The sequence below is a fragment of the Virgibacillus byunsanensis genome (assembly GCF_042675965.1).
Classification (GTDB): domain Bacteria; phylum Bacillota; class Bacilli; order Bacillales; family Amphibacillaceae; genus Virgibacillus_R; species Virgibacillus_R byunsanensis.
This window is the reverse complement of sequence record NZ_JBHTKJ010000021.1, coordinates 1-115,343: the sequence shown is the minus strand read 5'-3', so window position 1 is coordinate 115,343 and position 115,343 is coordinate 1. Positions and strand designations below refer to the sequence as shown.

Annotated in this window: 122 protein-coding genes, 6 tRNA genes, 2 pseudogenes, 2 riboswitches and 1 other annotated feature (1 of these 133 running past the window's edge); of the genes and pseudogenes, 100 read left to right on the top strand and 30 right to left on the bottom strand. The window is 34.7% G+C overall.

What is annotated here, in order from left to right:
- The 7 genes from mltG to ACFQ3N_RS09180 form a co-directional block, all read left to right on the top strand.
- Positions 1-730: the 3' portion of an endolytic transglycosylase MltG gene (gene mltG, locus ACFQ3N_RS09210; protein WP_390361666.1), read on the top strand. It extends 389 nt beyond the left edge of the window; only the last 730 of its 1,119 coding nucleotides appear in the window; its start codon lies beyond the left edge, outside the window; it ends in the stop codon at positions 728-730.
- Between the two features lie 107 nt (positions 731-837).
- Complete coding sequence (locus ACFQ3N_RS09205) at positions 838-1,476, top strand: O-methyltransferase (RefSeq protein ID WP_390361664.1); 639 nt, start codon at positions 838-840, stop codon at positions 1,474-1,476.
- Between the two features lie 21 nt (positions 1,477-1,497).
- Entirely contained in the window at positions 1,498-2,151 is a 654-nt protein-coding gene (udk, locus tag ACFQ3N_RS09200; protein ID WP_390361663.1) for a uridine kinase, read from the top strand.
- A gap of 109 nt (positions 2,152-2,260) precedes the next feature.
- Complete coding sequence (gene greA / locus ACFQ3N_RS09195) at positions 2,261-2,737, top strand: transcription elongation factor GreA (protein ID WP_390361661.1); 477 nt, start codon at positions 2,261-2,263, stop codon at positions 2,735-2,737.
- Between the two features lie 575 nt (positions 2,738-3,312).
- Entirely contained in the window at positions 3,313-3,972 is a 660-nt protein-coding gene (locus ACFQ3N_RS09190) for a YrrS family protein (RefSeq protein WP_390361659.1), read from the top strand.
- Between the two features lie 24 nt (positions 3,973-3,996).
- Positions 3,997-4,686 carry a 5'-methylthioadenosine/S-adenosylhomocysteine nucleosidase gene (mtnN, locus tag ACFQ3N_RS09185; RefSeq protein ID WP_390361657.1) on the top strand — a complete coding sequence of 230 codons (690 nt, stop codon included), beginning with the start codon at positions 3,997-3,999 and terminating at the stop codon, positions 4,684-4,686.
- Between the two features lie 171 nt (positions 4,687-4,857).
- On the top strand, positions 4,858-5,097 hold the full coding sequence (locus ACFQ3N_RS09180) for a YrhC family protein (RefSeq protein WP_390361655.1): 240 nt from the start codon (positions 4,858-4,860) through the stop codon (positions 5,095-5,097).
- Between the two features lie 474 nt (positions 5,098-5,571).
- On the opposite strand, the gene sigK is transcribed toward ACFQ3N_RS09180, so the two are convergent.
- The 9 genes from sigK to sda all read right to left on the bottom strand — a co-directional run bounded on the left by sigK (position 5,572) and on the right by sda (position 13,973).
- Positions 5,572-6,279, bottom strand: coding sequence for an RNA polymerase sporulation sigma factor SigK (gene sigK, locus ACFQ3N_RS09175; protein WP_390361653.1), 708 nt, complete (start codon positions 6,277-6,279; stop codon positions 5,572-5,574).
- Positions 6,280-6,451: 172 nt separating this feature from the next.
- Positions 6,452-7,930, bottom strand: coding sequence for a UDP-N-acetylmuramoyl-L-alanyl-D-glutamate--2,6-diaminopimelate ligase (locus tag ACFQ3N_RS09170; RefSeq protein ID WP_390361651.1), 1,479 nt, complete (start codon positions 7,928-7,930; stop codon positions 6,452-6,454).
- A 245-nt stretch (positions 7,931-8,175) separates the two neighbouring features.
- Positions 8,176-8,547: a monovalent cation/H(+) antiporter subunit G gene (mnhG, locus tag ACFQ3N_RS09165; protein WP_390361649.1), complete on the bottom strand. Its 372-nt coding sequence runs from the start codon at positions 8,545-8,547 to the stop codon at positions 8,176-8,178.
- Positions 8,528-8,839, bottom strand: a complete 312-nt coding sequence (locus tag ACFQ3N_RS09160; RefSeq protein WP_390361647.1) for a Na(+)/H(+) antiporter subunit F1 — start codon at positions 8,837-8,839, stop codon at positions 8,528-8,530. The genes mnhG and ACFQ3N_RS09160 overlap by 20 nt, the downstream gene beginning before the upstream one ends.
- Positions 8,836-9,312 carry a Na+/H+ antiporter subunit E gene (locus ACFQ3N_RS09155; RefSeq protein ID WP_390361645.1) on the bottom strand — a complete coding sequence of 159 codons (477 nt, stop codon included), beginning with the start codon at positions 9,310-9,312 and terminating at the stop codon, positions 8,836-8,838. The genes ACFQ3N_RS09160 and ACFQ3N_RS09155 overlap by 4 nt, the downstream gene beginning before the upstream one ends.
- 6 nt (positions 9,313-9,318) lie before the next feature.
- Positions 9,319-10,800, bottom strand: coding sequence for a Na+/H+ antiporter subunit D (locus ACFQ3N_RS09150; protein WP_390361643.1), 1,482 nt, complete (start codon positions 10,798-10,800; stop codon positions 9,319-9,321).
- Positions 10,793-11,131 (bottom strand): Na(+)/H(+) antiporter subunit C, encoded by a 339-nt coding sequence (locus ACFQ3N_RS09145; RefSeq protein WP_390361641.1) that lies wholly within the window; start codon positions 11,129-11,131, stop codon positions 10,793-10,795. The genes ACFQ3N_RS09150 and ACFQ3N_RS09145 overlap by 8 nt, the downstream gene beginning before the upstream one ends.
- The gene (locus ACFQ3N_RS09140) at positions 11,132-13,468 is read right to left on the bottom strand and encodes a Na+/H+ antiporter subunit A (protein WP_390361639.1); all 2,337 of its coding nucleotides are present in this window, start codon (positions 13,466-13,468) and stop codon (positions 11,132-11,134) included. It lies immediately after the preceding gene.
- A 364-nt stretch (positions 13,469-13,832) separates the two neighbouring features.
- Entirely contained in the window at positions 13,833-13,973 is a 141-nt protein-coding gene (sda, locus tag ACFQ3N_RS09135) for a sporulation histidine kinase inhibitor Sda (RefSeq protein ID WP_390361637.1), read from the bottom strand.
- A 440-nt stretch (positions 13,974-14,413) separates the two neighbouring features.
- On the opposite strand from sda, the gene ACFQ3N_RS09130 reads away from it, so the two are divergent.
- From ACFQ3N_RS09130 to ACFQ3N_RS09080, 11 genes are all read left to right on the top strand, one after another.
- A complete protein-coding gene (locus tag ACFQ3N_RS09130; RefSeq protein WP_390361635.1) occupies positions 14,414-14,929 on the top strand; it encodes a YqeG family HAD IIIA-type phosphatase in 516 nt (171 codons plus the stop codon).
- A 2-nt stretch (positions 14,930-14,931) separates the two neighbouring features.
- Complete coding sequence (gene yqeH / locus ACFQ3N_RS09125) at positions 14,932-16,032, top strand: ribosome biogenesis GTPase YqeH (RefSeq protein WP_390361633.1); 1,101 nt, start codon at positions 14,932-14,934, stop codon at positions 16,030-16,032.
- 11 nt (positions 16,033-16,043) lie between these two features.
- Complete coding sequence (gene aroE / locus ACFQ3N_RS09120) at positions 16,044-16,889, top strand: shikimate dehydrogenase (RefSeq protein ID WP_390361631.1); 846 nt, start codon at positions 16,044-16,046, stop codon at positions 16,887-16,889.
- A 1-nt stretch (position 16,890) separates the two neighbouring features.
- Positions 16,891-17,181: a ribosome assembly RNA-binding protein YhbY gene (gene yhbY, locus ACFQ3N_RS09115; protein ID WP_390361629.1), complete on the top strand. Its 291-nt coding sequence runs from the start codon at positions 16,891-16,893 to the stop codon at positions 17,179-17,181.
- Between the two features lie 11 nt (positions 17,182-17,192).
- Entirely contained in the window at positions 17,193-17,762 is a 570-nt protein-coding gene (locus ACFQ3N_RS09110) for a nicotinate-nucleotide adenylyltransferase (RefSeq protein WP_390361627.1), read from the top strand.
- Positions 17,749-18,321 (top strand): bis(5'-nucleosyl)-tetraphosphatase (symmetrical) YqeK, encoded by a 573-nt coding sequence (gene yqeK, locus ACFQ3N_RS09105; protein WP_390361625.1) that lies wholly within the window; start codon positions 17,749-17,751, stop codon positions 18,319-18,321. The genes ACFQ3N_RS09110 and yqeK overlap by 14 nt, the downstream gene beginning before the upstream one ends.
- 3 nt (positions 18,322-18,324) lie before the next feature.
- The gene (gene rsfS, locus ACFQ3N_RS09100; protein ID WP_390361623.1) at positions 18,325-18,681 is read left to right on the top strand and encodes a ribosome silencing factor; all 357 of its coding nucleotides are present in this window, start codon (positions 18,325-18,327) and stop codon (positions 18,679-18,681) included.
- 3 nt (positions 18,682-18,684) lie between these two features.
- Complete coding sequence (locus ACFQ3N_RS09095) at positions 18,685-19,440, top strand: class I SAM-dependent DNA methyltransferase (RefSeq protein ID WP_390361621.1); 756 nt, start codon at positions 18,685-18,687, stop codon at positions 19,438-19,440.
- Positions 19,441-20,297: 857 nt separating this feature from the next.
- On the top strand, positions 20,298-20,879 hold the full coding sequence (locus ACFQ3N_RS09090; protein WP_390361619.1) for a helix-hairpin-helix domain-containing protein: 582 nt from the start codon (positions 20,298-20,300) through the stop codon (positions 20,877-20,879).
- A gap of 65 nt (positions 20,880-20,944) precedes the next feature.
- On the top strand, positions 20,945-21,508 hold the full coding sequence (locus ACFQ3N_RS09085; RefSeq protein WP_390361617.1) for a ComE operon protein 2: 564 nt from the start codon (positions 20,945-20,947) through the stop codon (positions 21,506-21,508).
- Positions 21,509-21,518: 10 nt separating this feature from the next.
- Entirely contained in the window at positions 21,519-23,792 is a 2,274-nt protein-coding gene (locus ACFQ3N_RS09080) for a DNA internalization-related competence protein ComEC/Rec2 (RefSeq protein WP_390361615.1), read from the top strand.
- Positions 23,793-23,908: 116 nt separating this feature from the next.
- Here ACFQ3N_RS09080 and ACFQ3N_RS09075 read toward each other — a convergent pair whose 3' ends face one another.
- Positions 23,909-24,043: a YqzM family protein gene (locus tag ACFQ3N_RS09075; RefSeq protein ID WP_390361613.1), complete on the bottom strand. Its 135-nt coding sequence runs from the start codon at positions 24,041-24,043 to the stop codon at positions 23,909-23,911.
- 314 nt (positions 24,044-24,357) lie between these two features.
- On the opposite strand from ACFQ3N_RS09075, the gene holA reads away from it, so the two are divergent.
- The gene (gene holA / locus ACFQ3N_RS09070; protein ID WP_390361611.1) at positions 24,358-25,383 is read left to right on the top strand and encodes a DNA polymerase III subunit delta; all 1,026 of its coding nucleotides are present in this window, start codon (positions 24,358-24,360) and stop codon (positions 25,381-25,383) included.
- A gap of 46 nt (positions 25,384-25,429) precedes the next feature.
- Here holA and rpsT read toward each other — a convergent pair whose 3' ends face one another.
- Positions 25,430-25,693, bottom strand: a complete 264-nt coding sequence (gene rpsT / locus ACFQ3N_RS09065; RefSeq protein WP_390361609.1) for a 30S ribosomal protein S20 — start codon at positions 25,691-25,693, stop codon at positions 25,430-25,432.
- Between the two features lie 183 nt (positions 25,694-25,876).
- On the opposite strand from rpsT, the gene gpr reads away from it, so the two are divergent.
- From gpr to ACFQ3N_RS08870, 39 genes are all read left to right on the top strand, one after another.
- Positions 25,877-26,977, top strand: a complete 1,101-nt coding sequence (gene gpr, locus ACFQ3N_RS09060; RefSeq protein ID WP_390361607.1) for a GPR endopeptidase — start codon at positions 25,877-25,879, stop codon at positions 26,975-26,977.
- Between the two features lie 108 nt (positions 26,978-27,085).
- The gene (gene spoIIP / locus ACFQ3N_RS09055) at positions 27,086-28,276 is read left to right on the top strand and encodes a stage II sporulation protein P (protein WP_390361605.1); all 1,191 of its coding nucleotides are present in this window, start codon (positions 27,086-27,088) and stop codon (positions 28,274-28,276) included.
- A gap of 2 nt (positions 28,277-28,278) precedes the next feature.
- On the top strand, positions 28,279-28,602 hold the full coding sequence (locus tag ACFQ3N_RS09050) for a hypothetical protein (protein WP_390361603.1): 324 nt from the start codon (positions 28,279-28,281) through the stop codon (positions 28,600-28,602).
- A gap of 362 nt (positions 28,603-28,964) precedes the next feature.
- Positions 28,965-30,773, top strand: a complete 1,809-nt coding sequence (gene lepA / locus ACFQ3N_RS09045) for a translation elongation factor 4 (protein ID WP_390361601.1) — start codon at positions 28,965-28,967, stop codon at positions 30,771-30,773.
- A gap of 90 nt (positions 30,774-30,863) precedes the next feature.
- Positions 30,864-32,021: a radical SAM family heme chaperone HemW gene (gene hemW / locus ACFQ3N_RS09040; RefSeq protein ID WP_390361599.1), complete on the top strand. Its 1,158-nt coding sequence runs from the start codon at positions 30,864-30,866 to the stop codon at positions 32,019-32,021.
- Between the two features lie 76 nt (positions 32,022-32,097).
- Complete coding sequence (gene hrcA / locus ACFQ3N_RS09035) at positions 32,098-33,129, top strand: heat-inducible transcriptional repressor HrcA (protein WP_390361597.1); 1,032 nt, start codon at positions 32,098-32,100, stop codon at positions 33,127-33,129.
- 138 nt (positions 33,130-33,267) lie between these two features.
- Positions 33,268-33,846, top strand: a complete 579-nt coding sequence (grpE, locus tag ACFQ3N_RS09030; RefSeq protein ID WP_390361595.1) for a nucleotide exchange factor GrpE — start codon at positions 33,268-33,270, stop codon at positions 33,844-33,846.
- A 29-nt stretch (positions 33,847-33,875) separates the two neighbouring features.
- Positions 33,876-35,720, top strand: coding sequence for a molecular chaperone DnaK (gene dnaK, locus ACFQ3N_RS09025; RefSeq protein WP_390361593.1), 1,845 nt, complete (start codon positions 33,876-33,878; stop codon positions 35,718-35,720).
- A 236-nt stretch (positions 35,721-35,956) separates the two neighbouring features.
- Positions 35,957-37,075 carry a molecular chaperone DnaJ gene (dnaJ, locus tag ACFQ3N_RS09020; protein WP_390361591.1) on the top strand — a complete coding sequence of 373 codons (1,119 nt, stop codon included), beginning with the start codon at positions 35,957-35,959 and terminating at the stop codon, positions 37,073-37,075.
- A 67-nt stretch (positions 37,076-37,142) separates the two neighbouring features.
- Positions 37,143-38,081, top strand: coding sequence for a 50S ribosomal protein L11 methyltransferase (gene prmA / locus ACFQ3N_RS09015; RefSeq protein ID WP_390361589.1), 939 nt, complete (start codon positions 37,143-37,145; stop codon positions 38,079-38,081).
- An 18-nt stretch (positions 38,082-38,099) separates the two neighbouring features.
- Positions 38,100-38,858: a 16S rRNA (uracil(1498)-N(3))-methyltransferase gene (locus ACFQ3N_RS09010; RefSeq protein WP_390361587.1), complete on the top strand. Its 759-nt coding sequence runs from the start codon at positions 38,100-38,102 to the stop codon at positions 38,856-38,858.
- On the top strand, positions 38,858-40,210 hold the full coding sequence (mtaB, locus tag ACFQ3N_RS09005; protein WP_390361585.1) for a tRNA (N(6)-L-threonylcarbamoyladenosine(37)-C(2))-methylthiotransferase MtaB: 1,353 nt from the start codon (positions 38,858-38,860) through the stop codon (positions 40,208-40,210). The genes ACFQ3N_RS09010 and mtaB overlap by 1 nt, the downstream gene beginning before the upstream one ends.
- A 190-nt stretch (positions 40,211-40,400) precedes the next feature.
- Entirely contained in the window at positions 40,401-41,072 is a 672-nt protein-coding gene (gene deoC / locus ACFQ3N_RS09000; protein WP_390361583.1) for a deoxyribose-phosphate aldolase, read from the top strand.
- A gap of 165 nt (positions 41,073-41,237) precedes the next feature.
- Complete coding sequence (gene rpsU / locus ACFQ3N_RS08995) at positions 41,238-41,414, top strand: 30S ribosomal protein S21 (protein WP_390361581.1); 177 nt, start codon at positions 41,238-41,240, stop codon at positions 41,412-41,414.
- A gap of 14 nt (positions 41,415-41,428) precedes the next feature.
- Complete coding sequence (locus tag ACFQ3N_RS08990) at positions 41,429-41,875, top strand: GatB/YqeY domain-containing protein (protein ID WP_390361579.1); 447 nt, start codon at positions 41,429-41,431, stop codon at positions 41,873-41,875.
- A gap of 240 nt (positions 41,876-42,115) precedes the next feature.
- On the top strand, positions 42,116-43,447 hold the full coding sequence (locus tag ACFQ3N_RS08985; protein ID WP_390361577.1) for an NfeD family protein: 1,332 nt from the start codon (positions 42,116-42,118) through the stop codon (positions 43,445-43,447).
- A gap of 31 nt (positions 43,448-43,478) precedes the next feature.
- On the top strand, positions 43,479-44,471 hold the full coding sequence (gene floA / locus ACFQ3N_RS08980) for a flotillin-like protein FloA (protein WP_390361575.1): 993 nt from the start codon (positions 43,479-43,481) through the stop codon (positions 44,469-44,471).
- Between the two features lie 32 nt (positions 44,472-44,503).
- A complete protein-coding gene (locus ACFQ3N_RS08975) occupies positions 44,504-44,998 on the top strand; it encodes a hypothetical protein (RefSeq protein ID WP_390361573.1) in 495 nt (164 codons plus the stop codon).
- Between the two features lie 248 nt (positions 44,999-45,246).
- Positions 45,247-45,531, top strand: a complete 285-nt coding sequence (yqfC, locus tag ACFQ3N_RS08970) for a sporulation protein YqfC (RefSeq protein ID WP_390361571.1) — start codon at positions 45,247-45,249, stop codon at positions 45,529-45,531.
- 19 nt (positions 45,532-45,550) lie between these two features.
- Positions 45,551-46,789, top strand: coding sequence for a sporulation protein YqfD (yqfD, locus tag ACFQ3N_RS08965; protein ID WP_390361569.1), 1,239 nt, complete (start codon positions 45,551-45,553; stop codon positions 46,787-46,789).
- Positions 46,790-46,791: 2 nt separating this feature from the next.
- On the top strand, positions 46,792-47,754 hold the full coding sequence (locus ACFQ3N_RS08960) for a PhoH family protein (protein ID WP_390361567.1): 963 nt from the start codon (positions 46,792-46,794) through the stop codon (positions 47,752-47,754).
- Positions 47,755-47,830: 76 nt separating this feature from the next.
- Positions 47,831-49,981, top strand: coding sequence for an HD family phosphohydrolase (locus tag ACFQ3N_RS08955; protein WP_390361565.1), 2,151 nt, complete (start codon positions 47,831-47,833; stop codon positions 49,979-49,981).
- Positions 49,982-49,983: 2 nt separating this feature from the next.
- Entirely contained in the window at positions 49,984-50,448 is a 465-nt protein-coding gene (ybeY, locus tag ACFQ3N_RS08950; protein ID WP_390361563.1) for an rRNA maturation RNase YbeY, read from the top strand.
- A complete protein-coding gene (locus ACFQ3N_RS08945; RefSeq protein ID WP_390361561.1) occupies positions 50,426-50,809 on the top strand; it encodes a diacylglycerol kinase family protein in 384 nt (127 codons plus the stop codon). Before ybeY ends, ACFQ3N_RS08945 begins: the two co-directional genes overlap by 23 nt.
- Before the next feature lie 167 nt (positions 50,810-50,976).
- Positions 50,977-51,879, top strand: coding sequence for a GTPase Era (gene era, locus ACFQ3N_RS08940; RefSeq protein WP_390361559.1), 903 nt, complete (start codon positions 50,977-50,979; stop codon positions 51,877-51,879).
- Between the two features lie 96 nt (positions 51,880-51,975).
- The gene (locus tag ACFQ3N_RS08935) at positions 51,976-52,125 is read left to right on the top strand and encodes a YqzL family protein (protein WP_390361557.1); all 150 of its coding nucleotides are present in this window, start codon (positions 51,976-51,978) and stop codon (positions 52,123-52,125) included.
- Positions 52,126-52,168: 43 nt separating this feature from the next.
- A complete protein-coding gene (gene recO, locus ACFQ3N_RS08930; RefSeq protein ID WP_390361555.1) occupies positions 52,169-52,912 on the top strand; it encodes a DNA repair protein RecO in 744 nt (247 codons plus the stop codon).
- Positions 52,913-52,974: 62 nt separating this feature from the next.
- Positions 52,975-53,150 (top strand) — a binding site (T-box leader).
- A 363-nt stretch (positions 53,151-53,513) separates the two neighbouring features.
- On the top strand, positions 53,514-54,398 hold the full coding sequence (gene glyQ, locus ACFQ3N_RS08925; RefSeq protein WP_390361553.1) for a glycine--tRNA ligase subunit alpha: 885 nt from the start codon (positions 53,514-53,516) through the stop codon (positions 54,396-54,398).
- Positions 54,399-56,483 carry a glycine--tRNA ligase subunit beta gene (gene glyS, locus ACFQ3N_RS08920; RefSeq protein ID WP_390361551.1) on the top strand — a complete coding sequence of 695 codons (2,085 nt, stop codon included), beginning with the start codon at positions 54,399-54,401 and terminating at the stop codon, positions 56,481-56,483. It abuts the gene before it with no gap.
- A 143-nt stretch (positions 56,484-56,626) separates the two neighbouring features.
- On the top strand, positions 56,627-57,256 hold the full coding sequence (locus tag ACFQ3N_RS08915; protein WP_390361549.1) for a helix-turn-helix transcriptional regulator: 630 nt from the start codon (positions 56,627-56,629) through the stop codon (positions 57,254-57,256).
- 18 nt (positions 57,257-57,274) lie between these two features.
- Positions 57,275-58,078, top strand: coding sequence for a pyruvate, water dikinase regulatory protein (locus ACFQ3N_RS08910; RefSeq protein WP_390361547.1), 804 nt, complete (start codon positions 57,275-57,277; stop codon positions 58,076-58,078).
- A 493-nt stretch (positions 58,079-58,571) separates the two neighbouring features.
- Entirely contained in the window at positions 58,572-60,380 is a 1,809-nt protein-coding gene (gene dnaG / locus ACFQ3N_RS08905; protein WP_390361545.1) for a DNA primase, read from the top strand.
- Between the two features lie 31 nt (positions 60,381-60,411).
- The gene (gene rpoD, locus ACFQ3N_RS08900) at positions 60,412-61,533 is read left to right on the top strand and encodes an RNA polymerase sigma factor RpoD (protein ID WP_390361543.1); all 1,122 of its coding nucleotides are present in this window, start codon (positions 60,412-60,414) and stop codon (positions 61,531-61,533) included.
- A 72-nt stretch (positions 61,534-61,605) separates the two neighbouring features.
- Positions 61,606-62,157 carry a hypothetical protein gene (locus ACFQ3N_RS08895; RefSeq protein WP_390361541.1) on the top strand — a complete coding sequence of 184 codons (552 nt, stop codon included), beginning with the start codon at positions 61,606-61,608 and terminating at the stop codon, positions 62,155-62,157.
- Between the two features lie 103 nt (positions 62,158-62,260).
- Positions 62,261-62,638, top strand: coding sequence for a cytochrome c550 (cccA, locus tag ACFQ3N_RS08890; RefSeq protein ID WP_390361539.1), 378 nt, complete (start codon positions 62,261-62,263; stop codon positions 62,636-62,638).
- A gap of 75 nt (positions 62,639-62,713) precedes the next feature.
- Positions 62,714-63,433, top strand: coding sequence for a tRNA (adenine(22)-N(1))-methyltransferase (locus ACFQ3N_RS08885; RefSeq protein ID WP_390361537.1), 720 nt, complete (start codon positions 62,714-62,716; stop codon positions 63,431-63,433).
- Positions 63,414-64,529 carry a Nif3-like dinuclear metal center hexameric protein gene (locus ACFQ3N_RS08880; protein ID WP_390361535.1) on the top strand — a complete coding sequence of 372 codons (1,116 nt, stop codon included), beginning with the start codon at positions 63,414-63,416 and terminating at the stop codon, positions 64,527-64,529. Before ACFQ3N_RS08885 ends, ACFQ3N_RS08880 begins: the two co-directional genes overlap by 20 nt.
- A 79-nt stretch (positions 64,530-64,608) precedes the next feature.
- Positions 64,609-65,922 carry a DEAD/DEAH box helicase gene (locus tag ACFQ3N_RS08875; protein WP_390361533.1) on the top strand — a complete coding sequence of 438 codons (1,314 nt, stop codon included), beginning with the start codon at positions 64,609-64,611 and terminating at the stop codon, positions 65,920-65,922.
- 34 nt (positions 65,923-65,956) lie between these two features.
- Positions 65,957-66,850: a deoxyribonuclease IV gene (locus tag ACFQ3N_RS08870; protein WP_390361532.1), complete on the top strand. Its 894-nt coding sequence runs from the start codon at positions 65,957-65,959 to the stop codon at positions 66,848-66,850.
- Positions 66,851-66,888: 38 nt separating this feature from the next.
- Here ACFQ3N_RS08870 and ACFQ3N_RS08865 read toward each other — a convergent pair whose 3' ends face one another.
- Positions 66,889-67,173 carry a DUF2624 domain-containing protein gene (locus tag ACFQ3N_RS08865; protein ID WP_390361530.1) on the bottom strand — a complete coding sequence of 95 codons (285 nt, stop codon included), beginning with the start codon at positions 67,171-67,173 and terminating at the stop codon, positions 66,889-66,891.
- Positions 67,174-67,357: 184 nt separating this feature from the next.
- Here ACFQ3N_RS08865 and ACFQ3N_RS08860 point away from each other — a divergent pair, with 184 nt between their 5' ends.
- Complete coding sequence (locus ACFQ3N_RS08860) at positions 67,358-67,783, top strand: hypothetical protein (RefSeq protein WP_390361528.1); 426 nt, start codon at positions 67,358-67,360, stop codon at positions 67,781-67,783.
- Positions 67,784-67,818: 35 nt separating this feature from the next.
- On the opposite strand, the gene ACFQ3N_RS08855 is transcribed toward ACFQ3N_RS08860, so the two are convergent.
- Positions 67,819-68,142 (bottom strand): hypothetical protein, encoded by a 324-nt coding sequence (locus ACFQ3N_RS08855; RefSeq protein WP_390361526.1) that lies wholly within the window; start codon positions 68,140-68,142, stop codon positions 67,819-67,821.
- Positions 68,143-68,198: 56 nt separating this feature from the next.
- Between ACFQ3N_RS08855 and ACFQ3N_RS08850 the strand changes: the two genes are divergently transcribed.
- From ACFQ3N_RS08850 to ACFQ3N_RS08800, 11 genes are all read left to right on the top strand, one after another.
- Positions 68,199-68,843, top strand: coding sequence for an NfeD family protein (locus ACFQ3N_RS08850; protein ID WP_390361524.1), 645 nt, complete (start codon positions 68,199-68,201; stop codon positions 68,841-68,843).
- Positions 68,844-69,084: 241 nt separating this feature from the next.
- Positions 69,085-70,713 (top strand): Na/Pi cotransporter family protein, encoded by a 1,629-nt coding sequence (locus tag ACFQ3N_RS08845; RefSeq protein WP_390361522.1) that lies wholly within the window; start codon positions 69,085-69,087, stop codon positions 70,711-70,713.
- A 346-nt stretch (positions 70,714-71,059) separates the two neighbouring features.
- Positions 71,060-71,131 (top strand) — tRNA-Asn (locus ACFQ3N_RS08840).
- A gap of 7 nt (positions 71,132-71,138) precedes the next feature.
- Positions 71,139-71,215: transfer RNA gene (locus tag ACFQ3N_RS08835), tRNA-Met, on the top strand.
- Between the two features lie 19 nt (positions 71,216-71,234).
- A tRNA-His gene (locus ACFQ3N_RS08830) sits at positions 71,235-71,310 on the top strand.
- A 13-nt stretch (positions 71,311-71,323) separates the two neighbouring features.
- Positions 71,324-71,400 (top strand) — tRNA-Ile (locus tag ACFQ3N_RS08825).
- Between the two features lie 9 nt (positions 71,401-71,409).
- Positions 71,410-71,502 (top strand) — tRNA-Ser (locus ACFQ3N_RS08820).
- Between the two features lie 240 nt (positions 71,503-71,742).
- Positions 71,743-71,818 (top strand) — tRNA-Phe (locus tag ACFQ3N_RS08815).
- A 206-nt stretch (positions 71,819-72,024) separates the two neighbouring features.
- Positions 72,025-72,636 carry a superoxide dismutase gene (locus ACFQ3N_RS08810; protein WP_390361520.1) on the top strand — a complete coding sequence of 204 codons (612 nt, stop codon included), beginning with the start codon at positions 72,025-72,027 and terminating at the stop codon, positions 72,634-72,636.
- A 126-nt stretch (positions 72,637-72,762) separates the two neighbouring features.
- Positions 72,763-74,034, top strand: a complete 1,272-nt coding sequence (locus tag ACFQ3N_RS08805; protein WP_390361519.1) for an MFS transporter — start codon at positions 72,763-72,765, stop codon at positions 74,032-74,034.
- A 72-nt stretch (positions 74,035-74,106) separates the two neighbouring features.
- Entirely contained in the window at positions 74,107-76,248 is a 2,142-nt protein-coding gene (locus ACFQ3N_RS08800) for a peptidoglycan D,D-transpeptidase FtsI family protein (protein WP_390361517.1), read from the top strand.
- A 54-nt stretch (positions 76,249-76,302) separates the two neighbouring features.
- On the opposite strand, the gene ACFQ3N_RS08795 is transcribed toward ACFQ3N_RS08800, so the two are convergent.
- Complete coding sequence (locus ACFQ3N_RS08795) at positions 76,303-76,806, bottom strand: hypothetical protein (RefSeq protein WP_390361515.1); 504 nt, start codon at positions 76,804-76,806, stop codon at positions 76,303-76,305.
- A 41-nt stretch (positions 76,807-76,847) separates the two neighbouring features.
- On the bottom strand, positions 76,848-77,069 hold the full coding sequence (locus tag ACFQ3N_RS08790) for a hypothetical protein (protein WP_390361514.1): 222 nt from the start codon (positions 77,067-77,069) through the stop codon (positions 76,848-76,850).
- A 186-nt stretch (positions 77,070-77,255) separates the two neighbouring features.
- Here ACFQ3N_RS08790 and rpmG point away from each other — a divergent pair, with 186 nt between their 5' ends.
- From rpmG to ACFQ3N_RS08775, 3 genes are all read left to right on the top strand, one after another.
- On the top strand, positions 77,256-77,405 hold the full coding sequence (rpmG, locus tag ACFQ3N_RS08785; protein WP_390361513.1) for a 50S ribosomal protein L33: 150 nt from the start codon (positions 77,256-77,258) through the stop codon (positions 77,403-77,405).
- 155 nt (positions 77,406-77,560) lie between these two features.
- On the top strand, positions 77,561-78,118 hold the full coding sequence (locus tag ACFQ3N_RS08780; RefSeq protein WP_390361511.1) for a 5-formyltetrahydrofolate cyclo-ligase: 558 nt from the start codon (positions 77,561-77,563) through the stop codon (positions 78,116-78,118).
- A gap of 364 nt (positions 78,119-78,482) precedes the next feature.
- Positions 78,483-80,033: a rhomboid family intramembrane serine protease gene (locus tag ACFQ3N_RS08775; protein WP_390361509.1), complete on the top strand. Its 1,551-nt coding sequence runs from the start codon at positions 78,483-78,485 to the stop codon at positions 80,031-80,033.
- Positions 80,034-80,072: 39 nt separating this feature from the next.
- Here the strand turns inward: ACFQ3N_RS08775 and ACFQ3N_RS08770 are convergent, their stop codons facing one another.
- A complete protein-coding gene (locus ACFQ3N_RS08770) occupies positions 80,073-80,933 on the bottom strand; it encodes a hypothetical protein (protein ID WP_390361507.1) in 861 nt (286 codons plus the stop codon).
- A 136-nt stretch (positions 80,934-81,069) separates the two neighbouring features.
- Between ACFQ3N_RS08770 and ACFQ3N_RS08765 the strand changes: the two genes are divergently transcribed.
- From ACFQ3N_RS08765 to ACFQ3N_RS08750, 4 genes are all read left to right on the top strand, one after another.
- Entirely contained in the window at positions 81,070-82,527 is a 1,458-nt protein-coding gene (locus tag ACFQ3N_RS08765) for a spore germination protein (protein WP_390361505.1), read from the top strand.
- A 92-nt stretch (positions 82,528-82,619) separates the two neighbouring features.
- Positions 82,620-82,832 carry a YqgQ family protein gene (locus ACFQ3N_RS08760; RefSeq protein WP_390361503.1) on the top strand — a complete coding sequence of 71 codons (213 nt, stop codon included), beginning with the start codon at positions 82,620-82,622 and terminating at the stop codon, positions 82,830-82,832.
- On the top strand, positions 82,832-83,803 hold the full coding sequence (locus ACFQ3N_RS08755; protein ID WP_390361501.1) for an ROK family glucokinase: 972 nt from the start codon (positions 82,832-82,834) through the stop codon (positions 83,801-83,803). Before ACFQ3N_RS08760 ends, ACFQ3N_RS08755 begins: the two co-directional genes overlap by 1 nt.
- Before the next feature lie 184 nt (positions 83,804-83,987).
- Positions 83,988-85,907, top strand: a complete 1,920-nt coding sequence (locus tag ACFQ3N_RS08750; protein ID WP_390361499.1) for an LTA synthase family protein — start codon at positions 83,988-83,990, stop codon at positions 85,905-85,907.
- Between the two features lie 656 nt (positions 85,908-86,563).
- Here ACFQ3N_RS08750 and ACFQ3N_RS08745 read toward each other — a convergent pair.
- Positions 86,564-86,728, bottom strand: coding sequence for a DUF2759 family protein (locus ACFQ3N_RS08745; RefSeq protein ID WP_390361497.1), 165 nt, complete (start codon positions 86,726-86,728; stop codon positions 86,564-86,566).
- Positions 86,729-86,774: 46 nt separating this feature from the next.
- Between ACFQ3N_RS08745 and ACFQ3N_RS08740 the strand changes: the two genes are divergently transcribed.
- Together ACFQ3N_RS08740 and ACFQ3N_RS08735 are read left to right on the top strand one after the other, a co-directional pair.
- Positions 86,775-86,915, top strand: coding sequence for a hypothetical protein (locus tag ACFQ3N_RS08740; RefSeq protein ID WP_390361495.1), 141 nt, complete (start codon positions 86,775-86,777; stop codon positions 86,913-86,915).
- Entirely contained in the window at positions 86,905-87,531 is a 627-nt protein-coding gene (locus ACFQ3N_RS08735) for an MBL fold metallo-hydrolase (RefSeq protein WP_390361493.1), read from the top strand. The genes ACFQ3N_RS08740 and ACFQ3N_RS08735 overlap by 11 nt, the downstream gene beginning before the upstream one ends.
- Before the next feature lie 462 nt (positions 87,532-87,993).
- Here the strand turns inward: ACFQ3N_RS08735 and ACFQ3N_RS08730 are convergent, their stop codons facing one another.
- From ACFQ3N_RS08730 to comGA, 9 genes are all read right to left on the bottom strand, one after another.
- On the bottom strand, positions 87,994-88,236 hold the full coding sequence (locus tag ACFQ3N_RS08730; protein WP_390361491.1) for a DUF2626 domain-containing protein: 243 nt from the start codon (positions 88,234-88,236) through the stop codon (positions 87,994-87,996).
- 73 nt (positions 88,237-88,309) lie between these two features.
- Positions 88,310-89,014 carry a helix-turn-helix transcriptional regulator gene (locus ACFQ3N_RS08725; protein WP_390361489.1) on the bottom strand — a complete coding sequence of 235 codons (705 nt, stop codon included), beginning with the start codon at positions 89,012-89,014 and terminating at the stop codon, positions 88,310-88,312.
- A 131-nt stretch (positions 89,015-89,145) separates the two neighbouring features.
- Complete coding sequence (gene comGG / locus ACFQ3N_RS08720; protein WP_390361487.1) at positions 89,146-89,529, bottom strand: competence type IV pilus minor pilin ComGG; 384 nt, start codon at positions 89,527-89,529, stop codon at positions 89,146-89,148.
- A complete protein-coding gene (locus ACFQ3N_RS08715; protein WP_390361485.1) occupies positions 89,501-89,950 on the bottom strand; it encodes a competence type IV pilus minor pilin ComGF in 450 nt (149 codons plus the stop codon). Before ACFQ3N_RS08715 ends, comGG begins: the two co-directional genes overlap by 29 nt.
- On the bottom strand, positions 89,898-90,239 hold the full coding sequence (locus ACFQ3N_RS08710) for a hypothetical protein (protein ID WP_390361483.1): 342 nt from the start codon (positions 90,237-90,239) through the stop codon (positions 89,898-89,900). The genes ACFQ3N_RS08715 and ACFQ3N_RS08710 overlap by 53 nt, the downstream gene beginning before the upstream one ends.
- The gene (gene comGD / locus ACFQ3N_RS08705) at positions 90,226-90,648 is read right to left on the bottom strand and encodes a competence type IV pilus minor pilin ComGD (RefSeq protein WP_390361481.1); all 423 of its coding nucleotides are present in this window, start codon (positions 90,646-90,648) and stop codon (positions 90,226-90,228) included. Before comGD ends, ACFQ3N_RS08710 begins: the two co-directional genes overlap by 14 nt.
- A 12-nt stretch (positions 90,649-90,660) precedes the next feature.
- The gene (gene comGC / locus ACFQ3N_RS08700) at positions 90,661-90,987 is read right to left on the bottom strand and encodes a competence type IV pilus major pilin ComGC (protein ID WP_390361480.1); all 327 of its coding nucleotides are present in this window, start codon (positions 90,985-90,987) and stop codon (positions 90,661-90,663) included.
- A 19-nt stretch (positions 90,988-91,006) separates the two neighbouring features.
- Positions 91,007-92,056: a type II secretion system F family protein gene (locus ACFQ3N_RS08695; protein ID WP_390361478.1), complete on the bottom strand. Its 1,050-nt coding sequence runs from the start codon at positions 92,054-92,056 to the stop codon at positions 91,007-91,009.
- The gene (gene comGA / locus ACFQ3N_RS08690) at positions 92,013-93,029 is read right to left on the bottom strand and encodes a competence type IV pilus ATPase ComGA (RefSeq protein WP_390361476.1); all 1,017 of its coding nucleotides are present in this window, start codon (positions 93,027-93,029) and stop codon (positions 92,013-92,015) included. Before comGA ends, ACFQ3N_RS08695 begins: the two co-directional genes overlap by 44 nt.
- 145 nt (positions 93,030-93,174) lie before the next feature.
- On the opposite strand from comGA, the gene ACFQ3N_RS08685 reads away from it, so the two are divergent.
- Both ACFQ3N_RS08685 and ACFQ3N_RS08680 read left to right on the top strand, forming a co-directional pair.
- Entirely contained in the window at positions 93,175-93,684 is a 510-nt protein-coding gene (locus tag ACFQ3N_RS08685) for a shikimate kinase (protein ID WP_390361474.1), read from the top strand.
- A gap of 46 nt (positions 93,685-93,730) precedes the next feature.
- Positions 93,731-93,919, top strand: coding sequence for a YqzE family protein (locus ACFQ3N_RS08680; RefSeq protein ID WP_390361472.1), 189 nt, complete (start codon positions 93,731-93,733; stop codon positions 93,917-93,919).
- Between the two features lie 30 nt (positions 93,920-93,949).
- On the opposite strand, the gene ACFQ3N_RS08675 is transcribed toward ACFQ3N_RS08680, so the two are convergent.
- A complete protein-coding gene (locus ACFQ3N_RS08675) occupies positions 93,950-94,750 on the bottom strand; it encodes a YqhG family protein (RefSeq protein ID WP_390361471.1) in 801 nt (266 codons plus the stop codon).
- The gene (locus ACFQ3N_RS08670) at positions 94,740-96,404 is read right to left on the bottom strand and encodes a DEAD/DEAH box helicase (protein WP_390361469.1); all 1,665 of its coding nucleotides are present in this window, start codon (positions 96,402-96,404) and stop codon (positions 94,740-94,742) included. Before ACFQ3N_RS08670 ends, ACFQ3N_RS08675 begins: the two co-directional genes overlap by 11 nt.
- Before the next feature lie 159 nt (positions 96,405-96,563).
- Positions 96,564-96,651, top strand: a riboswitch (glycine riboswitch).
- Positions 96,652-96,654: 3 nt separating this feature from the next.
- Positions 96,655-96,761, top strand: a riboswitch (glycine riboswitch).
- A gap of 70 nt (positions 96,762-96,831) precedes the next feature.
- Here ACFQ3N_RS08670 and gcvT point away from each other — a divergent pair.
- From gcvT to gcvPB, 3 genes are read left to right on the top strand one after another with little or no spacing between them, the layout of a single operon-like run.
- On the top strand, positions 96,832-97,947 hold the full coding sequence (gene gcvT, locus ACFQ3N_RS08665; protein WP_390361467.1) for a glycine cleavage system aminomethyltransferase GcvT: 1,116 nt from the start codon (positions 96,832-96,834) through the stop codon (positions 97,945-97,947).
- 14 nt (positions 97,948-97,961) lie between these two features.
- Entirely contained in the window at positions 97,962-99,311 is a 1,350-nt protein-coding gene (gene gcvPA, locus ACFQ3N_RS08660) for an aminomethyl-transferring glycine dehydrogenase subunit GcvPA (RefSeq protein WP_390361466.1), read from the top strand.
- Positions 99,304-100,761: an aminomethyl-transferring glycine dehydrogenase subunit GcvPB gene (gene gcvPB, locus ACFQ3N_RS08655; RefSeq protein WP_390361464.1), complete on the top strand. Its 1,458-nt coding sequence runs from the start codon at positions 99,304-99,306 to the stop codon at positions 100,759-100,761. Before gcvPA ends, gcvPB begins: the two co-directional genes overlap by 8 nt.
- 47 nt (positions 100,762-100,808) lie before the next feature.
- Here gcvPB and ACFQ3N_RS08650 read toward each other — a convergent pair whose 3' ends face one another.
- Positions 100,809-101,174 carry a rhodanese-like domain-containing protein gene (locus tag ACFQ3N_RS08650; RefSeq protein WP_390361462.1) on the bottom strand — a complete coding sequence of 122 codons (366 nt, stop codon included), beginning with the start codon at positions 101,172-101,174 and terminating at the stop codon, positions 100,809-100,811.
- Positions 101,175-101,655: 481 nt separating this feature from the next.
- On the opposite strand from ACFQ3N_RS08650, the pseudogene ACFQ3N_RS08645 reads away from it, so the two are divergent.
- From ACFQ3N_RS08645 to ACFQ3N_RS08630, 4 genes and pseudogenes are all read left to right on the top strand, one after another.
- Positions 101,656-103,095, top strand: a pseudogene (locus ACFQ3N_RS08645) (vitamin B12-dependent ribonucleotide reductase); the annotation flags it as partial.
- Positions 103,096-103,499: 404 nt separating this feature from the next.
- Positions 103,500-104,621, top strand: a pseudogene (locus tag ACFQ3N_RS08640) (vitamin B12-dependent ribonucleotide reductase); the annotation flags it as partial.
- A gap of 152 nt (positions 104,622-104,773) precedes the next feature.
- Positions 104,774-105,193 carry a transcriptional regulator MntR gene (mntR, locus tag ACFQ3N_RS08635; RefSeq protein ID WP_390361773.1) on the top strand — a complete coding sequence of 140 codons (420 nt, stop codon included), beginning with the start codon at positions 104,774-104,776 and terminating at the stop codon, positions 105,191-105,193.
- Positions 105,194-105,284: 91 nt separating this feature from the next.
- Entirely contained in the window at positions 105,285-106,175 is an 891-nt protein-coding gene (locus tag ACFQ3N_RS08630) for a patatin-like phospholipase family protein (protein WP_390361460.1), read from the top strand.
- 15 nt (positions 106,176-106,190) lie between these two features.
- Here ACFQ3N_RS08630 and ACFQ3N_RS08625 read toward each other — a convergent pair whose 3' ends face one another.
- Positions 106,191-106,565, bottom strand: a complete 375-nt coding sequence (locus tag ACFQ3N_RS08625; RefSeq protein ID WP_390361458.1) for an SA1362 family protein — start codon at positions 106,563-106,565, stop codon at positions 106,191-106,193.
- A 406-nt stretch (positions 106,566-106,971) separates the two neighbouring features.
- On the opposite strand from ACFQ3N_RS08625, the gene ACFQ3N_RS08620 reads away from it, so the two are divergent.
- The 12 genes from ACFQ3N_RS08620 to ACFQ3N_RS08565 all read left to right on the top strand — a co-directional run bounded on the left by ACFQ3N_RS08620 (position 106,972) and on the right by ACFQ3N_RS08565 (position 115,212).
- Positions 106,972-107,496 carry a YqhR family membrane protein gene (locus ACFQ3N_RS08620; protein WP_390361456.1) on the top strand — a complete coding sequence of 175 codons (525 nt, stop codon included), beginning with the start codon at positions 106,972-106,974 and terminating at the stop codon, positions 107,494-107,496.
- 73 nt (positions 107,497-107,569) lie between these two features.
- On the top strand, positions 107,570-108,034 hold the full coding sequence (gene aroQ / locus ACFQ3N_RS08615; RefSeq protein WP_390361454.1) for a type II 3-dehydroquinate dehydratase: 465 nt from the start codon (positions 107,570-107,572) through the stop codon (positions 108,032-108,034).
- The gene (locus tag ACFQ3N_RS08610) at positions 108,018-109,082 is read left to right on the top strand and encodes a M24 family metallopeptidase (protein ID WP_390361452.1); all 1,065 of its coding nucleotides are present in this window, start codon (positions 108,018-108,020) and stop codon (positions 109,080-109,082) included. The genes aroQ and ACFQ3N_RS08610 overlap by 17 nt, the downstream gene beginning before the upstream one ends.
- Positions 109,083-109,104: 22 nt before the next feature.
- Positions 109,105-109,662 (top strand): elongation factor P, encoded by a 558-nt coding sequence (gene efp / locus ACFQ3N_RS08605; protein ID WP_390361450.1) that lies wholly within the window; start codon positions 109,105-109,107, stop codon positions 109,660-109,662.
- A 430-nt stretch (positions 109,663-110,092) separates the two neighbouring features.
- Complete coding sequence (gene spoIIIAA, locus ACFQ3N_RS08600; RefSeq protein ID WP_390361448.1) at positions 110,093-111,070, top strand: stage III sporulation protein AA; 978 nt, start codon at positions 110,093-110,095, stop codon at positions 111,068-111,070.
- Positions 111,015-111,527 (top strand): stage III sporulation protein SpoIIIAB, encoded by a 513-nt coding sequence (gene spoIIIAB / locus ACFQ3N_RS08595; RefSeq protein WP_390361446.1) that lies wholly within the window; start codon positions 111,015-111,017, stop codon positions 111,525-111,527. Before spoIIIAA ends, spoIIIAB begins: the two co-directional genes overlap by 56 nt.
- Positions 111,528-111,545: 18 nt before the next feature.
- Positions 111,546-111,752 (top strand): stage III sporulation protein AC, encoded by a 207-nt coding sequence (gene spoIIIAC, locus ACFQ3N_RS08590; protein ID WP_390361444.1) that lies wholly within the window; start codon positions 111,546-111,548, stop codon positions 111,750-111,752.
- Between the two features lie 5 nt (positions 111,753-111,757).
- Positions 111,758-112,150 (top strand): stage III sporulation protein AD, encoded by a 393-nt coding sequence (gene spoIIIAD / locus ACFQ3N_RS08585; RefSeq protein WP_390361442.1) that lies wholly within the window; start codon positions 111,758-111,760, stop codon positions 112,148-112,150.
- A gap of 35 nt (positions 112,151-112,185) precedes the next feature.
- Entirely contained in the window at positions 112,186-113,376 is a 1,191-nt protein-coding gene (gene spoIIIAE, locus ACFQ3N_RS08580) for a stage III sporulation protein AE (protein WP_390361440.1), read from the top strand.
- 13 nt (positions 113,377-113,389) lie between these two features.
- The gene (gene spoIIIAF, locus ACFQ3N_RS08575) at positions 113,390-114,010 is read left to right on the top strand and encodes a stage III sporulation protein AF (protein WP_390361438.1); all 621 of its coding nucleotides are present in this window, start codon (positions 113,390-113,392) and stop codon (positions 114,008-114,010) included.
- Positions 114,007-114,645, top strand: a complete 639-nt coding sequence (spoIIIAG, locus tag ACFQ3N_RS08570) for a stage III sporulation protein AG (RefSeq protein ID WP_390361436.1) — start codon at positions 114,007-114,009, stop codon at positions 114,643-114,645. The genes spoIIIAF and spoIIIAG overlap by 4 nt, the downstream gene beginning before the upstream one ends.
- A 12-nt stretch (positions 114,646-114,657) precedes the next feature.
- Positions 114,658-115,212, top strand: a complete 555-nt coding sequence (locus ACFQ3N_RS08565; RefSeq protein WP_390361434.1) for a SpoIIIAH-like family protein — start codon at positions 114,658-114,660, stop codon at positions 115,210-115,212.
- Positions 115,213-115,343 lie beyond the last annotated feature (131 nt).

Genomic DNA, 115,343 nt, shown 5'->3' with positions numbered 1-115,343 from the left:
AGTTCTACAAGATCCGGTATATACAATTACTATTCCGGAGGGACTGACAGTCGATCAAATGGCGGGTATTTTCGCTGAAAAGCTACCAATCGAAAAGGAAGACTTTATAGATAGAGTAAATGAACTTGAATATGTGGAAACGCTTATTGATTATTATCCATCTATTTTATCTGAGGATATACTAAGCGCAGATATAAAAACCCCATTAGAAGGGTATTTGTTTGCTGCGACTTATGATATTTATGAAGAAGAACCGAGTATAGATGCTATTGTTGAGATGATGCTTAACCAAACAGAAGCTGTTCTCTCTTCCTATATGGATAATATTTCAGCACAAGAACTGACCGTTCATGAGGCTGTTACCATGGCATCATTGGTTGAAAAAGAAGCAGGTTCAGAAGAACAACGAAAAAGTATTGCAGGTGTATTTTATAATCGATTAGAGATTGGTATGCCACTCCAGACAGATCCAACTGTATTATATGCATTGGGGGAGCATAAAGATAAGGTATTGTTAGAGGATTTAGAAATAGAATCACCATACAATACGTATCATGTAGCTAGTTTGCCGATTGGTCCTATTGCAAACTTTGGTGAGAGTTCACTAGTAGCAACAATTAATCCTGAACAATCTGATTACATTTACTTTTTACATGATGAAGAAGGTAATATTCATTACTCTGAAACACTTCAGGAGCATAATCAATTGAAAAATCAACATATTAACTAAACGGAAGTGTGAATAATATTCACATTTCCCGTTTTTTTTGCACGTATTGCTAGTTGGTAATATAATTAAATGGTAACTGAATTGGGATACTAATTGAGGTGTGCAAAATGGATGATGAATTAAAACACTATTTACAAGCTATAATAGAACCTCAAGCAAATTGGATAGTTGGGTTGGAGGAACAAGCGAAAGAAGAATCGATACCTATAATGGATCCGTTAGGGATTAGTTTTCTTATGCAGCTAATAAGAATTCATAAACCGAAGACAATATTAGAAATCGGTACGGCAATTGGATACTCAGCATTACGTATGTCACAAGCCTACCCCAAGACATCCATTATAACTATTGAAAGAGATAAAAAACGCTATGAACAGGCAATACATAATATAAAAATGTTGGATAAGCAGGAAAACATACATGTTATATTTGGAGATGCACTTGAAAAGATTAGTGAAATGCCTGCTAATAGTTCATTTGATTTAATTTTTATAGATGCTGCCAAAGGACAATACAAGCGTTTTTTTGAACTAACAACCCACTTCTTAGCAGAGAATGGAATTATTATTTCTGATAATGTATTATTTAGAGGGTACGTTGCGAATCCTAACTTAACAGATCAGAAACGTTTTAAAAAGATTGCCGGTTCAATAAGAGAATACAACGATTGGTTAATGAAACATCCTAACTTCATAACTACCATTGTGCCAGTCGGTGATGGTGTAGCTATAAGTAAGAAGAAATAACTGAAGGAGGTACTACCGCACATGCAAAAAAAACCGGTAGTTATAGGTGTGGCTGGCGGAAGTGGTAGCGGTAAAACAACCGTAACTAAATCCATTTGTCAGCGTTTTTCTGATAAAACAATTCTTGTTGTTGAACAAGATTATTATTATAAGGATCAAGGTCATTTACCCTTTGAAGAGAGATTAAATACAAACTATGACCATCCACTTGCATTTGATAATGATTTGTTAATAAAACATATACGACAATTAATGAACCAACAAACTATTGAGAAGCCTGTATATGATTATAAACACCATACTCGATCAAATGATGTTATTGAGGTTGAACCAAAAGAGGTCATCATACTTGAGGGAATTTTAATTTTAGAGGATCCACGACTTGTTGATTTAATGGATATTAAAGTCTTTGTTGATACAGATGCTGATGTACGAATCATTCGTCGATTGTTACGAGATATAAAAGAACGGGGTAGAACATTGGATTCAGTAATTGATCAGTATGTTAATAATGTAAGGCCTATGCACTTACAATTTGTGGAGCCAACGAAACGTTATGCAGATATAATTATTCCTGAAGGTGGACAAAATCATGTTGCGATTGATATTATGGCAACAAAAATTGAAACAATTTTGTCAAAAAATCACGAAAAACAATTGAAGGAAAAGTATTGAAAATTTAAATAAAATCTGCCATAGTAATATGAATAGTATCGATTTACTTAAATAAGTGTTTGCGTAGTAATAATGTAAGTTTATTGGATGAAAAGGAGTGTTTTAGTAAATGGCGGTAGAGAAAAGTTATTATATGACACTAGAGGGAAAAGAGAAGTTAGAAAAGGAATTACATTATCTTAAGACTGAAAGAAGACAAGAGGTAGTAGAACGTATTAAAGTTGCAAGAGGATTTGGAGACCTATCTGAGAATTCAGAGTATGATGCAGCTAAGGATGAACAAGCCTTTGTAGAATCAAGAATAGCTCAGGTAGAGAAAATGATCAGAAATGCTGCAATAATTGAAAATGATAATGATAATCCTGATATAGTTTCATTAGGTAAATCAGTTACGTTTCAAGAAATTCCTGATGGAGAGGAAGAAACATATACAATAGTTGGTAGTGCTGAGGCGGATCCATTTGAAGGAAAAATTTCAAATGATTCACCAATGGCTAAAAGCCTGTTAGGTCATGAAATTGGAGCCGAAGTATCAGTTGCAACACCAGGTGGAGACATTCAAGTCAAAATTGTAAATGTAGGTTAAAGAACAAAAGCTCGAAGCGCCCGTTAAGCGACGTATGGGCTTTGCCCGGCATCGCGGGTGGGTCGACGTTTTCGCGCAAAGCGGTGGTTTTAGTCGATCTTCCATATCTTAATGAGATTCACTCCAGAGTATAAGATTCACTTTGACTTTCGTCATTATTGGCGAAAAGTCAAGTTCATCTAAAAGGAAACACGAAGAGCGTTAGCGAATCGGTGTTGACTTATCGTAAGGAGGATCAGGAAGCCCACTAACAGCACGGGCGCTGGCCGATGAAAACACCACGTCCTTGAAAAAGAAAAGTACTTTTTCTGCGTGCGATACTTTTTCAGGGAAGCTTTCCTTATCCTGTGGCGTCATCGGCACTAGTACGTCCTGTACGTCGGAGCTGGACGTGGTTTAAGCAGTAAATAAATTATCCACAGGCTCCTAATGTTATATTTCCTAGACAACAAGTAAAAGCGAAAATTTATTTTTCGCTTTTTTTTTCTACTTTCTCCCTATTAAAAAAAGGTGATATACAAATGTACATATAAAATATGATACTATAATAGAGTATACAGAGGGAGGGATATACAATGAGCGATTTTGATAACTATTCGCGCGTAAATAAATTTGAGAAACGAAGAAAAAATACAAAGTCTATTTCTATTTTGCTCATTCTTGGAAGTATTCTTATTATCGTATTACTAGGTATGTGGATATTTGGTGGAGATGATGAGGAATCAGATGCACAACCAACAGATACTGAAATAAATGAAGATGAAACGAATGAAAATACAGATGAGGATACAGTAGATGAGGACACTTCATCTGAAGAAGGAAATACGACTGAGGAAGACGGGGATTCTAACGAAGAAGAAAATGACGCTAATAATAATGTAGATGTGGAAGAAGCGGAACCAACTGATGATGAGAATGTATTAGAAGCCTATACAGGTGACTGGCAGCCAGTGGGGACAGACCAAGAAGGTGAACACACAACTACTTATGAAGAAGGCTCACAGGACCGAAATGAAATGGAGCAAGCTATTCGTGTAGCAACTAGACTCCAAGAAGGAAACATGACGACATGGTGGTTGGAAAATGGTGGGGATCAAAAGGTTATTGCAACTGTCTCCAACAAAGATGAATCTGAAAACTATCGTGTTTATCTATCTTGGATAGATAATCAGGGTTGGCAACCTACAAAAGTGGAAATCCTAAAAGAAAATGACCAAAAATATCGCTTTGAATAAGAAGATTATACAGGAGGCACATGCATGACGATAGGAATCATAGGGGCTATGGATGAAGAAATAGCGATTTTACTAGAAAAGATGACAGACAAACAAGAGAACACAGTTGCTAATTGCTTATTTGTACATGGAAAGATTTTAGGTAAGGATGTAATATTACTTAAATCTGGCATTGGAAAAGTTAATGCTGCAATGGCAACAACAATTATGCACGAGCGATTTTCGCCAACGCATGTGATAAATACTGGTTCAGCAGGTGGATTTGCTAGTGAATTAGATGTAGGTGATGTAGTTATTTCCACTCAAGTAGTTCATCATGACGTAGATGTTACATCATTTGATTATGCGTATGGTCAAGTTCCAGATATGCCGGCTATGTACTCTGCAGACACAACTTTAATAGCCAAAGCCACAAAGGCTGTGAAGGAATTAAATATTAATTATGCTAAAGGAATAATTGCTACCGGAGATTCCTTTATGGAAGCCCAGGAGCGTGTAGCATTTGTACGTGATAAATTCCCTACCATGATTGCTGCTGAAATGGAAGCTGCCGCGGTGGCACAAGTTTGTTATCAATATGATAAACCGTTTGTGGTTATTCGGGCATTATCTGATATAGCAGGTAAGGAATCATCTATCTCGTTTGATGCTTTTTTAGATAAAGCAGCAAAGAATGCATCAACGTTAATTATGTCAATTTTAAAAGAAATCTAACCAGCATTTACCTCTGACTACCCATATAATTCTATGTTATACTATTAAAAATAGAAATCTATTCACCATAATAAATGAGAAACTTTAGTTAACGCTTTGAAGATAGGGCGATAACTAAAGTTTTTCTGTCACTTTATACTGATCAAATTGTATGGGGAAGGGGAAAGTACAATGAATGAAAATATAGAGTTTTTGCAATTGAAACTAAAAGACTATCAACGTTTTATCGTAACTCTATTAATCTTGAGCAGTTATCTATATATGGGAGCTATTATTAACACGTATATTCAGCCATCAAGTGATGGTAATGCACTATTTAATTTATCATTTACGATTACTATAGTAGCAATGTTCTTTTTCTACAAAAAGCATCGTATTAAAAAGAAGCTAGAAGATAATGAGCGCGTATGATGTTAGATCATAGCGCTATTTTACTGTCTAAGAAATTATAAAATTAGAAGCCTGTCGATATTTTAATAACTGGTTAAGCCACGTCCAGCTCCGACGTACAGGATAAGGAATGCTTCAACAGCGAAACATCGTACGATGAAAAAGTGAACTTCTTTTTCAAGGACGTGGCGTTTTCATCGGCCAGCGCTTAGACACTCGGGGATATTAAGCAGTTCGACTTTGGTAAAGGCATCCACACTACGCGAACTGCTTATGCTTGTCGTGTCTTTCAAAGCGCTTCTAGCTTTTGTTCCGAGTTAAGAAAGTATAAAATTTGGCAAATATATTATTGCTGACAGTATAAGCCTTGTCCAGCTCCAGCGCCTACCCCCTCGAGGTCTTAAGCAAAAACTCCCCGTGGCAAAGAACGCCACAGTGATTTTTTACTTAAACTTGTCGGGGGTGACCAAGGCGCTTGCGCTTTTCTTATCCAAGCTAATGGAAATTTCTTTCTTTTCGGAAATATTCATGAAAGACTTTCATTAAAGCTCTTTTTTCAATGCGTGATACATAACTTCTCGAAATATTTAACTTTTTAGCGATTTCTCTTTGAGTCATTTCTTTTCTGTTGTTGAGACCATAGCGATAAATCACAACTTCTCTTTCTCTGCTATCTAATATAGATAAGTAATCCTTCAATTTAGCAATTTCCATGTTAAGTTGAATATACTCAATTATATTTTCATTTTCAGCTTCTAGAATATCAATAAGACTAATTTCATTACCTTCTTTGTCTTGGCCAATTGGATCATGTAATGATACATCCTTCTTCACCTTTTTTAACGCTCGCAAATGCATCAAGATTTCATTTTCTACACACCTGGCTGCATAAGTGGCAAGCTTTGTTCCTTTGTCTGGCGAAAAACTTTCAATTCCTTTTATTAAACCAATTGTACCAATTGATATTAAGTCTTCTGTATCTTCCCCTGTATTTTCAAATTTCTTGACGATGTGTGCAACTAAACGCAGGTTGTGTTCAATAAGTTTATTTCTAGCTGTCTCATCTCCATTTTGCATAGCACGAATGTATTTGGCTTCGTCCTCTGGCGGTAGTGGTTGGGGGAATGCGTGGTTTTTAACATATGATACAAAAAATAGCGCTTCTTTTATCAATAACGCCAGCACACTCAAAATTCCTGACAAAAATATGCACCTCCTAGACAAAGTTGAACTTAGACATGTGAACAACAATTTGGTCTGGGCTTTTGCCTATATCTTTACTTTATGAGAGATCCCATAAATTTGTGTCTGTCCCATAACTTATAATTGCAATAAAAAATGCTCCCTCTTGAGGAAGCATTGTTTTATCACTATATTAGTTGTGGTTAAGACTGTATTTAAGGAGACATTTTTCTGTAGCAATTTTAATGTCACTATGTGGATATTTTTTGTTTTCGATAATTTGATATTCTTCTTGTCCCTTTCCAGCTAAAATGATAATATCTCCTGGCTCACTTACTTCAATTGCATGTGTAATTGCCTTTTTTCGATCAGGAATTGATTTATAATGATGATGCTGCATTCCTTGTTCCATGTCAGCTAATATGGTTGTTGCATTTTCAAATCTAGGGTCATTAACGGTTAAGATGACATAATCGGCCAAAGAAGCTTTTTCTGCCATAAGTGGACGCTTATAACGATCCCTGTCCCCACTTGTTCCAGCTAAGAAAATTATTTTTTGCTTTTTGAATGGCATGACAGATGAAATGGATTTCTCAATTGCATCTGGAGTATGAGCATAATCAATATACATCGTAACTGGAGCACTAATGTTTACTTTTTCCATTCTGCCATTTACAGGAGATAACTTTTTTATAAGCTCCACTAATCGTTCAACAGTTATTCCTTTTGCATACAAAGAGGCAGTTGCTGCGAGCACATTATAGATATTAAATTTACCTAATAATTTCATTTCTACATCATAAGTTCCTTCCGGAGAATGGAGAGTAAATGAAGTCATATCGGATTTATAGATAATATTTGTTGCTTTAAAATCGGATGTATTTTCAATACTATACGATATTGATTCGAAAGGTGTGACAGCTTTATATTGGTTAGATTGAGGATCATCCTCGTTAAGTATAAGACATTTAAAAGCGGATAGATCATTTCCTAATTGTGAGAATAGTAATGATTTTGTATTACTATACTGTTCCATTGTGTTGTGATAATCAAGGTGATCATGTGTAAGATTAGTAAATACTACAATATCAAAGTCAATTCCCCACAATCTGCCTTGAGCCAATCCATGGGACGATACTTCCATAATCATATGATCCACGCCCTGATCATGTACTTTTCTAAGCATTTTCTGATTAGTTAAAGCATCACAAGTTGTGTTCTCATTATAATAAAATTCTTTACCTAACTCTAATCCTATCGAACCTGATAATGCTGATTTCTGATTATCATTACGGAGTATGGAGTGTATTAAACTCGTTACGGTTGTTTTTCCATTTGTTCCAGTCACCCCAATGGTTGTTAATTTTGTAGAAGGGTAATCGAAAAATTTATTCGCTAGAAGTGCCATAGCTTTAGCAGTACTATTAACGATGACTAGAGCTACATGATCAGAATCTATTTTAAGCTCTTCTTCAGCTAGAATAACTGTTGCTCCATTTTCTATGGCATCTTTATAATACTCATGGCCATCCACAGTAAAACCACGTATACAAATAAACATAGTATCGTTTTCAACTTTTCTAGAGTCCTGATGTATGTTAGTTATATGATTCGGTAATGCTCCGTTTATTTTTTTAAAACGTAAGCACGATAATAACTCGTGGGTGTTCATAGTTGTACCTCTCATCCTTCATATATCTCTTTTAATTTGTCCAATAATGCTATGTTTAAATCTAAAATTTAAAAAGGTATAATTGTTTTATTTTCTATACCCTATTTTCGGAAATGATAATCTATAAACTTCTTACAATTCATATATTATTAAAAAAGAAAAAAGTGACGGCATATTGGTCACTTTTTTAATATCTGGATATCTGTATTGTAAACCAATATCTATTGGCTTTAGTATTATTTATATCATTTTGTAGTCTGCCTTTTTTGTGCTTCTTCGTAGGCATCTATTCTATTTTTGGTCACTGGCTTTACACCATTACGATGTGCTGCTCTAGATATCATATGGGCAGCTACTGGTGCAGTAAGCAGAATGAATACAATTGCCAGGAGCAACTTACCGCTTATCATTGTGTGTGATACATATAAAAACAAAAATGCTCCGATTAGGATACTAGACACACCTAATGTGGATGCTTTTGTGGAAGCATGAAGTCTTGTAAATACATCGGGGAAACGAATGACCCCAATAGAACTTGATAAAACAAAGAATGTTCCTGATAGTATTAGCAAAATAACAAGGATATTTATAATAATGTTAATCCAAATCTCTATCAATTATAACACCCTTTTCTATATATTTTGCGATAGCTAGTGTACCAATAAACAAAAGTATCCCAATTAGTAATATAACATCGTTAAATTTTGTCGTAACAAGTAATATAGCTGCCAACGCTGTTAAGCCCATTAAATTAATACCTATAGCATCTAGGGCAACTGCACGATCAGGATTAGTGGGTCCTACAACAACTCTATATAATAGTAAGAGAAGAGATACTGCAATTCCTAGTAGTGAGATATAAACAGCAATATCTAGAAGGTTCTCTGTAAATTCTAAGATATTTGTCATCGTGTCACCTCCATGATAGCTTTCTCGAATGTATCTTTTATGGAGTGAATGGACTCATCAATATCATCTATATCCATTGCATGTATATAAATATGCGTATTATCATTCGAAATAGCTATTGAAAGCGTACCAGGGGTTAAAGAAATTAAATTGGCTAGTAGTGTAATTTCCCAATTACTTTTTAAATCGGTTGGCAATGCAAATATGCCCGGTTCAAAATCCGGTTTTCGACTGTATACCAGTTTTACAATATCGATATTAGAAATTACTAACTCTTTAATAAAGAGAAATACCAGCTTGATAATTTTAACGAAACGCTTTAAGTAAAATGTATCAGGGATAAACCGATTTAAAAGCAGCAATAAAAGAATCCCTAATAGATACCCTGCTATAAAGCTTGCAGTGGAATACGATTCACTTAAGAACATCCACATTACAGCTATAATTAAGTTTATTACAATCTGAAAGGCCATCGTCATTTACTCCTTTAATACAGAATCAATATAGATTTCAGGATCAAGAATATATGTGGAAATCGAATCGATAGAAGGATAAATGAATTCGGCACCAACACCTAAAATAACAGAAAATAGTAAAAGAAATACTATTGGTCCAATAAGTCCTTTTGTCGATTTAGCTGTAACTTCTAACGATGTATCTTTCTCGCCCCAAAATCCTTGTATAAAAATTTTCATAACAGAATATAAAATTAACAGGCTGGACAGCAATGCAATTATAACGATCACTACTTCATTATTGGACAAAGCTCCTTTTAATAAAAGTAATTTTCCAATAAAACCACTAAAAGGTGGAATACCAGCTAGAATAAACGCTGAAACAAACAATATCCAACCTAATAAAGGATAGTAATGAATTAATCCATGCATCTTTCTTAAATCAGATGTTCCAGCAACATACACTACTGCACCAACAATTAAAAATAGAGCAGCTTTTATGATCATATCATGCAGCAAGTAGTAAACCGTACCACTCATTGCATCTTGATTAAATACACCAATACCCATTATTAAAAAGCCAACAGCAGGAATGATATTATAGGCTATGATTAATTTGATATTATTAGTTGATAGTGCCCCGATTACACCGAAGAGCATCGACAAGCCACCTATCCAAATGAATGACTCATGTGTTAAATTAATTTCGTGTACAAATATTACCGAAAACACACGGAGAATAGAGTAAATACCAACCTTCGTTAATAGTGCTCCAAACAAGGCAGAAACGACCGGGTTAGGTACGATATATGACTGGGGCATCCAATAATAAAGTGGGAATAATGCTCCTTTTGTAGCAAATACAAAGAATAAAAGAATTCCTATAGTTGTTAGGATACCCTGTTGGTCAACCTCTTGTACACGTTCACCAATTTGAGCAATATTTACGGTTCCAACAACGCCATATAAGAAAGCTATTGCTGTTACAAATAAGATGGAGGAAAAAAGGTTTATAATTACATACTTAATCGATTCGCGTAATTGAACTTTATCTCCACCTAAGACAATCAATGCATAAGATGCCATTAGCAGAACTTCAAAAAATACAAATAAGTTAAATAAGTCTCCTGTTAAAAAAGCACCTGAAACACCAGAAATCAAGAAAAAGAAAAATGCATAAAAATAGTAATGTTCTTGCCTTAATGTTAGCGAGTGAGGAGCGTAAAACGCACATGCAAGAGCTATAATGCTCGTGCTTAACACAAGTAATACAGCAAGTTCATCTGCAACAAGTACAATCCCATAAGGTGCTTGCCAACCACCAGTTTCTAGTATGACTGTTCCATTTATAAATACAATCCAAGTGATATAGGAGACTACAGCTAAATTTACAATTGCAAATAATTTTGTAAGCAATCTTGAGATCGTTACATTTTTATGAAAAAGCGCAAGAATGATCCCTGATATCAAAGGTAATATAATTGGTAAAACGGCTAAATTACTCATTTTCGGTACCCCTTAATTGTTCCATATTATCTGTGTTATTTTCATTTGCAGTTCTATATGCCAACACTAATAATAAACTTGTTACCCCAAAACTTATAACAATGGAAGTCAGTATTAATGCTTGTGGTAAAGGATCACTATATTCAGTAATACCCTCTTTTAAGACTGGCGGTTGTCCTCTTTTCAGTTCTCCCATCGTTAAAATAAACAGATGAGCTCCATGGGAAAGTAAACCTGTTCCAATCACAATTCGTAGCAATTGTTTTTGCAATAGGTTATAGACCCCAGTAGCGAATAAAAGCCCAGCAAGAATAGATGTAATAATTTCCATTTATTTCGCCTCCTTATTCTTTTTAAGTTTAATGAGGCTGAAAATAGCTAATGCTGCAATTCCAAGCACAGCAATTTCAAATAAGGTATCTAAACCACGCATATCCACTAAAATAACATTGACAATATTTTTCCCCCCACCAAGCTCATAAGAGGTCTCAACAAAGTATTCTGAAATAGAATCAAACCAATTACTACTGTGAGAAGCTATTCCGACTAATGTCATGAGTGCTCCAAAACTAATAGCAATTACAGCATTGATTGTTTTAAATCCTCTTGTTTCATTTCTTGGTCGAAGTTGTGGTAAGTGATAAAAACAAAGTAAAAATAATGCAACTGTTATTGTTTCGATTACTAATTGCGTAAGCGCTAAGTCAGGTGCACGATATACTACAAATAAAGTGGCTAAACCATAACCAACAACGCCTAAAATTAAAATTGCAGAAACTTTTTGTTTAGCGAATATGGTTGCAATTGCTGCTACAACCATGATCAGCACTACAGCTAGTTCTAATATAGTTATAGGTGCTAAATTATCAAATGTAATATAAAAACCATTCGTAGCTATCATCACACTGAAGGTAACAATAAGAATTACTGATAAAATAATCGCGGCATACAATCGTAAAGAACCCGTCATATATGTGTCCGTGATTTTTCCAGAGTAAGAAGTTAATTTCCTCAGCATGGAATCGTATACGCCGTTAAAACTGAATTTGCCTGGAACATATTGATATATTCCTGTCCATTTTTTACGAGTTGTAACAAGTACTGTTCCCAGTCCTACTACAACTAGAGACATAAGAAGTGGTGGATACATAAATCCATGCCAAAAGGAAATGTCCTTTGTTATTTCAATTCCACTAACAGCTTCTGCTGCGTGTGCGATAAATGTACCATTAACCATGTTTGGAAATAGTCCGATTAAAATAACTCCCATAACTAAGATGATAGGTGATATTAGCATTCCAATTGGTGCTTCATGTGGTTTTTTAGGTAGTTTTTCAATTTGTTCTTTCCCACCGAACACTCCAAATAAGAAGTACATGGAATAAACAAATGTAAATATACTTCCGAATACAGCTAAATAAGGAATAATTTGAATGAGAAAACTTGTAATGGTAAGTGCTCCTTCATTTAAATGCAGAGTTGCATCGAAAAACAATTCCTTACTGTAAAATCCATTTAAAAATGGTAATGGCAAACCAGCCATAGAAAACGTTCCAAAAAGAGCAAGTGTAGCTGACATTGGCATAAAGGTTAACAAACCACCAAGTTTTCTTATGTCTCTTGTGCCTGTTTCATGGTCAACAATTCCTGCAACCATAAATAGGCTCCCTTTAAATGTTGCGTGATTTAAAATATGAAAAACGGCTGCAAAAACAGCAATTTCTGTGCCAAAACCCAACATAGCCATGATCATACCCAATTGACTTATTGTGGAATAGGCAAGGATTGCTTTTAAATCTGTTTGCCTGACAGCCATATAGGAAGCCCAGCATAATGTTACAATCCCAAATATACTAACAGTAATGAAGAACCATTCATATGAAGAAAAAATAGGTGAAAATCTCGCTACTAAAAATATGCCAGCCTTAACCATGGTTGCTGAATGGAGGTAAGCACTAACAGGTGTTGGTGCTTCCATTGCATCTGGTAACCAAATGTGAAAGGGAAACTGTGCTGATTTAGTAAACGCACCTAATAGAATTAAGATAAGTATTAACGGTAAGTAGTCACTATTTAATATGATGTCTGTTTGTGAAATCATCGCCTGAATACTAGTTGTACCTGTAATCACAGATAAAAGTATGAAACCACCAAACATACTTAAACCACCAAATACAGTAATTAACATGGACTTTAGAGCGCCATATCTCGATTTTTTATTAAAATGCCAGTAACCAATTAATAAAAAGGAAGAAATGGAAGTTAATTCCCAAAAAGTATATAGTACATATATATTGTCAGATAATACAACACCAAGCATTGCTGCCATAAATATTAGTAAATATACATAAAAGTGCCCTAAACGTTCTGATTTATGTAAATAATAAACGGAATATAATACAACAAGTGTTCCTATCCCACTTATTAAAAGGACAAATAACAAGCTGAGTCCATCTAAGTAAAAGTTTAGATTAATCCCAAGGGATGGGATCCAGCTATAGGATTGTCTAACTGGGGAAAAGTCACTCCCAATGTATTGAATAAAATAAATAAAAATAAAGAGGGGTATAAATAACACAAAAATACCTGTATGTACTTTATCTTTTATTTTACTAATCATTGGAATAAAACAAGCTATTAGAAGTGGTAATAAAACTGCAAAAATCATCTATCTGAATTCCTCCTTATAGGTGCAACGTCTCTTAAAGTGTTGAATTTTGGTGGCAGGGGGGGTGTTGATTAACTTTAAAGGTATGAATAACAGTTTCTTAAAAAGCTTCATTCGATTGGGCTGAAAAACAGGAAATGAGTTGTTCTATGTTTCGTGTAAATTACTATATTATACTTATATAGTTAGCGATCAAAAACATAATTGTATAATTAGTATATAGGTATCAATCCATGTTAAAAAGGCTTTTATTGAAACATTATACAAGGAATAGCTTAACATAATAATGAATTATACAAAATAAAAAACCCCTATCAAGATGACAAAGGTTAAAAGCGTTTTATTTAATAATAGTTTACATTCATTAACTGGAATATTTAATCCTATGTGCTAAACTTCTTTTGTGAATTTCCTTTTCAATTAACAAAAGAAAATCAGGGCTTAACTTTAGTTCATGTGCTTTATAATAGGATTCTATCAGTAATTCATCTGATAAATGTTCCACAACATAGCCCTCCCCAATAATTGGATCTATTACATATACGTTTATAAGTTATTAATAATTTATCACGAAATAATAGTTAGAACAAGGCGGCACTTATCTACAGGTGCCTGTAGATAAGTTGTGAATAAAGCGTTTTTTTAGTGTTTAAATACTGTTATAACAACTAAGATAATGTGAATAAAGTTATCCACAACGAGAAAAATGATGGAATTTGTCGAACGGTTTTTTACAAAAGTGACACAAAAAGTACATTTTTCTACGTAATGTTCGAGCGAATTTAATATAAAGTATTACTTTATTAATATAGAAAGATAATATAGGATTAAGATATACGGAGATATTACATATAATAACGGAAAATAAATGGGACTATGTCGAATAATAGAAAAAGATACAAACAACATAGGTATAGTGTTAGATCATAAAGAGGTGTGAGACTGTTGATTAAGAAATTTTTGCCAAACGAACATGTAAAAAGTATTTTTGACATCCATCCAGCTATTTTACGTCAAAAAGGAATTAAAGGGATTATTACAGATTTAGATAACACTTTGGTTGCTTGGGATGTAAAGGATGCGACACCAGAAATTATACAATGGTTTAAACTGATGAATGAACATGGAATTAAAGTAACAATTATTTCTAATAATAAATTAGAGCGCGTGAAAATATTCTCTGAACCGTTGGACACTCCATTTGTATACAGTGCCCGCAAACCGTTGAGTCAAGCTTTTAAGACGGTTGCTAAGAACATGAAATTAAAAAAAGAAGAGATTGTAGTTATAGGAGATCAAATATTGACAGATGTTTTGGGAGGAAATATTGCAGGGTTTCATACTATACTTGTCGTTCCAATTGTACAGACTGATGGTAAGATAACAAGAATCAACAGAAAGATAGAGCGAAGAATTTTATCATACATGCGTAAAAAAGGAAAAATTAGTTGGGAGGAATAGGGATGGAAAGTATAGATTGTCAAGGCTGTGGTGTCCTTATCCAAACGTCCGATCAAGATAAACTTGGTTATACACCAGAAACTGCTCTAGAAAAAGAAACGGTGCTTTGTCAACGTTGTTTTCGTTTAAAACATTATAATGAAATTCAGGATGTATCGGTTTCGGATAATGAATTTTTACAGATGGTTAGTAGTATTAGGGATGCAAATGGACTAGTAGTTCATGTGATTGATATTTTTGATGTTAATGGATCCTTGATAAAGAGTCTTCCTCGTATTACTGGTGATAATCCGATAGTATTAGTAGGAAACAAAACGGATTTATTACCAAAATCAACGAACAGACGAAAATTAGAACACTGGCTACGAGCATCGGCAAAAGACCTTGGTATAAAGGTAAAAGGAGTCTATCTTATTTCATCGGTAAAGGGCCACGGTATGCAGGAACTAATGGAAGATATAGAAAAATATCGAAATCATAAAGATGTATATGTAGTTGGTACTACAAATGTAGGAAAGTCTACATTTATAAATAGGTTAATTAACCAATCAACCGGAGTCAAGGATGTTATTACAACCTCTTACTTCCCTGGTACTACGCTGGGGTTTATAGAGATACCATTGGACGATAATACAGCACTAATTGATACCCCGGGGATCGTAAATAAACAGCAAATGGCTCATTATGTTTCTGAGCATGATTTGAAGTTGATTACTCCTAGTAAAGAGGTTAAACCTAAAACATATCAATTAAACAGCAAACAGACACTCTTTTTTGGTGGGCTTGCTAGGTTGGATGTTGTGAAAGGAGATAAGCAGTCATTTGTCTGCTATTTTTCCAATCAACTGCCAATTCATCGAACAAAGCTTGAAAAAGCGGATGAATTATATGAAAATCACAAGGGAGAGATGTTAACACCTCCTGATGCACAAACACTTAACGTACTACCAGAACTAACGGAAAACACATTCAAAATTATGGATGAAAGAATGGATGTTGTTTTTCCTGGACTTGGATGGGTTAGTATACCTGATGGGAATGTAACTGTAGTAGCTCATAGTCCAACAGGAGTTTCTGTTACACTAAGAAAGTCCTTTCTTTAAGGAGGTTTAACATGAAATATACACTAGGACTAATTGGTTTTCCTATTAAACACTCGTTATCACCATGGATTCATGAGCGTTTTCTGAAGAAGGCTAATCTAAATGGTTCGTATTCTATATGGGAGATCAATTCAAATGATTCTTTTACAGAAAAAATAGAGGTATTAAAAAAAAGACAGGTAAATGGTTTTAATGTAACAGTTCCATATAAACAAAAAATCATCCCATACTTGGATGAATTGGACCCAGCCGCAAACAGAATCGGGGCAGTTAATACAGTTGTTTATCAAAATGGAAAGTGGAAAGGCTATAACACGGACGGCGTAGGATATGTAAGATCTTTAGAACATAAATTCCCTGAAGCTTGTTCATCTAAAAATAACAGGATATTGATAGTGGGAGCAGGTGGAGCTGCTAGAGGTATATACGATGCCTTAGCCCAGAATGGTTTCCGCCAAATTGATATAGCTAATCGCACAGCAGTCAATGCGTATGAAATTGCTAAGTTGGGTATAACGTCTACAAAAACCAACGTTTTAAACTTAGAGGAAGCACAAAAGTCGATTCCTGGATATGATATAGTCATCCAAACTACATCTGTGGGAATGAAACCGAAACAAAATAGTGTTGTTTTATCTTTAGATCATGTCAAAGAAACAAGCATCGTTAGTGATATAGTGTATCAACCTATAAGAACAAAATTCTTAAATCAAGCAGAGGTGAACGGGGCATTTATTCACTATGGACATACAATGCTTTTGTACCAGGCACAATATGCATTTGAAATATGGACAAATAGTTTAGTTTCAATAGATCATATGGATGATGAATTACAATTAATATTGGAAGGAAGATAATATGTTAACAGGGAAACAAAAACGCTTTCTACGGTCAGAAGCAAATCAATTGAAACCTATTTTTCAAGTTGGAAAAACAGGTGTGAATCTAAATATGGTTGAACAAATTAATGAGGCACTCGAAAAGCGTGAATTAATAAAGGTTAGTATATTGCAAAATTGTTTAGAAGATAAAAATACTGTAGCAGAACAACTGGTTGAAGGAACAGAAGCAGAAATTGTTCAAATAATTGGCAATAACATCATATTATATAAAGAGTCAGAAGAAAATAAGCATATTGAATTACCATAAAGGGGTTTGTCATGATGCGTGTGGGTATTTTAGGTGGAACATTTGATCCTCCACATATTGGACATTTAATAATAGCAGAGGAAGTACGTATTGCACTATCTCTTGATGAAGTATGGTTCATCCCATCCAACGAACCACCACACAAGGATAAAGCTACCATCGTTGCAAATGAACGCTTTGCCATGTTACAAGTAGCTATTGAAAATAACTCAGCCTTTAATGTTAATTCGATTGAGATGGATCGTTTAGGGAAATCGTACACATTCGATACAATGAAGTTGTTAAGAGAAAAACATCCAGGCATTGAATTTTATTTTATCATTGGTGCAGATATGGTGGAATTTCTACCACGGTGGCAAAACATTAGTGATTTAGTCCAAATGGTTACATTTGTCGGAGTAGAACGTCCAGGTTATCGACTGGAAACAGATTTTCCCGTTAAGCAGGTGGAGATCCCAAGTATAGAAATCTCATCTACAGTTTTACGAGAAAGGTTAAGAAATAATCAATCCGTTAAATATTTAATACCTCAGAGCGTTGAAGCTTATATTAAGGAGAAGCAATTGTATGAACAAAGATGAAGCGATTTTATTAGTTAAGCCTCATTTAACAAAAGAAAGATTTGATCATACGTTACGAGTTGCAACTACAGCAGAAGAATTAGCAGGTAAATATAATGAGTCGAAAGAAAAAGTTGAACTAGCAGCAATTTTCCATGATTATGCTAAATACAGACCAAAAGAAGAATTAAGAAGAAGAATTATAAAGAGTAGCTTACCTAAAGATTTACTTCATTATCATCATGAATTATGGCATGGCCCAGTAGGAGCTTTGTTGATTGAACAGGAATATGGAATTACAGACCGTCTTATACAAAGTGCAATCAGATACCATACCACTGGAAAAGCAAATATGAGTAAGCTTGATATGATTATTTTTATAGCAGACTATATGGAACCGGGCAGAACCTTTCCAGGAGTGGATGAAGTAAGAGAAATAGCACAGGATGATTTAATACATGCTTGTTTGATGGCGTCACGGAATACGATTCAACATCTAATGAATAAAAATGCAAGTGTTTATCCTGACACTTTTTACACGTACAATGATTTAATCAATCGTATAAATGGAGGGAATTAATTAATGGATGTGAAAGACATTGTGAATATTGCTGCAGAAGCCTGTGATGATAAAAGAGCTGAAGATATAATTGCGTTAGATATGAAGGATGTGTCTTTAGTTGCAGATTATTTTCTGATTTGTCATGGAAGTAATGAACGGCAAGTACAAGCGATTGCTCGATCGGTTAAAGAAAGAATGGAAGAAAATGATATTTCGATCAAGCGTTTAGAGGGCTTTGAGCAAGCACGTTGGGTGTTAGTTGATATCGGTGATATTGTATGCCATATATTTCATAAGGAAGAACGTGGTTATTACAATTTAGAGCGTTTATGGGGCGATGCTGCTAGACTACCATTAAGTGTTGGTCAAGAAGGATAGAAAATGGCATATCAACAAATGGCTTATCTATATGATCAACTAATGATGGAAGCTCCATATAACAAGTGGTTAGAGTTTACAGAGGAAATGATTAGACAAACTGGAAAGAAGGTTTCCAAAATAGCTGACCTGGGCTGTGGCACTGGCCAAATAACGACGCGACTTGCAGCAAAGGGGTATCAAATGACTGGTGTTGATTACTCTATTGATATGTTGAGCTATGCGGAGCAACGTTCAAGCGATCAAAGTCTTTCTGTACAATGGATTCATCAGGATCTGCGTGAATTGGAAGGTATTAAGGATGTAGATTTAGCAGTTAGTTATTGTGATGTTATGAATTATATAACTACAGAGAAAGAATTGAATGTTGTATTCGAAAAAGTTTCGGACATATTAAATCCTGGGGGGTTATTTATATTTGATGTTCATTCGATGTACCATGTCGAGAACAACTTTGTGAATCATACCTTTGGAGATGTTTCAGAAGATATTTCATATATCTGGTTTTGCTTAGAAGGTGATATACCTGGGGAGATGTATCATGATTTAACTTTCTTTGTGAAGGATGGCAATCAGTACAATCGATTTGATGAATATCATCATCAACAAACGTTTCCAATTGAAAAGTATCAAGAATTACTAATTCAATCGGGGTTTGAGATCAGTAATATATCTGCTGATTTCTCAATGGAAAAACAAAATCTCAGTAAACATGCTGAAAGGATATTTATTGTAGCAGAAAAAAGATCAGGAAAATAATTTTCCTGATCTTTATTTCTTAGGCTGTTTTCGTATGCGTTGTTGCTTTTTCATCTTCATAGTTGATGTAGACTGCGACGTAACTTTTTTGTGGATTTGCTTTCTCGGTATCGAGTGCTGTATCACCGCTACGGCAGAACACTTCGCTTTCCGTGGGCACGGCCTCAGCCCTCCTCAGAAGCAAAAAACGCTTCTTCCGGGGTCTTCGGACACGTGCTGTTCCCACAGGACAAGGAATGCTTCGACAGCGTTACATCGCACGAAGAAAATCGGTTTGTATTTTCGAGGAGTCTCCGTGTTCTGCCTTCGCTGGTAGTGATGTTCTAATTAATTTTAGGAAAAATCATTCAAAATTAAAGTTTCGTATCTTAAAACTTGCTTTTCCCAAAGGACAAGGAAAGCTCTGGTAGCGTTACATCGCACAAAGAAAATTGGTTTGTATTTTCAAAGAGTCGACCGCCATCGGCTCCAATCAACCATCATAAAAGTGGTAGTTCATGCTATAAAAACGAAATGATCAGTTGTTGTATTATTGTGGACGCTATTCCAGCGGTGGAAATACACGAAGACTTCTGCGGGAGGATAGGCATAGGTGAGATTCTGAAATGCGTCAGCATGAAGAAGCTCACCAGCCGCCCGCGAAAAGCGAAGTGTATTTCCAGAGCGAATAATAGCACCCACCATTAGCTCAAGTTACGTCGCAGTTTATATCTATTCCCTGAAAAACCACAATCTTTACGAAAATAGTCATATTATTTAAAGGATTTTAGTGATTTGTGTCGAATATATAATCTTGTATTCATTTCTCTATGCATTTGCCTCGTACTATTATCCTCCTTCTTAAGGATGTGACCCACATGGTTGAACTACTCAAAAAAAGCTTATTTTTTATTGTAGTTATTGCAGCTGTTTTTATCTTTTTCTTTTTCAATGGTAATGAAAAAATAGAAGAAAATGTCTCCGAAGCTAATGTTATTCCAATAGACCTCGAAAATAATTCACTCGTTACGGACGAGAATAGCCCTTCATATGTTGTTATAGATGTTAAAGGGGAAGTACTCTCTCCTGGAGTATATGAAATCAATATGGACTCCAGGGTGAATGATGTCATTCAATTAGCGGGTGGTTTTTTAAAAGATGCGGATCAAACAATGGTAAACCTTGCACAAAAAGTACATGATGAAATGATTATTTTTATTCCTAAAAGAGGGGAAATCTCGCCTTCAACACAAGTTCAACCTTCATCGAAACTTAGATTAAATTATGCAACACAGGAAGAAATTGAAAAATTAAATGGAATAGGACCATCAAAAGCACAAGCTATTATTCAATATCGTGATGAGGAAGGTTATTTTCAAACTGTTGAAGATTTACTTAACATCTCCGGTATAGGTGAAAAGACGCTAGAGAATTTAAAAGATGATATACAAATTCCATAGGTTATTGACGAGTATAAAATACCAGTTGTAAACTTAACTAAAATATAGAAAAAGGGGTTTGGAATATGGACAGGATTTCTTGGGATCAATATTATATGGCACAAAGTAATTTACTAGCACTAAGAAGTACATGTACAAGGTTAATGGTCGGTGCAACTATTGTTAGAGATAAGCGGATCATTGCTGGTGGGTATAATGGAAGTGTGTCTGGAAGTGTACATTGTACTGATGAAGGTTGTTACGTGATTGATGGGCATTGTGTGCGAACTGTGCATGCTGAAGCTAACGCATTATTACAATGTGCAAAATTTGGAGTTCCAACCGAGAACGCTGAGATGTATGTTACTCACTTTCCCTGTTTACAATGCTGCAAACAAATTATTCAAAGTGGTATAAAAACGGTATATTATGCAGTAGATTATCGGAACCACCCATATGCAATTGATTTATTTAAAGAAGCTGGCGTTAACATGAAGAAAGTGGAATTAACGTATTTAGCTGTTGATACAAAGTATCAACAAAAAGCGGAATATGTAAAGACCTTATTAGATGAACTAGAGTCGTCATCTGAGGATGAAGATCAACTAAATTCTTTAAAAGTACAAGCTGAAAATTTGTTCGAACGTTAAAGGTGAGGATATGAAAGGATATTGGCACTTACCAACAATTGCTATTACGTTTAGTATTTTAACTGTTTATTTTGATAGTAAATGGTTTCTAATAGGGTTTGTTATTTGGTTGTTATTGTTATATCTTTTTAACTCGATAAGGAAGATACCGATTTTATTTTCCTTATCTGCCTTTTTTTTCTGTTTACACTATTTACCTGAACTTGAAGATTTAGAATATGCAGTGAAACAAGAAGAATCACCGATAAATGGAGAAATTGTAAGTTCTATAACTCAAACTCCAGAAAAATACGACTTTGTACTTCAAGATACACTTACCTCACAAAAATACCTCGTCATTTTCTTCAGAAATCATCCTTCAAAAAAAGAACCTTCCAATCAAGTCAATCAATTAAAATATGGTGCAACTTGTACGATCTATGGAGATCTTGAAATTCCTGAAAGTAGTACTAATCCTGGTCAATTTAATTACCGAAATTACTTATTATCACGTGAGATAACTTTCCAGATAGTATTAGATTCACTGGAAGCTATAAAATGTACAGGTTCATCTAGGTTTGATCGAATTTATACAGTCCGTACTCAGTTAGTATCATTTATTAATAACAACATGAGTGAGACCTCGGCTGCCTGGTTAAATGCGTTAGTATTAGGCGATGATTCCTATTTGGAGGATAGTACAGTCGAATTGTTTCAGCGATGGAATTTGTCACATATTTTGGCCATTTCTGGATTGCATGTTGGTTTGATAGTGGCACTTATTTATTTTGTGCTCATCAAATTAAATTTGATAACGAAAGAGAAAGCACAATGGATTATGTTGACTTTTCTGCCGTTTTATACATTCCTAGCTGGTGGGGAACCTTCTGTATGGCGGGCAAGTATAATGGTTTTTCTCTTTCTTATTTTTAATAAGATAAAAGTTCATTTTAGTATCACGGACGTGTTGAGTATTGTATTTATACTGCTAATTTTGATGGATAAATACATTATTTATCATATTGGATTTCAACTTTCCTTTCTGGTTACATTTGGAATTATCCTTTCCAAACATTGGTTATCCGTAAACACTTCTTCGTTTTTTAGTATTTTACAAGTAAGCTTTCTTTCTCAAATGATCATTTTACCGTTGCAACTTTCCTATTTCTATACCTTTAACCCTTTATCCATTTTACTAAATTTAATAGTTATACCATATTTTTCATTATTTGTTATCCCGTTTATGTTTGTCATGTTAATGGCTTCTCCAATTGAGATAATAACAAAAGTCATGGACGCTATTTTTGTCCGTATCCATGACTTGGTAATTTCTGTACTAACGTTTATTGATGGTTTTCTGTATTATCCTTGGATTATTGGAACGATACCAATCATGGCGACTTTAATATACTATAGTTTATTTTTTTTATTTATGAAACATATCCAAGTTGGCCAATTAAAACATGCATTTGCACAGGGATTCTTACTAATTATTTTAATAATAGGTATGGCAATAAAACCGTATTTATCTCCAGTTGGAACAGTTACCATGTTAGATATTGGTCAAGGTGATTCATTCATTATTGAATTGCCGTATCGCAGAGCGGTAATTATGATCGATGCTGGCTCAACATTTTCTTTTAATGATCAAGTTCCATCGGACAAAGTGTATAAACAAATTATTAAGCCATATTTATATGCTAATGGAATTAGCAAAATAGATGCCATTTTTGTTTCACATGATGATGGTGATCATATAGGAAGTCTTCCTTTCATCATGGAAGAAATGCGGGTGGAAAATGTCATGTTCAATGAATATTATATTGTTCAAGACCAATTTCAAACAAATAAAACAAAAATAAACTACCTGAGTGCAAACGATACTTTAACAATAGGCGATCAGGCATTTTATGTTTTATCACCAAAAGTAAATAAGTTAACGTCCAACAACAATTCACTCGTTCTGTATACTGAATTAGGTGGGAAAAAGTGGTTGTTCACCGGTGATATCGGTAAAGGTGTAGAAGAGGATTTAATCAAAAACTATCCAAGTATTTCGATTGATGTACTTAAAGTTGCACATCATGGAAGCAATACATCCACAACGAAATCGTTCGTGGAGAAAATTAAACCAGCATATGCATTATTATCGGTAGGAAGAACTAACAGGTACGGACACCCGACATCAGAGGTTATTGATACACTGAAGAATGAAAATGTGTCAATCCTCCGAACGGATGTCGATGGTGCAGTTCAATTTTATTTTAAAAAAGAAGAAGGAACATTTTTTAAATACCTTCCATAAGCTAACTATTACTAGATGAAAAATTAAAAAAGAGACTGACAAAATCCAGTCTCTTTCATATACATTAAAACTATGTTTGGATTGTCATAAAAATTCTAAGTACTTAATGGTGTAGCCTAGGAAGCAACTACACTAATGATAACACCAATAGTAAAAATTAGGACAAAGAACAGAAATGAGAAACCAAAACCTTTAATGGAATCAACTACATCATTATTTTTAGATTGTACTTCTTTTTCAAACTCGTTCACATCTACCCCTCCTATTCAACCTATAGTATAAATTATTTGTATGAAAAAATCCACTTACGAAAGTGAAAATAAGCAAAAATTATTCATCTCCATTTTTAGTAAGAGTTAACATCTATACTTTTGGAATGATTGGTCAATCTATAACTAAACAAATATCGTTTGAAGTACAGTTTCCTAGGGCTGAATTTCAAGCGTTTATATAGATCCAAGAGGGGAATAGCTCATTTATTCCCCTCTTCTTCTTTAAATAATACTTGCTATTACTTATGTTAGGTTTTACGATTAAATATATCGTAAAAATTGGAGTGAATAGCATGTCATATATGGAGGTATTGCAAAAAGTCAAAAAAAAGCAAATATCACCAGTGTATTTAATATATGGAACAGAATCATTTTTTATACAAAACCTAAAGAAACAAATTACAAAACAACTATTACCAAAAAAAGAAGATATGGAAAATCTTTCTGTGTTTGATTTGGAAGAAACACCTATTCAAGAAGTAATTGCAGATGCAGAGACTTATCCCTTCTTTGGGGAGAAGAAACTTATCATCGCAAATAACCCAACTTTTCTAAAAGCGAAACCAGATAAGCTGCCTTTTGAACATGATTTGGAATTATTACAGCAATACATAGCTCATCCAGTTGATTATTCCGTAATATTGTTTGTGGGGGATTATGAGAAAATTGATGAGCGGAAGAAAGTAAGTAAACTATTCAAAAAAAATGGAGTTGTAGCAGTTTGCAGCCCGATAAAAGAATATGAATTATCAAAATGGATGAATAATTTAACATCTCAATTAAAGATTTCTATTCAAGATGACGTTTATGAAATACTTGAAGCTGAATTTTCAACAGATCTTCATCTGTTACAGAATGAGTTAATAAAGCTTTCGTTATATGTTGGTGAGGGTGGGGTTGTTACGAAAGGAATTGCAGAAAAACTGATTTCACATTCAGCAAATTCCTCTTCATTACAGTTAGTAGATGCTGTAATTGACCAAAATTTACATAAAGCAATTTCCATATATAAAGATTTAGAAAAAATGAAAGAGGAACCGATTGCGCTTATTGCATTACTGGCATTTCAATTTCGTACCATTCTGCGTGTGAAGCTCTTAAAACAAAAGGGGTATAGCCAATCCCAAATGCAAAAGCAATTGTCAGTTCATCCATATGTCATAAAAATTGCTTTAAACCGGGAAAAGAAATTTACGGTTGATAATCTGCAACGTATAATCGATAAATTAACTACAGCAGATTCCAATATGAAGCAAGGAAAGATGGAGAAAGGGCTGGCATTTGAATTGTTATTATACGAAATAATCTATGTAAACTAAAAAAACGATCCTTTAATAGGGATCGTTTTCTGTGTAATTCAATAACTTAAGCTAGCTCTTTTACTTTTTTAGAAAGACGAGCTTTTTGGCGGTTTCCAGTATTTTGGTGGATAACACCTTTTTGTACAGCTTTATCAATTTTTTTAGTTGTAGTTTGTAACGCAGATTTTGCACTATCCACGTCTTTTGCTTCTACTAATTTTTCTACACGTTTGATTTGAGAACGCATATCAGATTTATATGATTGATTAAGAGCACGTTTTTTATTATTTACATCAATACGCTTTACTGCTGATTTAATATTAGCCATAATTTCACCTCCTAAATAACACGGTTACAATAATTCTGGACAAAGGATATTCTACCAAAGGAATGCGCCCTTTTCAATAGCTTTGTTACACAGTACTGGATATTGTATGATTTTCACTTCATTAGTGAAGTCTAAGTAGTAAAGATTTCTTACTAATTATACTTTGAAAGGGAGTTCAGTGCAATGAAGAATGAAGACTTTAATTATCAAGTACGAACGGATTTAGCTGTTGAGGCAAAAGATATGTATGTTGAAAAAGATGAAAAGAGAGAAGAAGATCGAATTAAAGGTGTAACTATAAAGGAACGGGAAGAAAATAACATAAAAATATCCTATGTAGATATTACATCTGAAGGTGCAGATCTATTAGATAAAAAACCTGGTTCATACGTTACCATATACGCAGATGGAGTTAAGAGACAGGACACAAAAAGACAAGAGGATGCCGCTAAAATATTAGCACGAGAATTAGAAGAGTTAGTAAAGAAGAACAAGATTCCAAATGATGCAACAGGATTAATAGTAGGTCTGGGTAATTGGAATGTAACACCTGATGCGCTAGGTCCCATGACAGCTGAAAAAATTCTCGTAACAAGTCATTTATTCCAAATGGAGCATGAAAGTGTTGCAGAAGGTTATCGTCCAGTTGCTTCTGTTACACCCGGAGTTATGGGGGTAACGGGGATCGAAACAAGTGATATTATTTTTGGGATCATCGAGAAATTTGATCCTGACTTTGTTATTGCTATTGATGCACTTGCTTCCAGGTCAATTGAGCGCGTAAATGAAACCATACAGTTATCGGACTCCGGCATTCATCCTGGGTCTGGAGTAGGTAATAAACGTAAAGAATTAAGCAAGGAAACGTTGGGTATTCCTGTTATTGCTATAGGAGTACCAACAGTAGTTGATGCTGTAACAATTACTAGTGATACGATAGATTTTATATTAAAACATTTTGGTAGAGAGTGGAGTGAAAAAGATAGACCATCCAAGGCATTAGCACCCGCCAGTTTTTCGTTTGGTAGTAAGGAATTCACAGAAGAGGATTTACCTAATGAAGAAAAACGTGAAACATTTATGGGTATTGTAGGAAATCTTTCAGAGGATGAGAAAAGAAAACTGATCAAAGAAGTATTAACCCCAATAGGTCATAATTTAATGGTAACACCCAAAGAAGTAGACGGGTTTATGATAGACATGGCAAATGTTATTGCTTCAGGCGTTAACGCAGCATTGCACGAAACAGTAAACGTTGAAAATTTAGCTTCTTATACAAGATAATCTAACAAATCTCTATCAAAAAATGAATATGGAAAGAATCAGTTCTACTTTCTGAAGTTATATCATAGATTTTACTAACGTAGAAATAACTTCTGAAAGGGTGGAACAATGAAACTAAAAGATAGACTTCCCAATACAAAAAAACGATCATTAAATCCATTGTATAAAAAAAGTTTTATCTATATAGTTTCTGTAATTGTTTTATTTGTTGGTATTGGTTTATTGACAACGATACAACCTGCATATCGATTTACTTCACATAACATATCAGATTGGACTAGTGAAATTGATAGTTCCACCTTTTTATATCTGTTAGGGATGGAAAACAGGGCGTTTCAACAAGCGTATCCAGAAGATAAAACATTACCTAAGCTATCCAGCACTCTTTTTCAAATGGTTACTAGTATGAAACCAAATGATACAAGAAGTTTGCTAGGACGGGAAATACCAGGTTTTTCAACATTTGATCGAATTATCGTAGCTGGTGAAGGGACAGATTATATAAATTTTTCTATTGAATCGTCTCCACCAATAGATGAAGTGTTAAAAGACCGTGAAGCCGAAATAGAAGAACATTTCGATGAGGATGAAATAGATGAAAGTAATGACCGACCTAATGATACTCCAACAACTGGAGATAGAGATGTAGTATACATCTATAATACCCATAATCGAGAGTCATTTTTACCACATTTACCAGATGAAAGTGATCCTGATTTAGCACAACATCCAGAAGTAAATGTAACGATGGTTAGTAAGCGACTTTCTCAACAATTAGAAACCTATGGGATAGGTTCACAAGTTGATAATACGGATATCATTGGTGACTTAGGTGATAAGGGTTTGAGTTATGGTCAAGCGTATGATGCATCTCGTGAAGTAGTGCAAGAAGCCTTTTCTAATAATGACGCTATACAATATGTGTTTGATATTCATCGTGATAGTGTACCTCGAAATAAAACAACGAAAGAAATAAACGGAGAAAAGTATGCTAGATTATTTTTTATTGTCGGTGGTGAGTATGCAACATATGAGAAGAACTTGCGATTTGTAACAGAACTTAATGAACAAATGGAAGAAAGTTATCCTGGTCTAAGCAGAGGGGTTAAATTAAAAGAAGGCTTACTTACTAATGGAGTATTTAATCAAGACCTGTCTGAAAACTCTGTTGTAGTGGAGTTTGGTGGAGTGGAAAATAATATGGATGAATTATATCGAACAGCAGATGCTTTTGCAGAAGTATTTAGTGACTTTTATTGGGACGCAGAGAAAGTAAATGCGGATTCTGGGGAGGAGTAGATATGGTACGATCTATTATTGTATTGTTGTTGGTAGCTGTATTTTTCTTAACGGGTATGGTTTTAGGAATAGATAAAGGACAAAATTCTGCAAGTACCGTGGTAGAAGATGAAGTGAAAACCACTATCCAGGATCAGGATTTAGAAAGTGTTGAGAAGGTGACAAATAAAGATGTACTGGAACCAGAAGTCAACAATAATATTATGAATATTCAAGAGCCGGTTCATTTCACACAAAAGATGGCCAATTTTTTAGAGACCTTAGTCAAAGGTTTTTATGATATAGTCGTAGAGATTGTATATCAAATTGCACAGTTATTCTTTTAATGTATAGCATTAATCTGTAAATGGGCCTTTAACTAAATTTAGGGGTCCATTATTAATTTAAAGGTAAAGAAAGTGAAAGTTATCTATATGTGTCTACAGAAGCTGCTACTTCCAGTTCCATCCGGCTGGTAGTGGGTTTCCTGATCCTTCTTACGATAAGTCAACATCGATTTGCTGAGCATAAGGAAGGGGCAAGTTTCCTTTTTAGTTCTATCATGAAGTTGGAACTTACAATTGCTTCCTATCTTTTGCCCTTGAATGTATAAGGAGCTATTGCTATAATCAATCCTAGTAAATGACGTTTATAAATTTGCACTTTTATCTATAGAGTGGTAAAAGACACGTAGGAGTGAACATCACTAATGGTGAGAAAACAGTCAAATGTACGAAACTTTTCGATTATAGCTCACATTGATCATGGAAAATCGACGCTGGCTGATCGAATATTAGAAAATACAAAAGCGTTAACCAAACGCGAAATGAAAGAACAATTTTTGGATGCGATGGACCTAGAACGTGAACGTGGTATTACGATAAAATTAAATGCAGTTCAACTGAATTATGAAAGTAAAAGTGGAGAAGATTATACATTTCATTTAATCGACACACCTGGTCATGTCGACTTTACATATGAAGTATCCAGAAGTCTTGCTGCATGCGAAGGAGCAGTTTTAGTGGTTGATGCTGCACAAGGAATAGAAGCACAAACGCTTGCAAATGTTTATTTAGCGTTAGATAATGATCTTGAAATTATACCTGTAATAAATAAAATAGACCTACCAAATGCTGATCCCCAAAGAGTAGCAAAAGAACTAGAAGATGTTATTGGCATAGATAAGGATGATGTTATTTTAGCATCTGCAAAAGATAATATTGGTATAGAAGAAATTCTTGAACGAATAGTTAGTGACATACCAGCACCATCCGGTGAACCAGAAGAACCATTAAAAGCACTGATCTTTGATTCATTGTATGATTCTTATCGTGGGGTTATTGCCTACGTATGTATAAAAGAAGGTTCCGTGAAAGTCGGAGATAAAATTAGCATGATGGCAACAGGTAAGGAATTTGAAGTGAATGATGTGGGTGTATTTACACCAAAACCAGTCAGTAAAAAGGAATTATCTGTTGGGGATGTAGGGTTTTTAACTGCATCAATAAAAAATGTAGGTGACTCACAAGTTGGTGACACGATCACGCTTGCTAAAAATAAGGCTGAAACTGCATTACCTGGTTATAAACGTTTGAATCCAATGGTCTTTTGTGGTCTATTTCCTATTGATGCTAACAAGTATAATGATTTACGAGAAGCACTAGAGCGTTTAGAGCTGAATGATTCATCCTTGCAATATGAGGCAGAAACTTCACAAGCATTAGGATTCGGTTTCCGTTGTGGTTTTCTAGGTTTATTACACATGGAAATTATTCAAGAAAGAATCGAACGTGAATTTAATATTGAATTGATTACTACAGCACCAAGTGTTATTTATGAAGTGGAACAAACAAACAATGAAACAATTGAAGTGGATAACCCATCCTTTATGCCGGATCCGCAAATAATCAAGGAAGTTAGAGAACCATTTGTAAAAGCAACCATCATGGTTCCTAATGATTTTGTTGGGGCTGTTATGGAAATCGCACAAAAAAAACGAGGGCAATTTAAGGATATGGAGTACTTGGATGATATCCGAGTGAATGTTGTTTATCATATTCCATTATCTGAAATAGTGTATGACTTTTTTGATCAGTTGAAATCCCAAACAAAAGGATATGCTTCTTTTGATTATGATTTGATTGGTTATTACCCTTCCAACCTTGTGAAAATGGAAATACTACTTAATGCAGAAACAATTGATGCATTATCGTTTATTGTTCACCGCGATTTTGCTTATGAGCGTGGGAAACAAATTGTTGACAAACTTAAGAATCTAATTCCACGACAACAGTTTGAAGTACCAGTCCAAGCAGCAATAGGAAACAAGATTGTGGCGCGGTCTACCATTAAAGCAATGCGGAAAAATGTCTTATCTAAATGTTATGGGGGAGATATATCCCGTAAACGTAAACTCTTAGAGAAGCAAAAAGAAGGAAAAAAACGTATGAAGATGGTTGGATCAGTTGAAGTGCCACAGGAAGCGTTTATGGCAGTCTTACAAATGGATGATGATTAATAATTTATGTTAGGAGAGGGAAAACTTTTATGCATACAGTGCGACAAAAGTTTATCCCTTTTCTTTTCTAATACAGGAGAGAAAATCAAGATGATAAACTCAGTTTATATTCATATACCTTTTTGTCAGCAAATATGTCATTACTGTGACTTTACGAAGTTTTTTTACAATGAAAAGTTGGCGACAGAATATATTGAAGCACTTTCGAATGAAATAAATATAAATGTGAAAGCAACAAAAACTAAAGTTGATACTATTTTTATTGGCGGCGGAACTCCTACCGCTTTAACTTACGAACAGCTATATTCACTAATGAAGGTTATCCATACAAAATTTGATGTTGCAAATTGTAAAGAATTCACTATCGAAGCTAATCCAGGTGATTTTGATCAGGAAAAAATCAAACTGTTAAAAAACGTTGGAGTTAATCGTATTTCTCTGGGTGTACAAGTATTCAACGATCAAATGCTAGAAGAGATCGGTCGTCTGCACAAAGTTAAAGACGTATACGATACCATCGATTTATTAACACAACACGGATTTTCGAACATAAGCATTGATTTGATCTATGCATTGCCGAATCAAACCGTAGAGCAGTTTGAAAAATCGTTGCAAGAAGCAGTGACGTTTGATCTACCTCATTACTCAACATATGCATTGCAAATAGAACCAAAAACAGTATTTTATCAGCGGCACAAAAAAGGCAAATTGCATCGTCCACCACAGGAAACAGAAGTGGAAATGTATACGATTTTAAAAGATACAATGCATTCAAACGGAGTTAACCAATATGAAATAAGTAATTTTAGTAAACCTGGTTTTGAAAGCAAACATAATTTAACGTATTGGAATAACGATTATTATTATGGATTTGGAGCTGGTGCTCACGGTTATTTACCAGGTAAACGTACTGGTAATATACGGCCATTACCTGCTTACATTAAAAAAGCTATGGAGAATGGCATGCCAATATTAAATACAGAAGAAATTAATTTACGAGAAAATATAGAAGAAGAATTCTTTTTAGGGTTACGAAAAATGCAAGGCGTCAGTAAATCCTCTTTCAGGAATAAATTCGGGTTTTCTTATGGTGATCTGTATAAGCAAACGGTTGCTAATCTAGTCCGAAAAGGATGGTTGGAAGAAAAGCATGATCATATTAGATTAACAGAGCAAGGAGTACTGTTTGGCAATGAAGTGTTTGAACAATTTTTATTAGATGAACAAGATTTGAAACATGTTCGTTGACAAAAAAATGAGGATTTGATAATTTATTAATAGCATTAGCACTCGTTAATGCAGAGTGCTAACAGAGGTGATCATCATGTTAACAGAAAGGCAATTATTGATTTTACACGTCATTATTGATGATTTCATTGAAACAGCACAGCCAGTTGGTTCAAGAGCAATTTCAAAAAAAGGTACTATTTCCTTTAGTTCAGCCACAATTAGAAATGTGATGGCAGATTTGGAAGATATGGGCTTTCTGGAAAAAACACATTCATCTTCGGGTCGGGTACCTTCAGAAAAAGGGTATCGATATTATGTTGATCATTTAATATCACCAAGTATGAACCAAAGCGGTATACATGTGATGGAGAACTTGATTAATGATGGTTTTTTTGAATTTGAAAATATAGTCCAGAAATCAGCGGAAGTTCTTTCTGACTTAACCAATTATACCTCCATCATTTTAGGACCAGAAGTATTTGAAACAAAGCTAAAGCAGTTACAAATTGTTCCGTTATCACCACAAACTGCTGTTGCGATTTTAGTTACAAATACTGGGCATGTGGAACATCGGTCATTTTCTATTCCAAATGAAATTAAGGCAAATGACCTGGAAAAAATGGTAAACATCCTGAATGATCGTTTGTATGGTGTACCACTCATTCATTTACCACAGAAGTTGAATTCTGAAGTGATTTCACTGATGAAGACATATGTTCATGACTTTGAAAAGTCTTATGATTATTTAAAGGCAGCATTTTTTAATGAACATCCTGTCAAACTTTACATTAGTGGTAAAACAAATATCCTAATGCAGCCTGAGTTTAATGATATTGAAAAGGTACGTTCGTTTTATTCTATGATGGAAAAAGAAGAAGAAATTGTAAATATGCTAAAGAATACAACGGATGGCATTAAGGTTACAATTGGTAATGAGAATGAGGTTGATGCTATTAAAGATTTTAGTTTAATCACGGCATCTTACCAATTAGGTGAGGAACAAATGGGTACTATTGCTTTATTAGGACCTACGAGAATGGAATATAAGAAAGTCATAACGCTATTACATGCACTTTCAAATGAAATGACAGATGCATTGCATTTGTGGTATAAAAACAATGAATAATTGCAAGAGCCCCTATAGATGATTAATTCTCTTTGATGGGAGCTTAATCCCATCAAATTCTTTGTGTGCTATTGTGTTTATTTCATAAATTATTCATGATATAGTCTTACGTGGCGATTTATTGAGGAGGTGGCATTCGTGGAAGAACAAAATAAGGAAGCTGTGCATCAAGATGACAGCAATGAACCAGAAGTGGAAGTTATTGATTCACACACAGAAGAACAAACCGAACAACACTTAGATTCAGATGAAAGTATAAGGGAAACACTAAATGCTGAGGTTGATCGTTTAAAAGATGAAAAAGACGATATGTACCAAAAAATCCTTCGGGTACAAGCGGAATTTGATAATTTCAAAAAACGTTCCCAAAAGGAAAAAGAAGCAGCAAGTAAATACAAGGCACAAGACGTTATAAACGAAATATTACCTGCTGTAGATAATTTTGAACGAGCACTACAAGCTGAAGTCAATGAAGCTCAAGATAGTTTTGTTGAAGGTGTAACAATGGTTTACAATCAATTGAAAGATGCTCTAAAAGCACAAGGTGTAGAGGAAATAGAAACAACTGGTAAACCATTTGACCCTAATCTTCACCATGCGGTAATGCAAGTAGAAGATGAAGCGATGGAGTCAAATGTTGTCGTAGAAGAACTACAAAAAGGTTATATACTTAAAGATCGTGTAATCCGACCTGCAATGGTCAAAGTAAATAAATAAATGGAAGTGTAGTGAAGGAGGAAATTAACATGAGTAAAATAATTGGTATTGATTTAGGAACAACAAATTCATGTGTATCAGTAATGGAAGGTGGGGAAGCGGTTGTTATCCCTAACCCAGAAGGAAATCGTACAACACCATCAGTGGTAGCATTTAAAAATGGTGAACGCCAGGTTGGGGAAGTAGCAAAACGTCAAGCAATTACGAACCCAAACACAATCCAATCAATCAAACGTCATATGGGTACTGACTATAAAGTTACAATTGAGGATAAAGATTATTCTCCTCAAGAAGTATCAGCAATTATTTTACAACACATTAAGTCATATGCAGAGGACTATATTGGTGAAAAAGTAGAAAAAGCAGTTATCACTGTACCTGCATATTTTAATGATGCTGAGCGTCAGGCTACAAAGGATGCTGGTAAAATTGCAGGTTTAGAAGTAGAACGTATTATTAATGAGCCTACTGCTGCAGCTCTAGCATATGGTATTGATAAAGAAGACCAAGACCAAACCATTCTAGTTTATGACCTAGGTGGCGGAACGTTTGATGTTTCTATTTTAGATATCGGTGATGGTACGTTTGAAGTAGTTTCTACTTCTGGGGATAACCGTCTTGGTGGAGATGACTTTGATGAAGTGATCATTGGTCATATGGTTAAGGAATTTAAAAAAGAAAATGGAATTGACTTATCCAAAGATAAAATGGCTGCTCAACGATTAAAAGATGCTGCTGAAAAAGCTAAAAAAGATCTTTCTGGAGTATCACAAACGCAAATCTCATTACCATTTATTACTGCTGGTGATGCCGGACCATTACATCTTGAAATGAATATAACTCGTGCAAAATTTGAAGAATTGTCTTCTGATCTTGTAGAGCGTACTATGGTTCCTACTCGCAAGGCGTTGTCAGATGCTGACCTATCTTCAAATGATATAGATAAAGTAATTTTAGTTGGTGGTTCAACGCGTATTCCAGCTGTTCAAGAAGCAATTAAACGTCAAATTGGTAAAGATCCATCTAAAGGTGTTAATCCTGATGAAGTTGTTGCCTTAGGTGCAGCAATTCAAGGTGGAGTACTGCAAGGTGATGTTAAGGACGTTGTATTATTAGATGTAACACCATTATCATTAGGAATTGAAACAATGGGTAACGTTACAACGAAACTAATTGAACGTAATACAACAATCCCAACAAGTCACTCACAAGTATTTTCAACAGCGGCTGATAATCAGACAGCAGTTGATATCCATGTACTTCAAGGTGAGCGTGAAATGGCACCAGATAATAAGACGTTAGGTCGTTTTCAATTAACAGATATCCCACCAGCACCAAGAGGGGTACCACAAATTGAAGTATCATTTGATATTGATGCAAACGGCATTGTAAATGTTCGTGCAAAAGATATGGGTACAAATAAAGAACAATCTATTACGATCAAATCATCTTCTGGTTTATCAGACGAAGAAGTGGAACAAATGGTAAATGAAGCAGAAGAAAATGCAGAGGCAGATAAAAAACGCCGTGAAGAAGTAGATCTACGTAATGAGGCTGATCAGCTAATCTTTACTACAGATAAAACAATCAAAGATCTAGGTGAGAAGGTTTCTGATGAAGAGAAACAAAAAGCAGAAGAAGCTAAAGATGAACTAAAAAATGCTATCGAAGCTGATGATATGGAACAAATTAAAGAAAAGAAAGAAGCATTACAAGAACAAGTTCAACAGCTCTCTGTCAAGCTTTATGAACAAATGCAACAAGATGCAGAAGCGCAGCAAGGTGAAGAATCAGGTGAAAAAAGCGACGATGATGTAGTAGACGCGGATTATGAAGAAGTAGACAAAGAAAAACAAGAAGACGAAAAAAAATAATACACTAAATAGGAAGAGTCAAAGTCAGGATCCTCTTGACTTTGACTTTTTTTAGCAGACAGGAAAGTATAAAACTTTCCTATCTGCTAAGTGCCACTAAGACTTTCGCCATAAAGCATTAGTGATAAGCCAAGTTTTCTAATTAGCATTTACTCGGTATGATTATTTGCTATTAAAGCTTGAATAATGATAAGATAAAATTTATGCAATAGTGTTGTCGGGAGAGTGATTTACAAGTGAGTAAGCGTGATTATTATGATGTACTTGGTATTGAAAAGGGTGCATCTAAAGAAGAAATTAAAAAAGCATATCGTAAGTTAGCTAGAAAATATCATCCAGATGTAAGTAAAGAAGCAAATTCAGCAGATAAATTTAAAGAGGCAAAAGAAGCTTATGAAGTATTAGGTAACGAGCAAAAACGAGCTCAGTATGATCAATTTGGCCATGCTGGTCCACAAAGTCAGGGCTTTGGTGGCGGTGGCCAGGATTTCGGTGGTTTTGGTGATATATTTGATATGTTCTTTGGTGGTGGAGGTCGTAGTCGAGACCCAAATGCGCCACAACAAGGTGCGGATCTTCAATATACGATGACTTTGGACTTTGAGGAAGCTATATTCGGAAAAGAAACGGATATTAGTATTCCAAAAGAAGAAAACTGTGATACATGTAATGGTTCAGGAGCGAAACCCGGTACCAAGACAAACACATGTTCACACTGTAATGGCTCGGGACAACTAAATACCGAACAAAACACTCCATTTGGAAGAGTTGTCAATCGTAGAGTGTGCCATCACTGTAACGGCTCAGGTAAAATAATTCCTGAAAAATGTAACACTTGTGGTGGAGCTGGAAAAGTCAAAAAGCATAGAAATATTCATATTACTATTCCTGCTGGTATCGATGAAGGACAACAAATTCGCATTGCCGGAAAAGGAGAACCTGGTGCAAATGGTGGGCCTCCTGGAGATCTTTTTGTTGTCGTAGTCGTTAAACCACATGACTTTTTTGAACGTGAGGGAGATCATATTTTCTGTGAGTTACCTTTAACCTATGCACAAGCTGCATTGGGTGATGAAGTTGAGATTCCAACTGTTCATGGTAAAGTTATGCTCAAAATACCAGCTGGAACACAAGCAGGAAAAACCTTTCGCTTAAAAGGAAAAGGTGCTCCGAACGTTCGTGGGTACGGACAAGGTGACCAGCACATTAAAGTAAAGGTTGTGACACCTACTAACTTGTCAGACCGTCAAAAAGAACTATTACGTGAATTTAATGATATAGGCGGTAATGAATCGATTGATGAACAGGAAAACTCTATTTTTAAACGATTTAAAAGAGCTTTCAAAAGTGAATAACGATGTTGGTTACCAACATCGTCTACATACTGCAAAACATTCTTTGTAGAGAAATGAGTGGATCCATATGAAATGGTCGGAAATATGTATTCATACAACCAACGAAGCAATTGAGCCTATTTCAAATATACTTCACGAAACGGGTGCTAGTGGTGTAGTGATAGAAGATCCATTAGATTTAGATAAAGAAAGAGAGAATACGTTTGGTGAAATTTTTGAATTAAGTGCCGATGAGTATCCAGAAGAAGGGGTTTATATAAAGGCATATTTGCCTGTCAATAGTTTCTTAGGTGAAACGATTGATGAGGTGAAACAAGCAGTTAACAATCTTATGCTGTATGACATTGACCTTGGTAGAAACCAAATTACGCTAAGTGAAATTAAAGAAGAAGAATGGGCAACTGCGTGGAAAAAATATTATAAGCCTGTAAAAATATCCAAACAAATTACGATTACACCAACATGGGAAAATTATAAGCCAGTGGCAACTGATGAGATTATTATAGAGCTGGATCCAGGTATGGCCTTTGGAACAGGGACCCATCCTACTACAGTTTTAAGTATTCAAGCTCTTGAGCAATATTTGAAAAGTGATGATGTCGTATTAGATGTTGGCTGTGGTTCTGGAGTATTGAGCATAGCTTCTGCCAAGCTAGGTGCTAAACATGTGTATGCTTATGATCTTGATGATATAGCCGTTAAATCTACCAAATTAAATACTAAATTAAACAAAGTAGACAATAAAATTATTACTAAACAGAGTAATTTACTTGACCATGTTGATATGGAAGTTGACGTTATTGTTTCAAATATTTTGGCAGAAATTATTGTGCGATTTGTTTCGGATGCATGGAAGAACTTGAAGTTCGGTGGGTTATTCATTACATCAGGTATTATTCAAGCAAAAAAACAGATGGTAAAAGATGAATTGCAGCAACATGGTTTTCAGGTAATAGAAATAAATGAAATGGAAGATTGGGTATCCATTATCGCTAAGAAGATTTAATAGAAAGTGGTGCTTGCTTTGCAACGATATTTTGTTCCTGTGACAAATTGGAAAACAGACGTGGTGTATATTACAGGTGATGATGTACATCATATTTCCCGTGTTATGCGTTTGCAGGATGGTGATCAGATTATCTGTAACCATCCAGAAGGTAAGGCTGCAACTTGTGAAATCATTTCGTTGACTAAGGATAGTGTACAAGCAACAATTATAGAATGGCTTAATGAGTCAGTTGAACTTCCTATTGACGTAACGATTGCACAGGGTTTACCCAAAAGTGATAAATTAGATTATGTTTTGCAAAAGGGAACTGAACTTGGGGCTGCCGCTTTTATTCCGTTTAAGGCTGAACGTTCTGTAGTTGTCTGGGACGCTAAAAAAATGGAAAAAAAACTAAATCGGTACACTAAAATTGTTAAGGAAGCTAGTGAGCAAAGTCATCGAACCAAAATTCCGCAGATAATGCCAGTTCTAACAGTAGCAGGGCTCATAGAAGAAGCAGCCAATTATGATGTGTTGCTCTTTGCTTATGAAGAAGAAGCAAAAAGAGAGGATCATCAATCTTTTGGAACTATTTTAAATAAGTTGCGGAAAGATCAACGAATACTGGTTTGTATTGGACCAGAAGGTGGATTTTCTCAAGGTGAGGTTAATCAACTTAAAGAAAATAAATTTTTACCAGTTCGTCTGGGACCTCGGATTTTACGAACAGAAACTGCTCCTTTGTATGTATTAGCAAGTATCTCTTATCATTTTGAAGAACTGAGGTGGGTATAATGCCAACAGTAGCCTTTCATACATTAGGCTGTAAAGTAAACCATTATGAAACAGAAGGAATATGGCGTATGTTTAAAGATCATGGATATGAGCGTGTGGAATTTGATCGACAAGCAGATGTATATGTCATTAATACATGTACGGTTACGAATACAGGCGATAAAAAGAGCAGACAAGTGATTCGTCGTGCAGTCAGAAAGAATCCTGAGGGTGTTATTTGTGTTACAGGATGTTATGCACAAACATCTCCTGGTGAGATCATGGAGATACCTGGTGTTGACGTTATCGTTGGAACTCAAAATAGAAAACAAATGATTAACTATATTGAAGAACACCAAAAGACGCGTGAACCGATAAATGGTGTATCAAATATTATGAAAAACCGTGTATTTGAAGAAATGGATGTGCCAGAGTTTACAGATCGTACGCGAGCATCGTTAAAAATTCAGGAAGGTTGTAACAATTTCTGTACTTTTTGTATAATACCTTGGTCACGAGGGTTACTACGTTCAAGAGATCCAGAAAATGTTATCATTCAGGCGCAACGCTTGGTTGATGCTGGTTATAAAGAGATTGTTTTAACGGGTATCCATACTGCTGGCTATGGTGAGGATATGAATGATTACAATTTTGCAAAACTCCTGAAAGAATTGGAGACAAAAGTGGATGGATTAAAACGGATCCGTATATCATCCATAGAAGCAAGTCAGATCACTGATGAAGTGATTGAGGCCCTCGATAAGTCTGAAAAGATTGTTCGTCATTTACACATTCCATTACAATCAGGATCAGATACTGTGTTGCAACGGATGCGCAGAAAATATTCAAGTGATTTTTATAAAGAAAAAGTAGATAAAATTAAAAAGGCATTGCCAGGTCTTGCAATTACTTCAGATGTAATTGTTGGTTTTCCAGGTGAAACACATGAAGAATTTATGGAAACCTATAACTTTATTAAAGAGATAGGCTACTCGGAACTACATGTTTTTCCTTTTTCAAGACGTACTGGTACACCGGCAGCAAGAATGAGCGACCAAGTGGATGAAGAGGTAAAAAATGACCGTGTCCATCAAATGATAGAGTTATCTAATCAATTAGCAAAAGAATATGCATCAGAGTATGAAAACGAAGTACTTGAAGTGATACCTGAAGAACGTGTACAGGATGAAACTAATCCTAACCAATTAGTAGGGTATACAGATAACTATTTAAAGGTAACCTTTACCGGAACACCAGATATTATAGGTAAAATTGTACGAGTGAAAATAGATAAATCAGGTTATCCTTATAATCAAGGTACCTTTGTCCGTGTTATGGAAGATGAGAAAAATTCAAAATTAATAGCCAAATAATCCCAGGAATACTGGGATTATTTTAGTAACAAGAAAGCATAAACTTTCTTAATTGCATGAGTGCAACGAAGGCTTTCACCATACGTGGTGATAAGTCAAGTTTTTCTAATGATTATGGTATATTTTTTAATAAAACAATGCTAGGATAACCAAAGAAGTACGTACAACTGCGAAAGGGTTGAAGAAATATATGAGGAAAGATTTGGCAAAATACATCGACCACACACAATTAAAACCTGATACAAAAGAGGAGAAAATCCAACAAATTGTTGAAGAAGCGAAAGAATATGGATTTGCATCCGTTTGTGTTAATCCGTATTGGGTTCCATATTGTTATAATTACTTAAAAGAAACAGACGTCAAAGTTTGTACAGTTATTGGATTTCCACTAGGATCCTTTTCAACGGCCACTAAAGTATTTGAAACTAAACAAGCCATCCAAGATGGTGCTACTGAAGTAGATATGGTTATAAACGTTGGAGAGCTTAAATCAGGCAATGACGATGTTGTTAAAGAAGATATACAAGCTGTTGTCAAAGCTGCAAAAGGTGGTGCACTTACAAAAGTCATTATTGAAACTTCTTTACTTACACAAAATGAAAAAATCCGAGCATGCAAGTTAGCAAAAGAAGCAGGAGCTGATTTTGTTAAAACATCAACTGGTTTTTCTGGTGGTGGTGCATCTGTTGAAGACATCCGTTTAATGCGTGAAATCGTTGGTAGCGAAATGGGTGTAAAAGCATCTGGTGGGGTTCGTGATCTTGAGACAACTGAAGCAATGATCGAGGCTGGCGCTACAAGAATTGGTGCTAGTGCTGGTGTAGATATTATTGCTGGAAATAAAGGTACTTCTGATTATTAATATCATATGTTAAGTATGAAGTATGGTTTACTTAAGTTACTTTACACTTATTTTCAAATAAAAGTTGACCAAATTGTTAGTGTATATTATAATAATTTTAGGCATGTGATCTTATACATATGTCTGTCTAATCTTTTTTTATGCTCCGGAGGGAGGGAAATTATCATGTCAAATTCAACTCGCGTTCGTAAAAACGAGTCTCTTGAGGATGCTCTTCGTCGCTTTAAAAAAAGTGTATCAAAAAGTGGTACACTACAAGAATATCGTAAGCGTGAACACTATGAAAAACCAAGCGTAAAACGCAAAAAGAAATCTGAGGCTGCAAGAAAGCGTAAATTCTAAAGAGGGTGCCAAATATGTCATTATTAGAACAGCTTAATCTTGATATGAAACAAGCAATGAAGAATAAAGACAAGGATACCCTTAGTGTTATTCGTATGGTAAAAGCTTCATTACAAAATGAATCGATTAAACTTGGTAAAGATGAGCTTTCAGAAGACGAAGAATTAACTATTCTGTCGAGAGAGTTAAAACAAAGAAAAGATTCCCTCCAAGAATTTAAATCAGCTGGACGCGATGATCTTGTTGAAAAGCTTGAAATTGAAATCAATATTTTACAAGAATATATGCCAAAGCAGCTATCTAATGATGAACTTGAAGCAATAGTTCAGTCAACGATTCAAGAAGTTAATGCAACATCTAAAAAAGAGATGGGTAAAGTTATGAGTGCTATTATGCCTAAAGTTAAAGGCAAGGCTGATGGTAGTCAGATTAATAAACTTGTGAATAAACATCTAAGTTAATACCTATCATTTATATGAAAATAGGAAGAAGTCCTTGTCAAACTTAAATTTTGGCAAGGACTTTTGTATATTTACTATTTATTTTAAGTGCAAAGTGTATCATACATGAAATTGAATGTGATACTATTTATGTTATAGTAATCTTCTAATTTATGCATACAGGAATTTTAATTAGAATGAAACCTAATACGTTATAATAACGTATAGTAAATATGTTCAATAAAAAAGGAGGTGTTAAAATTGAAGGGTAAACTGTTTACCATATACATAATATTAGGTTTGGCAATTATAACTGCGTTTTCGATAAAGCCACCTGAGCTATTGTACGCAGAGGAAGATGGTTCAGGTAAATTAGTGTATGTTATTCCGATTGAAAAAGAAGTGGAGCGGGGATTACAGGCTTTCTTGTCTCGTACAACTGAAGAAGCGATTGAACAGGGAGCCGATCATATTATTTTTGAGATTGACACTCCTGGGGGGAGAGTAGATTCAGCAGGACAGATTGCAAGTATTCTCCAACAATTAGATATTCCTACATCTTCCTTTATTGTTAATGAAGCAATGTCAGCAGGTTCGTATATAGCTCTAAATACAGACACAATATATATGAAGCCACATGCTACGATGGGGGCAAGCGGGGTTATAAATCAAGACGGAACAGCAGCTGACAAGAAAGCACAATCAGCTTGGTTGGAGAGAATGAGAACCTCAGCAGAATCAAATGGGAGAGATCCTTTATACGCTGCAGCTATGACTGATTCCAGTATTGATCTTCCTGAGTACAATGCTGGAGAAGGGAAGTTTCTAACCTTGGGTCCTAAGTCAGCACTAGAAGTTGGTTACGCTGAAGGGGTTGTAGATGACCGAGTAGAGTTACTGCATGAGTTAGGTTTATCAAACGCATCAATTGTTGAAAAAGAAACTACTTTCTCTGAAGAAGTTGCTAGATTTTTAACGAATCCAGTAGTCATACCAATTCTTTTATCGGTTGCAAGCCTCGGCTTAATTGTTGAACTGTATTCACCAGGATTTGGGATTCCTGGTACAATGGGCCTTGTGTCGTTAATCCTATTTTTCTACGGCCATATTATAGCTGGATTAGCGGGGATGGAAGCAATTATTTTACTCATTCTTGGTGTTGTCTTAATTATTGTTGAGTTTTTTGTTCCTGGTGGTATTATGGGACTGCTAGGAGTGGGGGCAGTTATTGGTTCTTTGTTAATGTCTGGATACGATATAGGACATATGACGATGAGTGTATCTATTGCGTTTATAGTAGCAGTAATCGCTTCCATTATATTGTTTAAAACGATGGGAATGAATAAAGGATTTTTGCGACACATTATTTTGACGGATAGTACGACAACAGAGTTGGGCTATGTATCTTCTGAGAATCGTCTGGACCTAATTGGGCTCGAAGGTATAACAGTTACGCCTTTACGACCTTCTGGGACAGCAATATTTAACGATGAGAGATTAGATGTTGTATCAGAGGGTAGTTTTATTCAAACTGATAAACGTGTAAAAGTAGTAAAAGTTGAAGGAGTACGCATAGTTGTGAGAGAATTATAATTATTAATAGAACTATATAGGAGGAATTTTAATGGAAATACAAGATCTTATGCCGTTAATTATAATTGCGATTATATTAATTGCTGTTGCTATCTTATTTACTTTTATACCGGTAATGCTTTGGATTAGTGCCCTAGCTGCTGGTGTTAAGGTTGGAATCTTTACGCTAATAGGCATGCGTTTACGTCGCGTTGTACCAAATAGAGTAATTAATCCGTTAATCAAAGCTGTAAAAGCTGGATTAGATGTAAATACAAATCAACTGGAGAGCCACTATTTAGCTGGTGGTAATGTAGATAGGGTTGTTAACGCTCTTATCGCTGCACATCGAGCAAATATCGAGTTAACATTTGCACGTGGAGCAGCAATTGATTTAGCTGGACGTGATGTATTAGAAGCAGTTCAAATGAGTGTTAATCCTAAAGTGATTGAAACACCTTTTATTGCTGGTATCGCAATGGATGGTATCGAAGTGAAAGCAAAAGCTCGTATTACAGTTCGAGCAAATATTGACCGCTTAGTAGGTGGTGCTGGTGAAGATACCGTTATTGCCCGTGTAGGGGAAGGTGTTGTCAGTACAATAGGTAGTTCTACAGCACATACAAAAGTATTAGAAAATCCTGATTCCATTTCACATAATGTTTTAAGTAAAGGATTAGATGCTGGTACAGCTTTTGAAATCTTATCGATTGATATTGCTGATGTTGACATTGGTAAAAACATTGGAGCGATATTACAAACAGACCAAGCTGAAGCTGATAAGAATATTGCTCAAGCTAAAGCAGAAGAACGTCGTGCGATGGCTGTTGCCCAGGAGCAAGAAATGGTTGCACGTGTACAAGAAATGCGTGCGAAAGTTGTGGAAGCAGAGGCAGATGTTCCACTTGCACTTGCTGAAGCCCTACGATCAGGTAATTTAGGTGTTATGGACTACATGAACTATAAGAATATTGACGCTGATACAGATATGCGTGACACAATTGGAAAATTATCTGAAGACAAACAAGATGATCATGACCAGTAAGAATTCAAATGTAAAGGTTAAGGAGGGTTTAGATGGGTAATCTTTTTGAGGCCATTACGGGTAACTTTTTTATAATAGTCGTAATAATCGCTGGGATCATTGGTTTCCTTAGAGATAGTTCGGCTAAACAGAAACAACAAGAAAGAAAACCATCCAATACTCCTAGGTCAACATCTACGCCTTCTGGAGGAAGAAGTCGTTCACAAGGTGACTACCGTGGTAATCAATCCCAACAAACGGTCAGTAGTACGTCGATTCAAGATCAGCAAAATGAACAGATGAAACAAGTTGCTGATAGGATGGGAGCGAAAAAAGGTATTGAAGAACTTCCACATGATGCTATTATTGGTAACACATTGCGTGAGCCACCTAAAGAAGAGTTGTCACACGACCAACTTAAGTTGAGACAACAAATAGGTAATAATTTAACTAAAAAAGGGTTAGTGAACGGTATCATCATGGCTGAAGTTTTAGGACCACCGAGAGCCAAAAAACCTTATCGTAGCGTAATTTCAGAAAGAAGATAATTTCAATAAAACCATTAACAAGGTAATACCTTGTTAATGGTTTTTTCTTTTATATAAAATTTAAAGACTGGGTAATTAAATAACTGTGTAAGCCACGTCAAGCTTCAGCGTCCACGATACATAAGCAGATCGTGTCTTTCAAGGCGCTTCTAGCTTTTATTCTGCTCTAAATAAGTTTTCTTATGGAAGTTATTGTTCTTATCTTTTATTTCAATTCATAAATATGATTGTGAGAGGGGGTTGCATCGTTGAAAACTTGGCATCAAAGAGTCGGCCCATGGTTAATAAAATATCTATCACTTCCTTCTGACGTTGTTCTTGAATTACCTAGAATAACCTTGATTGGCCAAGTACACATATATGTAGAAAACCACCAAGGACTTGTAGTCTATTCAGATTCGGAGTTGAAATTAAAAATAAAAAACAAAGGATTTGTTCAAGTGTCAGGTTCTTCTTTTGTGATAAAAATGATGCTTCCAGAAGAAATATTATTAGAAGGTAAAATTACTGATATTAAATTTTTACCAGAATAATACGTTATAGGGGGAGGAAATGAAGTATATACAAGGATCTTATATAACGGGATATGTAACGGTATTAGTAAAAGGAAAAATGCCAGAGCTGTTTTTTCAGGAATGTGCCAAACGGGAGATTATCGTATGGAATATAAAAAAAGAGTCTCCAGATAGTTGTAAGGGTAATGTTAAGCTTGGTGACATACCGGCTCTAAAGAAAATTAAACGGAAATCAACTTATAAACTAACATTTATCGACAAAAAAGGTTCACCATTTATCATAAGTAAATTTTTAAAAAGAAAAGAAGTAATAGCTGGACTAGCAATGGCATTTTTGTTAACTCTCTTTTTATCAAATATAATTTGGAAGGTTGAAATTACTAGTGTACCTACAGATATTGAAGAAAAGATTATTAAGCAGTTATCTAGTTATGGTGTACATACCGGCGCATGGAAATTTTCGTTGGATCCACCAAGTGATATTCAACAAAAATTAGTTCACGATATACCTGAGTTATTATGGGTAGGTGTACATCAAAAAGGGACAACCTATTACTTAGAAGGAGTAGAAAAACTAGTAGTCGAAGAAAAAAAGGAAGAGGGGCCCAGAAATTTAGTAGCAACAAAAAAAGGTGTAATTAATAATATATATGTATCCAAGGGAATTCCAAGGGTCAATGTAAATGATTACGTTGAACCAGGAGATATATTAGTTTCTGGGGAAATCGGTTCGGTAAAAGAGAACGATGAAGAAGACAAAGATAAAAAAGATGAAAAAGATAAAAAAGAAAACACCAGATCAATCGCGGCCGAAGGAGAGATTACCGCAACAACATGGTATGAAACTAACGTAACAGTTCCATTGGAAACGAATTACGAACAGTTGACCGGGAATAAAAAGAATAAATATTATTTAAAGATTGGTACTGTACAAGTTCCTATTTGGGGGTTTAAAAAACCAGATTACAAGGAAATTCATCGTGAAACAAATGTGCAATCACTTAATATTTTAAAATGGCAACTTCCTGTTAAAATTGTTACGTCTATTTTAAGTGAAAAGATGTATAATAAAATTGATAGAAGTAAAGAGGAAGCAATTTCACATGGGATTCAGCAGGCAAGAAAAGAATTACAGCTTCGATTAGGACCTGATGCGAAAATACAATCAGAAAAAGTTTTGCATCAATCAATTGAGAGTGGTAAAGTAAAATTAACCTTATATATTACTGTAGAAGAAAATATTGCCAAAGCAGAACCTATAACTCAAGGAGATTGATTATGTCGGATAACCTAAGTGTTATTAATCTACAATTAACGAGCCCAAGTGAAGCATTAGCTTTGTTTGGTACCAATGATAAATATTTAAAACAAATTGAAGAACAGCTACACGTTTCCATTATTACCAGAGGGGAACAGGTAAGTGTATCTGGAAATGATGATGACATAGCACTCGTTCAAGATATTTTATTAACGCTTTTGTCAATTATTAGAAAAGGATTAACTATTTCAGAACGTGATGTGGTATATGCTGTTGATTTAGCAAAAGCAGGTAAGATAAACCAATTCGAAACACTTTTTGAGGATGAAATTACTAAAAATGTAAAAGGGAAATCAATCCGTGTTAAAACTTTAGGTCAAAAAAGCTATATTGCTGCCATTAAAACCAACGATCTCGTATTTAGTATTGGGCCTGCCGGGACAGGAAAAACCTATCTGGCAGTAGTTATGGCAGTCCATGCATTAAAGAATGGACTTGTGAAAAAAATTATTTTAACGCGTCCTGCAGTTGAAGCCGGGGAAAGCTTAGGTTTTTTACCTGGGGATTTAAAGGAAAAAGTCGATCCTTATTTGAGACCACTATATGACGCCTTGCATGATGTTTTAGGTGCAGAACATACGATACGCTTGATTGAACGTGAAACAATAGAGATTGCCCCGCTTGCGTATATGCGCGGGAGAACACTGGATGATGCATTTGTGATCTTGGATGAGGCTCAAAATACAACTCCCGAACAAATGAAAATGTTTTTGACTCGACTTGGTTTTGATTCTAAGATGGTTATAACTGGTGATATCACACAAGTTGATTTACCAAAAGGTGTTACATCTGGATTACGAGTAGCGGATAAGCTATTGGGAAAAGTAAAAGGAGTTTCCTTTATTTACCTAAATCAAACAGACGTTGTAAGACACCCATTAGTCCAGCGAATTATTGATGCATACGAAAAAACAAATAATTAACGTATAGTGTAAGATCCCGAATTTACATGGGGGTCTTATTTCTATATTTATGTCACATGTTATGTGGGGGAAGAGGATGGGGAAAAAATCACCTTTTTGGGAATTGTTAAAAAATATAAAAACGAGATGGGTCATAATTGTTCTACCATTGGTTTTTTTAAGCGTCTTTTTCTTTCTCGTAACACTGAACAATATTTTTACACAAACATATGATATTGATCGATTCACAAGTGCTAAGGAAACAATAAGGTCACCAATTACAATTGAAAATCAGCAAGATACAGAACGAAAAACACACGAAACTGTGCAAGCGGTAGAAGACAGATTCGTTATATCTGAAGAAATAACAGAAGAGCAAATTGCATATGTCGAAGAAACGTTTGATGCAATAACAAAATTAGGAGAAGACAAATTACATAATAGGCAGTCATCTGATGACGAAAATGGAGATAATCCACCCATAATGCTAACAACGCAAGAAAGAGTAGAACAATTAAAACAAATCCTTTCCTCTGAAATAACAGATGCTGTTAGTGATGGGACCTTCTATCAGTTAATTGAATCCTCACCTAGTGACCGTTCAAGGGGTGAAGAACTATTAAATTCATCTGTGAATAATGTGTTAGAAAAAGGAGTACGAACAGAAAATATTCAAAGTTCTAAAAACGAGGCTGCCCAAAGTATAAAATATTCAACCTTAGATAATAACCTCAAAGAAGCATTAACAGACCTCAGTGAATTTGCAATTGTAGAGAACTCCTTTTTCGATGTAGAAAAAACGATGGATGCGCGAAAAGAAGCAGCAAGCAGTGTAGAACCAGTCGTTATTAGAGCTGGTGAAATCATCGTTCGAGAAGGACAAACCATTACAAACGAAATTTATGAAGATTTAACGTTGGTTGGCTTGTTAAATAATAACCGAAATGTATATCCAGTAATTGGTCTAGCACTTTTAATTATGTTGATTGTTGGTGTTATTGGGTATGAAATGCATTCATTATCTACACAGAAACGATTAGACAAACGAAAAGCCGCATCTATTGTGTTGATTAGCGTGATCGTAATATCATTAATGAAAATCGTTAGTTTGTATACAACGCCAGTCAATCAATTGTTTTTTGTTGTCCCTGTAGCTACCGGATCGTTATTAGTAAAACAATTAATTCACGAGAGGCTAGCTATAGTACTGGCAGCGTTGTACGCCATATTAGGAAGTATCATTTTTAACGGTGATATACCTAATTCTTTAAACGTTGAAGCAGGAGTCTACTTTTTCTTCTCACAAATAGCAGGAATTATCTTTCTAGCAAATGTAAAAGATAGATTGTCCATTGTTCGAGCTGGGATAGGAATGGCTACCATTAATATTATTACGGTATTGATATTTGTATTTCTATCTTTTGAAAAATATACATGGATTGATTTATTTATTCAATCCGGGTTTGGGATTGCTGCTGCTTTCTTATCAGCTGTTTTAACTATTGGACTGTTGCCTTTTTTCGAAACAGGTTTAGGAATTTTATCGGACATAAAGCTGTTATCATTATCTAACCCAAATCAGCCATTATTGCGTAAAATATTAACAGAAGCACCCGGGACATATCACCATTCGATTATGGTAGCAAACTTAAGTGAAACAGCGTGTGAAGCAATTGGAGCAAATGGGTTATTGGCTAGAGTGGGTGCTTACTACCACGACATTGGAAAAACAGTTAGACCACACTTTTTCATTGAAAATCAATTATCGATCAAGAATCCACACGATGTAATTGAACCAAGACAAAGTGCAGATATTATTATTAGTCATCCATATGACGGTGCGGCTATGTTAAAAAAACACAAGCTTCCAAAAGAAATCATTGAAATCGCAGAGCAACACCATGGAACGACATTATTGAAGTATTTTTATTTTAAAGAGAAGGAAACTAATGATAAGGTAAAGGAAATACAATATCGTTATCCAGGTCCCAAGCCGCAGTCCAAAGAAGCAGCAATAGTGTGTATATGTGATTCAGTTGAGGCTGCGGTTCGTTCCTTAAAAGAACCTACAGAGGAGAAAATCGAGGAAATTGTATCTTCCATAGTGAACGACCGTCTGATGGATGGACAATTAGACGAAAGCCCACTAACTATAGAAGAAGTTAAAAAGATTCATTCGGCAGTATGCCAAACATTAAAAGGTATTTTTCACTCAAGAATTCAATATCCTATGAAGGAGGCAAAATAACGATGCACATTGACTTTCATGATCAAACCAATTCTGTTCCATCTGATTATATAGACTTAATACAACGTTTAATAACGTTTGCAGCTGAAAAAGAAACGGTTTCTAAAGAAGCAGAACTATCGATAAATTTTGTTGATAATAAAGAGATTCAGGAGCTTAATCGTAATTATCGACAACAGAATAAACCGACTGATGTTATTTCATTTGCATTGCAGGAATCTGTAGATGGTGAAGTTAATATTGTTGGTGAAGATATTCCTTTAGTACTTGGTGATATTGTTATATCTGTTGATCAAGCAAAAGAACAGGCAGAGGATTACAACCATTCATTTGAAAGGGAATTGGGCTTTCTAGCAGTACATGGACTCCTTCATTTACTAGGATATGATCATATGAATAAGGATGATGAAGTAAATATGTTTCAAAAACAGGAAGAAATCTTAGGTGAGTTTGGGCTTGGACGGTAAAAAAAGAAAGTATTCAATAGGGTTTTCCTTTGCTTGGAATGGTTTAGTATCTGTTGCAAAGAAAGAAAGAAATTTTAGGATTCATTTGCTAGTAATAATCATGGTGATTATTACTGGAATACTATGTCGTCTATCAACAATTGAATGGTCTTTGATTATTATTGTTATCGGATTTGTGTTAGTTACGGAAATGCTAAATACAGTTATTGAAAACACAATTGATTATCTGAATCCAACCATTCATCCTTTAGCAAAAAATATTAAAGATATATCCGCCGCTGCAGTGTTAGTTGCTGCTATAACAGCAATAATCGTTGGTATTGTGATATTTCTACCTAAATTAATAGCGTGGATAAATTAGCCCTTCAATTAGTTGATGGGTTTTTCGTATTAAATAATGGAAACTTAAACGATGTTGTGTCATTATTTATCTTATAAAGAAAAATTTTAAAAGCTTTTGTCGATTATATGAAAGTGGACTACTTTTGTAGTACTATATACTAAATAACTGCTTCGGAGGATACATCAATGGATAATAATTTTAAATCTGGTTTCATTGCTATAATTGGTAGACCAAATGTAGGGAAGTCTACATTCATGAATCATGTTATAGGTCAAAAAATTGCTATTATGAGTGATAAAGCTCAAACTACCCGAAACAAGATCCAAGGTGTTTTAACAGAAAAAGATGCACAATATGTTTTTATAGACACACCAGGAATTCATAAACCTAAGCACCGTCTAGGTGATTTTATGGTTAAAATTGCTGAGGATACATTAAATGAAGTTGATGCTATCTTATTTATGATTAATGCCAAGGAAGGTTATGGTAAAGGAGATCAATATATCATAGATCGATTACAACAAGTAAACCGCCCTGTATTTTTGATCCTAAATAAGATCGATTTGGTCCATCCAGATGAATTATTTCCGTTAATAGACCTTTATAAAAACAAGTATAACTTCGAGGAAATTATTCCTATTTCAGCACTACAAGGAAATAATGTAAAACATTTGCTTAATGTCATAAAAACCCACTTACCTGAAGGGCCACAATATTACCCAGAAGATCAGGTTACGGACCATCCTGAAAGGTTTATTATTGGTGAGCTTATTCGTGAAAAAGTGTTACAATTAACTAGAGAAGAAATACCTCATTCCATTGCAGTAGTTATTGAAAACATTGAAACAAGAGATTCAGATGCAGTTTTCATTCAAGCCTCTATCATTACCGAAAGGAAAACACAAAAAGGTATTTTAATTGGTAAACAAGGAAGTATGTTGAAAAACATTGGAAAAAATGCTCGAAAAGATATTGAAGCGTTACTGGGATCAAAAGTATATTTAGAGTTATGGGTAAAGGTACAGAAAGATTGGCGTAATAAGCAAAGTCAACTAAAAGAATATGGTTTTCGTAGTGATGAATATTAAACATGGTAAAATTTATTACTAATTGTTTTGTTATCTGTGGTCATCCTAATAACAAGTACTTTTTCAAACATGCTATAAAGAAAGGTGGGGTTTCTTGTGATCGACTTTACGTGGAAATTATTTAGTCAAACAGGAAACATTGATACCTATTTACTATTGAAAGAGTTAGAAACTGAACCAAATTCAAATGAATCAAACGTAGAAATGGAAAATCAAGAAGTGTCACCACTAGATACTAATTTGTAAATTTAAATGTTATTGCTAAAGAGATAGGGAAAGGTGAAACTGTGTGCTCGAAAAAATAGATGGTATTGTGATAAAAACACAAGATTATGGGGAAACGCACAAGATCGTAACATTATTTACGAAAAAGTTAGGCAAGATATCTGCCATTGCACGGGGAGCTAAAAAACCAAAAAGTCGAATGGCTGCAGTAACGCAGCCATTCATATATGGTGAATTTTTTATTTACGTAAATACAGGGTTAAGCACTATTCAGCAGGGAGAAATGATTAATTCATTTCGTTTTATTCGAGAAGATATCATTAAGACAGCCTATGCCGCTTATATTACAGAATTGACAGATAAACTCTTTGACACGCATGCTCCAGATGCCTATATTTATGATCAATTGTTTCAAACATTAACCTGGATAGCTGAGAAAGAAGATGCTGAAATACCGCTAATGATGTATGAATTAAAACTTTTTAAAAAAGGCGGGTTTGCTCCTGTGGTAGACCATTGTGTGAATTGTGGAAATAAAGATTCACCATTTGTATTTTCAGTTTCAGAAGGCGGCCTATTATGTAACAGTTGTAAGTATATGGATGAACGTGCAACAACGCTCCTAAATTCTATTGCAAATTTACTGCGGGTCTTTTCTGTAGTTGGAGTGGAACAAATAGGAACGATTTCTGTGAAAGAGGAAAACAGAAAAGTACTGCGACATATTTTAGATACATATTATGACCAGTATGGTGGTTATTTTTTGAAGTCAAAAAAGTTTCTGAATCAACTTGATAAATTGTCCTAGGTATATTTAGTTGACAAGATGTTGTTCATAAAGTATTATTTGAACAGATTTTAGTTAGATAGTAAATTGCAGTGAAAGAGATTAGTACTTATTGATATCTATTTAAAAAGCGAATCCAGGAAAGTGAAAGCTGGATAATAGAACGATAAGGAAGGCACTCTGGAGTAATTGTTGTATAAAGTGGCTCTATTTAATAGAGCAAATAGGGTGGAACCGCGGGTAAAGTCCCGTCCCTATGTCTTTTTATAGACATAGGGACGGGATTTTTTATTGTCTAGGAAATTATAAAATTAGGAGCCTGTGGATAATTTATTTACTGCTTAAGCCACGTCCAGCTCCAGCGCCCAGCGACTAGTGGGCTTCCTGATCCTCCTTACGATAAGTCAACATCGATTCGCTACCGCTCTTCGTGTTTCCTTTATCTCATGCGGATAAGTCCAGCCCATACGTCGCTAAACGGGCGCTTGCGCTTTTGTTCTTTTTTAGCAGACAGGAAATTATAAATCTTTCCTACTGCATAAGTACAACCAAGGCTTTTGCCATAAAGGTTGTAAAACAGGGTTTTAAGAAATTAAGGTTTAAATGACGGGAGGATATAATCATGAAGAATATTCAAGAAATGATATTAACGCTACAAAAACATTGGTCTGATCAGAACTGCATCTTAATGCAAGCCTACGATGTTGAAAAAGGTGCAGGTACCATGTCTCCAATGACTTTACTACGAAGTTTAGGACCTGAGCCCTGGAATGTAGCATATGTTGAACCATCGAGAAGACCTGCTGATGGAAGATATGGTAAAAACCCTAATCGTTTATATCAACATCACCAATTTCAGGTCATTATGAAACCATCTCCAGATAATATACAAGAATTATATTTGGAGTCATTAAAGGCACTCGGCATTGATCCATTGAAACATGATATCCGTTTTGTAGAAGATAACTGGGAAAACCCAACCTTAGGTGCTGCCGGCTTAGGGTGGGAAGTGTGGCTTGATGGAATGGAAATTACGCAATTCACTTATTTTCAGCAAATTGGAGGATTGGAAGCCAATCCAGTCGCGGTAGAATTAACCTATGGGATCGAACGCTTGGCGTCTTATATACAGGATAAGGAAGATGTTTTTGATTTAGAATGGACTAACGGAGTTACAGTAAGAGATATATTCTTCCAACCTGAATATGAACATTCAACTTATACATTTGAAGAGTCAAATACAGATATGCTTTTCCAACTATTTTCTATGTATGAACAAGAAGCGAAAGTAACGATGGAAAAAGGTTTAGTTTTTCCGGCATATGATTACGTTTTAAAATGTTCACATACCTTTAATTTGCTCGATGCAAAAGGTGTTATTTCAGTAACAGAACGTACGGGGTATATTTCGAGAATCCGCAATTTAGCACGTAATATTGCAAAAGCATATGTTGCAGAACGCGAACGACTTGGTTTTCCGATGTTACCAAAAGAGGAGGATAAATAAATGACGAAGGATGTGTTATTTGAAATAGGATTAGAAGAATTGCCAGCTAGATTTGTTGACCATGCAGAAAAACAGCTAGCAGAAAAAACAAAAGACTGGTTAAATGAATTACGTATTGCGTATGACTCTCTTGTCTCTTACTCTACACCAAGAAGACTTGCCGTTTTGGTGAGGGGTGTTGCAGAGGAGCAAACTACTATTGAAGAAGAAGCAAAAGGACCTACCGAAAAAATAGCCAAAGATGCAGATGGTAATTGGACGAAGGCAGCAATTGGTTTTACAAAAGGAAAAGGTAAAACCACAAATGATATATATACAAAAGAGATAAAAGGTACTACTTATATATTTGTGAAAAATAATATTGAAGGCAAACAAACCGCTGAACTGTTACCATCGTTCAAAATAATTATAGAAGCTATTACCTTTCCAAAGAATATGAGATGGGCAACACAATCCATGAGATATGCTAGGCCGATCCGCTGGTTGGTAGCCTTATATGATGAAACAGTTATCTCTTTAGAAATTGCCAACGTAAGTACAAGTAATACAACGTACGGACACCGGTTCCTTGGAGAGCAAATTACTTTAGATACACCAATAGATTATGAAAATAAATTAAAGGATAACTATGTCATCGTAGATCCAAATGCCCGTCAGAAACTTATTCTAAACGGTATTAGAAATATAGAAAATCAAGAAAACGTCCAAATCCCAATTGATGAGAAGTTACTTAATGAAGTACGAAATTTGGTGGAGTATCCTACTGTATTCATGGGTACGTTTAAAGAGCAATTTTTATCAATTCCATCAGATGTATTAATAATATCTATGAAAGAACATCAACGGTATTTTCCAGTAAAATCAAGTGATGGAAAGCTTCTTCCTTACTTCGTTGGTGTTAGAAATGGAGATGATTACGCCCTTGAATCGGTAACAAAAGGGAACGAAAAAGTGTTACATGCACGTTTATCAGATGCTCAATTCTTCTATGAAGAAGATCTAAAACATTCCATCGAATTTTATTTAGAAAAGTTAGAAAAAGTTGTTTTTCAGGAGAAGCTTGGAACCATTAGTGATAAAGTTCAACGGGTTGTGCAAATGACGGAGAAATTGTCTCATTTATTAAATACTGACAACGCAACAACTCGTAATGCAGCTAGAACAGCAGCAATATGTAAATTTGATTTAACTACAAATATGGTAAATGAATTTACTGAGTTACAAGGTGTAATTGGAGAAACATATGCAAATCATTTTGGAGAAGATGCTAAAGTAGCCCAGGCAATTGCTGAGCATTATAAACCAGTTCACTCAGATGACAATTTACCTGCTTCAGTTGAGGGAGCAATTGTTAGTATCGCTGATAAGTTAGATACAATTGTAGGTTGTCTATCAGTAGGGCTTATTCCAACAGGTTCACAGGATCCATATGGACTAAGAAGACAAGCAGTAGGGATATTGAAAATAGTAAAGGAAAACGAGTGGAATGTTTCGATTGAAACACTACTGGATATTGCTCAACAGGTATATCAACAATTGAATTTTGATCAAATAGATTATGGGAAAGTGTTACTTGAACTGCACGACTTTTTCCAATTACGCGCCACCCACCTGTTAAAAGAAGAGGGAATTGAACAAGATGTTATTCAATCTGTATTAGACAAAAGGATTGGTATGATCGGCTATACTATGGAAAAAGCAAGTGTATTATCGTCAAAACGTAATGATGATACATTTAAGCATATCCAAGAAGCACTTGTTCGAATCTTAAACTTATCGAAAAAAGCGCAAGAAACGACTATAAACCCTGTTCTATTTGAGACTTCTTCAGAAAAAGAGCTGTTTCGTAAATTTGAATTGATTCAAGAATCTTACCATGATGTTAATGGAAAGTTAGATGCAGCGAAGTCACTGGAGGAATTAGGTAAATTAGCTGTGCCAATCCATTCTTTCTTCGATCATAATATGGTTATGGCTGATGAGGAAGAAGTGCGCAATAATCGATTAGCACTAGTTAAGAGTATAGCTGATTTAATAGAAGATTTTGCTGATCTTTCCTTAATTGAATGGAAACAGCAGTTTTAGAAGAGACAATGCGCCCTATCTTCGGAAAAGACTCGTTTCGAAACAGTTTTTTAACACTAATTAATATAACACGTTTCCCTATTCACTCTATTTAGGCTATAATATTAGTAAATAGTATGTCATATTTACTGGGTGGTGAAGAAGTGGAATTATCAAAAAGACAAGAACAGATAATAGGGATCGTCAAACAGGACGGACCTATTACAGGTGAAAATATTGCAGAACAGTTAGGCCTCACTAGGGCTACTTTAAGACCAGACTTAGCTATCCTTACAATGGCAGGTTTTTTAGACGCTAGACCACGGGTGGGTTATTTCTATACAGGGAAAACGGGTTCAGAACTCCTAACTGAAAAGATAAGTAAATTCAAAGTTCATGAATATCAATCCGTTCCCATAGTAGTTAAGGAAGATGCTTCTGTCTATGATGCAATATCCACTATGTTTTTAGAAGATGTAGGTACTTTATTTGTTGTTGGTGAACATGCATGTCTAACAGGAGTACTATCCCGTAAGGATTTGTTAAGAGCGAGCATTGGTACGCAAGACTTAAATGCTGTGCCAGTTCATATTATTATGACAAGAATGCCTAATATAACAGTATGCAGAAAAGAAGATTTATTGTTAGATGTCGCTAGTAAACTAATTACTAAGCAAATTGATGGAATACCAGTAGTTAAAGATACGGATCTAGGTTTGGAAGTTGTGGGTAGGATTACGAAAACAACTATTACTAAAGTGTTTGTAGAATTAATTACGGATAATCATATATAGGAAGAGAGGAGCATAAACATGGTTGTTAAACCACTTGTTTACGTTTTATCTGATTCTGTTGGAGAAACAGCTGAATTGGTAATTAAAGCTGGATTAAGTCAATTTAATAATGGAGAATACAAAATACAAAGAATTCCGTATGTTGAAGATGAAGGAACAATTGATGAAACATTACAAATTGCCAAAGAACAGCAAGGCATTATTGGTTTCACCTTAGTTGATCCGAGACTTCGGGAGTATACAAATAAGCGAGCAAAAGAATTAAATATTGAAGCAATTGATATAATGGGGCCGATGATGAAATCAATGGAGCGTGTTTTTGAAAACTCTCCACGCTTAGAACCAGGATTAGTCCATAAATTAGATGAGGACTATTTCAAACGAGTAGAAGCGATTGAGTTTGCTGTTAAATACGATGATGGAAGAGACCCGCGTGGTATAGCAAGGGCTGATATTATCTTGGTTGGCATTTCTCGTACTTCTAAAACGCCTTTATCACAATACTTAGCTCATAAGCGCTTAAAGGTTGCCAACGTTCCAATTGTTCCTGAAGTGGATCCACCTGAAGAATTGTTTGAAGTGGACCCATCTAAGTGTATTGGATTACAGATAAGTCCTGAGAAATTATTTGATATTAGAAAAGAACGACTAAAAGCATTAGGTCTTGGCGATCAAGCAACATATGCAAATTTATCAAGAATAAAAGAGGAATTGGAATACTTTGAAAAAGTTGTTCATAAAATTGGATGTAGTGTAATTGATGTTTCACATAAGGCTGTTGAAGAAACGGCTAATACTATTTTGCAAATGATAAAAAAATAAAACTCTACTAAATAGGAAACATTCTACAGATTTTCTGTAGAGTGTTTTCCTTTGGTAAGATTTTAAATATAAGTATTTTTATTAGCAATTTATCAATTATTGTATTATAATCATTTATTGTGCAAAAATATAGAAAACCTTCCTATAAAATTTATTTTATTGAAATGATTAATGTCGTATATTCTGAAAAATAAGACATTAATAAACAGGAAGGATTCTAATTCACTTATGTAGAATAGAAGAACAAAGGAAGAATGATTGAGTTGCTAACCAATTGTTAAGGGGGTTTATATATTAACTCCAAGAGGTACAATACGTAATATGGGACATGTGTTTACTAAAGACAAATGAACAAATTATGACCAGGAAAGATCCTTCTAAGATTAAAATACATTATAGAAGGAAATTTTTTTCGGGTAATAAAAGAATATTGTCGAATCATGAAGGATTTTCTTTATTCAGTCTCGAATACAAGTAAAGCATGGTGGTTAAGATGGCAAACCAAATACCTGAGGAAACTATTGATGACATTCGAAAAGCCAATGATATAGTGGATGTTATCGGCGAATATGTACAATTAAAAAAACAAGGCAGGAACTATTTTGGGCTTTGTCCATTTCATGGTGAGAAAACCCCTTCCTTTTCAGTCACGCAGGAAAAACAAATTTTTCATTGTTTTGGTTGTGGAAAAGGGGGAAACGTGGTTACGTTTTTAATGGAAATGGAAAACTACTCTTTTCATGAAGCGATATTGTTCTTGGCTGACCGAAGTGGTGTGACATTACCAGAAGGAAGTTATAAACAAGAAAGTTCGCTTACACCTGAGAATCAAACAATATTATCGGCTAGTGAATGGTTAACTAAGCTTTATCATCATTTATTACGTTATACAAAGGATGGAAAAGAGGGCTATCAATATTTTAAAGATCGAGGAATAAGTGATGAAATTGTAGATTTATTCCAACTTGGTTTCGCACCAAATGTAAAGGATTTTACTGCGGAGTTTCTTAAAAAAAAAGGTTTTCATCAACAAGTACTTGTTAAAGCGGGTTTACTCACATTGCAAGAGGATGGCAATGTAACAGATCGGTTCAGAGGTAGAGTAATATTTCCAATTAGGAACCATCTAGGTAAGACCATTGGATTTAGTGGCCGAACTGTGGTTGATCAAGAACCCAAATACTTAAATAGCTCTGAAAGTGAACTTTTTCAAAAAGGTAAAACATTATATAATTTTGATTTAGCAAAGAAGCATATTCGAAAACAAAATGAGGCTGTTTTGTTTGAAGGGTATATGGACGTTATATCAGCTTACCAGGCAGGGATTAAAAACGGTATAGCTACTATGGGAACTTCTTTAACCGAAAATCAAGCTAAATTATTAAAACGATATGTGGACACCGTTATTATCTGCTATGATGCTGATGATGCAGGTATAGATGCAACCTTTAAAGTTGCAAGTCTTTTACGGAAAATTGGATTCCAGGTGAAAATAGCAAATTTAAAGAATAATTTAGATCCAGATGAATTTATTAAACAGTATGGTGCAGATTCATTTATAAATGAAGTAATTAAAGCAAGCCACACATATATGAGCTTTTATATGCGGTATTTGAAAAAAAATTACAACCTTAGTTTAGAAGGAGACCGCATTAAATATATTGAAACTGTTTTAAAGCAAATTGCAGGGATTGAGAGCTCAGTTGAAAGGGAATATTACTTAAAAGAGCTTAGTAATGAATATAATGTAACAATGGACACACTAGTTGAAGAAATTCAAGCTCATCGTCAAAAGATGGGTGTTCATAAGGATAAGAGAGAAAAGAACAGATATACTAATAGGGCAACTAATAATTATCAATCAAAAAAATTACTACCGGCTTTTCATAATGCTGAAAGACAGCTGATTGCATATATGTTGCAAGATATAGCCATAACTGATAAAGTGCAGGAGGAAATAGGAGCATCCTTTAATATAGATGAGCATAAAATAGTTGTTACCCACTTGTATGCTTACTATGAAGAAGGAAATCCTGCTGATGTTAGTTTGTTTGTAGAAAAATTGACAGACGAAACATTGAAGCAGTTAGTAATTGAAATTGCAATGATTCCTGTTTATGACAATATAAGTGATCAGGAAATTAACGATTATATAAGAATAATTAATGCTGAGAGTAATGATATAGCAAATATAAATCAACTCAAACAACAACAAAAAATAGCTGAACAAGAAAATGATCCAATAAAGGCAGCACAAATAGCTATGCAAATTATTGAAATCCGTAAACAATTACTAAATTGAATGATTATGTAGTCTGGAAGGAGGGGGACTCATGGCCGAAAAAAAATTATCACAAACGAAAGAAAATGAAGGTGAGCTAACACTCGACCAAGCAAAAGAACAATTGCTTGAGTTAGGTAAAAAGCGGGGTGCATTAGCTTACGAAGAAGTAGCTGATCGTTTGTCTAATTTCGAAATTGAATCTGAACAAATGGACGAGTTTTATGGGTACCTAGCGGAACAAGGTGTAGAGGTAATTGGTGAGTCAGATGAAGATCCAAAAATGCAACAAATAGCAAAAGAAGAGGAATTTGATCTGAACGACTTAAGTGTACCACTAGGTATTAAAATAAATGATCCTGTTCGGATGTATTTAAAGGAAATAGGAAGAGTCGACTTATTATCAGCTGCAGAAGAAATTAACCTAGCTCATCGAATTGAAAATGGTGAAGATGAAGCGAAAAGACGTCTTGCTGAAGCAAACCTTCGACTTGTTGTAAGTATAGCCAAGCGTTATGTTGGACGTGGAATGCTATTCTTAGATTTGATTCAGGAAGGTAATATGGGATTAATTAAAGCTGTAGAAAAATTCGATTACCGTAAAGGATTCAAATTCAGTACGTATGCTACGTGGTGGATCCGTCAGGCCATAACAAGAGCAATTGCAGATCAAGCAAGAACTATACGCATACCTGTTCATATGGTTGAAACTATTAATAAGCTTATTCGTGTTCAACGTCAATTACTACAGGACTTAGGGAGGGAACCGACTCCAGAAGAAATTGGCTTGGAAATGGAACTGTCTCCTGATAAAGTTCGAGATATTTTAAAGATTGCGCAAGAACCAGTGTCATTAGAGACACCAATTGGAGAAGAAGATGACTCGCATTTAGGTGACTTTATTGAAGACCAGGAAGCTGTATCACCATCAGATCATGCTGCCTATGAACTTCTCAAAGAGCAACTAGAAGATGTATTAGATACACTTACAGATCGAGAAGAAAATGTATTAAGATTACGTTTTGGTCTAGATGATGGTCGTACTAGAACCTTAGAAGAAGTAGGAAAAGTTTTTGGTGTTACACGTGAGCGTATTCGTCAAATTGAAGCCAAAGCATTACGTAAACTTAGGCATCCAAGTCGTAGTAAGCGATTGAAAGATTTCCTAGAGTAAACAAGGACAGTCATTGCGCTCATTATTGTAGACAATGGCTGCTCTTTTGTATGATATAACGTATACATTGGGGTGGTTAGTCTGACTGAAAATCGCATTGCTACGATTGTTAAAGAAATTAACTACTGGAAAGAGCATAATCTACTCCCAAATGTATATTGTGATTTCCTTTTAGCATTATATACAAACGGTGAAGATCAGATTGAAACTGAACCAAGTACAAAATCACATAAAAAATTTAAACCAACAACATTTATTCAAATTATTTTATTGCTTTTATTGATACCGTTTTCATTTCTTGTTATTTATTTTACTCAATTTTCTATGGTATTGCAAATAAGTACGCTATTATTTTTTATTGGATATTCTTTTTGGATGTATCAGAATTTTAGAAAAGACAAGGACATGTATTATCATCTTTCGCTAATCGTGTTATTGTTCCTTCTCCTTTTAACAACCATGTTTTTGACCGGTCTGTTATGGAATTCGGATTGGGTAATTGCTATACTTCTGCTCATTCATTTTGTATCTTGGTTTATAATTAGTAAAAAAAACAATATTAAATACTTAAAAATTACTAGTGTATTCGGTATTATATTTACTATTTTTTATATTGTTTTATAAAATTTCACATCTTATCTCTTTAAACTAATAGTATTTTCGAGTAAAATGTATTTAGCTTTTTAAAATAAAATAGAATATGGGGATTACATAAGGAGGAAATACAATGAAGAGGAACCCAGTTATCCCTTATGCGTTAATAGCACTGATTGGGATACTTTTGGTAATTGTTTTATCAAGTATTGGTATAAATCAACGCGAGACTATTCAACAAGATGAAGAGGGTGGCAAAGAGCAACAGGAAGAAGCACAAGATGGTGAAACTAGTGATGATCCTGAAGCGATCTTTGAAAGTAATTGTGCAAGTTGTCACGGTGCAGACTTATCAAGCGGTTCAGCACCAGATCTAACACAAGTAGGTAATGATTATTCGAAGGAAGATATTCAAGATATAATTATTAATGGTAAGGGAAGCATGCCACCTGGAATGGCTACTGATGACCAAGCAGAGGTATTGGCGGAATGGCTCTCTGAAATGAAGTAATAATAACATATTCTATAGAATAGAAGCTTTCTGACTAAACGCAGAAAGCTTTTTTCTTAATAGTAGGAGATCATCATGATAAATAAATTAAAAATTTCTAAACGGTTAGAAACGGTTGCTTCCTACCTGCCTAAAGGAGCCTTTTTTGCAGATATCGGATCTGATCATGCATATTTACCTTGTTATACTTGTATGAGAGATTCAACCGCAAATGCGATAGCCGGTGAAGTAAATGAAGGTCCATATAATAGCGCACTTGAAACAGTTACATCTTACCAATTGTTGAACGCGATTGAAGTTAGATTAGGAAACGGCCTACACGTTTTAAAAGAGGATGAAATAGAACAACTTGTCATTGCAGGAATGGGTGGTTCTTTAATAACATCCATTCTCGAGGATGGCAAAAGGAAGTTAAATACTGTAACACGAATTATTGCTCAACCAAATGTAGATGCTAGAACTGTTCGAAATTGGTTAGTTGAGCAAAACTTCTATATCAGTAATGAAGACATCATCGAGGAAAATGGTCATATTTATGAAATAATTGTTGCTGACAAGAAAATGAACAATGTTAAAATAGACCTTACAGATAAACAACTATTATTTGGTCCTGTTTTATTAAAAAAAAGGACAAAGGTCTTTTATCTAAAGTGGCAGCACGAATATGATAAATTGTACCGGGTAGTTGAACAGATGAAACAGGCAACTAAACCGAACAAGGATAAAATTCAACAATTTGAAACAGAACTAAAATGGATGAAGGAGGTCTTGATTGATGAAACGGATCACTCTTAATTCAGATGTTTTTCAACTGTTAGAAGAATGGGCACCACGTTATTTAGCGTATGATTGGGACAACGTTGGACTGCAGATTGGCTCATTTACGAACCCTGTAAAAAAAATAATGGTTACCTTAGATGTTTTAGATTCTGTAGTAGATGAGGCTATTGAAAAAAATGTGGATTTAATTATTGCACATCATCCAATCCTTTTTAAATCGATAAACCAAATTGATGTAAATTCTCCTCAAGGTGCAATTATTCAAAAATTGATCAAATATGATATTTCTGTATATGCTTCCCATACCAACTTAGATGCAGCGCATGGCGGTGTAAATGACATGCTGTGCGACGAATTGTTAATGGGAAAGCGTGAAGTACTACTCCCAACATATACAGAACAGTTATATAAGATAGCTGTATATGTTCCTAGTACTCATGTAGATCAATTGAGAAGCGCACTAAGTTATAGTGGTGCAGGCCATATTGGTAATTATAGTCATTGCACCTTTCAAACAGAAGGACAGGGTACCTTTATGCCTCTTGAAGGTACAGATCCATATATTGGTTCTAAGAATGATCTCACAAAAGTTGATGAAGTTAAGGTAGAAACAATTGTACAAGAGAATAAGCTATCAAAAGTAGTAAGCTCAATGGTGAAAGCACATCCCTATGAAGAAGTTGCGTACGATATTTTCCCAGTTGAAAATGAAGGAGTTACGTATGGTATTGGTCGATCAGGAAAGCTGCAAACTGATATGAGCTTAAAAGATTTAAGTGAGCATGTAAAAAAAGTGTTGAATGTGCAACATGTTCGGGTAACAGGGGATTTAGATAAGAACATAAGTAAAATTGCAATTTTAGGCGGCAGTGGAGAAAAATACATTGATCAAGCAATAAAGCATGGTGCAGATGTGTATATTACTGGAGATGTGACTTTTCATACTGCTCAAGATGCATGGCAAAAAGGGCTCTCTATTATCGACCCAGGTCACCATGCTGAAAAGGTAATGATACAAGCTGTGAAACATTACATTGAAGAACAAATTCAAGATAACAGTGTTGAAATAATTACCTCCGTTTCCAATACGGATCCATTCCAGTTTGTTTAAAATGCTTAGGAAAGAGGAGTACCAAAATAAGTTAGCTGATGATTATAAATCATGATTATACAAAAGGAGCAATCGATAAATGAATTCAAACAAGTTTAAGGATTATACGTTTCATCCTGTCATGCTAGATGTTATTGAGCAACTACAATTTCACCAGCCAACAGACATACAACAACAGGTAATACCATCGATATTAAAAGGGAAAAGTGTTATTGGTCAATCACACACTGGTTCTGGAAAAACCCATGCTTATTTATTACCATTATGTAATAAAATTGATAGTACAAAGCGGGAAGTGCAATTTGTTGTTACTGCACCTACTCGGGAGTTAGCTACGCAAATTTATGAAGAAGTAAGAAAGATCATTGCATTTGCAGGTAAAAAAGAAGAGTGGTTTGCAAAGTTATTGGTTGGTGGGACAGACAAGCAGAAGATGATGGACAAGTTAAAGGAACCCCCACACATTGTTGTAGGAACCCCAGGGAGAATTCTTGACTTAGTAAAAGAAGAAGCTCTGTCTTTATATTCTGCAACGTCTTTTGTCATTGATGAGGCCGACCTTATGCTTGATTTAGGGTTTATTAATGAGGTTGATCAATTATTGATTCGCTCCAAAAAAGATGTTCAGTTACTCGTTTTTTCAGCAACTATTCCACAACGCTTAGAGCATTTTTTTAAAAAGTATTTAGAGAATCCATTACATGTAAAAATTGATGATGAACTATCTCCAGAAACAATGGAACACCGATTGATTCCCTTGAAGCATCGTGATAGTGCTACCGTGATCTTAGAATTGTCCAAGGCAATTCATCCTTATCTAGCCATTATATTTGCGAATGGAAAAGAGCATGCTAATAAATTAGCCATTGCTTTACAAGAGAAGGGCTTAAATGTCGGATTGATTCATGGGGGATTGTCACCAAGAGAGCGAAAGCGTGCATTAAAGGATATCCAACAGTTACGTTATCAGTATATTGTAGCAACAGATTTAGCATCAAGGGGTATCGATATTAAAGGTGTTAGTCATGTTATAAATGCACAGCTTCCAAAAGAAGAAGATTTTTATATTCACCGTGTAGGCAGAACAGCTAGAGCTGGATTAGAGGGAACAGCAATAAGTATTTATGAAGAAAAAGATATTAAACTTATTGAAAAATTAGAACAAAAAGGATTATCCTTTTTATTTTCTGATGTTAAAAATGGGCAGTGGGAAACATCAAAACCATGGAATGAACGTAATTTACGAACCAAAACATCTACAAATATTGATAAAGAAGCGTGGCAACAGGTTAAGAAAAACAAAAAGGTAAAGCCCGGGTACAAGAAAAAAATGAAAAAGCAGCAAGAATCCATAAAAAGAGAGTTAGCGAAAAAGGCTAAATATAAAAAGTAACTTATTAAACTAAGATGAAAGTTGGGGAAGCAATATGGTGAAAATAGGGTCACATGTATCAATGAGTGGAAAGAAAATGCTTTTAGGTTCAAGTGAGGAGGCGACTTCTTATGGCGCAAATACATTTATGATTTACACGGGCGCACCTCAAAATACGAGGAGAAAACCAATAGAGGAGCTTAATATTGATGCTGGCACACAACACATGAACGAACATGGTATAGCTGATATAGTTGTACACGCTCCGTATATCATTAATATTGGAAATACTGTAAAACCAGAGACATTTGATCTGGGCATTAATTTCTTAAGAAGTGAAATAGATCGAACTGCAGCTTTAGGTGCTAGGCAAATTGTGTTACATCCAGGTGCACACGTTGGAGCAGGTCCTGAAAAAGGTATCGAAAGGATTATTGAAGGTCTGAATGAAGTGTTGGAAAAGGATAAAGATGTACAAATAGCACTTGAAACCATGGCAGGTAAAGGCTCAGAGGTTGGACGAACATTTGATGAATTAGCTAAAATAATGGACGGGGTAACACATAATGAGAAATTATCTGTTTGTTTAGATACTTGCCATATTCATGATGCTGGCTATAACGTGGTAAATGATTTCGACGGTGTATTAAACGAGTTTGACAAAACTATTGGAATAGATCGTCTAAAAGTTATCCATGTAAATGATAGTAAAAATGAACAAGGTGCCCATAAAGATCGCCATGAAAATATTGGTTTTGGTCACATTGGATTTGAAGCATTACATCATGTAATCCACCATCCTCAACTAACAGAATTACCAAAAATTCTAGAAACACCATATGTTGGGGAGGATAAGAAAAATAAAAAAGCCCCGTATCAATTTGAAATTGAAATGATTAGAAATGGTGATTTTATTTCAGACTTAAAAGATAAGATTATGAATCAGTAAAAAGGAATAACGCTATTTTAGCGTTATTCCCTTGTTTTTTAGTTAAACAAATGGTCGATTCCATAGGATTTAATGATCTCGTTGAATAATTTTCGTGCTTTAGTAGCTGTTTCCTGATCTGTGATCTGTGTTAAATCACGAAACATTTTTGCGCGATCTGACGATTCAAACGGATTTATAGAATGACTTTTTAAGTAAGTTGTTATATCTTTTGCTTGTGCTTGGCTTATGTTAAAGCCATATTGTTTACTGTATTGGATAATCTCTTGTTGGGATAACGATTTCATCTTATTAATTATTAATTCTTTAAGGAAATTAGACATAATCATACTCCTTCATGCAGGATACATAGTAGTTACTATATGCAAGGTACATAAGAAAATTCACAAAAATCTTGAAAAAGAATGCTTCCATTTGATAATTACCAATAAACAACACCATTATTATTGTGAAGTATCCATAAACTAAGAAAGCACCTCAACTATAGGAAAGAGAGGTCATTTGTATATGGATGAATTTCAACGAAGAGAGAATGAAGTAGAAGAACCACCTAATCATGGTGAGGAAGAAAATAAGGATATTATTTCAACCGACCTTGAAGATTATCAAGGTTCCCCCCCTGGTGCTATCGATCCTTACAGCAAAAGAAATGAGGAAATGGCGACTGAATTAACTGCAGATGATTATGATGAGGCAATCAAAACAGGAGAAAAAGAAACAAATATGGGTACCCAAGTCAATAGTGCAGTTGGATGGGCAGCGCTCATATTATCATTAATTTCCTTTTTTATGATGCCTGTCATACTCGGTGGAGCAGGGATAATATTAGGGTTCATTTCTAAAAATCGAGGTGCAGATACGTTAGGCAATACTGCGATTGTTGCAGGTGCCATATCGATTTTAATAACCCTTTTTGTACTTCCTTATGTATAAAAAAAAAAGGGGCTGACTATATGTCAGCCCTTTTCCTAATTATTATGATACTGTGGGAAGTAATAAAATTCATTATTTTTCAGGATATGTGGATCTATATTTGGATTAATTTCTTGAAAATCAGTAAGTGTTTTTGTGATATCTATAGTGTGGAAATTGTCTTTGTTTAACTCTTCCATGATTGACAATACGGTATCCCCAGGCTGAACTTTTATTTTTATAATTGTATAATTACTGGTTGTATATTGTGTTTGTGGTTCATTTTCATCTTCAGGAGAAAATAATACTCCAATAGTTAAATCTTTATAAATACTGGCAAGAAATAATATAATAAAAAGTAAGATAGCCATGCGTTTCATATTATTTACTCCTTTTTTGAAACATTATTCTTCTTTAATACGTATAATTACTGTAAATGGAGGTGTGGAAAATAGAAATATTTTCATATAATTGGATTGGATTTGTAATAACTGGGTTGGGGACATTATTTTTAATTGGTGAAGTCTTAACCAATATGCGTGGTTTTTTTGCTTTATTAGGAATTGGATTTATTACCGTTTATTTTTCTGTCTACTTAGAAACAAGCTCCTTTATTATTATGCTTATTATTTATTTTGTTGGTTTAGTACTTATTATTATTGATGGTAAACTTGTAAATGATGGCACACTTGCAACAATTGGTTTGGGAAGCATGTTAACTGCGGTTGCATTAGCTGCGCCTAACTTTTTTGCAGGAATGTATGCCGTTATGGGTGTACTTGTTGGTGCCATTACTTCTCTACTGTTTTTAAAAGTTTTTAAACGCCGGGATATGTGGTCTAAAATTACCTTGGTAGATCGCCTTACCAAAGAAGAAGGCTACAGTTCAATGAATAGTTCATATGAAGGATTGTTAAATGAAGAAGGAGAAACATTAAATGATTTACGCCCAGTTGGAACCATACGAATAAAAAATAAAGATTACAGTGCCGTGTCAAACGGTCAATGGATTTCAAAAGGTACTTCAGTAAAAGTGGTGCACGTGGATGGAACAAGGATTCAGGTAGAAAAAATGAAGTAGTAATGCTGAAAAGATAACCCTCATTGGACGTATTAGTTCGTGGGTGTTATCTTTTTATTACATAAATAGTCAGAATGAGACAATTAATAATAGGGTATAGGTAATAAGATAATCGTTTTAGAAAATGGAATGTAAATTTAATGTAAATTTTTAATGTATCACTTTACAAAACTAAATGATTTATCAATAATAGATAAAGCATGCGACAAAATTCAACATAAACGAAGGGGTTGAGTAACCTTTGGAAATCGATGTACAAACACTTATATTTGAATTTATTGGTGGACTAGGAATTTTTCTCTTGGGAATAAAATATATGGGTGACGGATTGCAAAAGTCAGCAGGTGACCGATTAAGGGATATCCTTGATAAATTTACGAGTAATCCTTTTTTAGGCGTTTTAGCTGGTATTATTGTAACCATACTAATTCAGAGTAGTTCTGGTACTACTGTGTTAACTGTTGGCTTGGTTAATGCTGGATTTATGACATTAAGACAAGCAATTGGTGTTATAATGGGAGCAAATATTGGAACAACTGTGACTGCGTTTATTATCGGTATTGATATTGGTGAGTACGCTTTACCTATTATGGCAATTGGTGCCATGACTTTGTTCTTTTTTAGAAATAAGAAAGTTAATGCAATTGGACAAACTATATTTGGTTTTGGTTCTTTGTTTTTCGGTCTGGAATTAATGAGTAGTGGGATGTCTCCGCTACGTGAAGTACAAGCGTTTCAGGAACTGACATTAAACATGAGTAGTAATCCTATATTAGGTGTTGTAATTGGTACCGTATTTACATTTGTTGTACAAAGTTCATCTGCAACAATAGGTATTCTGCAAGGACTTTTTTCTGAGGGTGCTATTGAATTAAGAGCAGCTGTACCAGTGTTGTTTGGTGATAATATAGGTACGACTATCACAGCGGTTTTAGCTGGTATAGGTGCTTCAGTAGCTGCAAAAAGAGCTGCATTTACCCATGTGATTTTCAATCTATTAGGTACTACGGTGTTTTTAGTATTTATAGGTCTATTTACTCAATATGTATCATTCTTGCAAAGCCAATTCGATCTAAATCCCGAAATGACAATTGCATTTGCACATGGTAGTTTTAATATAGCTAATACGATAATCCAATTTCCGTTTATTGGTGCACTTGCATGGTTAGTTACAAAAATCATTCCTGGAGAAGACGTTATAGTTGAGTATAAACCAAAGCATTTAGACCCTATATTCATCCAACAATCATCAACTTTAGCATTAGATCAGGCAAAAGCTGAAGTCATCCGAATGGGTGAATACGCATACAAAGGACTAGAATCAACAAGCCTTTATTTAAATACTCATCAACAGAAACATTCTGAGATGGCTATACAGATTGAAGGAGCTTTAAATAATTTAGACCGTAAAATTACAGATTATCTAGTGGAAATATCTGGAAGGTCTATGTCAGAAATAGAAAGTGCAAAACATACAGCATTGATTGATTCTGTTCGTGATATTGAGCGAATTGGTGATCACTTTGAGAATATTATAGAATTAATTGATTATAAAATTTCTAATAAAGTAGATCTAACAGAACAAGCACAAGAAGATCTGAATGATATGTTTGACTTAACCATAATGACTGTGCAACAGGCTGTTAAGGCTCTTGAGCAGATGGACAGAGAAGAAGCCTTAGCCGTTGTACAAAAAGAGGATCAAATTGATAAATTGGAACGTAAGTATCGTAAGAAACACATTATACGAATGAACGAAGGAGCGTGTAATGGTTCAGCAGGGATTGTGTTTGTTGACATTATAAGTAACTTAGAACGAATTGGTGATCACGCAGTAAATATTGCAGAAGAAGTACTTGGTGATAAGTAAAACGAATTTACACACGAAATATGATTATACTTACTTATAAAAGGTTTACTTGATTGGCGGCCTTTTCTTGATTATTATCAGGAAAGGTCGTTCATTTTTGTGATAATTTGCTTGTTTTTTAATAAATAATAAAATATCAATTGAAAATTAGCATCGTAAATGCTATAGTAATTAATGGTGTTTCAAATAAGTTTTGTGAATCACAAAAAATTTATTTGGGAAAAGTTATTGACAGATCATGTCGTACATGATAAATTATATTTCGTCGCTAATAATTTTTAACACATAAATATAGCAGTTTGAAACATAGTAGATACATTTAGAACAATACAGATTTCATTATTATTCCACAGTAGCTCAGTGGTAGAGCTATCGGCTGTTAACCGATCGGTCGTAGGTTCGAATCCTACCTGTGGAGCCTTGATGGCGGTGTAGCTCAGCTGGCGAGAGCGTACGGTTCATACCCGTGAGGTCGGGGGTTCGATCCCCTCCGCCGCTACCAATTTTATAAATCTCATATGGCGGTCGTGGCGAAGTGGTTAACGCACCGGATTGTGGCTCCGGCATACGTGGGTTCGATCCCCATCGGTCGCCCCATATAAGAAATTTAGGACCCTTAGCTCAGCTGGTTAGAGCTATCGGCTCATAACCGATCGGTCGCAGGTTCGAGTCCTGCAGGGTCCACCATTAAAACTCGGAGGAATACCCAAGTCTGGCTGAAGGGATCGGTCTTGAAAACCGACAGGGGTGTCAAAGCCCGCGGGGGTTCGAATCCCTCTTCCTCCTCCATACATAATTTCCGAGAAAAAGATATTTCAAGCGAGACCTAAATACCATAATAAGCATTTTATGGCTCGGTAGCTCAGTCGGTAGAGAGCCGTCACCACCTATGAATAAGCATCCAGGTGCAGGCTTGCGAGGAGTGAGACATCACCGAATTCACTTGCAACACGACGAGCACAAAGCATCAATGAGAAACATCAAAGTTATATTACAAGCGAGACCTAAATACCATTATAAGCATTTTATGGCTCGGTAGCTCAGTCGGTAGAGCAACGGACTGAAAATCCGTGTGTCGGCGGTTCGATTCCGTCCCGAGCCACCATTTAAATGATGAACTACACGATAACAAGCGATTAGCTTGTTTATTTTTTTGGCATTATTTAGTAAACGGGCAAAAAGGAAGAATTTACACTATTTACATAGTAATTACATGCATATAATTTGCAAGAGTAATGAACCTTTGATAATGTTAATTTTAAAGGAATATTAATCCTTTTGATAACACATTATTGAAGGAGGAACTTAACCATGGCAAAATTTGAATTACCAGAGTTACCTTATGCATATGATGCTTTAGAACCTACAATTGACAAAGAAACAATGAACATTCATCATACTAAGCATCACAATACTTACGTTACAAAGTTAAACGGTGCTTTAGAAGGGCATGCAGAGCTTCAAGATAAATCACTTGAGGATTTATTAAGCAATCTAGATGCTGTTCCTGAAGGTGTACGCACTGCTGTTAGAAATAATGGTGGGGGACACGCAAATCACAGCCTATTCTGGAAAGTCCTTTCACCAAACGGTGGCGGAGAACCAACAGGAGAACTGGCGGACAAAATCACTGCTAAATTTGGAAACTTCGATAAATTTAAAGAGGAATTTGAAACAGCAGCAAAAACGCGCTTTGGTTCTGGTTGGGCATGGTTAGTAGTATCTAATGGAGAAGTTGAAGTAACAAGCACACCAAATCAAGATACTCCAGTAATGGACGGAAAGACACCTATTTTAGGTCTTGATGTGTGGGAACATGCTTATTATCTTAAATATCAAAACAAGCGTCCTGAATATGCATCTGCATTCTGGAACGTTGTAAACTGGGATGAAGTAAGTAAAAACTATAACAACGCTAAGTAAATCATAAATAGAAAGGACGTGGGATTAAATCTCACGTCCTTTTTTTCTTATTGTATACGTATCTCTTTTGTATATCTAAGCATTATTTGATTAAACTATTATAGACAACAAAAGGGGTATTGATATATGCGTAAAGGATTACAACACATCTTCGGAAAGATTGATATAAATCGTGATCTTCTATTTTTATTGGTTATTGGTGGTCTTTACTCATTGGGGATTTTTCTTTCTAATACTTTTGTAAATATATATCTTTGGAAACAATCCGGCGATTATATAACCATAGCAATGTACAATTTAGGGATTTATTTGCTGCAACCAATAACCTTTATAGTAGCTGGGAAAATGGCAAAAAAAATGGACCGTGTAATTGTTTTACGTTTAGGGGTAATCTTTTTATCGCTATTTTTTTTGAGTGTATTATTAATAGGAGAAAAGGCAGCAACTTATAATTTCATCTTAGGCAGTTTATTAGGAATTGGGTTTGGTTTCTATTGGCTAGCCTTTAATTTACTGACCTTTGAAATTACAGAGCCAGATACTCGAGATTTCTTTAATGGATTTCTTGGTGTATTACAGTCTCTTGGTGGTATGATTGGCCCAATACTTGCTGGTACGATTATTGCTAACATGAAAGCAAATGTTGGATATAATACTATCTTTACCATTTCGTTTATATTATTCATTTGTGCGGTAATATGCAGTTTCTTTTTAAATCGCCGCCAAGCAGAAGGGAGTTTTCATTTTAAACGAATTTTGGAGGAGAGAAAGCATAATAAAAACTGGGGAAGAATATTAAACGCTCATCTATTTCAGGGGTTAAGAGAAGGTATATTCTTGTTTGTGATTGCAATATGGGTTTATTTGATAACTCAAAGTGAATTTGCGCTTGGAATGTTTAATTTATTTCTTTCAGGCCTATCCTTTATCTTTTACTTTATTGCAACACGATTTATTAAACCGTCAAATCGAAAAAAAGCAATCTTAATTGGTGGGATCATTCTATATTTTTCCTTGTATATCATATTGTTCAATATTAGTTATATGCTGTTGATCATTTATGCTATTCTCATTGGTATTGCTTATCCGATTATAAATGTGCCATATGTTTCTATGACTTATGATGTTATTGGCAAAGCATCGAAAGCAAAAGAACTAAGAGTGGAATACATTGTCGTTAGGGAGTTATTTGTCAATGCGGGACGAGTTACCTCTATTCTTATTTTTCTAATAGCAGTAAGTTTATCGTCTGCTGAAACAGTAATACCGTTTTTATTAGCAATATTTGGGGTAGGTCATCTTGTTATTTACTTCTTTATCAAGGATATTTATTTATCAAGTCCTAATAAAAAAGAAGTTATGATAAAAGAACAGTTAACAGATGAAAAAAATCGGTAGTACTATTAGAATTTACTTGAATAAATGATATAATAAGTTATGATTTGAATCTTTGATAATGGGGGAGCATTTATGGAGAAAAAGAAAAAGAAGAAATCACAACTTCCCTTCCGATTGAATATATTATTTTTTGTTGTATTTTTATTGTTTTCTGTATTAATTTTACAACTCGGAGTTGTTCAAATTTTAAATGGGGAAGATTTTCAAGAAGAAATTGACCGTACTATTAAGGATACAACTAAAATACCTGTACCTCGCGGAAAAATGTATGACCGATATAATAATGTCATTGTAGACAATAAACCTTTATATTCTATCACATATACACCAGCAAAAGGGACTCAAGCGGACGATCGACTTGATGTTGCTGAAAATTTATCTAATTATATTACCATGCTTCCCGATAATGAGGAAGAGAGGAAGGCCACCTTAAACACTATTACAGAAAGGAATAAAAAGGAATACTGGTACTTAAAAGACGAAGAAAATAAGGAACTAGCAGATAGTCGAGTACCACCAGAAGAAGCAGCTGACATGAGTAATGCCGAGCAATATAATACTATGCTAGATCGTATTACTGAAGAAGAAATCAGCGGTTTATCAGAAAAAGATAACGAAATCATCCTGATAAAAAAGGAACTCGACAAAGCGTATTCATTAACACCGCAAATTGTTAAAAATTCAAATATTACACCGCAAGAATATGCACAAGTTGCAGAACACTTAGATGAGTTACCTGGAATTAATGCAACAACTGATTGGGATCGTGAGTATACGTATGAAAGTACATTTAGTAACTTTATAGGTAGTATTACATCACAGGAGCAAGGGATACCTGCTGAAAATAAACAATATTATCTGACAAGAGGTTACAGTAGAAACGATCGTGTTGGGAGAAGTGGGTTAGAAGAACAATACGAGAATATTTTGCGTGGCAGAAAAGAGCAAATACAGTATACAACTAACAAAAATGGTAATGTAATAGATTCAGAAGTAGTTGTGGAGGGCGAGCGTGGAAAGGACTTAGTCTTGAGTATCGATATGGAATTTCAAGAAAAGGTCGATACTATAGTCCGTGAAGAGCTTGATGCAGCTATAAAGAAACACCCGTATCAAAATCGCTATATGAAAGATGCGCTTGCTGTAGTATTAGATCCGCAAACAGGTGAAATATTGGCTTCAACTGGTCAGCATTATGATGGAGAAGGATTTTCTGATGCCGCATTTAAAACGCTTTATGACCAGCACCGTCCTGGTTCCGCAATCAAAGGAGCAACCGTTTTATCGGGGTATGAGTCAGGTGTAATTACACCTGGACAAGTATTTAATGACCGAACGATCAAAATTGCTGGTACACCAGAAAAAAGTTCCTATCGAAACCTAGGACTGGTAAATGATTATGATGCCCTGCGTAGGTCTTCTAACGTTTACATGTTCTATATAGCTTTGAAAATGGGTGGAGAACATAGATATCCTTTTCCAAATGGTAGTAAAGCCGCATTTGATACAAGTGCTTTTCAAGAAATGCGTAATTACTTTAGACAATTTGGTCTTGGTTCAAGAACTGGTATAGATTTTCCATATGAAGCAACTGGATATGTAGGGGAGAGCAGTTCCAATCCAGGTTTGTTAATGGACTTTGCAATTGGACAATACGATACATTTACGACCATGCAATTGGCACAATATATATCTACTATTGCAAATGATGGATATCGTGTCCGTCCACATTTTCTGAAGGAAATACGTACACCAACTCCTTACGAGGATAAACTTGGATCAGTTTATAAAAGTGTTAACACCGAAGTATTAAATCGAATAGTAATGGATGACACACTTATCGAACGGGTACAAGAAGGATTTCGCAGGGCATTTCAAGCAACTGGAGGTACTGCTGTAAACTATTTTGGTGATAAAGATTATAACCCCGCCGGAAAGACTGGTACGGCGGAAAATGAAGTTTTTGAGGATGGTAGGAAAATTGACACGGAAAATCTTACATTAGTTGGGTATGCACCTTTTGATGAACCAGAAGTAGCATTTGCGGTAGTTGCGCCTAATACAGGCAAGGTAAATAATCAGCATCCTATTAGCAACCGGATTGGCGAGAGAATCTTGGATACGTATTTTGAAATGAAGGAAAATCGGGATGAGAACGTACAGGAGGATGCTGATAGTGATGAAGACGAAGCCGATGATGATGAAGATGAATAGATGAGAACTAAAACGCCTAACCCTCTTTAAAAGAAGGTTAGGCGTTTTTACGTTTTAGTTGGTAATTTCCTCGGCTATATCATAATGACTCATCTCACTCGATAATTCATACTCACCAATTTGTACTTTTAAACTATAGTCTTCATTCTCTAAATACTGTGTGAAATCAGAAGCGTTATCAATTATTTGATTATCGAATAATATATCACTAATTTCTGAAGGTGTTACGCCAGGATCGATCGATAATGTGTAAGTGCTAGTTGTATCTTCTTGTGTGTCATTTTCTTCCTCACTAGAGTTATTCTCATCTGACTGATTGGTATTTTCAGCTTCTTCGGTAGTTTCTTCTGTCTCCTCTTTCTCTTCACCTACAGATTTAGAGATATACTCCTGTTGTGTTAAAACATGATATCCATCGTCCTCAACAGCTACAATCAAATCTTCGATAGATGTTTCTTCAATTGCTGTGGTGGAATCTCCAGAAAAGTAAATTACGATCAAAAAAAGTACTCCTGCTGTTAGTAGTCCTAGTGAAAATGAGCGAATTGGTTGTTTCATTGTAATCTCCTTCATTTTTAGGTAATTAAACTCATTGGTGATTATTTTGATTCATTATGTAACAATTCTTCTGCCATATCGTCTGTTAGTAATTCCTCTTCTAAAACTTTTAATTTTTTCTTTATTTGATAATTATCTTTCATGGTTGATATAGAGAACTGTTCCAATTGGTTCTCCAAGTCTTCAAATTTATCATTCATAAAAAATGATAAAATAAATAAAACGACTGCTATGGTAATAATTGTAAGTGCTGCATAAATCATATTGCTACCTCCATTTCATATTCATTATTAGTTATAACATACAATTGAAGAAGTGAAAATACTAAGATTTTACCACTTTACATAGTATTGTCTTGATTGATTATCAATTTTCTGCTATTATAATTAAGTCTGAAACGATTTAATAGATGCCTACAAAGGAAGTTTTTATAGTTTGGAGGGAAAATCATGCGCGTAAATATTACTCTAGCTTGTACTGAAACAGGCGAACGTAACTACATTTCTACAAAAAATAAGCGTACTAATCCTGAGCGTTTAGAGCTTATGAAATATTGTCCACGTCTAAAAAAATACACATTGCATCGTGAAACAAAATAATTGTTTCGAAGTAAAAACCATGCTCTTACCAAAATTATTTTTGGTAAGAGTTTTATTTTTAGTACATAAGTGCAAACTAAGTCTTTTACCATTAAGCTTGGAAATAAGTCGAGCTTTCTAAAACTTTAATCCTATTATAGAAGGGGAAGTTATACTTGGATAAAAACCAGTTACGTAAATCGACGATTAAATTTCTAAAACAGCTGTCAGAATCAAAAAGAAATAAGATTGAATCAAAGCTTGCCAACTATTTATTCCAATCAAGTATATGGAAGAAATCAGATGTAATCGGCATTACCATGGCACAAGGGTTTGAGTGGAATACAAAAATAATCATTGAAGAAGCCTGGGAACAAGGGAAAACCGTTTGTGTTCCAAAGTGTGATCCAAGAGAAAAGACACTTACTTTTTATAAGTTGCAATCTTATGAGCAATTAGAAGTGGTGTATTATGGCTTGTTAGAACCAAAACCTGATGAGGTAAATAAAATAGACAAAAAGTTGATTGATCTGTTAATTGTACCTGGTTTATTATTTGATAGTTATGGGTATAGAATTGGGTTTGGAGGAGGTTATTATGATCGCTTTTTAATAGATTTCCCTAATGAAACTGTTTCTTTATTTAGTGCAGAACAACTTATGGAAGAGGTTCCAACTGAACCATTTGATATAGCGGTTAAACACTTAATAACCGAAAAAGGTATACTTAGATAGAGTCGTGCATAAATTTAACATGATGGAAAATAACTAATAACACCACAAACAAATAGAAATGGGTGTTAATATGAGAGTTGTATTACTAATTACGTTGATAATCACTGCTGTTTCCATACTTTTTAAATGGCGCTACAGAATCATCAATACATTGTTGGCTATAAGTTTCTTACGTCGCCTGGCAATATCTGTTACGATGAATATGCCAACTATAAGAAGTAAGATATTACCAAATATATTTACCACCCGCCCAAATCAATCCTGAGAAATTAAAGAAGTTGTTTACACGCAACTTCTTTTTTTCATTATTGTTTAGGAAAAATGTTGGAACTTTTGGTATGATTGACCCAGGGGAGGAAGAGATATGTACCTAGATGAACAGTATACAATGTATAAGCTAGCTTATAGCCTAGTTAAGTATGATGAGTATGAAGTTTTACATATTAATGAAAATGACAATGAGATTTGGTTAGAGAAATATAACCAAAAAACATCTTACGTAATTCGTTTATGTCATGGTGGCTTCGATTGGAAAAATCATTTAAAGAAAGATATCGCTCAGGTATTCCAGAAAACAAAGGCCATGAAACGTTTGTTGATCGGTAAACAAGTTGAGATCTATAACATGTATATTTCATCCCATGAACCTGTGGATGATTGGGACATATTGAAAAAGCCAATGCAATTAAATGAAAAAAACCCCCTTAAAATGAAAGTTTATTATATAACAGAAGAAACAAAGCATAAAGAACTAGACAGGATACAGGAAGAGACGGAAACATCTAAAGTTAGAATAGACGGCACACTCGTAGAATCAGAAAAAGAAAACGATTTACAAAATTTTAAAACGCATGTAACTAATGCTCTATATGGTAAACGAAAAGAAATAGAAAATATCTTTTCATATGGTAAACCACGGTTCACATACATGTTACTAATGATTAATTTAATCGTATTTTTTATGCTTGAAAGCAGTGGTGGAAGTACTGATATTGAAAACCTGATTAATTTTGGTGCTAAATACAACCCGGCAATAATTGATAATAATGAATGGTGGCGAATTATTACCTCCATGTTTTTACATATTGGCCTATTACATTTGTTTATGAATATGTTAGCCGTATATTATTTAGGAATTACGGTGGAACGAATATATGGATCGATTAGATTTTTAGTTATTTATTTTTTAGCAGGAATAGGTGGAGGGTTAGCAAGTTTTGCTTTTACGGTCAATGTTTCAGCGGGTGCATCAGGAGCTTTATTTGGACTTTTTGGGGCATTATTATTTTTCGGATTGATTCATAAGAAAATATTTTTTCAAACAATGGGAAAAGGTTTACTTATATTGATTGGTATTAATATTATTTTTGGCTTTGCTGTGCCACAAGTTGATAATGGGGCACACCTGGGTGGATTATTTGCTGGTTTTTTGGCATCTGCAATTCTTCATCTACCAAAAAAGAAAAATCTCAGTATCCAATTAGCTGCTGTAATTCTGTATATAGTTATTATTACAGGCTTAGTTGTTTTTGGTACACAAAACAATTTGAATAGTGCATCTTACCAGTTAATCAAGATTGAAGAATTGGTAAAAGTTAATAACTATGAAGAAATAGTACAGAGGGCAACCATAGGATTAGAGGACCCTAAAGATGTTAAACCACACTTACTGTTTCAAAGATCGTATGCTAATATCCACTTGAACAATCCTGAATTGGCTATTAAAGATTTAGAAGAGACGATTCAATTAACCGATGAGATACCGGAAGCTTATTATAATTTGGCGAGTCTATACCATAGTCGCGGGGAAATGAATAAGGCAAAAGAGTCTATTGAAAAAGCATATGAACTAAATTCAAAGAAAGAAGAATTTAGTTCATTATATGAAAAAATAATAGGAGAAAAACCAAAATAATAAAGAAAGTCATATGTAATACGCTAATCCAATTTTCTGTTAAAATGGAGGTAAATTTTGAATTAGCCTTTGTTTTGTACCATTCAATTCATATAAAACAAGTAAATGATCTTTTTGCTTTTCTACTAAAATAATAGGGACAAAACTCTTTAAATTATTTTCTTCAGAGTTAGCTGCTGGGACGATATAATTTTTATAAATACCTTCCCATAGTTGTCCAATTATTTGATTCGTTTGCTCCTGGTTGAAAGAAGGCAAGGGCTTTTTATGATATTTGTATAAGCTGGTAAAAGGGATGGCATGGTAATCTTCATAATTAATCTGAAAATAACCTGTGAGTTGATGCCAATGATAGAGTAACTGCTGTTTTGTTGTTCTGACTAATAACTCCTTCCATTCTTTTTTAAATTCATTATCTGGTACATGAAAGGATTCCAGTACAGTATTTGGTGAATCAACTACAAATAATTCGTCATACGACATTTGTTGAATACTTTTAATTTCATCATCAGGATAATGAATTTCTCCATGATGAATGGAGATCGCTTGAAAAAAACTACTGTCTTCACTGGATACATTTTCTTTTAAACTTATAATATCTGTGTTTTGTACCCATTTACTTTTTACACCTCTAAGTCTTCCATTATCAAACAGAAGCGAGGCGTCCTGCCTTAAATAAATACTTTTATCGACTTTTGATCCACTATTCCATGAGATTTCATATGCATTTTTTCCTTTCTCAGAAGCGAATTCTAAATTTGTATAATTATCTTCAAAAGATGTTTGGTCATCATGAGAGAAATAGGTGATTGCAGGTTTTGAGTCAGTAATAATAATATAAATAGTTCCTACTAAAAAGAGGGATATTAAAATTATGAAAATGTTAGTTCTTTTATTCATTTTAAACATCCTTTGTCCACCATGACTTTATTATGTTGTATGTTCTAAAACAAGCTTTTATGCTTTTTATAATCGTATAATATGAAGGTTTTCGTTCAAACTAATGCTATAATATTAAAGATTTAAGGTGGACATAATGGAAAATAAAAAGCAGCCTATTTTTTCAACACATCAAAAAAATGTGGGGTATTTAAAAGAACGATTAGCTGTAGATGATAGCTTTGATATGGTGCAATTGGATTTAGAATATGCTGGTAAAAAAATGGCTCTATTTTTAATAGATGGACTAGTGAAGGATGATATTTTACATCTATTGATGAAATTTTTGGCCAAAATTGAGCCTGAAGAATTAGAACCAGATGCTTTAGAAAAGTTATTAAAGACATATATACCTTATGTGGAAATAGATCAAGTAACGGACTTAAATGAAGCTGCTGACCTTGTGTTAGGGGGACCTACAGCCTTAGTAGTCGAGGGACTTGACAAAGTGCTAATGATTGATGCAAGAACATACCCAGTCCGATCTCCAGATGAACCGGATTTAGAAAGAGTGGTTCGTGGATCACGAGATGGGTATGTAGAAACCATTGTTTTTAATACCGCTTTAACGAGAAGAAGAATTAGAGATCGTTCATTACGAATGCAATACCTGCAAATTGGAAGAAGATCAAAAACAGATATCTGTATCTGCTATCTAGAGGACATAGCAGATGAAAATCGGGTTAAGGATTTAAAAGAAGTTCTTCAAACTATTGATACAGATGGTCTTCCAATGGCTGAAAAAACAATTGAGGAGTTTATTAGTGGTAGACACTGGAATCCATATCCAAGTGTTCGATATACGGAGCGACCAGATACTGCTGCAGCACATTTATATGAAGGTCATGTGCTTATAATCATTGATGGTTCACCAAGTGTAATGATTACACCAGCAACATATTGGCATCATCTGCAGCATGCTGAAGAGTATAGACAAAAGCCTTTAGTTGGTGCCTATTTACGAATGGTACGATTTTTTGCAGTTATAGCATCGATTTTTCTTTTACCATTATATTATTTATTTTCAACAAATCCGAATTTATTACCTGCAGGTCTAGAATACATTGGACCAGCTGAGTCTGGAGCGATTCCGTTAATCGTCCAGTTTATTATTGCTGAAATTGGGATTGACATATTGAGGATGGCAGCCATTCACACACCGACGCCGTTAGCAACTGCTTTAGGCCTGGTTGCAGCGATATTGATTGGGCAGGTGGCAATAGAAGTCGGATTATTTTCTTATGAAGTAGTTCTTTATTTAGCGGTTGCAGCAATTGGAACTTATGCAACACCAAGTTATGAGTTAAGTTTAGCAAATCGTCTAGTGCGGCTGTTTTTACTGCTATCTACGGCATTGTTTGGTTTAATCGGTTATGTTGTTGGCATCTCGTTGTGGTTACTTTACTTAGCCAATATGAAGACATTTAAAATTCCTTACTTCTGGCCGTTCATTCCGTTTTCCTTTAAGGCTTTTCGGGATATTTTTATCCGTGCCCCTATACCACTGAAAAATAGAAGACCTACTTTTTTAAACCCTCAAGATCCAGATCGCTAAAATATCTGGATCTTATTCTTATGACAAAGTAATACACGTTTCCCTATTCCTTAATTCTGTTGGTTTTGATATAATGAAGATTGGTGATTTTAATGAAAACTGTTTATGATGTACAGCAACGATTAAAAAGGTTCGGAACATTTATATATACTGGAGATCGTTTTGCTGACCTAGAGTTGATGGAATCAGAAATAAGGGAACTTTATCAATTCCATTTTATTCAAACCCAGGATTACCAAAAGGCTGTTCTACTCCTTAGACAAGAAGCAGCTAGACTTAGGAATAATAAAGGAGCGAATTTCTAATGAGCGAAGTGATTATAGGAGTAGACATTGGTGGTACATCTATAAAAATAGGAATGATAAATGAAAACGGGAATATTCTTAGTAAATGGGAAATACCAACAAATTTAAGTAATAGTGGATCTACTATTGTTAAAGACATATGGCATTCAATTCAAGAGCAGGTTGAAACATTCTATACTACAAATTATTCAATACTTGGAATTGGAGTTGGCGCACCAGGGTTTATAGATAGCGATAATGGATTTGTATATGAAGCGGTTAATATTGGATGGAAAAATTTCCATTTAGCAGATCAATTACAAGCTTTATCAGACATCCCTGTTTTTGCTGGAAATGACGCAAACATTGCTGTTCTAGGAGAGAACTGGAAAGGTTCAGGTAATCAAGCTAAAAATCTCATTGCAGTAACACTTGGAACGGGTGTAGGCGGTGGAATAATAGCTAATGGACGAATACTAAATGGCGAAAATGGAACTGCAGGTGAAATTGGTCATATAGCTGTAGATCCAAATGGCTATCCGTGTAATTGTGGGGGTACTGGTTGTTTAGAAACAATTGCTTCTGCAACAGGTATTGTTCGGCAAGCAATGGATATCATCAAGCGGGATTCAACAAGTATGCTAGCAAAACGTTTTAATGAAGCAGGAAGCATAACCGCAAAAGATGTATTTAATTTAGCAGCTACCGGTGATAAAGATAGCAATGGAGTTATTAATCGTACGGTTGATACTTTAGGGCTGGTTATTGCAAATACTGCTGCCATTATTAATCCTTCAAAGGTAGTTATTGGTGGGGGAGTTTCTAAAGCGGGGGATCAATTGTTGAATGGTATAAAAAAAGCCTTTCATAATTATGCGATTCCAAGAGTAAACGAAGTATGTGAAATTAAAATTGCTCAATTAGGTAACGATGCAGGAATTATTGGTGCAGCTTTTTATGTTAAGCAAAAATTACAAAATATTAAATTTTAAACACTACTATCACATTTAAACTATTAAAATATTAGAATGCAATATGAAACTTTTTTACAATGTAAAACGTCATATAATATATAATTTCTATTGCACAGTTTAATTACCCCTATAAAGGGTATTTATATAGAAAGTAATAGATGATTTTAGTACGTGTTAGTATAGGAGAACGGAGGTATTATAAATGTTTTTTAAACAATCAAGGATACCATTATATATAATTGCTGCATTGTTATTTGGATTGAAAACGTATATTATATATCGCTTTATGTTTAGTATTAAGCTCGACAATCCAATGCAAGAGTTTATTTTAATGATCAATCCATTCATTTCTGCATTCTTAATTTTCGCAATAAGTGTATGGTTTAAAAATCAATCTCGACAAATGAAATTTTTACGTTATACAATACTAACTGGAACAATCATTGTTTATTTTAACCTGGTATTTTATCGCTCATTTACGGACTTTCTTACTATTCCACAGTTATTCCAAGCAAGCAACATGGGCGATTTAGGTTCAAGCATTTTTACATTAACTGAATTCTACGATATCTTGTTTTTTGCTGATGTAGTTATCATCTGGTATCTAAGTAAAAAAATGCCAAGTATCATGGCAGTTAGTTATCCTAGAAGAGGAAAAGTTTTTGCTTTGGCAATGTCATTAATGTTATTAGCTGGTAACTTTCTACTTGCTGAAATGGAGCGACCTCAATTATTCACCAGAGCATTTGATCGTGAATATTTAGTGAAAAATATAGGTCTATTTAATTATCATGTTTATGATATAGCTGTACATTCAAAAGTAAAAACACAGCGAGTGTTCGCTGACGGTAACGATCTACCTGAAATTGAAGAGTTTACACAAACTCAAGTTAATAGTGATTCAAACGCTGAGTTGTTTGGTATTGCAGAAGATAAAAATGTTATCTTTATTAATGTTGAATCCATGCAAAGTTTCCTGATTAATAATGAAGTTAATGGAAAAGAAGTTACGCCATTTATGAACAGTTTAGTAGAAGATGATAGTACCTACTATTTTGAGAATTTTTATCATCAAACACAACAGGGTAAAACGTCGGATTCTGAATTTATAACGGAAAATTCACTTTATCCATCATCCAGGGGTGCTGTTTTCTTTACACATGCTCAGAATGAATATCATGCTATGCCTGAAATCATAAAGGAAGAAGGCTATACTTCCTCCGTATTTCATGCAAATAACAAAAGCTTTTGGAATCGAGACCAAATGTATGATAGTTTAGGATTTGATCATTTTTATGGTGAAGATGCTTATGAAGTAAATGAGGGAAATTCTGTTGGATGGGGGCTAAAGGATAAACCATTCTTTGAACAATCCATCAAATATTTACAATCACAAGAAGAACCTTTTTATAGTAAATTTATAACATTAACACACCATTTTCCATTTGAACTTGACGAAGAAGACAGATCAATTGATCCATATGATTCAAATTCGAATACGTTAAACAATTTCTTTCCTACTGCGAGGTATACGGATGAATCACTTGAAGAATTCTTTAGTAAGTTAAAACAGGCTGGTTTATATGAAGATTCAATTATTGTAATGATGGGAGATCATAACGGAATTAGTGAAAACCATAATAAAGCAATGGCTCAATATTTAGATAAAGATGAAATAACACCGTATGATTTCACACAACTACAACGTGTTCCATTTTTTATTCATATACCTGGCCACGATAAAGGGAAGGTAATGTCAAAAGTATCCGGGCAAATTGATATAAAACCTACAATCTTGCATATGTTAGGTATCGAAACCGATAATAATATGTTGTTTGGAGAAGACTTATTTATTAAAGATCGTAAAGGATATATCGCACTGAGAAATGGTGATTTTATCAGTGAAGAGTATGTTTCAGCTGGTGGGGTTTGCTATGACCGTGAATCTGGTGACCCAGTCGAGGAAGATAGTAATAATGCTTTAGTACAACCAGAGAGAGATGATCCATGTACTCCTACGAAAGAAAAAGTAGAAAAAGAATTGGGATACTCTGACAATATTATTTATAGTGATTTATTCCGCTTTGTTGATTTTGTAGAGGACAATGAAACAGAAAACTAAGAAATAGTATAAAAGCTGATTTAACAATATGTTAAATCAGCTTTTATCATAATAATAGGCTGTTTTTGCACGCATTATTGCTTGTTCATCTTTATAGTTGATATATAATGCGACACAACTTGAGATAATGGTTGGTGCTTTTACTCGCTCTGGAAATACACTTCGCTTTGATACGCGGGCGGCTGGTGAGCCACCACGCAGCTTAGAGCAGCTTTCTGTTCAAGTAACAAGATTCCAAATGTTTTATCCCAACAATGATTAGAAAGCCATGACTAGCGTATGTAGAATACGTAGACTCCTCGAAAATATAAACCTATTTTCTTCGTGCGATGCTACTCTTCGAAGTTTTCCTTGTCCTGTGGGAACAGCACGTGTCGCCGTAAAGGCATGCCGAATGCCAAGTTTTCTAATAACGCTTCGAAGTATGCTTCCTCGGCGCAAGGGAACTTAGAAGAGGATTCAAGTAGTATCCTGGCTGAGGCCGTGCCCACGGAAAGCGAAGTGTTCTGCCGAAGTGGTTATATAGCACTCGATGTCGAGAAAGAAAATCCACGAATAAGTTACGTCGCAATATTTAGCGATTCTCTCAAAAACAACCAAATAATAAAACAAAAAGCTAACTATTAACTAGTTAGCTTTGTTGTATGTTTGTTGTATTAACCAGTAAGTTCGCTAATAATGGTCATTATGGAGAAAAAACCAAATGCTAATGCTGATACAGCTGAGAAGCCTAATGCAAAAACATTTTTAAGTTTAAGTTGACGAATTACTGATATTACAGATAAAAGCGTAACGACTAGAAGTAAAATTGCCAATACCATGTTTGTTACATCCTCCTTGTACTTTTCCTCATTTGAAATTATTGATATGAGAATTACATTTGTATTATTATGTATCTATACAGTCTTCTTATTTATTTTAATGGAAAAAGATGAATTTGTCGAGTTAAAAAAAGGAAGTATAGCAATTTTAGTTATCTTGGAATGGAGGCATTACCATGAACATTGAGCAAATGGCATTAGGTCCTTTAGGGACCAATTGTTACATCGTTTATAAAGACAATGAGGCGTTAGTGATTGATCCTGGAGGAGAAGGACATAAAGTAGTCACATTTTTAAATAGTAAAGGAGTTACACCTATAGCCATACTGTTAACACACGCACATTTTGATCATATAGGTGGTGTGGAAACATTACGATCACGTTTTAATATTGATGTTTATATACATGAGAAAGAGGCAGATTGGCTAGAAGATCCAACGTTAAATGGGTCATCATTATTTATCCAACAAGAAATTAGTACAAAGCGGGCGGAAGCATTTTTTGAACTTGGTAGGATGAAGCTAGGTTCGTTTGTTTTTGATGTTGTGAATACACCAGGACATTCCCCAGGAAGTGTTAGTTTTATATTCCAAGAGGAGTCATTTGTAATTAGTGGTGATGCTTTGTTCCATCGAGGTATTGGTCGAACTGATCTGCCAGGTGGTGACTTTTCACAGTTAGAGCACAGTATCAAAAATGAACTGTATTGCTTGAATGATCTATTTGTTGTCTATCCTGGTCATGGTCCAAAAACAATAATAGGAGAGGAAAAGTTACATAATCCATTCGTTTCAGAAATATAAAAAGATCCTTCTCACGTGAGAAGGATCTTAGGGGGGATGTGCTCTGCTCTTTTGTTGGTTAGGGATAAAAGTTAAGCTACAATTATAACTATAAATGCATAATAACAACCTGTCAATAGTGTAAACCTCAAAAGATTGAAAAAATTGGTTTTTATCAAATTTCATAATAAAGAAATATTAGAAAACTTGCCTTATCGCCAAGTATGTAGATAAGAAAGTTTTATACTTTCCTGTCTACGAACAAAAACCAGAAGCGCCCTTACAGGCTAAGTTCGCCACGTCCTTGAAAAAGAAAAGCACTTTTTCTGTGTGCGATGTTTCTCATTGAAGCTTTCCTTGTCTTGTACGTAGGAGCTGGACGTGGCTTAAGCAGTTAACAAATTATACACAGGCTCCTAATTTTATAATTTCCTAAGATACAAAAAAACCCTGCATCAAAAATATGTAAGCAGGGTTTTTTGCTTAGTGTCCGAAACCTGGAACTAATATAAATTCTGAATACCATGTAAAGCCTACCATAAATACTGTGCAATAAGCTCCAAATAAATACATATACATGCGCTCAGAAAGTTTTAAATAACTTACTGTTAGGAAAAATGCTGTTTGAACTAGGAATAGCAGTGCAGTATTTTGCATGTCTCCAATATAAAACATTACTGTAAATATACCAGTCCAAAAAGCGAGGACACGAAACATTCGATCCATGTTTTCCCCTCCCTTTACTTAACTTTATCATTGCTATTATAAACGACGAAACAAATATTGTAAATAAATCTAATTAAACAATTGAAAGTTTGGCAACATAAAGGCAGTCCTGACAGCCTTGAAACATATTTTCTTTCTCGATTAGGTCAACATTTTGAAATAATGCTTCAAACATGCCTTTTAGAAAAGAGTTATGCATGTTACAAATAATTGTCTGATTTTTATGCTGATTTGCAATTTCTTTAAAAGGACAGTTTTTAATTTTAAATGTAACACTTTTTAGATCTGCATCATATTCAAAGTCGGGATACATGCCAAGCATAGTTCCTGCATCTTCTAGTATATGCAGCTTCTGTTCAACTGTAATCTCTTTAGAAGATGTAGTTTCGTTATATCGCTGTATGACCTGTGTACCATATTTCTTTCCAGTAATATATAACGCTTGTCGACCTGGTTCACCCAGTTCTACAAATGATTCTATTGCAATATTTGAAAGTAATTTGTAATCGCGATGTGGAAAATTCAACTCGATAACTTCGTCTGATAACTTATACAGTCTACTTGGACGTCCACCTTTACCAGTTTTTTGTGAATACGAAGTAATCATTTGTACATCCTCTAATTTAGACAAATGAAGTCGTGCAACATTCGGATGAATATCAAACCTGTCAGCTATCTCTAAAACACTTACTGATTGATGTTCCTTTACAATATATTGATAAATATTGTAACGTGTTGGGTCACTTAGTACGCTTGTAACTTTTAGTGTTTGTTCCATTATAAACCCCCTCACTACGTTTATTACTTTTATTATAGTAAAAATGGAAAGAGAAAAGGGGTAAATTAGTGGTTTGTTAGAAAATGTACATATTTAAGTTATTTCTCTTTACTAATGTGTGCATTTCTATTTTAATTATCCAAGTTATTTTCAATCAGGGTTAGTGTGTTTGTAGTGTCGTACACTGATCCAGAGGAAGTGGTAACATTGAGGTGCAGGTTATATTGATTATCTTTTATACTTATAATTGATATCTCTACAACACCATCAGGAAAAGAATAAGTAATGGGACTATCTTGTGGTATATGAGCCAACTCATCCAATAATTTTGCACGTCCCATTTGTACTAATGTTTCAATTCGTATTTGTTCGATTTGATTGTGTGTAATTTGTACATCATTACTGTACCTGTCAGTGCTAGCTATTACGACAAAGAGCGCTAATGCGGCAAAGAATAATACATAGGGTAGAACAAACCCCTCTTGATTACTTATAAAAGATAATATCTTTTTCACTATGTTCACCCTCTAAAGAAGTAATTGAAACATGAATTCCATATGATAGTGATGTGAATGTTACATCACTTACATCCCGTAAATAGATTTCATGCCCTTTACCAATGACTTGCCTTCGTATTATGTTATCGTACTTTTCAATTGTAACCTGTGAACCATTCTTTACCGTATATTCAATCGTGTTTGGATAAACGACAATATCAGTTGCAATTATCATCTCATCGCGTAAAAAAATAAAAAATTGCTGGATGGAAAGCTCTTCATAGTTCGTTGGAATGTTAGCTGTTTTAACTAAATATGCAGCAAAGGGCAGTGTAATAAACAAAACGGTGATACTTAAGAGAACTGAAAGAATGGTAAAGCCTTTTTCAATTTTGACTATAGCCGTAAATACAGTGTTTTTTAGTTTGATTTTTAACATTATTCCATTCTGCACATCCTTTTATAAATTCATTCTCACTAGAAAAACTAAATGTAACTAAGGAAGAATTTAGTTTCACAGTGTATGAACTTGGTAAAGATTCGTTACTGTTATGAATATAAGGTTGTAGTTCATCATGCAGAAATAAAACAAATTCACGTTGATTGCTTAATGCCACGCTTTCACTATTTAATAACGATATAATTGGAACGATTGTTAGGATGATCATCATCATAATGCTATTGGCTACTAATGATTCAATAAGCGAGAACCCATTATTGTTCAACAATGTAGCACCGTCCTTTACCTAACGGACAAACAATTAGATAGTTAGTTAGGTTAGTTTTTATATTAAATGTACCGGGTTGTCTAATTGTCCCCTCATGATCAAACGATAAAAATGGTAAATTCCACTTGTTAACCTGCCAGTTAGAAGGTATGTCACGCTTTATAAGTCTTTTTCTATCTTCATGGATAGCGTAACTTTCTTCATAAAAAGTAAGTTTTATATATCCATTAGTTAAAAGGGAACGGTTTTGCATATATAAAACATCGAATTTAAAAGTCTCGAGAAATTGCTTTTCTTCCTGCTTTTCAACTATGGTAACGTTTAGTGGAGCACTTATAAGTATAATAATCGACCAAATGCCAAGAACGAATATTACTTCTAGTAATGTAAACCCATTTTGATGTTTCATGGTATTTCCTAATTAGGAGGGAGAAGAAACTTCTGTATCGACAACTATTGTTCCACCGTCAATTTTTAAAGTATCTCCATTAGGACAAGTTTTTTGTTCAATTGTGATGTAGTTATTACTTACTAAGTTATCCAACGTTTCAGGATAGCTACTATTTTCGAGGAAATAAGCATCTGTCTGTGCTTGCACTACGGCGATTAGAGCTTTACAGCCCTTTTCGTAAACTTCTTCACTTTTTGTGCTCAAGTTAGGTACAATTAGAATGATTAAGACAGAAATGATCATTAGTACGATTAGCATCTCAATTAATGTAAACCCTTTTTCATTTTTGTATATCATTTTGGTTTCTCCTTCATTTTTAAATTGTTTTAATCAATTGAAACATAGGCCACATTAACGACACGTAAATAAATATGATAAAGCTTGCTAATACAAGAAAGAATATGGGCTGTATTTGTGTAATCATCTTTGTTACTTTTCGATGTAACTCCTCTGTTAATAATTCGGTGTATATCAAAAGATCTCTTTCTAGTGTGCTTGCATCTGTGTTCTTTTGAAAGATAATGGATAGTTGCATATCCAGTAATGGCAGTTGTGTTAATAATTCTGTTACATGTCTTCCTTTTGACAATTCCTTTGTCATTAATCCAGAATAGTAGGAGATAATGGGTAACTTTTTTTGTTTCGAGATCATATTTAAAATTTCTTTCATTGGCATACCTGTTTTCAGTAATGAACTGAAGTGTGTCGCAAAAAGGAAGGAAGTTTGCATGCGTTTGTACGTACGAAAAAACGGAATAGAATTGTATATAGAAATACGCATCCTAATATTGAGTTTGTGGTGAAGTAATGACCAAAGTAATATAGACAAGGTAAGTAGTGTGATAAGTATGACGGTACCCTTACTAAGAATGTCAATAAATGCCATTGAAAAAATAACATTTGACGAAGGACCGGAGTGAAAGAGGTCAACAAAGGATGGGAGCACATGTTGCTTTATGAAATACATAAGTATTAAAAAGGTTAGAAGTAAGATTAATGGATAACGTACAGTGGTTTGAAACTTCTTACTATACACTAAACGTTGTTCATACATATAAACGCATTTTTCAATACTAGCTTGTAGATTACCATTCATTCGTGCAAAGTAGAGAAACGATATGACCGATTGGCTAAAGTTAGCTTTTTCTAATGCTTGATCAATAGTTTGTCCGTCCTTTAATAAAGAAATTACTAATTCAGATGTTGTGACAAGCTGTTTATCCCACTGGATTATGTTTAAGGCTTCAATAAGTGTGTAGCCATTTTTTAATAATCGTGACAATTGTTTTAAAAAGCGAAGTTGTAATTCTTTGTTTAGTGGTCTATTTTTCATATTCAATAAATGTCTTCTCAGAAATAAAACCATAAGCAAATGCCTTCTTTCTTAAATGTTGGAAAGTATGGCTAGGATTTTCGGATGTGTGAGGATCTCCGTTCAAAATTTTTTGTAATAACACGCCATCTAATAGTTCTAAAACTGCAGCTCTTCGTGTAACACTTCTGTTTATAACGATCGGTAATAGTTGAATGGATGCAATTGAAATAAGTGATTGTTGTATATCAGACTTATTTAATCCCATTTCTATCAGTCGTTGTATAGTTCCAACTGTATCTTTAGCATGCAACGTACTTAAAACTAAATGACCAGTTAGTGATGCTTCAAATGCAAATTGAGCGGTTTGTCTGTCACGAATTTCACCTACCATAATGATATCCGGGTCATGCCTTAATGCAGCCTTTAGCCCGGTTTGATACGTTATTCCTGCTTTCTCATTAACTTGAACTTGAAGTATATCGCTCATATTTTTCTCGATAGGATCCTCTAATGTGATCGTTTGATATGATTTTTCCTTTAAAATAGTTTGCAGCAATGTGTATAGTGTTGTCGTCTTACCACTACCAGTTGGACCTGTGAATAAAATAATACCGGCTCGATTGCTTATCCATGATTTTATAGTTGAAAGTTGATGCGGAAAGAGGAAAAGCTGTTCTAATGTATAATCTTCATTTTGGGGTAGTATTCGAATTGCCAGACTTTCCAAGTGATTTACAGGGAGTGTAGATAAACGTAGTGAATAGTGGTTTAAGACAGTATGGTGAGTTAAAATACCATTTTGCGGTTTCCTTATCTCTCCTATATCCATTCCTGATGAAAACTTAAAATAAGTCAATAGTAATTGATACTTTGCACTTGGAATCTTTCGATGAAGTGTTCGTTTACCATGAATGCGGAAGTATACACTGGTTTCATCAGCGAAGGGATAGAAATGGATATCAGAAGCATTTGCCTGAAAGGCAGACTCAAGAAGATTATTTGAAAGTACTGCTGCGGGGTTCAATAGAATTTCACCTCCTTTATGTAAAAGTATATATTCGACAAGATCTGAGCGATTCCTTCTTATTTTTTAAGTTTTTTTAAAAACTTTAATTATTAAACAAAATAAGGTAAAGTAAAATTAAATCTGACTAGGGTGTGTAAGATAAATGTGTACTATTTATTTAATTGGTTTTATGGGAAGTGGAAAAAGTACAGTTGGAAATAGGTTAAGCTTTCAATTAAATATTAAACAAATGGATACGGATACTTTAATTGAAGAGAAGAAAGGAAAGAAAATAACGAAAATATTCCAAGAAGAAGGAGAAGCGTCGTTTAGGAAGTATGAAACAGCTATTTTAAAGTCGATAGTTCATAACAATTGCGTTGTATCAACTGGTGGGGGAATCGTTGAAAAAAAAGAAAATATAGACCATATGAAAAAACATGGTACATTAGTCTATTTACATGCTTCATTTGATGACATAGTGAATCGATTAAAATATGATCAGGATCGGCCTTTATGGAATAATGACTTGGAAAATAAATATGCTTTATATAACCAGAGACATGAGATTTATTTGAGTTGTGCTGATTTTATGTTAGAAACTGATGAAAAAACTCCATACACTGTTGCTGATGAAGTCATTGAATTGATAAATCAAATGAAACAAGAATAGATTTTCTTTATGTGAGAAAACTAATTGATATAAAGTTATAATTGAGGTGATCACTATTTCTGGAAATGATTATGTAAAGTATGTAACGGAGACATTTGTGTCCTACATTGATTTACCGTCTGAGGAAAAGAAAGTGAGGAAACGAAATAAACGTAGTTCCTCGCTTGTGTGGTCAAATCGATGGCTTGGTGTATTGCCCTTTGCTCTAAAATATTATCGAAAGAAGTTAGAATAGCAGGCCCCGTTAAGATGGGACCTGCTATTGCTATTCTAGATGATTAATGTTTTCACTCAGATAAAAAATACCACCATTAATTACCTCCATTGAAATGGACGGGGTATAACGTTTTTTCATGTTTTCTATCTCATTATCCATTTGTTGTTCCAGATCTTCTATTTCTGTTATACCTTGATAAAAATGTTTTAATAGATCTATTTCTTCTTTTAACGTCTTAAACGAAGCGTCTGCCCACTCATGTGGTTGATTATTTATATAATTCTCAATGACTGACTCAATTCGTATGAAACCACTTTTAATTTTTATTAAAGGTGATATGGTGTAACAGTAGTCAGATATTGTCATTTGTAATGGAATCTTCTGTAATATATCCATCATTTCCAACTTCATCATTCCGTTAATTAAATGTAGTCCAATTGAAATGATTTCATCTTTTTTTTGTTTTCCTTTATAACTAATTTTAATATTCATAACCAACCAAGGATATAATGCCGTATTTTTATCTGTTTTAATCTGTTGAAATAGCATAGTGAACTTTTCATTTTCCTTCAAATGATTAATGATTTGTTGCAGTCGTGGGCTTCCAAAATGAACCCAATCACCTTTGCCGTCCCGCTTATTCGGATTTGTAATAAGCGTTAGATGCATTGGGTCTCCGTTTTGTCCCATCTTCTTTATATAATGCCAGTAAAAAGGCCTGTTCATTAAAGCTCTATCCATTTCTTCTGTCAGCTTTACATGAAGTACCCCATCTTCACTATTGTTAACTTTACAATGATGGGATGTGAAATATGTGTGCAAAAATGCATCTAAATTTTTAATTGCCATATTGAGATTCCCCACTAACCTGATTATTACGCTGCGTATGTGTTATTACAGAAGTTAAGTTATCCAACTTGATCTTTGCTTCGCCTGTAGAAGTGGACTCAGAGAAAATAGAGTGTAATTCTGTTTCAAGATCGTCTATTTCCAACTCTGCCAATATGTCATCCAAATGACCGACGACCTGTTCAAATAAATTTATTTTTTCATACAAAAGTTTCATAATGTGTTCTTCAACTGTGCTTCGGATGGATATGTTATAGATATGTACATCATTGTGTTGTCCATATCTGTGTATTCGTCCAATTCGTTGTTCAAGACGCATCGGATTCCATGGCAAGTCGTAATTAATTAAGTGGTTGCAAAATTGTAGATTTATTCCTTCTCCTCCGGCTTCTGTGGCAATTAATACTTGTGCATGATCTTTAAATAATTGTCTCATCCAATCTTTTTTCCCGCGTTTAAACCCACCTCTAAATGGTACAGATGTAATATCATTTTGTTTCAAGTACCACTGTAGGTAAAATTGTGAAGCTCTGTATTCGGTGAAAATAATTACTTTCTCATTCCCTATTTTCTTAATAAGTTCAACTACATGCTGTGCCTTTGAATGATTTGGTAACTGCTCAATTTTTTCCAGCATAGGTTGAATGGAGGAATCTTTCTTTGAGTCTTCTCTAACCATCTTCTGAAGGGACAAGTAGCATGCTTCTCGTGAAGAACATATTTCTCGTAATAAAGTGATCTTTGAAAATGTAGAGAATTCTCCTGTTAAACGGTCAATTTGTTCATACAAATCCTGTTCCTCTGGTGTGAAGTCAATCCAGATTGTATCTATATGTCTTTTTGTATTATTTAGTTCTGTATGCTGTCTAGTATTTCGTATCATAACTTTTTGGATCAATTGTTTTAAATACACATCATGTTTTATTTTTTTACGATTTCTCCCGTATTGCTCTAAAAAAGTTTCATAGTTCCCTAAATGACCTGGTTTTAAAATGGAAACTAAATTAAATATGTCAGTCAATTGATTTTGTACAGGGGTAGCTGTTAAGAGTAAGCAGTATTTATTCTTTAACTGGCGAACAAAACTGTAATTTTGTGTTTTATGATTTCTTAGCTTATGCGCTTCATCGATTAATACAAAATCGTAGTCTATATTTAAAATATCCTGACGATGAGCTTCACGTTTCGCAGTATCCAATGAAGTTATCATGACTTCATATTGATCCCAAGGATAGTTTTTTCGATGTGCAATAGCTGGTATATAGAATTTTTCATTTAATTCTCTGGCCCATTGGTTTATTAACGAAGCTGGTACTAATAGAAGGGCTTTTTTCACCAAGCCTCTTATCATGTATTCTTTTAGAATTAGTCCAGCTTCAATCGTCTTTCCTAATCCTACCTCGTCAGCTAAAATGGCACGACCGTTCATATTTTCAATTACTTGTTCAGCACATGAAATTTGATGGGGTAAGAAGCTGACTTGTGGGAGATAATCAAGCGAATGTAATCCGTCAAAGGCAGGTGCCATTGTTGTTAATTCTGCCTGGTAATTCATCTGAAATAACTCCCATGAAGAAAAAGGTCCTTCTTTATCAAGGGTGTCTTGAAATTGATCGATGAAGTTAGTGTCTTTATGTAAACTGATTTGTTGCATAGGATACATCCTTTATAGTGTTAGTCTAATAATTTAATAACTTTTGATCATATAAAAAAACAAATCGTTACTTTCAGCAGTTTTATATGATATAATAAGGCTGAATAAAATAGATATTTCATCATAGTATAACCAATTATTTTAATTTCATAAAAGCGAATGAATACAAGGGGAGAGCTTACTTTTAGGTAACGCCGAAGGAGCAAGTGAAAACGAATCTCTCAGGCAAAAAGACTCTTGTAGGACGCTACTCTGGAGAGTGTCTATATTTAGATAGACCACCCAAGGAGCAAGCGCTTGTTAGGAATATGAATCCATTTCCAAACAGGTGTGCAACTTTCTGGTTTAAGGACAGAGATTTCCCTAGTATTAGTGGAATCTCTATTTTTATGCTTTTAGAAAGTATTTTTTTTAAGGAGTGGATGAGATGAGTGAGTTAAAACGAACCCCAATATATCCTGAATATAAAGACTCTGGGGCTAAGACGGTTGATTTTGGTGGATGGGACTTACCCGTTCAATTTTCTGGTATTAAACATGAACATGAAACTACTCGTACAAAAGCAGGGTTATTTGATGTTTCCCATATGGGAGAAATTCTTGTAAAGGGATCCAAAAGTAGAGAATTCCTACAATATGTTGTTACAAATGATGTGTCCAAATTAACCCCAAATAGGGCACAATATTCGTTTATGTGCTATGAGGATGGGGGAACGGTTGATGATTTCCTTATTTATATGATGGAAGAGGATCATTATTTATTAGTCGTCAACGCAGCGAATACAGACAAGGATTTTGATTGGTTAGTTCAACAAAATAATTATGACGCTTCTGAATTACAACTCACAAATGTTTCGAAAGATTATGTACAACTGGCATTACAAGGACCACGAGCTGAAGAAATATTGCAAAGCGTAACTGATCAAAACTTAGCGGATATAAAATTTTTCCGTTTTGACTCATCTGTCTATTTTTCAGGGATAAATACGGCAGCTATTGTATCCAGAACTGGTTATACAGGTGAAGATGGATTTGAAATATATATAAACGCAGAAAATGGAAGAGCCCTTTGGAATTTGCTCTTGCAAGCAGGTAAAGATAAAGGCTTAGAACCAATCGGACTCGGAGCAAGGGATACATTACGCTTTGAAGCAAATTTACCCCTATATGGTCAAGAACTAACAAAAGATATCACACCAATAGAAGCAGGTTTAAAATTTGCTGTTAAAGTCAATAAAGATTCTGATTTTGTAGGCAAAGGTAGATTAAAAGAACAAGTTGAAAATGGTACAGACAAAAAGCTTGTAGGGATCGAAATGATTGACAAGGGTATTCCAAGAACTGAGTATTTAGTGTATGCAGATGATAAGGAAGTAGGGTTTGTGACTTCAGGCACACAGTCTCCTACATTACAAAAGAATGTGGGCTTAGCTCTTGTGAAATCTGAATTTGCTGTTGAAGGAACTGAGTTATATGTGCAAGTACGTAAGAAACAATTAAAAGCTGTAGTTGTAAAAACACCATTCTATAAACGTGAAAAATAAGGAGGGATTTTGTAATGGAATTTCGTTATTTACCAATGACCGAAGCTGATAAACATGAAATGTTGGCAACAATTGGTGTTTCATCTACTGAAGAGTTGTTCTCGGATATACCTGAGAAAGTTCGTTATAGAGAAGATTTAAAACTAAAAAAGCCAGCAAATGAAGCTCAATTAAAAAAAGAACTTGGTGAAATGGCAAGTCGAAATGCAAACTTAAAAGAATATAGTTCATTTTTAGGTGCTGGAGTCTATGATCATTATATACCATCTGTTGTAGATCACGTAATTTCTCGTTCTGAGTTTTACACTGCTTACACACCATACCAACCAGAAATTTCTCAAGGTGAATTACAAGCGATATTCGAGTTTCAAACGATGATTTCAGAATTGACTGGCATGGCTGTTGCGAACTCATCAATGTATGATGGGGGAACAGCATTAGCCGAGGCAGTGAACCTAAGTGCAGCACAAACAAAAAAGAAAAAAATCTTAGTATCTAAGGCGGTCCACCCAGAATCAAGAGCGGTTATAGATTCTTATGCTAAAGGACCGAACCTTGAGGTAGTTGAAATTGAACACTATAACGGGCGAACTGATTTAAAACAACTTGCAAGTGAACTAGATGAAGATACTGCAAGTGTTGTTATGCAATACCCTAACTTTTTTGGTCAAATTGAACCGTTGCATGAGGTTCAAGAATTAATACAACAACAAAAGAAAACAATGTTTGTTGTGTCGAGCAATCCTTTAGCTTTAGGGTACCTAACACCACCAGGGGAATTTGGTGCCGATATTGTAGTAGGCGATACACAAGTATTTGGTATTCCTGCTCAATTTGGTGGTCCGCACTGTGGTTATTTTGCGACAACTGAAAAATTAATGCGTAAAGTACCAGGTAGATTGATTGGGCAAACAACTGATGAAGATGGCCAGCGTGGCTTTGTTTTAACTTTACAAGCAAGAGAACAGCATATTAGACGTGATAAAGCTACATCTAACATTTGTTCAAACCAAGCATTAAATGCATTAGCAAGTTCCGTTGCTATGAGTTCAATTGGTAAGCGTGGATTAAAGAGAATGGCAGAATTGAATATGCACAAAACGCGCTATGCCAAACAACAACTAGTAGCTGCAAATATTGCAGTCTTAGCTGATGGTACATTTTTTAACGAAGTTGTTATTAAATTATCATCTCCAATCTCAGTTGTTAATGAAAAGTTATTAACGAAAGGGATTATTGGTGGTTATGATCTAGGGGAAGTTTATCCTGAACTAGAAAACCATATGTTGATAGCTGTAACAGAAAACCGTACAAAAGAAGAAATTGACGCTTTTGTTAAAGAATTGGGGGATATCAATGGCTAAAACAGATTTTCCATTAATTTTTGAACGCAGTAAAGAAGGAAGAACAAGTTATAGTTTGCCAGAGTTAGATGTTCCTAAATACGATCTGGATCATGAGTTAGAACATTCATATATTCGTCAAACAGCACCAGATTTACCTGAAGTAAGTGAATTGGATATCATGCGTCATTACACAGGATTATCAAGACGTAATTATGGTGTTGATTCTGGTTTTTATCCTCTTGGATCTTGTACCATGAAATACAATCCTAAGATTAATGAGGATGTAGCTAGAATAGATGGTTTTAGCCACATACATCCATACCAAGATCCGAAAAGTGTACAAGGCGCATTAGAGATGTTATATGATTTACAAACTTCATTACGAGAAATTACAGGTATGCATGAAGTTTCCTTGCAACCTGCAGCAGGAGCACAGGGAGAGTGGACCGGATTAATGATGATCCGTGCGTTCCATGAAGCAAATGGGGACTATAATCGTACAAAGGTTATTGTTCCAGACTCTGCACATGGAACAAATCCCGCATCAGCAACAGTAGCAGGATTTGAAGCGGTTACTGTGAAGTCAAATGAACAAGGTTTAGTCGATCTAGAGGATTTAAAACGTGTTGTTGGAGAAGATACTGCAGCATTAATGCTGACAAATCCAAACACACTAGGATTGTTTGAAACAGAAATTCTTGAAATGGCGGAGATTGTGCATGATGCAGGTGGTAAATTATACTATGATGGTGCCAATTTAAATGCGATCATGGGATATACACGTCCTGGAGACATGGGATTTGATGTTGTTCATCTAAATTTACACAAAACATTTACTGGCCCACATGGTGGCGGTGGCCCTGGATCTGGTCCTGTTGGGGTTTCTAAAGAGTTAGAGCCGTATATACCAAAACCCGTTCTCGTGAAACAAGAAGATCTTTTTGTTTTTGATTATGATCGTCCAAACTCAATTGGTAGAGTTAAACCTTACTATGGAAACTTTGGCATAAACCTGCGGGCATACACGTATATCCGCACGATGGGTGCTGAAGGGCTTAAAAAAGTAAGCGAATATGCCGTTTTAAACGCAAACTATATGATGCGTAAGTTGGAAAAAGAATATGTATTGCCATATCAGCAACATTGTAAACATGAATTTGTTTTATCTGGGAAGAAACAGAAAAAATTAGGTGTACGTACTCTGGATATTGCAAAACGTTTATTGGATTATGGATATCATCCACCTACCATATATTTCCCATTAAATGTGGAAGAAGCATTGATGGTTGAGCCTACAGAGACAGAATCAAAAGAAACTCTTGATGGTTTTATTGATACAATGGTAGCCATTTCTGAGGAAGTAAAAAATGATCCAGAATTAGTACAAGAAGCACCGCATGAAACGATCGTGAAGCGAATGGATGAAACAACTGCTGCAAGAAAACCTATTTTACGATATAGAAAGTAAATTATAAAAGGATGGTCAAAATGGACCATCCTTTTAAATTGGAAAATTTATTTAATTTTACCAGACCACTTTTTAAATCCACCTTTTAATTGGTTGATATCCTGATATCCTTTTTTGTGTAGTAGTTGGGCAGCTCTTGTTGATCTTGAACCACTTTGACAATAGAGGTAAACAGGCTTATCTTTCCTTAATTCAATTAATCGGTGTCGCATTTGAGTCATAGGTATATTTCTTGCACCTAATATATGACCGCGTTTAAATTCTTGTGGTTCTCTAACATCTATCAATTGAGCTTTACGATAACCTTCGCGAAACTGTTCCTCTGTTAATGTGTTTAGAATATTACGCTGTCTAAAGTATCGAAACAATCCAAAGCCAATAATAAGTACAAGTGCTATAACTAAAAATTCCATCATTTAATCCCCCGTTTTTCTCTTTACCTACTCTATTCTATTATATGGTTTTATACGTATTTTTTCAAAGTATTTTTTTGTGTTGTTATGGATGTCTTATAGGACTATTTTCTTATTTTTTCTAGTACACCTATTATTATCTTGATCGTGAAATCTATGTAAAGCTTGTTGCAGTCTGTTTTGCTGAGTGTAATGTCGATATTTGACAGAAACATTTATCAATAGTTCAATGGTTATTATGAAAAAGACGATATTAACGAATTTTCACGGTGTTAACTTTCACTTACTTTCATTTACTCCTGTTTATAGTTAATATCTATTTTTGACAAAACGACTTCTATTCGTTCAAATCACAATATATGGTATTTTTTTATTTTTTTAACACAATATATTGTTTTAATATTTTATAATGTGGTATTGTATTACTAACAACAAATAGATGATCAATATAAGAAAATAGATTGAGAAGGAGCGATCAAAAATGTCGATTCTTGTTGAAAAAGAGACAGAAATCAATGTAGACCAGCTTAATCAGGATATTACTTTTTTCCCTCAAGTACATCCCATAACCACTGATATGAAGCTGACACATAAGGGAGTATCCAGGTTAGTAATGCTTGATCGATATGCATTCAAGGATACGGAGAAGAAAACACTAAAAGAAGGCGATTTTGTTGTTTTAACAGTTAAAGCAGATCCAAAATTTCCTGCACGAGGCTTAGGTATTGTTAAATCGATTGACTGGTCCAAAAGAGAGGCAGACATTCAAGTTAATTCAGATTTTGTATCTGTTCTGGATAATGAAATAGAGGCTGAAACCGGTGTTGTTAAACGTGCGTTAGATGTCATTGATAAACCGTTGGAAGTATTTTACGAGCAGATTGCAAAACGAAATGCTACCGGTCTTTCAAGTGTAGAACAAACAGAAGATAAACAAGAAGAATGGTTAAGTAAGTTTAATGATGAGTTAGCTAGTTTAAATTTCATACCAGCAGGCAGAGTTCTGTATGGAGCTGGAGCTGAGACTGACGTAACCTACTTTAACTGCTATGTGATGCCTTATATAAAGGATTCACGTGAAGGGATTTCTGATCATCGTAAACAGGTGATGGAGATTATGAGTCGAGGAGGAGGCGTTGGAACAAATGGTTCCACTTTACGCCCTCGAAACACATTGGCTAAGGGTGTAAATGGAAAATCATCTGGTTCTGTTTCCTGGTTGGATGATATAGCGAAGTTAACACATTTAGTAGAGCAAGGCGGATCAAGACGTGGAGCTCAAATGATCATGTTAGTAGATTCACATCCAGATATAATAGAATTTATCATTTCTAAAATGCAAAATCCTAGAATATTACGATACTTAATAGAAAACACCGAAGATGAACAAATTAAACAACTAGCACAGGAAAAGTTAAAATTCACACCATTAACACAAACAGAAATTGACCTTTATCAAGGTATTGTAAATTATAAAACAATGCCGGGATTAGGTGGTTTCACACAAGCTGCTATCCGTGAAGCGGAAGAAAAATTAAACACTGGCGGAACATATGCTGTTCATAATTCCGAATTCTTAACCGGGGCTAATATTTCTGTTTGTATTACCAAAGACTTTATGGAAGCTGTTGAAAATGATGATGTGTACGAATTACGGTTTCCGGATGTAGAAAATTATACAAAGCAACAAATGAAAGAATATAATGAGCAATGGCATGAGGTAGGCGATGTCCGCAAATGGGAAGAAATGGGGTACGCTATTCGAGTTTACCGTTCTGTACAAGCAAAAGAGTTATGGAATTTAATCAATATTTGTGCGACATACTCAGCAGAGCCTGGTATCTTCTATATTGACAATGCGAATGATATGACAAATGCGAAAGCATATGGCGATCAAGTAGTCGCAACAAATCCGTGTGGTAAGGTAGCATAGTTTGCCTCACGTTAAACATTGCGGGATGAAGCGGGAAGGCTGAGATGCTAATCCGAACCGAAGGCTAAAAGTAAAATTTTGGTCAGGGGCAACGCATAGGTGGTGAACCTCGAGAAGAGAATATAATCCACCCACGAGACCGCAACATTAGCACACTAAATAAAAATATGAAATAAAATCAAGTCCACTATATTCCACTAATAGAAAATAACCAAGGACTTTTTGGGGTTAAGGATTTTAGAGTTATCTCAAAAGCAGTCTTTGGAGAAGATCGTGGAAGAAAAGAATTATTGATATATATGAAAAATGTGTGTAATGAAAAGGTATGCTGAACTTGCAGGAATTAAACTGTAAGAACTATTGGATAAAAAGCCGATAGGATAACAAAATTGGAACAACCACTCGCACCATACTCTGTGTGTAATCTTGCAGCAGTAAACCTAGCTGAAATGGCTGATAAAAATACAAAAACGGTTGACTTCGAGAAGTTAACGCAAACAGTTAAAACAGGAGTACGGATGCAAGATAATGTTATTGATGCAACGCCCTACTTTTTAGAAGAAAATAAAAAGCAAGCACTTGGTGAACGACGTGTAGGACTTGGGGTTATGGGGTTACATGACCTATTAATTTATTGTGAAACAGAATATGGCTCTCAAGAAGGAAATATGCTAGTAGATGAAATTTTTGAAATAATTGCAACTACTGCTTATCGTACTTCCATTGAACTTGCCAAAGAAAAAGAAAGTTTTCCTTTCTTAATTGGAAAAACGGATGATGAAACAAAAGCATTACGCGAAGCATTTATTAACACTGGTTATATGAAAAAAATGCCTGAAGATATAAGAGAAGGTGTTTTAAAGTACGGAATTCGAAACTCACACTTATTAACAGTTGCACCGACTGGGAGTACAGGTACTATGGTTGGAGTAAGCACTGGACTAGAACCTTATTTCTCTTTCTCTTATTTCAGAAGTGGAAGACTTGGTAAATTTATCGAAGTTAAAGCAGATATAGTGCAAGAGTATTTAGACACTAATCCTGCACAAGATTCAGATAATCTGCCGAAATGGTTTATAGCAGCAATGGAGTTAGCACCTGAGGCACACGCAGATACACAGTGTGTCATCCAACGATGGGTTGATAGTTCCATTTCAAAAACAGTAAATGCGCCAAGAGGGTATACCGTTGATCAAGTGGAAAGTGTGTATCGTCGACTATATAAAGGTGGGGCTAAAGGTGGAACTGTCTACGTAGATGGTAGCCGTGACTCACAAGTATTAACCTTGAAAGCAGAAGAGAACACAATGGATGAGAAATCAGAAGATATTATACCTTCTTCTAAACCAAAAGTGGTATTAATGGACACTATTCAGGAGTTAGATAAAACGAATGTAACAATTGGTTCTGAAGTTGGCGATCAATGCCCGGTATGTAGAAATGGAAGTGTAGAGGATATAGGTGGTTGTAATACATGTACAAGCTGTGGAGCACAACTAAAATGTGGATTATAAAATAATGAAAGGGAAGGAAGAACTAACGTTATATGTTAGTTCTTCCTTTTTTGTTTAGTACGTTGCTTGTTAATGCTAAAAAAATCATGTATGCTTTAAATAGAAACATTGTTGCACTGACTAAAAATTTATTCTTAAAATGGGGAGATAAAATGCCAACACCTAGCATGGAGGATTACATAGAACAAATATATAACTTAATAGAGTCTAAAGGATATGCTCGAGTATCCGATATTGCAGAAGCACTTGCGGTCCATCCATCTTCGGTTACTAAAATGGTTCAAAAATTGGATAAAGATGAATATTTAAAGTATGAGAAATATAGAGGGTTTATTTTAACACCAAAAGGAAAAAAGATAGGGGAACGGCTTGTATTTCGTCATGAGTTACTTGAAGATTTTCTAGAAATAATCGGAGTTGATCAGGGGAATATATATGAAGATGTTGAGGGGATTGAGCATCATTTAAGTTGGAATTCGATTGATAGAATTGGTGATCTAGTTCAATACTTCAAATCTGATAAGGAACGTGTAAATGGATTAAGGAAAATTCAGGAAGGAAAAGATAAATAAAATCTGTTGTATATTAGAGTTCTTTAAATTTAGTGTTCTAATCTGAGTTCTTTATGCTTAAAAATGTATAAAATGCATAAGGAGATTATAAATGAAAATCGATGCGGTATTTTCAGGTGGGGGCATAAAAGGATTTGCTTATATTGGTGCATTACAAAGCATTTCAGAAAATGATCTTGAAATGGAACGTGTAGCCGGAACCTCTGCAGGTGCTATTATTGCTTCATTTTTAGCTGCAGACTACACGTGGGATGAAATTAGAGATTTGTTTGAAGAAATGGATTTGAAGCATTTTCTTGACACTTCTACTTTAAATCGTATTATACCATTTAGCAAATGGTTATTTTTATATTTTCAGTTAGGACTATATAAAGGGGATAAGTTTGAAAACTGGTTGTATAATACGCTAGCGAAGAAAGGTATCATATCTTTTAAGGATATCAAAAAAGGTTATTTAAAAGTTGTGGTGAGTGATCTTTCACTAGGAAAATTAGTCGTTATTCCTGATGATCTAGAACGAGTGTACGGAATTGATTCAGCATACTTTCCAGTATCTAGAGCTGTTCGTATGAGTGCAGGATTTCCTTACTTTTTTATGCCGAAAAAATTATTAGGGCGTTCAAATCATAAAAGTCTTATAGTAGATGGCGGTCTATTAAGCAATTTTCCTCTATGGGTGTTTAATAATGGTGGAAAATTAAGGAAACGACCTATTTTAGGAATTAAATTAACGGGTTTTCAAGAGCAGTATCAAGCAAGGGAAATAAAGAATGCTTTTCAGATGTTCCATGCGCTTTTTTCCACCATGATGCAAGCACATGATGCAAGATATATCTCTAAGTCTCAGACGAATAATATTATTTTTATTCCTTCAGAGAATGTCGATACCATTAATTTTAAAATCACTGATCTCGTAAAAAAAGAGTTAATCCAAACAGGTAAACATAGCACTGATCTTTTTCTGAAATATTGGTCTACATAAAGAAGCCGAGCTTACTTAAAAAGTAGCTCGGTCTTTTCGTTTTTGCTTATTACCATCGATCACACGTAGATGGGAAGCACGTTTCGTTTGCTTTTTCTTCATTTGAAGGGCATGTGGCCGTTTGGTTGAAGAAGTAGGTGATTTTGTTTGTTGTTTATACTTGGATTTTGATTGTTTTACTGCTTGTTTATATTTTCTCATATCACTTGAAGTAGCACGTTTTTTAAAAAAGAGAAAATAGACTACCGCAAAAATGGCCAAACCAAAACCAACCATAACAACGATATTCATAAAGAAGTTTGCTGTATTAGTAAATAGCTGTGAAATCAAGCCAATTACTGCTAAGCCAATAATTATATATATTAACGAGGAGAATTTATTACGAACCATTTGAAGTCCTCCTTTCTCAGTTCATCTTACTTTACCTATACCACTATCTTCTACTTTTATATCATTATTTTATACAATTTTAAGATATTATACTATTTTAAATAACAGTGACTAGTTATAGCAACAAAAAAACTTAAATCTTTTACTACTTTCGATTCTTTCCTTTTCAACTCAAAATATTCATTACAATTTCCTTTTCTTCTTTTGAAAGTATAAATGCTTTTATTCAGTGCAAATTTAATAGCTTAAAAACTACCAGTTCTTAATAACCATTATAAATCTTCACTCACGAAATGGTGAATTGATTCTATTTTAACAGGAAAACATACGGTAATAGTAAAAGTAATGAAAATGTTTTTGATTGCATTTAACTCAATTGGCAATAATAATCGTGGAGGTGTCAGTTTTGAAAGAAGATCCAAAATTAGAACAAAATAAACAAGAAAAAGCATTATCTCTGTTATCAAGGTCGTTACTTACTGGATTTATTGGTGGAGTTATTTGGAGCACACTTGGTGTATTCTTGTATTACTTCAATTTTTCTGAAGTAGCACCAAGAAGCTTTGTTTTGCGTTCCTGGAACACTGCAGCATGGACTAGTAGTTGGTTAGGGGATGTGGTATCCATTGTAATGATTGGAATTATTTCGGTAGCAGTAGCCTTTGTTTATTATGGAGTACTAAAGAAAATAAGAATTATGTGGATGGGTGCTGCGTATGGAGCAATTCTATGGTTAATTGTATTTTATGTCTTGCAACCAATCTTTACAAACATTTCTAAACTTACAGATATGAATTTATATACGATTGTATCCACTGTTTGTTTATATATCATATATGGAACATTCATTGGATATTCTATTTCTTATGATTATCATGATACAGTTATGAAAGAAAATCAGGAACGTAAGTCAGAAAAATCAGATGTATAGTTATTAAAATTAATTTTTTTATGATAAACTAAATGAGTCATACTATATAAGGGTAAAGGAATGAAAGAAGCCTATGAAGCGTCTTTTATTAGTTAATGGGCCTAACATTAATTTGTTAGGAATGCGTGAAAAGGAGATTTATGGGGATTTCTCTCTCAAGGATATTGTTAGAAATCTAGCATCATTGACAAAGCAATATGGTTATACCATTGATGACTTTCAATCAAATCATGAAGGAGAATTGATTGATCGTTTGCAGGAGGCTAACGGGCAATACAATGGAATTATTTTTAATCCTGCAGCTTACACACATACAAGCATTGCATTAAGAGATGTGATTAAGGCGATTGACACACCAGTTATCGAAGTACATATTTCCAACGTACACCAACGGGAATCATTTCGGCACACATCTATGTTAGCACCTGTATGTTATGGACAAATTGTCGGGTTAGGTATTTCTGGTTATCGTTTAGCCGCATTAGCATTTATTGAGGAACATATAGAAAGGAATGAAGGCCATGGGGAAAATAACTAATCTTAGAAATGGTTTAGAAGAGAAAGAATTAGATGCGATCCTAATTACGAGCTCTATAAACAGAAGGTATATGACAGGCTTTACTGGAACTGCTGGTGTTGTACTTATCAGCAAAAATGCTACACGATTTATTACAGACTTTCGTTACATAGAACAAGCTAATGAACAAGCAACGGGGTTTGAAGTTATTAAACATACACAACCGATTGAACAAGAAATAAATACGCAATTAAAAGATCTGAATATATCACGTTTGGGATTTGAAAAAGATCATGTGACTTATTCAGATTATGAATTATATAAAAAAACATTTGAGAAAGCAGAATTAATCCCTGTAAGTGGGCTAATTGAAGAACTACGTCTCATTAAATCACAAGAAGAGCTTTCCATAATGAAAAAAGCAGCAGAGATTGCCGATGGTGCATTTGAACATATACAAAGTTATATAAAGCCCGGAGTAAAAGAAATAGATGTGTCAAATGAACTAGAGTTTTTTATGCGTAAACAAGGTGCAACATCGTCTAGCTTTGATATCATAGTTGCTTCAGGATATCGTTCAGCACTACCACATGGTGTAGCCTCTGATAAGGAAATTCAAAACGGTGAACTTGTTACACTGGATTTTGGAGCACTTTACAACGGTTATTGTTCTGATATTACTAGAACGTTAGCAGTCGGGGAAATAAGTGATGAATTACGTACGATTTACAACACTGTACTACAAGCGCAATTGCTAGGTGTAGAAGGAACAAAGCCTGGCATGACTGGTAAGGAAGCAGATGCACTTACAAGAGATTATATAACAGAAAAAGGATATGGAAAATACTTTGGTCATTCAACCGGACATGGCCTTGGATTAGAAGTACATGAAGGACCAGGTCTATCGTTCAAATCTGATAAAAAGTTAAAAGCAGGTATGGTGGTGACAGTTGAACCTGGTATTTATATTCCTGGAGTTGGCGGTTGTAGAATTGAAGATGATATAGTTATAACTGAAACGGGTAATGAGAGGTTATCGTTTTCATCAAAAGATTTAATTCAACTATAGTCATGAAAGGAGAATGTGATAAATGATATCAGTTAATGATTTTAAAACAGGACTAACAATAGAAGTAGATAATAGTATATGGCAGGTAATGGAATTTCAACATGTGAAGCCCGGAAAAGGTGCTGCATTTGTTCGATCCAAACTTCGCAACTTGCGTAATGGCAGTATCCAAGAAAAAACGTTCCGTGGAGGAGAAAAGGTAAGTAAAGCTCATATTGAGAACAGAAAAATGCAGTATTTGTACTCCTCAGGAGACACACATGCATTTATGGATACGAACACATACGAACAATTAGATATGCAGACAAGTCAACTTGAAAATGAATTAAAATTTATTAAAGAAAATATGGAAGTTTCTATTGTCACATATGAAGGTGAAGTTATTGGTATTGAATTACCTAAAAATGTGGAATTGGAAGTAACTGAAACAGAACCGGGTATTAAAGGTGATACTGCAAGTGGCGGTACTAAACCAGCAACCCTTGAAACCGGTCTTATTGTTCAAGTTCCATTTTTCATTAATGCTGGAGAAGTATTAGTGATAAATACAGCTGACGGTAAATATATCTCAAGAGCATAATAACAATTTTTAAGAAGGCAGTCCTAAAACTAGGGCTGTCTTTTTTTTTTTTTGGTAGTAGTAAGAAAAGTATATAACTTGAAAGTTTTGTACATTTATCTACAGAATCTGACACGTCCAACTCCGACGCACAGGACAAGGAAGGCTTCGACAGCGAAACACCGCACAAAGAAAAAGCGATTCTTTTTCGAGGACATACTAGTGCCGATGACGCCACAGGATGAGGAAAGCTTCCCTAAAAAGCATCGCACGCAGAAAAACGTTTTTCCTTTTCAAGGAAGTGGCGAACTTAGCCTGTATGGGTGCTGCTAGTTTTTCTTATTAAGGTGATAACTTACCGAATTTTATAATCTTAACCGGATCTATTGTCATAATTCAGCTGAGAGGACATACATTTATGTATAAAGCTAGTAAAAGGTGAGGACATGCTATGGAGGAAATACTACGATTGTTTCCGGACTCTATTAGAAAAGCGATCAATTCAACAATTAATGGCAGATGGGCTCTTCTGCAAGAAATAAGATTTCGACTATATCAACCTGTAGAACTAATTTTCGATCATAAAATGGAGTGGATTAGTACAATTAAACCAAATAAAAAGGATGGTATTTTTATAGTAAATCAACTAAGTGAATTCTCCCTTTACCGAATGGAAGATGAACTGAGAGAAGGCTATATTACGATTGAGGGAGGACACCGTGTGGGGCTTGCAGGCAAGGTCAATACCAAACAAGGAGTTGTAAAGGCGCTTCAACATATTACATTCTTAAATATCCGAATTGCAAAAGAAAAACTAGGATGCGCCAAGCCTATCATGCCCTATATTTATAAAGGTGACTACATGAATACCCTTTTTGTAGGTGCTCCACAAACTGGAAAGACAACAATGATACGTGATGCAGCCCGATTGGTTGCTACTGGTTGGGGCGGGGTTGAAGCTAGAAAAGTAGCGATTATCGATGAAAGGTCTGAAATTGCAGGCTCCATAAAAGGTGTGCCACAGCACGACTTAGGTCTTCGAGCAGATGTTATGGATGCTTGCCCAAAGGCAGAAGGTATGATGATGATGATTCGTTCCATGTCTCCAGATGTATTAATCGTTGACGAAATTGGCAGCAATAGAGATGTACAAGCATTGATGGAAGCAATAAATGCAGGGGTTATAGTGATGTGCACTATTCATGGTAATACATTATCTGATTTAAAAAAGAGACCTTCATTAAACGTGTTATTTCAACAGGAAATTTTTAAGCGTATTGTCATTTTTCAAAAACATGTAAATCCCGGCAAGATTAAGCATATATATAATCAGCGAGAAGAAAATATTTTAGAGAAATCGAGGTGCTTACCAGATGAAGTGGATAGGAGCACTTCTTTTCATAGGCACAACCACCTGGATCGGGTTTGAAGTGAGTAACAGATTAAACAAGCGACCTAAACATATTCGACAACTAAAAAACGCTTTACAGATTTTAGAGGCAGAAATTTTATACAGTCAATTACCCTTAAAAGACGCTTTCGAGACGATTGCAAAACAAATTCCAGATCCGATAAACTCTTTTTTCTATACATTAAGTAACTCTATGGAAGAAGGTAATACAGATCTATTCAACAAATGGAACGAAAGCATCAACGAGTTGTTAAAAGTATCGTCTTTAGCAAGTAATGAACAAGAAATTCTTAAACAATTTGGTCGTACTCTTGGCCAACATGATTTTGATCAACAACAAAAACATATACATCTTGCAATCAGTCACCTTGATCGAGAACTAGAGGAAGCTAGGGATAATCAATTTAGATATAGCAAAATGGCAAAAAGTCTAGGAGTCTTATGCGGAATATTTATCGTATTATTGCTCATTTAGAAGGAAAGGGGTACATCCATGTTTAATGATGCATCCGTTTTATTTCAAATTGCTGGTATAGGGGTAATTGTTGCACTGATCCATACTATTTTAAAGCAAATGGGAAAAGAAGAAATAGGTCAATTTGCTACGTTGCTTGGATTTATAATTGTTCTTGTAATAGTTATAAATGGCCTTTCTGATCTATTTCAACAGATTAGGTCCGTATTCCTTTTTCAGGGGTAATTTAAATGGATATTATACAAATTGTTATTCTCGGTATTATTGCAAGTATTTTATATATTGTACTAAAAGATATTAACCCATCATTTGCTTTTCTTCTGATTATCGTAACAGGAATTATTATTTTCTTAGCGATCATTAAACAAATAGGTACTATTTTTCAAATAATTGAATCATTAGGACAAAAGGCGAATATAGATAATATGTACATGGAGACCATTCTGAAAATAATTGGAATCGCTTATATTGCTGAACTAGGTGCAAATATAACGAAAGATGCAGGTCTTGGATCTGTCGCAGCAAAGATAGAATTAGCAGGAAAGATATTCATCCTATTACTGGCAGTTCCAATACTAACAGCAGTCATAGAGGCCATATTAAGTTTTCTACCAGTGAGTTAAACAATTAATATACTTGAAGGGAGTAATTGTGGTGAATGAAACGAAATAAATGCTTAGTTGGTTTCCTATTCATTCTATTGTTACTCCTAACTGGACAAGCACACGTATATGCTGAATATAAAAAGAAAGAAGAAGCAGGTATATTGGCAGAAGCAGATATATTAGATGATGTTTCGCTGGATGGTGTTAATCGCCATTGGAATAACCTTGTACATGAGTATGGGGGATATATTCCTGAATTAGAAAAAACCAGCGTTTATGAATTTATAAAGAATCAAGAATCATTCTCTCTTAAAGAAACAATGATGGGGTTATTAGAGTACTTATTTCATGAACTTATCTTAAATGGAAAACTATTAGGTTCTCTATTACTGTTAACGCTTTTTTCAATAGTACTTCAAACCATGCACACAGCTTTTGAAAAAAGCTCGATTAGTAAAATTGCATATTTTGTAGTTTATATCGTTTTAATATACTTGGCATTAAATAGCTTTTATGTAGCAGTTTCATATGCGAAAGAAGCCATTGATACCATGAGTAGTTTTATGATTGCATTACTTCCCTTAGTCTTAGGTTTAATGGCGACATTTGGTAATGTTGTTGCTGTCTCATTTTTTCATCCCATAGTTCTATTTCTTATTCCCTTAAGTGGTGTACTCGTTTCAAATTTTATATTACCTTTACTGTTTCTTTCAGCTCTGTTAATGATCGTAAGTAGTTTAAATGAGAATTATAAAGTTACCCATTTGGCAAACCTACTAAAAACAATAGGATTGGGAACCTTAGGTGTATTTTTAACTGTGTTTTTAGGTGTCATGTCTGTTCAAGGCGCATCAAGTGCAATTCAGGACGGAGTGGCAATGAAAACTGCTAAGTTTATAACTGGAAATTTTATCCCTGTTGTAGGCAGAACATTTACAGATGCTGCAGATACCATGTTAAGTGCTTCGTTACTTCTAAAAAATGCAGTAGGAATTGTAGGCGTTATTATTATTGTTTTTATTGCATTGTTTCCAGCCATTAAGATTTTTGCTATAGCACTGATTTATAAAATTGCTGCTGCAGTTTTACAACCAATTGGTGATGGTCCAGTTATTGAAAGTTTAAACACAATAAGTAAATATATAGTTTTAATATTGGCATGTTTATTAGCTGTAACCTTAATGTTTTTCCTAGCTATCGTCATTATTGTTGTAGCTAGTAATATAACGCTGCTCCTGCGCTAGGGGGGATATATAAATGGATATACTTATTCAATGGATTACACAAATTATTATTTTTGTATTACTAGCAACCATCATCGATTTACTAGTACCTGCAACTGCTATGAAAAAATACGTTAAGTTAGTGGTCGGTTTAATATTGATTCTAATTTTTTTGAAGCCACTTTTTTTCTTGTTTGATTTTAACGTTCAACAGGCTCTGGAAGCCTCGTACGAACAGCTTAACTTGGAACAGGCAACGGAGTTAAATACAGAAAATTTAATAGAATTACAAAAAAATGAAATACAAGCCTCACAAAATGCATATATTGAAGAACAAATGACTGTTCAATTAAAAGATTTGGCTAAGGGACCTTTGTTAAAAGAATTTGATGCAGAAATAGCAGACATTGACTATTTATTTATCACAGAGACAGATCTTACATACGAAGGCCTGGAGGAAGTCATTGTGTATTTACAAGAATCAGAGAATGGGGAGGGAGCAGTTAGTGTTGTTGATGATGTTGTAATAAATACAGATGAACCACAAGTTTTGGAGGACGAGCAAGATGTAGAAGAGATAAAAGCCTTATTAGAGAATGTTTGGGAATTCAACAATAAGAAATTAACTGTTTTATGGGAGGGAGGGACACCTTGAAACAGAAACTAAAAAAATTATTTGAGTTTAATAGTATGGATAAAAACTCCAAAAAGTTTTTCAAAAAAACTGGATACCTATTAGTGATTGGTCTCTTGGGCTTATTGTTGCTTATTGTTGGTAATGCCTTTACTACTTCATCAGAAGACGAGCCAAATAATAATGATGATCTAATCATTCAACCAAAAAAAGAAACGAAGGAAACGTTTTCAGAAGATAAATCTACCACCTCAGACGTAGATGAATTAGAAGCAACTTATCAAAAAGATCTTGTAGAAATGTTGGATAAAATACAAGGCGTTTCTGATGTTGAAGTAATGATTAATCTGGATTCTACAAAAGTAAAAGTATATGAAAGAAACTTAATTACTGGACAACAAACTACCAATGAAAATGACACAAATGGTGGAACAAGAGAAATTGAGGATCGAACAGAAGAAACGCAGGTTGTACTGGTAAGACAAGGAGATAAAGAAGTACCACTATTAATTCAAACAAGAAAGCCTGAGGTAAGGGGAGTTTTTGTTGTTGCAAAAGGAGTAGATCATGCGTCAGTTAAGCAATGGGTAATAGAAGCTGTTTCTCGTGTACTAGATGTCCCGACACATAGAGTATCTGTAATGCCTAAAAATTAAGGAGGATTTAATATGTTAAAAAAGCAAACAGTGTGGTTATTAACGATGTTGAGTTTGATGATTGTGTTGAGTGTTTATTATCTGACATCTCCAACCAGTGAGGATCTAGCTTACATCGATAATGGGGAAACTGATTCAGAAGAAACAGCAACATCTGAATCAGGTGAAGAAATGGATGGTACAGAGGTAGACGACATCTCAAATTTAGGACAAGATGAGTTGTTTACTACTATTAGAATGGACCTTAATGATGAGCGAAGTATGAAAAAACAAAGATTAGAAGATATTGTAGCTTCTAGTTCAGCAACAACAGAAGAAATCAATGAGGCGTTAAATGAAATAGATACCATAGACCAAATATCTACAAAGGAATCGATTTTAGAGGATTCCATTATAGCATCAGCTAATTATCAGGATGTTTTGGTTCGCTCAGAAGATGAAAAAATCCACGTCCATGTAAAAGTAGAAGAGCTATCAAAAGAAGAGACAGTAAATATTATGCAGATGGTTAGGGATGAATTTGGCGAAGTAACCGTTGATGTTAATTTTCAACCTACAGGAAGCTAATAAACAAAAATAAATGGTGCCAAGTTTGTACGTGAACTTGACACCATTTTTTATTTTTGCCTTTTTAATGGTTTAGAAAACCCCTGGCTATGCCGGGGGTTCCGGAGAGCTTCTAGCGTGGTAATAAAAAA

What these genes read in the sequence shown, in the direction of transcription:
- ACFQ3N_RS09050 (WP_390361603.1), top strand. Translation starts at nt 28,279, where the DNA reads ATGGTACGATCTATTATTGTATTGTTGTTGGTAGCTGTATTTTTCTTA.
- comGD (WP_390361481.1), bottom strand. Translation starts at nt 90,648, where the DNA reads ATGAAACATCAAAATGGGTTTACATTACTAGAAGTAATATTCGTTCTT.
- ACFQ3N_RS08765 (WP_390361505.1), top strand. Translation starts at nt 81,070, where the DNA reads ATGGAAAATAAAAAGCAGCCTATTTTTTCAACACATCAAAAAAATGTG.
- ACFQ3N_RS08625 (WP_390361458.1), bottom strand. Translation starts at nt 106,565, where the DNA reads ATGGTTCGTAATAAATTCTCCTCGTTAATATATATAATTATTGGCTTA.
- ACFQ3N_RS08770 (WP_390361507.1), bottom strand. Translation starts at nt 80,933, where the DNA reads ATGAATAAAAGAACTAACATTTTCATAATTTTAATATCCCTCTTTTTA.
- ACFQ3N_RS09180 (WP_390361655.1), top strand. Translation starts at nt 4,858, where the DNA reads ATGAATGAAAATATAGAGTTTTTGCAATTGAAACTAAAAGACTATCAA.
- gcvPA (WP_390361466.1), top strand. Translation starts at nt 97,962, where the DNA reads ATGGAATTTCGTTATTTACCAATGACCGAAGCTGATAAACATGAAATG.
- ACFQ3N_RS09145 (WP_390361641.1), bottom strand. Translation starts at nt 11,131, where the DNA reads ATGGAAATTATTACATCTATTCTTGCTGGGCTTTTATTCGCTACTGGG.
- ACFQ3N_RS08745 (WP_390361497.1), bottom strand. Translation starts at nt 86,728, where the DNA reads ATGGTATTGGCAATTTTACTTCTAGTCGTTACGCTTTTATCTGTAATA.
- comGC (WP_390361480.1), bottom strand. Translation starts at nt 90,987, where the DNA reads ATGATATACAAAAATGAAAAAGGGTTTACATTAATTGAGATGCTAATC.
- ACFQ3N_RS08855 (WP_390361526.1), bottom strand. Translation starts at nt 68,142, where the DNA reads ATGAAACGCATGGCTATCTTACTTTTTATTATATTATTTCTTGCCAGT.
- gpr (WP_390361607.1), top strand. Translation starts at nt 25,877, where the DNA reads ATGAAGAATGAAGACTTTAATTATCAAGTACGAACGGATTTAGCTGTT.
- ACFQ3N_RS09155 (WP_390361645.1), bottom strand. Translation starts at nt 9,312, where the DNA reads ATGGCCTTTCAGATTGTAATAAACTTAATTATAGCTGTAATGTGGATG.
- ACFQ3N_RS08650 (WP_390361462.1), bottom strand. Translation starts at nt 101,174, where the DNA reads ATGGAATTTTTAGTTATAGCACTTGTACTTATTATTGGCTTTGGATTG.
- ACFQ3N_RS08795 (WP_390361515.1), bottom strand. Translation starts at nt 76,806, where the DNA reads ATGAAACAACCAATTCGCTCATTTTCACTAGGACTACTAACAGCAGGA.
- aroE (WP_390361631.1), top strand. Translation starts at nt 16,044, where the DNA reads ATGAAATATACACTAGGACTAATTGGTTTTCCTATTAAACACTCGTTA.
- rpmG (WP_390361513.1), top strand. Translation starts at nt 77,256, where the DNA reads ATGCGCGTAAATATTACTCTAGCTTGTACTGAAACAGGCGAACGTAAC.
- spoIIIAC (WP_390361444.1), top strand. Translation starts at nt 111,546, where the DNA reads ATGTTTAATGATGCATCCGTTTTATTTCAAATTGCTGGTATAGGGGTA.
- ACFQ3N_RS08755 (WP_390361501.1), top strand. Translation starts at nt 82,832, where the DNA reads ATGAGCGAAGTGATTATAGGAGTAGACATTGGTGGTACATCTATAAAA.
- ACFQ3N_RS08910 (WP_390361547.1), top strand. Translation starts at nt 57,275, where the DNA reads ATGGTTGTTAAACCACTTGTTTACGTTTTATCTGATTCTGTTGGAGAA.
- yqeH (WP_390361633.1), top strand. Translation starts at nt 14,932, where the DNA reads ATGGAAAGTATAGATTGTCAAGGCTGTGGTGTCCTTATCCAAACGTCC.
- spoIIIAF (WP_390361438.1), top strand. Translation starts at nt 113,390, where the DNA reads ATGGATATACTTATTCAATGGATTACACAAATTATTATTTTTGTATTA.
- ACFQ3N_RS08685 (WP_390361474.1), top strand. Translation starts at nt 93,175, where the DNA reads ATGTGTACTATTTATTTAATTGGTTTTATGGGAAGTGGAAAAAGTACA.
- floA (WP_390361575.1), top strand. Translation starts at nt 43,479, where the DNA reads ATGGAAATACAAGATCTTATGCCGTTAATTATAATTGCGATTATATTA.
- mtaB (WP_390361585.1), top strand. Translation starts at nt 38,858, where the DNA reads ATGCCAACAGTAGCCTTTCATACATTAGGCTGTAAAGTAAACCATTAT.
- ACFQ3N_RS08740 (WP_390361495.1), top strand. Translation starts at nt 86,775, where the DNA reads ATGAGAATTACATTTGTATTATTATGTATCTATACAGTCTTCTTATTT.
- cccA (WP_390361539.1), top strand. Translation starts at nt 62,261, where the DNA reads ATGAAGAGGAACCCAGTTATCCCTTATGCGTTAATAGCACTGATTGGG.
- ACFQ3N_RS09190 (WP_390361659.1), top strand. Translation starts at nt 3,313, where the DNA reads ATGAGCGATTTTGATAACTATTCGCGCGTAAATAAATTTGAGAAACGA.
- ACFQ3N_RS09150 (WP_390361643.1), bottom strand. Translation starts at nt 10,800, where the DNA reads ATGAGTAATTTAGCCGTTTTACCAATTATATTACCTTTGATATCAGGG.
- yqeK (WP_390361625.1), top strand. Translation starts at nt 17,749, where the DNA reads ATGAACAAAGATGAAGCGATTTTATTAGTTAAGCCTCATTTAACAAAA.
- ACFQ3N_RS09090 (WP_390361619.1), top strand. Translation starts at nt 20,298, where the DNA reads ATGGTTGAACTACTCAAAAAAAGCTTATTTTTTATTGTAGTTATTGCA.
- rsfS (WP_390361623.1), top strand. Translation starts at nt 18,325, where the DNA reads ATGGATGTGAAAGACATTGTGAATATTGCTGCAGAAGCCTGTGATGAT.
- deoC (WP_390361583.1), top strand. Translation starts at nt 40,401, where the DNA reads ATGAGGAAAGATTTGGCAAAATACATCGACCACACACAATTAAAACCT.
- era (WP_390361559.1), top strand. Translation starts at nt 50,977, where the DNA reads ATGGATAATAATTTTAAATCTGGTTTCATTGCTATAATTGGTAGACCA.
- ACFQ3N_RS08960 (WP_390361567.1), top strand. Translation starts at nt 46,792, where the DNA reads ATGTCGGATAACCTAAGTGTTATTAATCTACAATTAACGAGCCCAAGT.
- ACFQ3N_RS08715 (WP_390361485.1), bottom strand. Translation starts at nt 89,950, where the DNA reads ATGTTAAAAATCAAACTAAAAAACACTGTATTTACGGCTATAGTCAAA.
- ACFQ3N_RS08955 (WP_390361565.1), top strand. Translation starts at nt 47,831, where the DNA reads ATGGGGAAAAAATCACCTTTTTGGGAATTGTTAAAAAATATAAAAACG.
- aroQ (WP_390361454.1), top strand. Translation starts at nt 107,570, where the DNA reads ATGAAGCGTCTTTTATTAGTTAATGGGCCTAACATTAATTTGTTAGGA.
- spoIIP (WP_390361605.1), top strand. Translation starts at nt 27,086, where the DNA reads ATGAAACTAAAAGATAGACTTCCCAATACAAAAAAACGATCATTAAAT.
- mtnN (WP_390361657.1), top strand. Translation starts at nt 3,997, where the DNA reads ATGACGATAGGAATCATAGGGGCTATGGATGAAGAAATAGCGATTTTA.
- ACFQ3N_RS08870 (WP_390361532.1), top strand. Translation starts at nt 65,957, where the DNA reads ATGGTGAAAATAGGGTCACATGTATCAATGAGTGGAAAGAAAATGCTT.
- hrcA (WP_390361597.1), top strand. Translation starts at nt 32,098, where the DNA reads ATGTTAACAGAAAGGCAATTATTGATTTTACACGTCATTATTGATGAT.
- ACFQ3N_RS08760 (WP_390361503.1), top strand. Translation starts at nt 82,620, where the DNA reads ATGAAAACTGTTTATGATGTACAGCAACGATTAAAAAGGTTCGGAACA.
- ACFQ3N_RS09160 (WP_390361647.1), bottom strand. Translation starts at nt 8,839, where the DNA reads ATGACAAATATCTTAGAATTTACAGAGAACCTTCTAGATATTGCTGTT.
- ACFQ3N_RS08750 (WP_390361499.1), top strand. Translation starts at nt 83,988, where the DNA reads ATGTTTTTTAAACAATCAAGGATACCATTATATATAATTGCTGCATTG.
- ACFQ3N_RS09085 (WP_390361617.1), top strand. Translation starts at nt 20,945, where the DNA reads ATGGACAGGATTTCTTGGGATCAATATTATATGGCACAAAGTAATTTA.
- spoIIIAE (WP_390361440.1), top strand. Translation starts at nt 112,186, where the DNA reads ATGAAACGAAATAAATGCTTAGTTGGTTTCCTATTCATTCTATTGTTA.
- ACFQ3N_RS08850 (WP_390361524.1), top strand. Translation starts at nt 68,199, where the DNA reads ATGGAGGTGTGGAAAATAGAAATATTTTCATATAATTGGATTGGATTT.
- ACFQ3N_RS08880 (WP_390361535.1), top strand. Translation starts at nt 63,414, where the DNA reads ATGAAACGGATCACTCTTAATTCAGATGTTTTTCAACTGTTAGAAGAA.
- ACFQ3N_RS08630 (WP_390361460.1), top strand. Translation starts at nt 105,285, where the DNA reads ATGAAAATCGATGCGGTATTTTCAGGTGGGGGCATAAAAGGATTTGCT.
- ACFQ3N_RS08735 (WP_390361493.1), top strand. Translation starts at nt 86,905, where the DNA reads ATGAACATTGAGCAAATGGCATTAGGTCCTTTAGGGACCAATTGTTAC.
- ACFQ3N_RS08790 (WP_390361514.1), bottom strand. Translation starts at nt 77,069, where the DNA reads ATGATTTATGCAGCACTTACAATTATTACCATAGCAGTCGTTTTATTT.
- ACFQ3N_RS08885 (WP_390361537.1), top strand. Translation starts at nt 62,714, where the DNA reads ATGATAAATAAATTAAAAATTTCTAAACGGTTAGAAACGGTTGCTTCC.
- mntR (WP_390361773.1), top strand. Translation starts at nt 104,774, where the DNA reads ATGCCAACACCTAGCATGGAGGATTACATAGAACAAATATATAACTTA.
- spoIIIAD (WP_390361442.1), top strand. Translation starts at nt 111,758, where the DNA reads ATGGATATTATACAAATTGTTATTCTCGGTATTATTGCAAGTATTTTA.
- greA (WP_390361661.1), top strand. Translation starts at nt 2,261, where the DNA reads ATGGCGGTAGAGAAAAGTTATTATATGACACTAGAGGGAAAAGAGAAG.
- ACFQ3N_RS08875 (WP_390361533.1), top strand. Translation starts at nt 64,609, where the DNA reads ATGAATTCAAACAAGTTTAAGGATTATACGTTTCATCCTGTCATGCTA.
- ACFQ3N_RS08860 (WP_390361528.1), top strand. Translation starts at nt 67,358, where the DNA reads ATGGATGAATTTCAACGAAGAGAGAATGAAGTAGAAGAACCACCTAAT.
- gcvT (WP_390361467.1), top strand. Translation starts at nt 96,832, where the DNA reads ATGAGTGAGTTAAAACGAACCCCAATATATCCTGAATATAAAGACTCT.
- ACFQ3N_RS09205 (WP_390361664.1), top strand. Translation starts at nt 838, where the DNA reads ATGGATGATGAATTAAAACACTATTTACAAGCTATAATAGAACCTCAA.
- spoIIIAA (WP_390361448.1), top strand. Translation starts at nt 110,093, where the DNA reads ATGGAGGAAATACTACGATTGTTTCCGGACTCTATTAGAAAAGCGATC.
- prmA (WP_390361589.1), top strand. Translation starts at nt 37,143, where the DNA reads ATGAAATGGTCGGAAATATGTATTCATACAACCAACGAAGCAATTGAG.
- ACFQ3N_RS08610 (WP_390361452.1), top strand. Translation starts at nt 108,018, where the DNA reads ATGGGGAAAATAACTAATCTTAGAAATGGTTTAGAAGAGAAAGAATTA.
- glyQ (WP_390361553.1), top strand. Translation starts at nt 53,514, where the DNA reads ATGAAGAATATTCAAGAAATGATATTAACGCTACAAAAACATTGGTCT.
- ACFQ3N_RS08975 (WP_390361573.1), top strand. Translation starts at nt 44,504, where the DNA reads ATGGGTAATCTTTTTGAGGCCATTACGGGTAACTTTTTTATAATAGTC.
- ACFQ3N_RS08725 (WP_390361489.1), bottom strand. Translation starts at nt 89,014, where the DNA reads ATGGAACAAACACTAAAAGTTACAAGCGTACTAAGTGACCCAACACGT.
- ACFQ3N_RS08565 (WP_390361434.1), top strand. Translation starts at nt 114,658, where the DNA reads ATGTTAAAAAAGCAAACAGTGTGGTTATTAACGATGTTGAGTTTGATG.
- yhbY (WP_390361629.1), top strand. Translation starts at nt 16,891, where the DNA reads ATGTTAACAGGGAAACAAAAACGCTTTCTACGGTCAGAAGCAAATCAA.
- rpsU (WP_390361581.1), top strand. Translation starts at nt 41,238, where the DNA reads ATGTCAAATTCAACTCGCGTTCGTAAAAACGAGTCTCTTGAGGATGCT.
- rpsT (WP_390361609.1), bottom strand. Translation starts at nt 25,693, where the DNA reads ATGGCTAATATTAAATCAGCAGTAAAGCGTATTGATGTAAATAATAAA.
- ybeY (WP_390361563.1), top strand. Translation starts at nt 49,984, where the DNA reads ATGCACATTGACTTTCATGATCAAACCAATTCTGTTCCATCTGATTAT.
- dnaG (WP_390361545.1), top strand. Translation starts at nt 58,572, where the DNA reads ATGGCAAACCAAATACCTGAGGAAACTATTGATGACATTCGAAAAGCC.
- ACFQ3N_RS09095 (WP_390361621.1), top strand. Translation starts at nt 18,685, where the DNA reads ATGGCATATCAACAAATGGCTTATCTATATGATCAACTAATGATGGAA.
- gcvPB (WP_390361464.1), top strand. Translation starts at nt 99,304, where the DNA reads ATGGCTAAAACAGATTTTCCATTAATTTTTGAACGCAGTAAAGAAGGA.
- lepA (WP_390361601.1), top strand. Translation starts at nt 28,965, where the DNA reads ATGGTGAGAAAACAGTCAAATGTACGAAACTTTTCGATTATAGCTCAC.
- ACFQ3N_RS08990 (WP_390361579.1), top strand. Translation starts at nt 41,429, where the DNA reads ATGTCATTATTAGAACAGCTTAATCTTGATATGAAACAAGCAATGAAG.
- ACFQ3N_RS08675 (WP_390361471.1), bottom strand. Translation starts at nt 94,750, where the DNA reads ATGGCAATTAAAAATTTAGATGCATTTTTGCACACATATTTCACATCC.
- yqfD (WP_390361569.1), top strand. Translation starts at nt 45,551, where the DNA reads ATGAAGTATATACAAGGATCTTATATAACGGGATATGTAACGGTATTA.
- ACFQ3N_RS08730 (WP_390361491.1), bottom strand. Translation starts at nt 88,236, where the DNA reads ATGGATCGAATGTTTCGTGTCCTCGCTTTTTGGACTGGTATATTTACA.
- ACFQ3N_RS08775 (WP_390361509.1), top strand. Translation starts at nt 78,483, where the DNA reads ATGTACCTAGATGAACAGTATACAATGTATAAGCTAGCTTATAGCCTA.
- dnaK (WP_390361593.1), top strand. Translation starts at nt 33,876, where the DNA reads ATGAGTAAAATAATTGGTATTGATTTAGGAACAACAAATTCATGTGTA.
- ACFQ3N_RS09140 (WP_390361639.1), bottom strand. Translation starts at nt 13,468, where the DNA reads ATGATTTTTGCAGTTTTATTACCACTTCTAATAGCTTGTTTTATTCCA.
- ACFQ3N_RS08670 (WP_390361469.1), bottom strand. Translation starts at nt 96,404, where the DNA reads ATGCAACAAATCAGTTTACATAAAGACACTAACTTCATCGATCAATTT.
- ACFQ3N_RS08810 (WP_390361520.1), top strand. Translation starts at nt 72,025, where the DNA reads ATGGCAAAATTTGAATTACCAGAGTTACCTTATGCATATGATGCTTTA.
- ACFQ3N_RS08695 (WP_390361478.1), bottom strand. Translation starts at nt 92,056, where the DNA reads ATGGTTTTATTTCTGAGAAGACATTTATTGAATATGAAAAATAGACCA.
- ACFQ3N_RS08805 (WP_390361519.1), top strand. Translation starts at nt 72,763, where the DNA reads ATGCGTAAAGGATTACAACACATCTTCGGAAAGATTGATATAAATCGT.
- ACFQ3N_RS09080 (WP_390361615.1), top strand. Translation starts at nt 21,519, where the DNA reads ATGAAAGGATATTGGCACTTACCAACAATTGCTATTACGTTTAGTATT.
- rpoD (WP_390361543.1), top strand. Translation starts at nt 60,412, where the DNA reads ATGGCCGAAAAAAAATTATCACAAACGAAAGAAAATGAAGGTGAGCTA.
- ACFQ3N_RS08865 (WP_390361530.1), bottom strand. Translation starts at nt 67,173, where the DNA reads ATGTCTAATTTCCTTAAAGAATTAATAATTAATAAGATGAAATCGTTA.
- holA (WP_390361611.1), top strand. Translation starts at nt 24,358, where the DNA reads ATGTCATATATGGAGGTATTGCAAAAAGTCAAAAAAAAGCAAATATCA.
- efp (WP_390361450.1), top strand. Translation starts at nt 109,105, where the DNA reads ATGATATCAGTTAATGATTTTAAAACAGGACTAACAATAGAAGTAGAT.
- hemW (WP_390361599.1), top strand. Translation starts at nt 30,864, where the DNA reads ATGATAAACTCAGTTTATATTCATATACCTTTTTGTCAGCAAATATGT.
- ACFQ3N_RS08800 (WP_390361517.1), top strand. Translation starts at nt 74,107, where the DNA reads ATGGAGAAAAAGAAAAAGAAGAAATCACAACTTCCCTTCCGATTGAAT.
- ACFQ3N_RS09170 (WP_390361651.1), bottom strand. Translation starts at nt 7,930, where the DNA reads ATGAACACCCACGAGTTATTATCGTGCTTACGTTTTAAAAAAATAAAC.
- glyS (WP_390361551.1), top strand. Translation starts at nt 54,399, where the DNA reads ATGACGAAGGATGTGTTATTTGAAATAGGATTAGAAGAATTGCCAGCT.
- udk (WP_390361663.1), top strand. Translation starts at nt 1,498, where the DNA reads ATGCAAAAAAAACCGGTAGTTATAGGTGTGGCTGGCGGAAGTGGTAGC.
- spoIIIAB (WP_390361446.1), top strand. Translation starts at nt 111,015, where the DNA reads ATGAAGTGGATAGGAGCACTTCTTTTCATAGGCACAACCACCTGGATC.
- ACFQ3N_RS09110 (WP_390361627.1), top strand. Translation starts at nt 17,193, where the DNA reads ATGATGCGTGTGGGTATTTTAGGTGGAACATTTGATCCTCCACATATT.